Raw genomic sequence first — 112,273 nt, forward strand, 5'->3', positions numbered from 1 at the left:
CCATGCGCTCGAGCGCGAAGATCGGGTCGCGTGCCGCTCCCTTGACCTCGGCGTCGGCGCGGGCCGTGGCCTGGATCGCCATGCCGAGCGAGCGTTCGTTCCATCCCGCCAGATCGCGACGGGCGCGGTCGACCTGCCAGTCCTTCATCCCGAGTCGCTGGGCGAGCTGCCGACTGGGCTCCCTGTTTCCCGCGACGCGGGCCATGGTGCGCAGCTTCATCGCGAACGCGGCGACCATGGGCACCGGATCCGCCCCCGACGACAGGGCATGGCGGAGGGCCACGAGGGCTTCGCCGTAGCGTCCGGAGATGGCCGTGTCGGCGACGACGAAAGCCGACACCTCGACCCGCCCGCCGTAGTACTTCGTGACGACCTCTTCGGTGATGTCGCCCTCGACGTCGCCGATGAGCTGCTGGCACGCGGCGGCGAGCTCGGTGAGATCGTCCGCGAAGGCGGAGACGAGCGCGCGGAGGGCGGGTGGTGCGATGCGCTTGTTCGCCGCCTTGAACTCCCCTGCCGCGAAGTCGACCCGGTCGCCGTCGCGCTTGATGGCGGCGCATGCGATCTCGATGCCCCCTCCGGTGCCGGCGCGAAGGGCGTCGAGGAGCTTCTTCCCGCGGACGCTCGCGCCCGTGTGGCGCAGGATGACGGTGGCCCCCTCCTGAGGGTTCTCCAGGTAGCCGACGGCCTCCTGGAGGAAGGCGTCCGAGCACTTCTCGACGCCGGACACCCGGACCAGGCGCGGCTCGCCGAACAGCGAGGGGGACGTGAGCGAGAGCAGCGTTCCCGGGGCGTAGTCGTCGGCGCGGACGTCGCTGACCTCGAGCGCCGGGTCTTCCGCCCGGAGGTAGTCCCGCACCCCGGCGATCGCGCGCTCGGCGCAGACCTCCTCCGGGCCCGAGACGAGCACCAGCGGCGCGGGGTGCGGCTCCCGCCACGACACCTGCGGGATCTTCGTGGCCTTCGCGCCGCCGCGGGAGGGGGGACGGGAAGCTGCCATGACCCCAGCCTACCGGCGGCATCGGACACCCGACTCAGGGCGGCGCGGCCTCGGTCCAGACCCGCACGGCCTGGTCCTCGACACCCAGGAGGATGCGGCCGTCCCGATCCGTGCGGAACACCCGGGCACCGAGCGCGGAGAGCATGTCGAGGGTCTCGCGACGAGGGTGCCCGTAGTCGTTGTCCGCGCCGACCGTGATGAGCGCGAGCCGCGGGCTCAGCGCCTCGTAGAACGGCGCGTCCTGATCGGCGCTGCCGTGGTGGGCGACCTTCACGACGTCGTACGCACCCGGCCGCGCCGCCCGGAGAACGGCCCGTTGCGCGGCCGCGGAGAGGTCGCCGAGGAACAGCGACCGGGGCAGGCCTCCCCCGGTGAACTCCATGAGCACGCTCGCGTCGTTGCCCGGTGGGAAGGCGACGCTGTCGGCTGACGGCCAGAGGACCCGCCACGACGCCCCGCCGAGACCGCCGCGCTCTCCCGCGTGCACCTGCCGGACTCCCGCGCCGGCAGCGGTCAAGCGATCCAGGACGCGCGCATCGGCCTCGTCCGCGGGCGGCCCGTGCAGCACCGTGCGCACCTTCCCCTCCACCGCCGCGGTGCCCCCGATGTGATCGAGGTCGAAATGCGTGAGCACGAGAAGATCGATGCGGGCGATGCCCAGCGACCGCAGACACGCCTGCAGCGCCCGCGGATCCGGGCCGGTGTCGATGAGGGCCACGGCATCCTGGGAGTGGACGAGGACGGCATCCCCCTGCCCGACGTCGCACGCCGCGATGGCCCAGCCCTCCGGCGCCCGCAGCGGGCCCAGCGGCCCGTCGAGCAGCGCCCGGGACGCGCCGACGGCGACGACGGTGACGAGCACGGCGACAGCGGCCCGCCGGGCGATGGGGAGGAGTCGGATCGGGCGCCGAACGATGAGGCGGCGCATCGACCGCGCGTGTTCCCGGGGCTGCGGGACGGCCCGTGGGCGAACGCGTCCGCGGCAGCACACCACGCCGATCGCCATGCTCACCACGGCGACCGGCAGCGCGCTTCCGGGACCGGCCGGGAGCAGCACCTCCGCGCCGGGAAGACCCGCCGTGATCCGGGCGACGCTCGCGATCCAGGTCGACGGGAGCCAGGCCACGGCCGTGAGGAGGTCGGACACGGCGGGCGCCGGCGCCGACAGACAGGCGAGGAGACCGACCACCGTCGCGACCGGGGCGACCGGCTCCGCGAGAAGGTTGGCTGCCACCGCGACGAGCGACTGCTGCTCCGCGAACAGCGCGATCACCGGGGCGCATGCGAGCTGAGCGGCCAGCGGCACCGCGATCGCGACGGCCAGGGGGCGCGGCAGCCAGCGGGCGAGCCCGTTCGCGAGCGCCGGGGCGAGCAGGATGAGCGCACCTGCCGCGACCGCGGACAGCGCGAAACCCGGCGTCGAGGCCAGCCACGGGTCGATCAGGAGGACCACGACGACGCAGAGAGCGAGGATGCCGGCGCCCGCGCTCGGTCGTCCCGCGAGCATCGAGAGCATGCCGGCGGCCGCCATCACGGCGGCCCGGATCACGCTCGGCTCGGGGGTCACGAGCACGACGAACGCGGCTAGCGCGACGCCCGCGAGGACCACGCGGAGCGTCCGGCCCCCACCGCACAGGGCGACCAGTCCGAACACGGCCGCGACGACGATCGCGCAGTTCGCCCCGGACACGGCGGTCAGGTGACTGAGGCCGCTCGCGCGCATGTCGGCGTCGATATCCGCAGAGACCGCGGTGGTGTCCCCGACGGCCAGGCCCGGCAGCAGTCCCGCCCCGGGCTGCGGGAATCGCAGGGCGCGCTCGACGAACGAGTCGCGGAGGTCGGCCGCGATCCCGAAGATCCCGCCGGCCGGACGCTCCACGACGGCCGCCGTGGCGAAGACGACCAGCGCCGCGCGCTCTCCCGCGTCCGTCGCAGCGCTCTCGCCGGACACCCGCACCTGCGCCCCGAGGACGAACCCCTCCCCCTCCTCCACACCGATACGCACCGGGGCGGCCGCTGGTCCCACGGCACCCGGGGAGCCGATGCCGCGCAGCTGCATCTCCATCCAGACGCGCCCGTCCCGCCCCACGGACGCCGACGAGGTCACCTGTCCGACCGCCTCGACCACCCGGCCGTCCCAGCCGCGCACGGCGTCACGGTCCGCCGTCTGCGCAGCCACGGTGACGGCCACCGCGCCCACCGCAGCGAGGACGACGATGACCAGACCACCCACCGTCGCCGCCGCCCCGCGCCGCCACGCGATCACGCCGCCGACGACGAGCGCGGCCGCCACGCAGCCACCGACGCACCACCCCGCGACGCCCGGGGCGAACACGCACACGAGCGCCGCGATCCAGACAGCCCCCGCGATCGTCAGCAGCCGGAGATCACCTGTCATGTCGCCCCCCCTTTCGGCCCCAGAAGCCGCTCTCCGGCCCGTCCATCCGCCCACCGTAGAGTCGCCGGCGCCCTCGCCCCGGTGGCCCCGGTGGCCCCGGCATCAGCGGTGGAGGACTTCTCCCGAGCCGCGCATGTGGAGGATCTCTCTCGCGGCGAAACACGTGATCGCGTCGACGTGGGCAGTTCAGTAGCTTGTGAAAACGCGTGGACCGGCGCGGCGAATGGTGGGGGAATCTGCAGATGAGTGCGACAGCCGAATGGTACGACGACGGCTCGGGGCGGCTGCGCTGGTGGGACGGTGCGCGGTGGACCGACCACTACGCCCCGGCTCCTGACGCGAGTGCCTCTGCGGCCTCGATCGCGTCGGGGGCGAACGCCGGGGCCGCCCCGACGACGGACGCGCCCGCCCTCTCTCCCCGGCGCTCTCCCGTGCTCGGTGTCGTCGGGCTGGGTCTGGCCGTCCTGGGCAGTGTCCTGGCCTGCATCCCGGTGCTGTTCTGGCTCGGTGCGATCATCCTCCTGGCCGGGTTCGTCGTGTCGCTCATCGGGCTGTTCCAGAAGCATGCGGTGAAGTGGCCGTCGATCGTCGGGATGGTCGTGTCGATCGTGGGAGGCGTGATCGGGCTCACCGTGCTCGTCGTGAGTCTGGTGGCGAGTTCGCCGCCGCTGAGCGGGACGACCCCGGGGACGGACAGCGCTCCGCCGGTGACCGCGGAGCCGTCGGATCCGCCGACCGCGGCGAGCGACAGCCGTCCGACGCCCGAGGAGATCGCGGTGGCCTTCGAGGAGATCAACCGATCGAACGGCCTCACGACCTACGACGACAAGCCGGATTTCTATCCCTGCGTCGGGCAGTACGTGTATGACTCCGCGCTCTCGGACGAGACGGTGCAGCTGCTCGTCGACGTGCGCGATCCTCTCGACTCCGAACGAGATCTCGCCGTCGCCGTGATCACCGAAGCCACGCTGACCTGCGATCCTCAGGGGTAGACGGACCTCAGACACGGACCCCGTCGCGCAGGCCCTCCAGGAGCTTCTCCCCGATGCCCGGGACGGCGAGAAGGTCGTCGACCGAGCGGAAGCGTCCGTTCTCCTCACGCCAGGCGAGGATGCGCTCGGCCAGTGCGGGCCCGATGCCGGGCAGCGCCTCCAGCGCCGCCTGATCCGCACTATTGAGGTCGACCGCGCCTCCGTCGGACGGCACCGCCGACGGGCCAGCGGCCGCGCCCGCGACCGGCACGACGACCTGCTCCCCGTCCTCCACCGGACGGGCGAGATTGACGGCCGCGAGGTCCGCCCCGTCGACGGTGCCACCGGCCGCGGCGAGAGCATCCACCACCCGCGCGCCGGGATGCAGGACGTACAGCCCCGGCCGCTCGACAGCCCCAAGCACGTGGACGTAGAGCTCGGCCTCCGGCGCAGCGGAAGCGGCCGACGAGGTCGGGATCAGCGGCACGGCGTCGGCCGTCGAGGTCCGTCCCCGCAGCAACTCGACACCGACGGCCACCGAGAGCACGACGATCGCCAGAACCACCGCGGCACCGAGACCGAGACGGAACCCTCGTCGGGGCGGAGACGGGGGCGGCGGCGAGGTCATGCGGTCACGCTACGCGCCCGTCTCCCCCGCCCCGAACCGAGAAGCCGGCGCGCGTGGGCAACCGCTCAGGCGGCCGTGGCGGTGGAGGAATCCTCGCCGGGACGGATCATCGGGAGGAAGAGGAGCGCGGCGACGGCGACGACCGCCATCGCGAGCAGGGCCGTCTCGAAGCCGATTCCGATCTGCACCCCCGCGACGAAGGTCAGCACCGCCATGCCGAGCCCCATCGCCAGTGAGGCGTAGAGCCCCTGCGCCGCGGACTGGTCCTCAGCGGGCACGCGGTCGCGGACGTACATCGTGAATGCGAGATGCGTCGTCGCGTAGGAGCCCGCGTGGAGGACCTGCGAGAGGGCGAACACGACCGCGTCCCCGGCGAAGGCGAGGAGGACCCATCGCACGGCGGCGACCACCGCGCCGAGCGCGAAGAGCACCCGGTAGCCGAGCCGCTCGAACCGACGCCGCGCGAGGGAGAACAGGACGAACTCGCTCAAGGGGGCGAGCACCAGCAGGAACGGCACCGCGATCGGCACCGCGATCTCCTCCGCGCGGATGGCCCCGAAGCTGTAGTACGCCGCGTGCGATCCCTGCACGAGGACGGCGATCGCGAGGCACGCGAGGAACGCGCGGTCGTGGAAGAGAGCGGCGAAGCCGCGCGCACCCGACCCGCGGACGGACAGCGTCTCCGCCTCCCGGAGACGCACGACGCCGACGACCGCCGCGAGCAGGCAGGAGCCGATCAAGGCGGACACGAGCACCTCGGGGCCCAGCGCCGAGCTCAGCCAGCCGGCGAGCAGCGTGCCGACCATGAAGCCGGCCGAACCCAGCGCCCGCGTCGGCCCGTACAGGAGAAGCCCGCGCCGGGCCGCCACGGTCGCGACCGTCTCGTTCAGCGGCAGCATGATCGGGTAGATCAGCCCGAAGAGGATCGACACCGCGAGCAGCATCGGGAACCCGACCACGAACAGATACGGAACCGCCGCGGCCGTGATCACCCACGGGATGATCCGGCTCAGCCGCAGCAGGGTGACGTAGCGGTTCAGCGCGGGGTAGATCACGGCGACCGAGACCGTGCGCGCCATCAGGGAGAGCGCGACCGCGGTTCCGATCTCCGAGAACGAGAACCCGCGCTCAGCGAGCCACAGGCCCCAGTACGACTGGAAGACCGCCCAGCTGAGGTAGAAGGTGAGGAAGCGGACCGACACCCAGGCGCGGAGGCTCAACGTCATCCGTCACGTCCCTCCGCACCCCGTCCCGCAGGCTGCCCCGCCGCCCGGCCGGCTCGCCGGCCTCAGCCCTTGACGACGATGCTGACGATCTTCGGTGCCCGTACGACGACCTTGACGATCTCGCGGTCACCGATCGAGCGGATCACCCGCTCGTCCGCGCGCGCCAGCGCCTCCAGCTCGCCCTCGCCGATCCGGGCGGGCACCTCGAGCTGTGCCCGCACCTTGCCGCCGACCTGGACGACCGCCGTGACGGTGTCCTCGACGAGCAGCGCCGGGTCGGCGGAGCGCCACGACACGAGTCCGACGGACGGCTCGTGGCCGAGCAGCTCCCACATCTCCTCCGCGGTGTGCGGGGCGATGAGGTCGAGCATCACGGCGATCGTCTCCGCGGCCTCGCGCACCGCGGGGTCCGCAGCGCCGGCGGCACCGTCGATGGTCTTGCGGGTGATGTTGACGAGCTCCATCAGACGAGCGACCAGCACGTTGAACTTCGTCTGCTCGACCAGCGCCGGCGCCTCGGCCAGCAGCTTGTGGGTCGCTCGACGCAGCGCGGCGTCCCCGCCGTCGAACACGACGTCGACCGGGCTGGCCACCTCATGCGCGACCCGCAGGGCACGCGCGAGGAACTTCTGCGCACCGGTGGTCGAGACGTCCGCCCAGTCCTTGTCGTCCTCCACCGGACCGGCGAAGGCGAGACCGACGCGCAGGGCGTCGGCGCCGTGAGCGTCGAGCTCCTCCTGGAACAGCACGAGGTTGCCCTTGCTCTTCGACATCTTCTGGCCGTCGAGCAGCACCATGCCCTGGTTGATGAGGTTGGAGAACGGCTCGGTGAAGTCGATCAGCCCCATGTCGAACAGGACCTTGGTGATGAAGCGGGCGTACAGCAGGTGCAGGATCGCGTGCTCGACACCGCCGATGTACGAGTCGACCGGTGCCCAGCGCGCGGCCTGCGCCGGGTCGAACGCGACGGTGTCGCTGTTCGGCGACAGGAACCGGAGGAAGTACCAGGAGCTGTCCACGAAGGTGTCCATCGTGTCGGGGTCGCGCAGCACCGGGTCGCCGGTCTCCGGGTCGGTCGTGCGCACCCAGCTCTCCGCCCCACCCAGGGGCGACGTGCCCTTCGGCTTGAGGTCGAGCCCCTCCACGCTCGGCAGCTTCACCGGCAGCCGGTCCTCGGGCACCGGGATGATCCGACCGTCCTCGGCATGCAGCATCGGGATCGGCGTCCCCCAGAAGCGCTGCCGCGAGATGAGCCAGTCACGCAGACGGTAGTTCTTCGCCGCGCGGCCCGTGCCCGACGCCTCCAGCTGCTCGATCGCACGCGCGATCGCGTTCCGCTTGGAGAGCCCGTTCAGCGGACCGGAGTTGATCATGCGCCCTTCGCCGGTGAGCGCGACCCCGGTCTTCGCCGGGTTCTGCTCGTCGAGAGCGGCATCCGCGTCGACGGGGACGCCGTCCTCGTCCACCTCGATGACCGGCATGGCCCCGGTGACCGGGGCGGTCGTGTCCACGACGACCTTCACCGGCAGATCGAACGCGCGGGCGAAGTCCAGGTCACGCTGGTCGTGCGCCGGCACCGCCATGACCGCACCGTGACCGTAATCGGCCAGCACGTAATCGGCGGCCCAGATCGGCAGCTTCTCGCCGTTGACCGGGTTGATCGCGTACCGCCCCAGGAACACGCCCGTCTTGGGCCGATCGGTCGACTGCCGATCGATGTCGGTCGTCTTCTGCACCTCGGACAGGTAGGCCTGGAAGCGCTCACGCACCTCGGGCTCGGCGTCCGCGGCGAGCTCGGCGGCCAGGTCGCCGTCGGGCGCGACGACGAAGAACGTCGCACCGTGCAGCGTGTCCGGACGCGTCGAGAACACCGTCACGGGCTCCTCGCGGCCTTCGATGCGGAAGTCGACATCGGCGCCGACCGAACGCCCGATCCAGTTGCGCTGCATCTGCAACACCTTGTGCGGCCAGAACCCCTCGAGCTGGTTCAGGTCATCGAGCAGACGGTCCGCGTAGTCCGTGATGCGGAAGTACCACTGGGTCAGCTTCTTCTTCACGACCTCGTAGCCGCACCGCTCGCAGCGGCCGTCCACGACCTGCTCGTTCGCCAGCACCGTCTGGTCGTTCGGGCACCAGTTGACCGGACTCTTCTTGCGGTACGCCAGGCCCCGCTCGTACATCTTCAGGAACAGCCACTGGTTCCAGCGGTAGTACTCCGGGTCGGACGTGTGCAGCACCCGGCTCCAGTCGAACGAGACACCGTACTGCTGGAACCCGACCTTCTGCTGCGCGATGTTCTGGTACGTCCAGTCGCGCGGGTCGGCGCCCTGGCGGATCGCCGCGTTCTCCGCCGGCAGACCGAAGGAGTCCCAGCCGATCGGGTTCAGCACGTTGTGACCGCGGTGTCGCCAGAAGCGCGCGACGATGTCGGAGTACAGGTAGTTCTCCGCGTGCCCCATGTGCAGGTCGCCCGAGGGGTACGGGAACATCGCCAGCACGTACCGCCGCGGACGTGTGTCCTCGTCGCCGCCCGTGAGGAACGTCTCGTGCTCCGCCCAGTACTTCTGCCACTTGGCCTGGATGGCGTGCGGCGAGGAGAACTCCTCGTCGACGGGAGCGGTGGACATGTTCTCGGACAACGAACGCACGACCAATCTGAAGGGAAAAACGGGATCAGTTCAGGATATCGGAACGCCAGGTCGCGGGCATTTCCGCGCCGAGCGCGGCGAGCGGTGCGCGGGCCTTGGTGGCGACCTCGCGCACCTCGGCGGCCGGCACCGATCCCCAGGTGATCCCGCCGCCCGCACCGACGAAGGCCGCCCCCTCGTCGACGACGATGCTGCGGATCACCATCGCCAGGTCAAGGGTCCCGTCCGCGCCGATGTACCCGAAGCAGCCGGCGTAGATGTCACGCGGACCGTCTTCGAGCTCCCACAGCCGCGTCATGGCCGACAGCTTCGGGGCGCCGGTCATGCTCCCCGCCGGGAAGGCCGCCTCCAGCAGCGTCCCGACGGTCGTGCCCTCCGCCGCGGTGCCGCTGACGGTGCTGACGAGCTGATGAACCGCCGGGTAGCTCTCGACGGTCCAGAGACCGTCGACGCGGATGCTGCCGGGCACGCAGACCCGGGAGAGGTCGTTGCGCATGAGGTCGACGATCATGACGTTCTCGGCCCGCTCCTTGGGGTCGGCGGCCAGTTCGGCGGCGAGCGCTTCGTCGGTCGCCGCGTCGGCGCCCCGCGGCCGTGTCCCCTTGATGGGGCGGGTGCGGATGACGCCGCCGCGGGCGTGGAGGAACTGCTCGGGGCTGGCGCTGAGGAGGGCGCGTCCGCCGATGCGCAGGAATCCGCCGTGGTGCGCGGGCGTCGCCGCCCGGAGTCTCTCGTACACGGCGACGGGGTCGTGGGCGCCGGGCACGGTGAACCGTGTGGTGAGGCACAGCTGATAGGCGATACCGGCATGGATGAGGTCGCGGCATCGGCCGATGAGGGCCTCGTACGCGGCCGGGGTGTGGCGGGCGTGCGCGACGCGTCGTCCTTCGGCCAGGGGACGCCGCGGACGCTCCGGACTCTCGGTGGTCAGGAGCGCGCGCATCCGGTGCTCGTGCTCCTGGCCGCCGTCCTCCGGCGTGAGGAGCCACAGGCGGTGCGCCGCATGATCGAACGCGAGGGCCGCCGTCACGTGCAGCCAGGTGCGCGCGTCCGGCTCCGGCTCCGCGGCGACCGGGGCCCCGGCCCGGGCAGCACCGCTCTCGTAGTCCCGCCAGCCGACCCATCCCCCGAGGAACGGCGGCACCCCCTCGTCGGGCGGGCTCGTGTCGAGGCGCACCCCCGCCGGGAGCGGCTCCGCCACCCCGGTGCCGAGGAGGCTCCACCCCTCGGTCGCCTTCGGGCCGGCATCGAGCCAAAAGACGTCCGCCTCCTGTTCCGCGAGCGCCGGGAAGACCTGCTCCGGCGTCACCCAGCTCGTCAGCAGGCGGGGGCGCAGGCGGTGGGGCACCTTTCCAGCCTAGGTCCGGGCCGCTCCCGTATCCTCATGGGGTGGACGACCTCCTGCTCTGGCTCCTCGACACCGTGCAGTCGATCGATCCGATCACGCGCACGCTCGTCGCGGGCATCGCCGTGATGCTGGAGACGAGCATCCTCATCGGTCTGATCGTCCCGGGCGACACGATCGTCATCATCGCCTCGATGGGCGTCGCCTCGCCGCTCGAGGGCATCGCGATGGGCGTCGCCGTAGTCGTGGGCGCGCTCATCGGTGAGAGCATCGGCTTCTGGCTCGGCCGCTGGCTCGGCCCGTACATCCGCGCCTCCTGGCTCGGACGACGGATCGGCGAGCACAACTGGGTCCGTGCCGAGAACTACCTGGCCCGCCGGGGCGGCATCGCCATCTTCCTCTCCCGGTTCCTCCCCGTCCTCCACTCCCTCGTCCCGCTCACGGTCGGGATGAGCGAGTACCCCTATCGGCGCTTCCTCGCGTGGACGACCCCGGCCTGCATCATCTGGGCCACTGCCTACGTGAGCGTCACGTCCCTCGCGGCCGGGAGCTTCCGTGATCTCGTCGATCGCGTGCATTTCGCCGGCTACCTGTTCGTCGGGGTCATCGCGCTGTTCCTGCTCCTCGCCTACCTCGGCAAGCGGCTCCTTCACCGTCTCGAAGCACGTCATCTGGAGGCCCCGGCGGCGGAGTCCGACGCCGACGTGAAAGACTGAGGCAATGGCCCCCGCACCCCCGGCGCCCAGGATCCACTGGTTCGCCCGCCTCGAGCACCGCCTTCACGTGTGGCGCGAGGGTCGAGCGCGCCGTCGTGGCCGGAACGCCACGGTCCTGCCGTTCCCCGGCTACGGAGGCCCCGGCTGGGTGCGCGTCCTCGGCCGTGTGCTCATCGTCCCGCCGCAGCGTCGCAATCGCAACGGCGAGCCGGCGAGCATTCGCGGGTGGCGGAGCTTCGTCGGGATTCCGGTGGGGTTCGCCTCGGTCAGTGTCCACCTCGGCGACGGCACCCACCAGGTCGTCGCCGACCGTGGCGGCGTGATCGACTCGGTCATCCGCGCCGACCTCGACCCGGGCTGGCAGACGTTCACCATCACCGTCGAGGGACAGGAGCCCATCGAGGCCCGCGCGTTCATCGTGGCCGAGAGCACGCGGTTCGGTGTCGTGTCGGACGTCGACGACACCGTCATGGTCACGGCACTCCCCCGGCCGTTCATCGCCTTCTGGAACTCGTTCGTGGTCGACGAGCACGCGCGCATCCCCGTTCCCGGCATGGCCGTCCTCCTCGACCAGCTCCTCCGGCAGCACCCCGGCGCGCCCATGATCTACCTCTCCACGGGAGCCTGGAACGTCGCGCCGACCCTGTCCCGCTTCCTCGGCCGGCACCTGTTCCCGGCCGGTTCGCTGCTCCTGACCGACTGGGGCCCCACACACGACCGATGGTTCCGGAGCGGGCGCGAGCACAAGCTCACCAACCTCCGACGACTGGCCACGGAGTTCCCGGATGTGAAGTGGCTGCTCATCGGCGACGACGGACAGCACGACGAGGCCATCTACACGCAGTTCCAGGAGGAGCACCCGGACTCCGTCGCCGGCGTCGCGATCCGGCGACTGCTCCCCGCCGAGGCCGTGCTCGCCGGTGGACGTGCCGAGATGGAGTCCCACGACGCCGACGCCGCCCCGTGGGTGAGCGCGGAGGACGGCGCAGGACTGCGCGATCAGCTCGGCGATGTCGGCATCCTGCGCTGACATGCTCCTCCCGCGGGACGAGTGGCGTCGACGGGAGCACGAGCATCACCGCCGGGCGGATGCGCTGACCGCGGCGCATCGCGATCGCGCCGCGCGAGGCGAGAAGCACCCGGTGTGGGACTTCCTGTTCACCTACTATTCGTACAAGCCGGCGCAGCTGCGACGGTGGCACCCCGGTGCGGGCGTGGAACTGCAGGAGGCGCCCGAGCGCGCACAGTGGCGATGGTATGGGCCCGGAAGCACCGCTGAGGGGGTGCGGCCCGACGCGGAGCGCTTCGCGCGGGAGAAGCCCGAGCTCGCTCGCCTCGTCGCGCTGATGCTGCGCCGCACCGCGTCCCGACCCGGGCAGTTCGGCTGCTTCGGCCTGCACGAGTGGGCGATGGTCTACCGTGCCGACGAGCATCGGCACGCGGTGCCCCTGCGACTCGGCCGGGAAGGTACGGACGCGGTGGTCGACGCGCACGAGCTCCGCTGCACGCACTTCGACGCCTTCCGCTTCTTCACCCCGGACGCCGTGCCACGTAACCGCACCGCGTTGACCCGGGAGGATCAGCCGCTTCTCGAGCAGCCCGGCTGCCTGCACGCCGGCATGGACCTCTACAAGTGGGCCGTGAAACTCGGACCGCTGATCCCCGGAGAGCTGCTGCTGGACACCTTCGAGCTGGCGCGCGACATCCGCCTGCTCGACATGCAGGCCGCGCCGTACGACCTTTCCGCATGGGAGGTCGAGCCGGTCCGCATCGAGACCACGGAGGGCAAGGCCGAATACGTGCGCCGTCAGCGGGGCTTCGCCGAGCGCGGAGCGGCCCTGCGTGCCGCGCTCCTCACCGCCTGGCTCGGACCGGACGGGCGCCTCGCGGCCTGAGCGTCACCCCGCCGGGGTGCAGTCGCTGCAGACCGCCCACGAGGCCGTTGCCGCGGAGAGCTGCAGACGCAGCGCAAGCACCCGGGTCGCGGCATCCGCCAGGCGTTCGGCCGGAAGGGTCCCGGCGTCGACGGCCGCGGCGATCCCGGCCGCCATCCGGCTCGCGGTCTGCGCATCGGAGCCCGCGATCATCAGCACGAGGTCGTTGCCCGCTGCCACGGCGGCCACGCCGTTCGCGACGGGATCGGCGTACGCGGGGTCGCCGGAGGAGAGCAGCATGCCGAGATCATCCGTGACGGCGACGCCCTCGAACCCCAGCTCCTCGCGGGCGATGCGGTGCCACTCGGCAGACAGGGATGCCGGCCGGGAATCCACGGCCGTGTAGGCCAGATGTCCGTACATGAGCAGCGATGCCCCGGCCTCGATCCCCGCGGCGAAGGGGACCCCGTCCGCCGCCCGCCACTGCGCCTTGGTGATGCTGGTGCTCGGGATCGCATGATGCGAATCCCCCGGGGCCGCCCCGTGCCCGGGAAAGTGCTTCAGCGTCGAGGCGAGGAACTCCTCCTGAGCGTCCGTCGCCGCCGCCGTGCGGTCGGCGGCGGCCTGCGGATCGACGCCGAGCGCTCGCGCGAAGATGAACGAACCGGGATCGGCGGGAACATCGGCCACCGTTCCGAAGTCGACCGTGATCCCTGCGCGGGCCACGAGCGCGCCCCGCGCCGCGAACGCCCCGGCCGTCTCATCGACCGGGGCATTCTTGAGGGTCGACGAAGCGGCATACGCGTCCCAGGGCAGCCGGGAGACCACCCCGCCCTCCTGGTCCACGGCGATGAGGGGCGGCAGCGCGGGGTCGACGGTGAGCGCGGCCGTCAGCGTGCGCAGCTCGGACTCCGTTGCGGGGATGTTCCCGCCCATCAGGATGAACCCGCCGAGACCCGACTGCATGTACGCGCGCAACGCCTCGGGGTCCGTCCCGCCGATATGGCCCATCACGATGGAGGACGCCTGTTCGGCGGTGCTCATCTCCGCGACGAGCGCGGCGGCCCGCTGGCGCACGCCATCCGGCTCCGCCGCCTGCACGGTGACCGAATCCGCCGCGGCACTCGGCGCGGACTGCGCCGCTGCCGGTGCGCAGACGGCACCGGCGAGGGCGGCCAGGGCCAGCGCGGCACCGAGGCCGCGCGCCACTCGACGCCCGCCGTCCCTCATCGCCGTCAGCGTGCGAGCGCCTCGGCGATCGGGACCGAGGTCTCCTCGTCGCCGTTGCCGAAACGGATCGTGCGTCCGATGGTCCCCGGGTCTTCCAGGGCGGCGACGATGACCGCCGCGACGTCCGCACGGGACACCTCACCCCGGCCCTCGGGGTCGATGCGGATGCGCCCCGTCGGGTCGTCGAAGGTCAGGGCGCCCGGGCCGAGGATCGTCCCGTCGAGATCGGACGCCCGCAGGTGCTCGTCGGCCGCCCACTTCGCGTCCGCGTAGGGGAAGAAGGAGTCGTCCTCGGGGACTCCGTGGTCGGCGGTGGAGCCGATCCACGACACCATGACGTAGCGCCGTACGCCGGCACGCTCCGCGGCATCCATGGACCGCTCGGCGGCGTCCCGATCGACGGCGTAGGTGCGCTCCGGGCTCCCGCCCCCGGCACCCGCCGACCAGACCACCGCGTCGTGACCGCGGATGATCTCGGCGAGGGCGTCCACGTCCATGGTCTCGATGTCGGCGACGAGTGCGACGGCGCCGCCCTCCTCGACCTCGGAGACGTGATCGGGATTCCGGATCACCCCCGTCACCTCGTGCCCACGGGCGACGAGGAGCGGAGCGAGCAGCAGAGCGATGCGGCCATGGCCGCCGAAGACGAGGATGCGCGACATGTCTTCACCCTACGCGCCCTCACCGACGTCAGCCCGGGGTCTGCGAGCTGTCGATCACGAAGGCCTGCGGATGCGACGGCAGGTACCGCACGACGACGGGCGCGCCGCTCGGAAGCCACGCATCGCGGTCCGGGTACACCGCGGGCGTGAAGAAGTTGCTCTCCAGCGTGTACTCCGTGCCGTCGGCGGTGGTGAAGGTCACCCAGTCCCCGTCCAGGGTTCCCGTCGTCGGCCGGCCATTGTCGTAGATGTAGGCGCGCGTGACGGGCACCCCCGTCAGGCTCAGGATGCCGATGACGAGCGACCCCAGCATCACGAACGCCAGGATCCGGAAGAACACCCGGGCGATCGTGGCACCGACGTTGCCCCGGGGCCGTGTCTCGGACGGGAGCAGCCCCTCCCGCTCACGGACCGCGCGCAGCGACCCGCCCTTCGCCGAGGCTCCGCCGGCGGAGATCGCGAACAGTCCGAGGATCGAGAACCCCGCGATGAACACCATCGCGTAACCGTGCGAGGCCGGGAAGTTCAGCAGCCACATCAGGGTGTCCATCGGGTTCATCGTCCCGCCTCCTTCTCGATGGTCACGGCGACGGTCTGCGGGTCCTCCCGCCGGTAGAACGCCCAGACGGGCGCCCCCACCTGCAGGCGCGAGACGGCCTGCGGGTACACGAAGACGGTCGTGTCCGCCTCCCACGGCTCGGCGCCCTCCGGAGCCACGAGCACCTTCAGAGCCAGCTCGCTCTGGCCCTCGCGACGTCGACCGGTCGGACGGACCTCGAGCACGGACGCGGGGACCTGCGTCCCCGTCGTGCGGGCCCGGACCTGTGCGGGATCGATGAGGCCGCGGTCGATGCGCCACTGGAGCATCGCCTCACGGACGGCGGGGTCGGTGAGGTCGGCGAGCTCGACGGTGTCGGGGTCGGTCGTGCTGTAGCGGACGGGAACGGGCTGCCCGACCTGCAGCGCTCCGGCATCGGCGGCGTCGAGGAGCATGCGGAGCTGCCCGATGAAGTCGTCGCCGACGCTCGGGCTGACCCGGATGAAGAGGTCGTACTGCGGCACGTCGTTCACGGTCACACCGGTGCGCGACATCTCGACCACCGTGCCGACGCCGATCTGCGCCGGACCGCGCACCTTCTTGCGGCGTCCGAGACCGGACAGCGAGCCGCCGAAGGTGAGGAGCAGCCCCCAGGCGACACCGATCATGATCGGGGCGCCGAAGCTGTCATCGCCGGCGAACGGGAGGATCGACTCTCGCTGGTCCACCCCGAACAGGCCTTCACCGACCCAGATGACGAGCCACACGGACAGCAGCAGCCAGACGACGGTCAGGACGATGCGCAGCATGCCTCCCAGCGTATACATAGGCACGGCTCACGCACGAACCGGTCACGAGGGGACGGCGACTCCCGCCTCGAGCGCCCGGACGACGCCGGCCGCCGCGGCACGCCCCGCCCTGTTCGCGCCGATCGTGCTCGCGGAGGGGCCGTACCCGACCAGCTGCACGCGGGGATCGGCCACCGCCGTGGTGCCGCGGCCCCCGCGGTCGAGCTGGATGCCACCGGCGGCGCTGCGAAGGTGGAGCGGCGCGAGGTGGCCGATCGCCGGACGGAACCCCGTCGCCCAGAGGATCGCATCCACGCGCTCGAAGGTCCCGTCGGCCCAGCGCACCCCGTCGGGTTCGATGCGCTGGAACAGCGGACGTCGGTCGGCGTAGGCGCCGAGACGCTCGGCCTCCCGCTCCTGGGGCCGCAGCATGAGGCCCGTCACGCTGACCACGCTCTCCGGTGGCAGGCCGGCCGCGACGCGCTTCTCGACGAGGGCCACCGCGGCCGCGCCGACTTCGGGGGTGAAGTCGTCGTCGCGCCACACCGGCGGGCGTCGGGTGACCCACAGCGTCTGGGTGAGGGGGGCCAGCGCCCCGAGGAACTGCACCGCGGAGGCCCCGCCACCGACGACCAGCACCCGCATGCCCCGGAAGTGCTCCGGCCCCGGGTAGTCGACGGTGTGGAACTGCTCACCCAGGAAGGTCTCCATTCCGGGGTAGTGCGGGATGAACGGCTGGGACCACGTCCCCGTCGCGTTGACGAGGGTGCGGGCGCGCCATTCACCTTCCTCGGCCTCGATGACCAGGGTCCCGGCGTCATCGCGGACCCGGCGCACGGTCACCGGCCGCAGGACGGGGAGGTCGTGCGCCCGCTCGTACGCCGCGAAGTACTCCGGCACCGCCACATTCGCACGACGGCCGTCCCGCGGGGGTGGCGTGTCCCCCGGAAGCTCCGCGACACCGTGCACGTCACGCATCGTCAGCGCGTCCCACCGGTGCTGCCAGGCTCCGCCGGCGCGCTCGTCGGCGTCGAGCACGACATGCTCGACCCCGCGACGCCGCAGGTGGAAGGACGCGGACAGGCCGGCTTGGCCGGCACCGATCACGAGACTGTCGAGGATGCTCACGATGAATCGAACACTCCCCCGCGCGCGGATGTTCCGCGGGTGCCGACGCGCCCGGGAAGCCCGCCCCGATTGGTGTGGATGCCGATTCGTGTAGTAGTGTTTTCACGTTGCCCGGGGTTCCCCGGAGCAGCTCTGGGCCTGTGGCGCAGCTGGTAGCGCACCTGCATGGCATGCAGGGGGTCAGGGGTTCGAGTCCCCTCAGGTCCACGAAGAACCCTCGGTTATCCGGGGGTTTTTGCGTTCTGAGGAGCACCGTTTCGAGGTCACTCACGACTTACTCGCCAACGCGGAACGCCTCCGCCTCCCCCGACGTCACCGCCCCGCTTCGGAGATCAGCGTGCGGAGTGTCATGAGGACCCGCTTTCGGACTTCGGCTCCGGCAGGAGCAAGGTCGAGAGTATCGGCCAGCCAGAGCCCGTCGACGGCGAACCGCACCGTCGAGGCCAGATGAACGGGAAGGCCGTCATCAGCAAGACGGTCCTGCCAGCGCCGATAGCGCTCGCGGAGCGTGACGAGGGCGCGAGGACTGACGACGGCGGCGGCCAGCAGGGCGATCACCGCCTGTTCCGCAGGACCCTCAGCGCGCTCGGCGGAGCGCAGATACGCGAGCGTCGCCGCGCCGGGCTCGTCACCGGCAGTCGCGATCAGTTCATCGAAGGAAGCGACGTATCGGGCAATCAGTCCCTCGATGAGGAGTTCTTTCGACGCGAAATGGTAGAAGAGTCCCCCCTTGCTGACGCCGGCCTCCTGTGCGACGGCCGCGATGGTGACCGCGTCTCCGCCGTCGCGTACCAGGATCCTTCCGGTCGCATCGAGGATGCGCTCACGTGATGCCTGCGCGCGGTCGCTCACCTGCTCCGCCCCCTTTCGCCTCCGTCTACTGTACCGGCGCTCCTGATTACAAACCGGACGTCCGGTACAGTAGTATGGCTGCCATGTCATGGTGGTTCTTGATCGGCGCGATCGCTGCCGCAGTATTCGTGACCAGTTCCCGGACGGTGCGGCCACCCGCAGAGGTGCGGGCATGAGCTGGCGCAAGGCACTGCTCGTCATCACCGACCTCGGGCTTACCGCGTACTGGGCCCTCACCGCGATCGGCCTTATCTCCGTAGGCGACGACGCGTGGCTCAAGGCCTGGAACTGGTCATTCTTCCCGCTCGACGCGCTCGCAATCCTGGCGGGGCTCGCCTGGTCGCTGCTCCCCAAGGGCCACCGATGGGCCGTGCCCGTGTACGCGACGGCACTCACGCTCACCCACGCCGCAGGGATCATGGCGATCAGCTTCTTCTTCCTCTGGGGCACCTGGGACGCGTCCTGGTGGATCATCAATCTCTGGCTCATGCTCATGCCCATCGGCCTCGCGCTCACATCCCTGAAACCGATACGGATGCTCCAACAGACATCCCGGAAGTGCGTGTCCTAGCCGTCCCGTGCGCCACCCGTCAACCGCCTCCCCCGCACGCGCACCCGGGCGTAGACAGAAGGCATCCGACGAAAGGAGACGACATGACCAACCCGACTCCCCCGATCCCACCCATCCCGCCGATCACGGACGACGACGCCGAGGACGTCCCCACGCGGGAGGTCGACGGTGAGCGCGTGCTCGACGAGGACGTCGACGACGCCCAGGTCGACAGCGCCGACGCCGATCGCGCCGCCGCGGGCGGAGACGCCTGACCCGGAGAACGACGAAGGGCACCGCCTCGGTGAGGCGGTGCCCTTCGCTACGACCCTGCGGCTCAGGTGGCCAGCAGAGGCGGACGGTGCGGGATCGCGATCGGGCGGGTGGCCCGGCTCGCGCCCTGCATCCGCTCGACTTCCTCCAGCACCTCGAACGCGGTGCCGTAGCGGATCGCCAGCGGCAGATCGCGCAACCACGTCACCTCCACCTCGGTGTCGGCGAGTTCGTACACGCAGGCGACCACGTGGCGCGGGTCGTTCTGGGGATAGCGCTGGTCGTTGATCACCCACTCCGACGGCGTGATGCGATGAAGCACGAAACGGGGATCAGGAACTTCTGACATCGGTCGGCCCTCCAGGACTCTCTGGAGAGGAGCATCACCCCGTCCTCCGGGGAACGGTAGGCCCTTGACACCCCGGAGAGGAGATGCAGGAGAATGGTGTGATCGGCTCGTTCAGCCCTGCGGTCGGACCGTCAGGTCCGTCAGATGCGCGTCTCGCGGCAGGTCGAGGGCCGTGAGGATGGTCGTCGCGATCGCCTCGGGCGTGATGAACCGAGTGGGATCGTACTCCTGCCCCTCCTGCTGGTGCACGCGCTCCTGCATGGGCGTCGCCGTGCGACCGGGATAGACGGAGGTGACCCGCACGCCGTACTCGGCCTCTTCGAGCCGCAGTGCGTCGGCCAGAGCCTTCAGGCCGTGCTTGGAGGCCGCGTAGGCCGACCATCCCGGGTTCGCACGCAGGCCCGCCCCCGAGTTCACGAAGACGACATGCCCCCGAGACACCCGGAGAACGGGGAGCAGCAGACGAGTGAGCTCCGCCGGAGCCACGAGGTTGACCGCGAGCTGTCGATCCCAGAGGGCGGGAGTGAGGTCACCGACGGTGCCCAGGTCGACCACGCCGGCCGCATGCACGAGCGAGTCGATGCGGTCGGGAAGACTCTGCTTCGACAGCGCCCAGGAGAGCCGCCCCGGCTGGGCGAGGTCGCCGACGACCGGGGAGACGCCGGGGAGCTCTTCGGCGATCTGCCGGGCGCGCCCGGCATCGCGCGCGAGCACCACGACCTCGTCACCGCGGTCGAGCAGGCGCCGGGCCAACGCGGCACCGATGCCCGACCCCGCACCGGTCAGCAGGTGCGTGGTCATGTCAGCGCGGGTCGGCGGAGGTCTCGGCGACCTCGAGCGGGATCACCGGGCAGTCCTTCCACAGGCGCTCGAGCCCGTAGTAGACCCGCTCCTCCTGGTGGAAGACGTGGACGATGAGGTCACCGAAGTCGAGCAGCACCCACCGCGCCTCGGCGCGGCCCTCGCGACGCACACGCTTGTGCCCCGATTCGACGAGGCGGTCTTCGATCTCGTCGGCGATCGCGGCGACGTTCCGCTCGCTGTTCCCCGTGACGAGGAGGAAGATGTCGACGAGTGGGAGCGGCTCGGAGACGTTGAGGGCCACGAGGTCCTCACCGCCCTTGGCCACGGCGGCTTCGGCGGCGATGCGGAGCATCTCTTCGGCAGTTTCGGGTGATTGCATCAGAAGACATTCCCTGTGATGGCGAGGACCAGCGCCGTGCCCAGACCGAGAGCCAGCGCACCGGCGATGATCGCGGCGATCAGCATGAGACGGTTGCCCTTCTCGGGCGCCGGCGGCCGGATCACCTCGCCGGCGGGCTTGATGGTGCTGACCGCGGAGCTGGCGGCGATGGGTGTGGGCGACGACGCCGGGGGCAGCTCGCCGTCGATGAGGACGGCGTCGACCTCTTTGCCGTCGGTGGTGCCGTGGGCGTGGCCCTGCGAGCCCAGCCCCTTCGGCAGCTCGTAGGAGCCGGTGACGAGGATCTCGCCCGTGGATGCGACCGGACCGGACAGCGATCCTTCGCCGGGCGACGGGGTGAAGATCAGGGCGTTCGGGGCCGAGTGCTGCGCGCCCCCGGAGTCGTTCGAGGTGAGCAGCTCGTCGAACGAGGGTCGGAAGGGCTCGGGCTCCGCAGGAGTGTCCTCCTGCAGTACGCCGCGGCCGAAGGCCGGGCTCACCGTGGGGCGCTCGTCCTCGTCGACGTCGTCCTCGTCGTCCTCGTCGTCCTCCGTGAGGAGGTCCTCGACCACGGAGTCCTCGGTGTCGGCGTTCGCGGACGGCTCCTCCGCGACCTCCGGGCGCTCCGCGTCGTCGCCGAGCGGCACGTCTCCGACGGTGTCGGTGACGTGAGCGGCGGGCACGGGCTCCGCGGCGACCTCGTCATCGACCTCGTCGTCGTCGTCCTCCGACGCCGGCGGCGTCGTGAAGTCGGGGATTCCGGAGACGATGTCGGCGGGGTCTTCGACGGCGGCGGGCTCCGCCGCGATCTCATCGGCGCTCGACGTCTCATCGGCCGTGTCCGTGCGCGGCGCGTCGGACGCGGCGTGCTCCTCGCCCCCGTCGACGGGCACCGACGCGGTCTTGATCCTCTCCTGCGCACGGGCCTGACGGCGCGTCAGCGGCGCGGCGCCCGGCTCGAGAGGCGCATCCGCGACGGGTGCCGGAGGGATGACCACCGGCTCGGCCGCACGGGGCACCGGCGGGGAGGGAGGCGCCGCCTCCGCAGCGGCATCCGCCGCGGCCTTCGCCTCTTCTTCACTGATGATCGGGGTCGATCCCGTCAACCGGATCTCCCGCAGCTGCTTCCGCGTCAGCGGACCTCGCTGATCCGATGTGCTCATGCCTTGCTCCGATACAGATGATGCTTCGCGATGTACTGGACGACCCCGTCGGGGACGAGGTACCAGACCGGTTGATCGTCACGGACGCGCTCACGACAATCCGTCGACGAGATCGACAGCGCCGGCACCTCGAGCTGGCTGACGTCGTCGCTCGGGAGGCCGTCGATGCTCAGGACGTGCCCTGGGCGGGAGACTGCGACGAAGTGGGCGAGTTCCCACAGTTCATCATGGTCTCTCCAACTGAGAATTTGCGCCACGGCGTCGGCGCCACTGATGAAGAACAGCTCCGCATCCGGCCGCTGGGCCTTCAGATCGCGCAGCGTGTCGATCGTGTACGTGGGGCCCGCGCGATCGATGTCCACCCGGCTCACGGTGAACTGCGGGTTGGAGGCGGTCGCGATGACGGTCATCAGGTAGCGGTGCTCGCTGGGCGTCACGTCGGCCTTCTGCCACGGACGACCGGTCGGGACGAACACCACCTCGTCGAGATCGAAGGAATGCGCGACCTCGCTGGCGGCGACCAGGTGGCCGTGGTGGATCGGATCGAAGGTGCCGCCCATCACGCCGATGCGCGGTGCGCGCGTGGTCGCGGTGCTCATGAGGGCCTAGTGGCCGTGTCCCGCCTCGTGGTCCTTGCCGTGCTTCGCCGCCCAGGCCTCCGCCTTCGCCGAGTGGCGGTTGGCGACGTTCTTGTACGACAGCGTCACGATCCCGAGCGCGGCGAACACGATCGCGGCGATGACTCCGAAGATCAGGGTGTCGAGCGCGACGTTGCCGTGGTGCTCGGTCTCTGCGGCGGCCATCGCGATCTGTGCGACGAGGTTCATCCTGACTCCGTTCGTGGCGTGCTGTCTCGGGGGTCCTGTGGGGATACAGCGTCCCCCAGTCTAGCCCTCACCCGCGCGTCTGACCTGCCCCACGCGCGAGCCACTTCGTACTGGTCAGCTCGGAGAGACCCATGGGGCCCCGCGTGTGCAGCTTCTGGGTGGAGATGCCGACCTCGGCACCGAAGCCGAACTCGGCGCCGTCCGTGAAGCGCGTGGAGGCGTTCGCCATCACGACGGCCGAGTCCACCTCCGCCAGGAAGCGCTCCGCATTGCGGGTGTCCGTGGTGACGATCGATTCCGTGTGCCCCGTGCTGTAACGCCGGATGTGGTCGAGGGCGTCGTCGAGGCTGTCGACGACCTTCATCGCCACGTCGAGGCTCAGGTACTCGGTCGACCAGTCCTCCTCGGTGGCCGGGATGACGTTGGCGACGAGGCCCGCGACGACGTCGTCGCCGTGGATCGCCACCCCTTCGCTCATGAGCGCGCTCGCGACGAGCGGGATCAGGCGCGGCGCGGCCTGACGGTGCACGAGCACGGTCTCGACCGCATTGCACACGCTCGGCCGCTGCACCTTGGCGTTCACCACGATGTCGCAGGCCCAGTCGTCGGGGGCGCTCTCGTCGAGCAGGATGTGCACGTTGCCGGCGCCCGTCTCGATGACGGGAACGGTCGACTCGGTCACGACCGTCTCGATGAGCCCGGCGCTGCCGCGCGGGACCAGCACGTCGACGAAGCCGCGGCCGTGCATGAGCGCCTTCGCCCCGTCGCGACCGAAGTCGTCGACCGTCTGGATCGTCTCCGGCGTCACGCCGGCATCATCGAGGGCGCCCCGCATGACGTCGACGAGGACCGTGTTGGACTCGCGCGCGGCACTGCCGCCGCGCAGGACGACCGCATTGCCGGAGCGGAGCGCAAGAGCCGCGATGTCGACCGTGACGTTGGGACGGGCCTCGTAGATCGCTCCGACGACGCCGAACGGGACCCGGACCTGCTCGAGCGCGACGCCGTTGGGCATGCGATGCCCGCCGACCACACGCCCCACCGGATCCGGCAGCGCCGCCACGTCGCGGACCGCCGCGGCGAGGGCCGCGACGCGCTTCTCGTCGAGACGGAGGCGGTCGATCAGCGACTCGCCGATGCCCTCCTCGCGCCCCCGCGCCACATCGCGCTCGTTCGCCTCGATGATGCGCGGTGCGTGCGCCTCGAGGGCGACGGCGATGGCTTCGAGAGCACGGGCCTTGTCATCACTCGTGAGGCCGGCGGTCGCCCGCGAGGCCTCCTTGGCCCGCTCCAGGCGCGTCTGAGGGGTGAGGTCGGTCATCCGCCCAGTCTAGGAGGTGGCGGGCTCGAACCAGGTCCCGATGTCCGCACCGGAGAGCGCCTGATCGACGAGGTCCGCGCTCGTCACCAGCACCCCGATCCCGGAGGCGGCAGCCAGCCGGGCGGCGGAGACCTTGGTGGCCGCTCCCCCGGTGCCGACGCCGTTCACGACGCTCGCCCCGAACTCCAGTCCGGACAGATCCTCATCCGGCGCGACGACGTCGATGGGCTCGGCGCCGGGATCGCTCGGCGGACGGGTGTACAGCGACTCGATGTCGCTGAGGAGGACGAGCGCGTCGGCTTCGATGAGCTGCGCCACGAGGGCACCGAGCCGGTCGTTGTCGCCGAACCGGATCTCCTGGGTGGCCACCGTGTCGTTCTCGTTCACGATCGGCAGCGTCCGCAGCCCGAGGAGGCGCTCCATCGCCCGGCGCGCGTTGGAGCGCGAAGTCGGATTCTCCAGGTCGCCTGTCGTCAGCAGCACCTGGCCGGCGACGATGTCGAAGGGCCGCAGAGCCTCCTGGTAGCGGTAGACGAGGATGTTCTGGCCCACCGCGGCCGCCGCCTGCTGGGTCGCCAGGTCGGTCGGGCGGGCATCCAGGCGCAGGAACGGGATCCCGGATGCGATCGCTCCCGACGACACGAGCACCACCTCGGCTCCGCGGGCGTGCGCGGCCGCCAGCGCCTCGACGATCACCGGGATGCGCCACGAGGACTCGCCGCTGATGGACGACGACCCCACCTTGACGACGATCCGCGTCGCCGTCGCGAGATCGGCGCGCGTGCGTGCGGTCACGCCTCGTCCTCACGGTACGTGGCGAGCCGCTCGGCCTCCAGCTCCGCCCGCGCCTGCGCCTTGGCGTCCATGCGCTCGTAGTACTTCTCGCGACGCTCCGACGTGGTCCGCCGGGCGTTCGGCGCGAGGCGGGGGTCGGTTCCGCGCGGGGCGGTCATCAGCTCGGCCGCCGAGCTCATGGTCGGCTCCCAGTCGAAGACGATGCTGTCGCCCTCGCCGATGACGACGGTCGAGCCCTGCACGGCACCGAGGCGGAACAGCTCGTCCTCGACGCCGAGCTTCTCCAGACGATCGGCGAGGTAGCCCACCGCCTCCTCGTTCTGGAAGTCCGTCTGCTGGACCCAGCGGACGGGCTTTTCTCCGAGGATGCGGTAGACGTTGCCGTACGTGCCGCCCTCCACGCGGATGGTGAACGGCTTGACGGAGCCCTTCGGGCGGATGACGACACGTTCGCGCGGCGCCTCCACGACGGTCTCCCGGCGGTGCTTGTCCACCAGCTCGCCGAGGGCGAGGGTGAGCGGACGCAGGCCTTCGTGCGAGACCGTGGAGATCTCGAAGACGCGGAATCCGCGGGCCTCGAGATCGGGACGCACGAGGTCGGCGAGATCGCGGGCCTCCGGGACGTCGACCTTGTTCAGTGCGACGAACTGCGGGCGCTCCAGCAGCGGAGTCTGGCCCTCCGGTACCTCGTATGCGCCGAGCTCGGCGAGGATCACGTCGAGGTCGGAGATGGGGTCGCGGTTGGGCTCCAGCGTCGCGCAGTCGAGCACGTGCAGCAGGGCGGAGCAGCGCTCCACGTGCCGCAGGAACTCGAGGCCGAGACCCCGGCCCTCGCTCGCGCCCTCGATGAGCCCGGGGACGTCGGCGACGGTATAGCGGAAGTCCTCGACCTGGACGACTCCGAGGTTCGGGTGCAGCGTCGTGAAGGGGTAGTCGGCGATCTTGGGTCGCGCGGCGGAGATCGCGCCGATGAGGCTCGACTTGCCGGCCGAGGGGTAGCCGACGAGGGCCACGTCCGCGACGGTCTTGAGCTCCAGGACGACGTCGCCCTCGAATCCCGGCGTGCCGAGGAGCGCGAACCCGGGGGCCTTGCGCTTCGGCGTCGCCAGCGCCGCGTTGCCGAGTCCGCCCTGACCGCCCGCGGCGACGACGAAGCGCTCGCCCGGCTCGATCATGTCGATGAGCACGTCGCCGTTCGGATTCTTGACGACGGTGCCGACCGGAACGGGGAGCTCGAGGGTCTCGCCGTCGAAGCCCGACCGGTGATCACCCATTCCGGGTCCGCCGTTGCCCGACGAGCGGTGCGGCGAGTGGTGGTAGGACAGCAGGGTGCCGGTCTGCGGGTCGGCGACCAGGACGATGTCGCCGCCGTCACCGCCGTTGCCGCCGTCGGGGCCGCCGAGGGGCTTGAACTTCTCGCGGTGCACGGAGACGCAGCCGTTGCCGCCCTTGCCTGCACGCAGGTGCAGCGTGACGGTGTCGACGAACGTGACCATGTACGAGTCCTTCGGTTGGCTGCCTGACGGCAGATACGCGGACGGGGCGAGCCGAAGCCCGCCCCGAACCGGATGTCTAGCGTGGTGCTGTGATCACTCAGCAGCAGCGACGATGTTGACGACCTTGCGGCCGCCCTTCGCGCCGAACTCGACCGCACCGGCGGCCAGAGCGAAAAGCGTGTCGTCGCCACCACGGCCGACGTTGGCGCCGGGGTGGAAGTGCGTGCCGCGCTGACGGACGATGATCTCGCCGGCGAGGACCTGCTGACCGCCGAAGCGCTTCACGCCGAGGCGCTGTGCGTTGGAGTCACGACCGTTACGGGTGGAGCTTGCGCCCTTTTTGTGTGCCATGTCCTGGTCTCCTCGGTCTTACTTGATGCCGGTGATCTTGACGCGCGTGAGCTCCTGGCGGTGGCCCTGACGCTTCTTGTAGCCGGTCTTGTTCTTGTACTTCTGGATGACGATCTTCGGGCCTCGGAGGTTGCCGACGACCTCAGCCGTGACGGTGACCTTCGCCAGCGCGTCGGCGTCGGTGGTCACCGTGGAGCCGTCGACGAGAAGCACAGCGGGAAGCTGGATCTTGTCGCCCTGGGCAGCCTGAACACGGTCGAGCTGAACGATGGTGCCGACCTCGACCTTCTCCTGCCGGCCACCGGCGCGCACTACTGCGTAAACCACTTCATACCTGTTTCGTTGGGGAGCACGCGGCTCCGAGAATCTCACGGGAAGACTGTTGCTTGCATGCGTCGCTGGTACGACGGGCGCGAATGCAAGACTCTCCGCTTCGGCCGTCGAGGACGACGCGGCATGCGCACCAAGGGACTACTTTACCGGATGCCGGACGACCTCGCAAAGTGAGCCCGATCACGGGCCCGGTCGTAGGCTGACGGGGTGACCGTTCTCGTCGACGACCCCCGCTGGCCCGCCCACGGACGCCTGTGGGCGCACCTGGTCAGCGACGACAACCTCGACGAGCTGCACGCGTTCGCTCGCGCCCACGGCATCCCCGCCCGGGCCTTCGACCTCGACCATTACGACGTGCCGGAAGATGCCCTCCCCCGGCTCATCGCCGGCGGCGCGCAGCACGTCTCCGGCAAGGAGCTCGTGCGCCGCCTGATCGCCTCAGGCCTCCGGGTCCGCGGGCGCGACCGGCGGCACTGACGCCTCCGACCCCACCGACACCGGGGTGCCGGCGAGAGCGGCCGTGGTGACCCGTCGCCGACCCCGGCCCTGCCCTGGTGCCTTCGGCTCCGGCAGCGCGTCCAGCACCGAGTCCAGCAGCTCCTCGGTGGGGGTCTTCGGGGCCTTGCGGTCCCCGCGCTTCTTGCGCGCCTTCTTCGGCCGCTCTGCAGCGGACGCGGGTGCGGACTCCGCGGCCGGGGCCTCCGCCGCCGGCTCGCCCGACGGCACGATCGTGGACGCGGCGATCTGCGCGAGCGCCGACTTCGCACCCTCGGTGATGCTGTGCGTCACGGGCGGCGCAGCGGGCGCGGTGTGGGTGCCCCCACCGCCGTTGCCGTTGCCGTTACCGTTGCCGCCGCGCTGACGGCGGCCGCCGTTCCCGTTCCCGCCGTTGCCGTTGCCGTTGCCGCTGGAGCGGTGCTTCACGACGGGGTCGTGGTGCACGATCACTCCGCGCCCCGCGCACACCTCGCACGCCTCACTGAAGGTCTCCAGCAGGCCGAGTCCGAGCTTCTTGCGGGTCATCTGCACGAGACCGAGCGAGGTGACCTCCGCCACCTGGTGCTTCGTCCGGTCGCGGCTCAGGCACTCGATCAGGCGCCGCAGCACGAGGTCACGGTTGGACTCCAGGACCATGTCGATGAAGTCCACGACGATGATGCCGCCGATGTCGCGCAGACGCAGCTGACGGACGATCTCCTCTGCGGCCTCGAGGTTGTTCTTCGTGACGGTCTCCTCGAGGTTGCCCCCGGAGCCGACGAACTTGCCGGTGTTGACGTCGACCACCGTCATCGCCTCGGTGCGGTCGATGACGAGCGAACCCCCGGACGGCAGCCAAACCTTGCGGTCCAGCGCCTTCTCGATCTGCTCCGTGATGCGGAACGCGTCGAACGGGTCGACGTCGTCCTCGTAGGCCTCGACGCGCTCCAGCAGGTCGGGGGCGACGCTCTCCAGGTACGCACGGATCGTGCGCTGCGAGTCCTCGCCCTGGATGAGCATCTTGGTGAAGTCCTCGTTGAAGACGTCGCGGACGATCTTGACGAGCAGGTCGGGCTCGGCGTGCAGGAGCGCCGGCGCCTGCTGGTTCTCGACCTGCTTCTGGATGTGCTCCCACTGCGAGGTGAGCCGCTGCACGTCGCGCGTCAGCTGCTCCTCCGTCGCGCCCTCCGCGGCCGTGCGAACGATCACGCCGGACGACTCCGGCAGCACCTCCTTGAGGATGCGCTTGAGGCGCGCGCGCTCGTTGTCGGGGAGCTTGCGGCTGATGCCGTTCATCGAACCACCGGGCACGTACACGAGGTAGCGGCCGGGCAGCGAGATCTGGCTCGTGAGGCGCGCACCCTTGTGACCCACCGGGTCCTTGGTGACCTGGACGAGCACACGATCGCCGGGCTTCAGCGCCAGTTCGATGCGACGGGGCTGGTTGCCGGTCTCGACGCCGTCCCAGTCCACCTCGCCCGAGTAGAGCACGGCGTTGCGGCCGCGACCGATGTCGACGAACGCGGCCTCCATGCTGGGGAGCACGTTCTGCACGCGACCGAGGTACACGTTGCCGATCAGCGAGGCGTCCTGGTTGCGGGCGACGTAGTGCTCCACGAGCACGCCGTCCTCCAGCACGCCGATCTGCGTACGGCCGTTCTTGGAGCGCACGACCATCTTGCGGTCGACGGACTCGCGGCGGGCGAGGAACTCGGCCTCGGTCACGACCGGGCGGCGGCGGCCGGCGTCGCGACCGTCACGACGGCGCTGCTTCTTCGCCTCGAGGCGGGTGGAGCCCTTGATGGCCTTCGGCTCGGTGATGTACTCGACGACCCGCTGGCGCTGGCGCGGCTCTTCGCGCTGCTCGTCACCCTCGGAACCGCCACGGCGACGGCGACCACGGCGTCCCGGACCGGACTCGTCCTGGTCGCGCTCCGGCGCACGGTCGTCGCGTCCGGGGCGGGCCGGAAGCGGAACGATCTCGGGGGCGTAGAAGTGGAGCTGGGTCGAGACCTGCGAGACGAACACCTCGGGCAGCAGGCCGAGGGAGACGGCGGTCACGGCCGCGGGCTTCTCGGTCTCGGCGGGCTTCTCGGGCTCGGCCGGAGCCGGAGCCGGAGACGACGACGCGGCGGCGGCCGGCTCCTCGACCACGGGCTCGTCCGCGACCGCGGGCGCGTCCTCCGTCACGGAGTCCTCCCTCGCGGAGTCCTCCGTCTGGTCTGCGGCATCGCCCGCCTGGTCTGCGGCATCGTCAGCGGCAGCGGCGTCCTCGACGGCAGCCGCCTCGGCGTCGTCCGCGGCGGCAGCGGCGTCGTCGGCAGCCGCGTTCGCCGCGTCGCGCTCGTCGGCCGCAGCCTCCGCCGCCCGCTCGTCCGCGTCCTGCGGGGCGTCTGCCGCAGCAACAACCGCCTCGGGAGCGGCGTCAGTGGGGGCCGTCAGCGCCTCCGCGGCATCAGCCGGGGCGTCGAGGGCGGGGGCGTTGTTGTCATTGTTCTCATCGGCCATCTCTGGCGTGCTCCCTGGCACGGGGCACCGGGTGTCCCGTGAAATCTCATGCGGCACCCGCGGGTGCCGCGAACTCAATCGGCTTGCGACCGGCTCATGGCTCTGGTCGCGTGGGGCATGGGCCCCGAAGTCTGCTCGACGCGTGTCGCGGCAACGCCGTTCATCGCATCACAGGTCATTATCGCACGCTGCACCGCTTCGGCCTACATCTCAGTCGGGAGTTGGCGAGTCGGGCAGGTGGGTCAAGACGAGGTGGGTCGAAATCCGGTTCAAAACTGTACGAGGACTCTCCGTCCGGCGTAGCACGCCCAGGACGACCGACAGGAGAGCAGCCAATATGACCACCAACAAGCATCGCGCACGGCTCTGGGACCCCGCGACGCAGACCCGACTGGAGCTTGGCTACTACGCGACCGTCGAGGAGCGAGACCTGGCCCTCGCCCAGGCGAAGCTGGAGTTGAGTCAGCACCGCGTCCCCAGGGTGATCGAGGATCGAGCGCGCGGAGGTGAACTCTTCGTCACGTTTGCTGAGCGGACCCTCCTGGATCGGAAGCGGACAGTGGCCGACGCGACGTGGCGCAACTATCAGGGGATGCTCCGAAAATGGGTCGTTCCCACCTTCGGCAATATGAAGCTCAGGGACATCCGAAGCCGCGACGTGGACCGATGGTTCAATGAGGTGTTGCCCGCGGGCTCGCCGTCCAACGCGCAGCGATATAGCGTCCTCAGCTTGGTGATGGCCCGTGCCGTGCGGCAAGAAGAGATCGACCGCAACCCGTGCCTGGTGGAGGGCGTAAGCGCATCGAAGTCCAAGCGCCGCCCTACGTGGGACAAGAACCACTTCCACATCCTTCACGACGCCGCGGCGACCGACCAGGAGCGTGCACTCCTCTGGGTCCTCTTCGCCTCCGGTTGCAGGATCGGTGAAGCCCTGGCGCTCAACGTGGAAGACATTGACCTCCAGCACTCGGAAATCAGGGTGGCTCATCACATGGTCCGCTCCGAGAGGGTGGAAGGCACCAAAGCACACCCCGATCAGGTCCGCCAGCTCGCCATCGTCCCGCAGGCCGCAGAAGCTCTCCAGCGGCACCTGGATGGCTCCAGACGGGCGCTGGACGAGCCTGTCTTCGTGCACTCCCGTGGAAGGCGGCTGGGCTATGACCGAGCCCGCAAGACCTTTCAGAGCATTCGAGAGTCCAGAGGATTGGAGGACTTCACCCTTCACGATCTCAGGCACCTCAGCTTGACCGTCTACGGGCAGACCGGTGCGACCGTCCGGGACCTCATGGAGAGGGGAGGTCACAGCGACATGAGGACGGCGTTGCGATATCAGCACACCTCCCGCGAGCGTGACCGTGCCTTGGTCCAGAAGATGGCAGAGATGATCTCGTGACGGCCCACAACGAGAACCTAGACGAGCTCATCGCCCGGGAGAACGCAGAGCGCGATCCGGACGCTGTCCGGAAACGTCAAGAACGAGCTGTTCGGAATCGGGAGTTCGAGTACGCGCTCCGGCATGACGTTGAGCTGATGATCCAGATCGCAAAGGCGTCGGGTGCCGCTGCGGAGCAGGAAGCGAAATTGCTGGCAACGACAGAGGCCGCGCTCGCGTCGAGCGACCCGGTTGAGGTCGCGCGGATGAGGGGCCTTGTGCGCCAGCGGGCATGGCAGCGACGCTCAGCCCTCGCAGAGGCGGCGAGTGCGGTGCTTTAGGCGCGAAGCCTGGAGTCTCCGGGGCGTTCACAGTTGGCGACCTGAAGCCCCGGCAGGCATTGGGCACTCATCGGTAGCCTGAGGCCATGAGAACCATGGAGCAGGAGAGGGTGGAGCGTTTCGAGCGCACGTTCTATGAGGTCGACATCGACTCGACCTACTTAGATCTGTACCGACACGAGCAGGTCGCTCCTCGCGCCTTCGCGTTCATTCACTCCGGTCTTGACTCGGAGTTTAAGTGGATGAACTACAAGGCGCGCAATGGCACGAGCGGCCACTTCAACGCCGACAACTCGCGGAATCTGCTCTATCTCATCGACAGACTCAACGAAGCACGAACGGTACTCAGCAAGGCCGGGCATGAGCTAGTGATGAATGCCGAGTACCGGCGAGTGATCGAGAATGCTCCGGCCTGGCTCTCAGACAGCGGTGGCAGCCCGATCCCAGAGGGATTCACTCCCGTCGAGGTTGAAAGTTATGCTCCCGTGTTCAGCCTGGGGGATCGAGCGATCACGCTGTCCGACGCGCACACCGTGAAGCTCACCCCAATCGGGGAAGGAGCTTTCGCTGTCGTACATCGGTTCACGGACCCCAACTACGGACTCACGCTCGCACGCAAGAAGTTGAAGCCCAGCGCCGACGACCGCGAGAAGGAGAGATTCAGACGCGAGTTTGAGTTGATGAAGGAACTTCAGTTCCCCTACGTCCTGGAGGTCTATCAGTTCCGGGAAGCTGACTGGTCCTACACCATGGAGCACTGCGATGTGTCTCTAGAGCAGTACGTTGCGCGTCATAACAATCAGCCCGCCTTCGGCTTCACGACGCGTAAGCGGATCGCGCTTCAGTTTCTCTACGGCCTCAACTTCATCCACTCGAAGGGCCACTATCACCGCGACCTGAGCACCCGAAACGTTCTCTTGCGCACCTTCGGCGGTTCCGCGGTTCTCGTCAAGCTGTCCGACTTCGGGCTCGCCAAGCGCAAGGGGTCCGAGTTCACCGTGACGGAGACTGAGTTGAAGGGGACCAAGCTCGACCCATCGTTGGGCTCGTTCAAGGACTTCGCTGCGGTCCACGACATCTTCGCCGCTGGGTTCGTGTTGCTGTACATCTTCACCGGGCGGAAGAACGTCGGACGAACCAGCGATGACGACGTGGAGCGCGTCGTGCAGAAATGTATCGATTCGCGAACTGATCGGCGCTACCAAACCGTGATGGAACTCATTGCGGACGTAGAGGCACTCGGAGCACCACCCGAGCCCGGGGCGCCGCGAACGGCGAACCAGCCTCATCCCGCGCGCGAAGTCTTCGAGTTCTTGAATCAGGCTTCTAAGAGAGAGACGCCTTCGTAGCGCGCGCCGGACCGCCACACCGCGAGTTCACGACCCGAGTTCGCTGCAACGCAGCGGCACACTGTGGTGCGGGATCTCTTCACCCGGCTTCGAAAACCGGGCCGTGGCAGAGTTGTGCCTTTCCGCGTCGGTACGCTCAGGGGATGGAGCGACAAGGTGACCGTGATTTCACTCGGATGAGTGTGGACACTAGGCAGGAGATTTCCGAGTCCATTCTCGACGCCGTCGCGGAGTTCGATCTTGTGATAGCAGCCCTATTCAGAGACGGCGTCGGCTCGCCTGAGTCGCGGGCGGCGGGCTTTGTTCGCGAAGATCACGATGTCACTTCGCAGGGCTCAGAGCCGATGAGGAGCGCCCTGAGGTCGATCCTATTCTCGGTGCTTGCCGGGATGGATCACGTTCGACTTTTCGCCAGTTCCCTCACGACCCCCAATCCGTCGGTAGGCCTGGCCACTCTGAACCGGGGCGCTATCGAGGCGTACGCCCGCGCTTGGTGGCTGATGAATGCTCAAAGTGGCGCTCAGCTACTCACACGATGGTTATCGGGTCTCGCGAAGGAACTGAACCAAGCGGTCTCTCTCAGTCCAGACGTACGCATTCAGGAGATGCGCGGCGGACAATCGACTCCGCAGGAGCTACTCACCCTTGTAATGGCTGACATTCAACACGTGTCCCCTTCCGGGCGACCGGAGGGGTTCAACTACACGGGTCTGGCCAGCGCCATCAGCGATCACATCAACGAAAACGGAAGAACCCTCTATTCGCATCTTTCTGCCGTTGCGCATGGAGAGTCGCTAGGGATCAACGGGTTCTTCGGAATCGATGATGACAGAGGCGTGTTCGTACACGGCATTACGGAGCGATTCGCGCTCAACTACGCAGAGCAAGTGTTCAGCGTGACCAGCGTGGTATTCGGTGAACTGATCGAGTTCATGGGGTACGGGCGTTCCGGCTCCGAGCGTTGGGCGGTCGCACATGATCGAGCGAACGATGTGCTCATACGTGAGCACACGCGCATCAATGGTCAAGCCCCGATCCAGCGAGTTCGCTAAGCCGGTTCTCACTCTGCCAGAGCGCGGTAGACCGATGCCCGGCTGATGCCTTGATTCTCCGCTATCTTCTCAATGGTCATCTTCTGGGCACGCAGGGCGCGAACAGCGGCCACTGTCTCGGGCTTCAGAACCGTCTTGGGGCGGGGCTTCCGCTCCCCCTTGGCGGCAAGTGCGGCGCGACCCTCGGCGGCACGTTCCTTGATGTTCTCGCGCTCCCACTCCGCGATAGACAGCATGATGTTGCGCAGGAGTTTGCCGGTGATGCCGTCGAACTGCTCGCCGGGCTTCAAGCTGCGCACGTGGATGCCCGCCTCCTCCAGCACTTCGAACGTCTGAAGGGTGCCCAGCACGGTGCGGCCCAGTCGGTCGAGCGACGAGACGACCAGAGTATCCCCGGGGCGGGCGATGCGCAGGAGAGCGGTCAGGCCGGGGCGATCCATCGTCTTGCCGCTGAGCTTGTCCTCATAGATGCGATCTTCGGGAATGCCCTCGTCGTGCAGCGCCTTGGTCTGGCGCTCGTACGACTGCTGGACGGAGGAGACGCGACGGTATCCCCACGTGTAGCCGGTCGACGCGGTCTCGATGGTGTTCTCCACCCTGCAAGCGTATCAATATCTGAGTATGTGACGCAATATGTGAGATGCATCTCAGATACTGGATCTGCATGCTCCATTGGAACGCTTTGGACAGATGGTAACGCCGTCTCATTCCGCGTAACAGATGAAACACTCAACGAGGATCAGTGTCGGATCGCCACGAACTTCCTCGCGGAAGGCTGACGACCGAACCGGCATCGTTGAATCGGTGAGACGTCCCGAGCCCTCTCGACTTGCGTTGACCTTCGCCCCGGACGATCACACGCCATCTCCACCCACCCCGCGGTAGGGACGCGCGTCATCGGCCTAGAAAGACCTCGCGAAGCTGCCGAAGCTGCTCGGGCATGAACCCCACGATCTCCCTGATTCCCTGCGGTCGTGCAACCAAGACCTGCACCCGCCCCGCCTCTCGGCTGGAATCCAGGTAGGCGAGTACCGCGACACCCTTCAATGTTCGGACGATGACGTCCGGAGGAATCCGGATGTCGTGTTCGCCCAGTCTGATCCATGGCCCTGCTGTGCTCCGGAACTGCGGCGCGACAAGCTGGATCTGCTGCTGCCGTGTGGCGCGCTGGAGCCCCGCCAGCGCCTCCGAGAAGGTCTTCGCGTCCTGTGGGCGGAGAGATGCCGTGGAGGGCGCAGGAGGGCGCGCGGATGGCTGAGGGGCGAGCTGCTGGGCGGGCTGCGGCGGGCGGGAGTAGCCGGGCGCGTTCGTCCCGCTGGTGCGCCATGGATGGATGACGCGTGCGGCGCGGCTGCTCTTCATGGGTTGTCCCTCCTGTCGGTGCTGATGTTTGGTCCGACCCCCGCGTGCAAATCCATCGGTCCCTCGTTGGTTCGGGCGGGGGTCGGAGTTTATGGGGTGCCCCGTCGTCACCGATGCCCATGAGTGACGACGGGGCGGTTACGGAGGCGGGATCGAGCCACCTCCGCCTCGCCGGATTCTGAGGACGGCGAGGAGTCTGTGTAGTTGTGTTGTGGGGGCCGGGCGGCGGTCTCGAATAGGCGGGGCGCGACCGCACCGCCGCCCGGAGTCAGGGGCTCAGGTGATCGCCGCGGATGAGCTTCGCGAAGTCAGCGAGACTCACAACGGCGTAGGCGGCTTCGATGGGCTGCTCACTGCGCCACTGGATGAGTGCGCCCACGGGCACACCGCGGATGGCGGCTGTGCGCTGCGCCGATTCGAGATCTTCGCTCAACCGGAATGGCCGGAGTTTGCTGCTCACCCGGAGATCCACGCCGTCGATGCTGAGATCGGGATCCAGGGCGTCATCTCCCAGCGAGTCCGACAGGTTCGTCGGCGTGCGCTTCGACGTAGCGGCGATGCTCTGAGATTCCAGAAACAGGCCGACGAGATCCCGCACGGCTGCATGGATGCTGCGGGACTTGTTGCCGTACGCGGGGCCGGTTATCGCCGCACCCCTGGCTCTTGCGCAACGTAGTCCCACCGCAACCGCACGCCGCCCTCGTCCAACGCCTTGCGCTGAGCCTCGGCGGCGGCGATGGAGGGGTCCGGCGCGGTGCTCAGCACGGTGCTGGTGACGGGTGCCGGACCGAACTTCTCGTTTACTGCGGCGAGTGCTGCTGCGCGCCGGTCACTGTCCGGCTCGCGCCACGCGGACTGACGCGCCTCTTCTCTCGACGCCCGCCACTCTGCGGTTCCGTGCTCGGGCAGGAGGTCCACGGGGGCTGGCCCCAGCCCGAACCGCACTTCTCCCCATGTGGCGAGCTGCGCCTCCTCGGTCGCGAGATGACGGAGCCAGGAGCTGCCGTTCGCGTCCTTGCTCGCATCGATGAGCGCCTGCGTGATCGTGTACGTCTCACCTCGGCGGCTCACGTGGGAGGCGGAGAGGAAGCCGCCACCGGTCCCGAACGTGACGCCCGTCCGGAGCGCGTGGATCTGATCGCCAGGCACGACCGGGAGCGCCGCCTGATCACGCTCGGGGGCGACGACGGGGACCACTGTTTCGGCTGCGGCTCGGTCCAGCTCCGCCACCTCGGCGCGCAGGCGCTCCAGTCGCTGCCGCCCGGTCTCGTTGGTCTTCGTCATGGCTGAATCTCGATTCTCGATTCGGAAAGGGATGCGATGGCGTGGCGGTACTGCTGAGCCCAGCGGGTCTGGCCCCGTTCTTCGAGCCCGTCAGCCAACGCGAGGATGGCCTCGGGGTTGTCCCGTGCGACGGAGCGGATCGCCCAAAGCAGATCCAGAGCATCGCGCACGTTCTCGGCGGTCTCTTCGGTGCGGACACCCAGACGGTCCGCGAGGATGCCCACCGCTTCGAGTTCTGCTCGTCCCGCTGCGATGACCGTACGGGCGTCACTTTCAGAATCGACCCGCACGTCTCGGGCGGAGTCGATGATGTCCATGACTCGGCTGGTCAGCTCGACACCGACGAGCCCGCTGCGGTCAAGGAGCTGGTCCCGGAGCGCTTCACTGACGTGGCCACGCACATGGCGGCGGAGCGAGTCGGAGGAAAGCCCGTAGCGACGCGCAACGCCGCGGAAGCTCCCACCCTGGAGAAGATCCCGTTCCACGGCATCGCGGTCGGCTGCCGTACGATTGTGCACGGGCGTCCGGTCCGGGCGAGCTGTGACATCGAGTCCTCCTGATGCGGTCAGGAAGGATATCGGCACAACGGTCATCGGAGCGAGAACGCTGTCGGAGCGCTCGCCGCACGCGGTCGAGGGGCCGGTCAGGCTGCTCCGGCTCGCAGGAGTTCATCGAAGTCCAGGACGCGATACGGCGATAGTCGTCCATGGGCTCGGGTGGGAGCACGACCCTTCACTGCATCCAGGTACTCCCGGTACCGGTCGAGATCGTCGGCGTCACCGGCTGCTGCGCCGATGAGGAGGTCGGCGGGATAGCGACCACGAGCTGACTCCGGAGCCCGGTGCAGGAGGTTCTGCTTGGTGACGTACTCCGCCATGTCGGCGGCATCGAAGCCGGGGCGCATCCAGGAGTATGCTTGGAGCCTCTCTACGGCCTCGTGACCGGTCCAGGCTGCGGCACTGCACCAACGCTGCGTAATGGCGTCCTGGAGCCGCTGAGCGCCTGCGGTGGTGTGTGCTGAGCTGAGGGTGAGCACGAGATGAATGTGGGCGTTCCAGCCCGTGGAGTTGTGGGTGATCTCCTGCGTCACGGCGTACCCGACGATGCCGTTTCGTTTCTGAAATCGACTCCAGTCCCCGCGTTTCGTGAACCGGCCGAGGATGGCATCGAGGTTGGACATCTCATTTGACAGGGGCGCGTACCCGTGGGCGTAGGTCAGGGTCACCATGACGGCGGACCGCGCTCCGCGCAGTGCTGCCTTCAGGTCGGCGCGACGCTCGGCCAGCCGGTACTGGGAGCAGAGGACGCATCTCAGAGCACTGTCGCAGGTGTGTCCAGGTCGGCAGAGGATGATGCTGAGGTCATGGCTGAGTGCTCTGTTGAGCCTGTCGAGTGATGCATCGCTCCCACTCTCTATGAGAACGAGATACGCGAGCGGTGTGGGCTTGCTATTTCTCGCGCGTGACGCGCTAACGCCGAATCGCGGATCGTCGGACCGGTAGTCCAAGGGCACCCGACGAGGGGTGCGGTGTGGAGCGTCGGCGGGTACGCTGGACATCGGAAATCCGTTTCATCGCCGCCTCTGTCTTCGCAGGACTGGGGCGGCGTTTCCGTGCGCACCCCTGGACGGGTTCGAAGCCGACAGTACTCCCTCCGAGGCGTTCTAGGAAGCTCAGGAAAACCCTGGTTAGCGGGTATATTCATAAACTCCGAGACTTAGTGCTGCGTACGCGCTAGATATCCACAGGTTGTCCACATGGTTCGCGCTAGCCACTGAAGCGCTCGCGCATCATCGGCGCTGCGCGTAGGGTGCGACCTACACAGAGAGGTGGCCCCATGGACTTCCGGATGAACCCCGACTTCCCCCGTCAGATGCAGGAGCAGATCAACAAGCTGAAGGCGGTGCTGGATGGGATCTCCACTGAGTACTCCGGCGAGGACGTCGAGGTGGTGAAGGACGCGCTGAGGACGCGCTGGAACGCGGTAGGCAACGGAGCAAAAACGACTGATCCGGATCTCACCAACATCGCCACGCGCGTCAGTCTGGGGAAGCGTGTGTGGATCGAGGACAACGGCACGATCATGTCCGACGACTGACCGCCTCTATTCAGACGATAGCGCCGGGTAGCGTCGTTCCATGACCGACGCCGAAGCTGCACACGACGAGTGGATACCTCTCCCCGACCATGTCGCCGTCCTACTCGGAAGGCTGACCTTCTATGCCGCGTGGCTGGACGACGTCCTCGGAGAGGCCGTCGTGCTCGCGAACCCCGACGCGACCCATCTGGCGGAGTCGACACCTGATTGGGCTGCGAGTGGAACACGCCTCGTGGCGGCGGTGCGCGCGATCACGGTCTACCCGCCCGTCACCGATCAGCTAGCTGACCGTTTAGCTGCCGTGAACGGCACTCGGAATCTACTGGTGCACGGCGTCTGGATGTGGCGGGACGACGCGGTCATGGTGATGAAGCGGTCCCTGAAGTCAGGCGAGCGGCACGTGGAGTACACCACGTTCACCTACCAGGAGATCGAGGAGCTGATCGACCACTACCGCATCCTCGGTGGCTTCGCTGATCGGTTAGTCACCATTCTTCAAAAGAACGTGCGCCGCTCCTACGAAGATCGTTACCGGTGCCCGAGAGACGGAACGCCCTTGGACGGCTCGATTCAGCAGGAGATCATCGTCCAGCTGTGCCCGTCATGCGGCTACACAGTGAGCGCCAGCCCTTCCGTGTAGTTGTCTCCGGCTCTCTGGTGGGTCACGAGGTGGGCCGCCGATGATGGCCCACCCTTGCTAGTCTCTGACCGGGAGAGCCTTGTAAATCCAGAATTAGCAGCCACTTCGACGCATAACCGTCTTTATCGCACCAAGTGGGTCCGATCGCGGCATCTCCTCGACCCGAGCCCGTTTTCCCCGGGCGGTTCTCGCCCTTTCCATAGCCGTCGCTGGGATAATCCTGAGCATGAGCGAGCAGCGCACCCGCCCCGTCGTCTATGCCGTGTGGTTGATCATCGCGAGCGTCGTCGGCTGGTTCGCCGCCTTCCAGCTCACGATGGACAAGTTCATCCAGCTCGCCAACCCGGATGCGGACCTCAGCTGCAACGTCAGCGTGATGATCCAGTGCGGCAAGAACCTCGGCTCCTGGCAGGGCGAGGTCTTCGGGTTCCCGAATCCCATCATCGGCATCGCCGGCTGGATGGCCCCGCTGTTCATGGGCGTCGCCCTTCTCGCCGGCGCCCGGTTCCCGCGCTGGTTCTGGGCGACGTTCGGCGCCGGGGTGACCTTCGCCTTCGGCCTCGTGTGCTGGCTGATCTGGCAGAGCCTCTACGCCCCCAACCTCGGTGTCCTCTGCCCGTGGTGCATGCTCACCTGGTCGGTGACCATCCCGACGTTCTTCGCCACGATGCTGCACCTCACGCGCAACGGGACCTTCACACGGAACGAGAAGGTGCAGGAGCGCGCATCCCGTCTGATGGCCTGGGTGCCCCTCGCGACGATCCTCGCCTACGCCCTCGTCGTCCTCCTCGCACAGCTGCGCGGACTCGACCTGCTCGGCGAGGTCATCGGCATGATCTTCTGACCCGCACCGCACGCACGACGAAGCCCGTCCGCCGTATCGGCGGACGGGCTTCGTCGTGACGGGCCGGGTCAGTCGAACCAGATGCCCAGCTCCCGGGCGGCCGACTCGGGGCTGTCCGAGCCGTGCACGAGGTTCTGCTGCACCTTGAGGCCCCAGTCACGGCCGAAGTCGCCGCGGATGGTGCCGGGCGCGGCGGTGGTCGGGTCGGTGGTGCCGGCGAGGGAGCGGAAGCCCTCGATGACGCGGTTCCCGGCGAGGCGGATCGCCACCGACGGACCGGACATCATGAACTCGAGGAGCGGCTCGTAGAACGGCTTGCCCTCGTGCTCGGCGTAGTGCGCGGCGAGGAGGTCGCGGTCGGGCTCGACGAGACGGATGTCGACGAGCGCGTAGCCCTTCGCCTCGATGCGGGCGAGGATCGTACCGGTGAGGCCGCGGGCGACACCGTCCGGCTTGACGAGGACGAGGGTTTCTTCGGTGGCCATGTCATTCACTCTCTGTGTCTGCGTTCTGCGCGGTCGGCGACTCGCTCGGGCGTCGTGCGTCCAGACGAGCCCCCATGATGGTCGCATACGCCCACATGCCGCCGAAAATCAGCACCACGAGCAGCACGGCGGGAACGGCGATGGCCGAGAGGGCCACGACGATCTGCACGACCCAGCCGGCGGCGATCGCGCCGGGCCTCGTGATCATGCCGGCGATGACGACGCAGGCCACGGCGACCACGGCCCCGCCCACGATCCCCCACCACTGCTCGATGCCCGGCGGGAGCGCCTTCAGCCCGAAGATGGTGAGCCCGACGAGGAAGACCACGATCGCCTCGAAACCGAGGACCACCGGCGCGAGCTTCTGGACGAGGGTGCGCGGGGCACGCGGCCGTCGCGGCGCGTCGGCGGCGGTCATGCGCGCCACCCCGACTTCCAGTCCTCCTCCTCGGACAGCGCGATCGCCTCCCCGGCGAGCACGACGGACCCGGCGATGACCACGGCCCGTCGATCCGACGAGGCCGCCCATTCCCGCGCCGCATCGGCGGCGTCGGCGAGCGAGGGGTGCACCGTCGCGCGCTGCCCTGCCTGCTCGACCAGGTCGGCGATGAGGTCCGCGTCGTTGGCGCGATCGGACTCCGGCGCGGTGGCGAACACGTGCGCGGCGGCGGGAGCCAGGCGCGCGACGATCCCGGCCGCATCCTTGTCCGCCAGCACGCCGAGCACGAGACCCCACTCGTCGAAGTCGAAGCTGTCATCCAGCGCCTGCGCGAGCGCGGCGGCGCCATGCGGGTTGTGCGCGGCGTCGACGATGACGGTGGGAGCGATACCCAGGAGCTGCAGACGGCCGGGAGACGTGCTGCCCTGCAGTCCGTCCGAGATGACCCCACCGGCGATCGCCTGGGTGGCGCCGCCGATCAGGGACTCGACCGCCGCGACGGCGAGGGCCGCGTTGTGCCCCTGATGCGCACCGTACAGCGGAAGGTACTCCTCCTCGTACTGCCCGGCGAGGCCGCGGATGGTGAGCAGCTGCCCACCCACCGCGAGCTTCTGCTCGGCGAGGCCGAAGTCCTCCCCCTCGAAGGCGATGGTCGCGTGCCGCTCGTCGGCGACGCGACGCAGCACCGCCGCGGCCTCCGCGTGCTGCTGGGCCGAGACGACGGCGGCGCCCTCCTTGATGATCCCGGCCTTGACCTGCGCGATCTCGGCGATGGTGCTGCCGAGACGGTCCGCGTGGTCGATGTCGATGGGAGCGAAGACCGCGACGTCGCCGTCGGCGGTGTTCGTGGAGTCCCACTCCCCTCCCATGCCCACCTCGAGCACGAGCACGTCGACGGGCGCATCCGCGACCGCGACGAAGGCGAGCACCGTCAGCAGCTCGAAGAACGTCAGCGGGGCCTCCCCCGCCGCCTCGAGCTCGGCGTCCACGATGCCCACGAACGGCTCGATCTCGTCCCAGGCATCGGCGACGGCCTCATCGGCGATCGGCTCCCCGTCGATCATGATGCGCTCGGTGAAGCGCTCCAGATGCGGGCTCGTGAACAGGCCGGTACGGAGGTCGTGCGCCCGCAGCAGGCTCTCGATCATCCGCGCGGTCGACGTCTTGCCGTTCGTGCCGGTGACGTGGATGACGCGGTACGTGCGCTGCGGGTCGTCGAGGTACGCGAGGACGCGTGCCGTGCGCTCCTTGCGCGGCTGCACCCAGCGCTCCCCCGCACGGCTCAGCAGAGTCTCGTAGACGGCGTCCGCCCGGTCTCTCGCGCTCATGCGCGCCCCACCTCCAGGTTGGTGTCGATCGTGACCAGCAGCGGTGCCTTGCCGGCACCCAGGGCCCGCGCCCCGCTGCGGTGCACGCCGTCGCCGGGACTGGTGACCTCGTCGACGAGCCGGTCGAGCTCGTCCGTCGCCTGCACGGCGAACGCCACGGCGAGGGTCTCGGCGGCGATGAGGTCGGCGTGCGCCTCCAGGGCGGCGGCCTCGGCCGGGGCGGCGTTGAGGGCCAGCACGATGCGATCGCTCACATCGAGCCCGGCGTTCTTGCGCGCCTCCTGCACGACGCGGATCGCGTCGCGGGCGATGCCCTCGGCCTCCAGCTCCGGCGTCGTGTCCGTGTCGAGCAGGACGAAGCCGCCCGACGGGACGATGGCCAGCGCCTCGCCCTCCGGGCGACCCGTGGTCTCGAGGACGAGGTCGTACTCGGCGGGCTCCAGCACGATGCCACCCGCGGTCACGACGCCGTCGGTCTCGGACCAGTCACCCGAGCGCGCGGCCTGGATGGCCTTCTGCACGTCCTTGCCGAGGCGCGGACCCGCGGCGCGGGCGTTCACGCTGAGCCGGTGGCTGATGCCGTACTCCCCGGCAGCCTCGTCGGTCAGCGGGACCAGCTCGACGGTCTTGACGTTGAGCTCCTCGCGGAGGATCTCCTCGAACTGGCCGAGGTCCGCCGCGAGCGGCGACACGACCGTGAGGCGCGCCAGCGGCAGCCGCACACGCAGCTTCTCCTTCTTGCGCAGGGCGTTGCCGACACTGGACAGTTCGCGCACCGCGTCCATCGCGTCGCGGATCTCGTCCGCCGCCGGGAACTGTGCGGCGTCCGGCCAGTCCTGCAGATGCACGCTGCGCCCGCCGGTGAGCCCCTGCCACACGCGCTCGCTGATGAGCGGCACGAGCGGCGCGGCCACGCGGCACAGCGTCTCCAGGACGGTGTAGAGCGTGTCGAACGCCTCGCGGCTCTTCGGGTCATCCGTCACGCCCACCCAGAACCGGTCGCGCGAACGGCGGATGTACCAGTTCGTCAGCACCTCGGCGAAGTCGCGCAGTCGCGCGGACGCGGTGGTCGAGTCCAGACCCTCCAGGTCGGCCCGCACGTCACGGACCAGGTCTCCCAGCCGCGCGAGGATGTACCGGTCGAGGACGTCGGTCGAGTCGGTGCGCCACGACGCCTCGTACCCGCCTCCCTGGGGTGCTGAGCCCACGCCTCCCTGGGTTGCTGAGCCTGTCGAAGCATTCGCATACGTCGCGAAGAAGTACCACGAGTTCCACAGCGGCAGCAGGAACTCCCGCACCCCCGAGCGGATGCCCTCCTCGGTGACGATGAGGTTGCCGCCGCGGAGCACGGCGCTCGACATCAGGAACCAGCGCATCGCGTCGGAGCCGTCGCGGTCCAGCACCTCGGACACGTCCGGGTAGTTGCGCAGCGACTTCGACATCTTGTAGCCGTCGCTGCCGAGCACGATGCCGTGGCAGCTGACGCCCGTGAACGCCGGGCGGTTGAACAGCGCGGTCGACAGCACGTGCATGACGTAGAACCAGCCGCGGGTCTGCCCGATGTACTCCACGATGAAGTCCGCCGGGGAGTGCGAGTCGAACCACTCCTGGTTCTCGAACGGATAGTGCACCTGCGCGTACGGCATCGAGCCGGAGTCGAACCACACGTCGAAGACGTCGCCGATCCGCCGCATGGTGCTCTTGCCGGTCGGGTCGTCCGGGTTCGGCCGGGTCAGGTGATCGATGTAGGGGCGGTGCAGATCGACCTCCCCCTCGGGATTGCGCGGGAGGGTGCCGAAGTCGCGCTCCAGCTCCTCCAACGACCCGTAGGCGTCGACGCGCGGGTACTCGGGGTCGTCGCTCTTCCACACCGGGATCGGCGAGCCCCAGTAGCGGTTGCGGCTGATCGACCAGTCGCGGGCGCCCTCGAGCCATTTCCCGAACTGGCCGTGCTTGACGTTCTCCGGCACCCAGGTGATCTCCTCGTTGTTCGCGAGGAGATCGTCCTTGATGTCGGTGACCCGGATGAACCAGCTCGACACGGCCTTGTAGATGAGGGGGTTCCGGCACCGCCAGCAGTGCGGGTAGGAGTGCTCGTAGCTCTGCAGCCGGACGAGACGACCGTTGTCGCGGATGATCCGCACGAGGGGCGTGTTCGCGTCCATCCACAGCTCGCCCGCGACGTCGGTGACGCTGGGGAGGAAGCGGCCGCCGTCGTCGAGGGACAGGATCGTCGGGATGCCCGCCGCGCCGGCGACGCGCTGGTCGTCCTCACCGTAGGCCGGGGCCTGGTGGACGATGCCGGTGCCGTCGGTCGTGGTGACGTAGTCGTCGACGAGGATGCGCCAGGCGTTCCCCGTGCCGTAGGTCTCCTCGTCCGCGTAGTAGTCGAACAGGCGGTCGTAGGTGACGTCGGCCAGCTCCGCACCACGCAGCGTGGCGTCGACCGCGGCGAGCGCGTCCTCCGGGCTCTCGTACCCGAGGTCCTTGGCATAGCCGCCGAGGAGATCCTTCGCGAGCAGGTAGCGGTGTGCGGAGGCCTCGACCGCGAGCTGGTCGGCCGAGGGGGCGGCACGGCCCTGGTGCACGTCGGAGGCGCCGGCGGGGCCGGCGGGCAGCACGACGTACTCGATGTCCGGCCCCACGGCGAGCGCGAGGTTGGTCGGCAGGGTCCACGGCGTGGTCGTCCAGGCGAGGGCGCGCACACCGGTGAGGCCGAGCGCCTCGGCCTTCGCACCCGTGAGCGGGAAGGTCACCGTGACCGACGGGTCCTGCCGCGTCTGGTAGACGTCGTCATCCATGCGCAGTTCGTGGGCGGACAGCGGGGTCTCATCGCGCCAGCAGTACGGGAGCACCCGGTAGCCCTCGTAGGCGAGTCCCTTGTCGTACAGGGTCTTGAAGGCCCACAGCACGCTCTCCATGTACCCGAGGTCGAGCGTCTTGTACCCGCGCTCGAAGTCGACCCAGCGGGCCTGGCGGGTGACGTAGTCCTCCCACTCGCGCGTGTACTTCAGGACCGAGGAGCGCGCCTTCTCGTTGAAGACGTCGATCCCCATGTCCTCGATCTCGCTCTTCTCGGTGATCCCGAGCTGCTTCATCGCCTCGAGCTCGGCCGGGAGCCCGTGGGTGTCCCATCCGAAGACGCGATCGACCTTCTTCCCGATCATGGTCTGGAAGCGGGGGAACACGTCCTTCGCGTAGCCCGTGAGCAGGTGGCCGTAGTGCGGCAGACCGTTCGCGAAAGGAGGGCCGTCGTAGAACACCCACTCGGGGGCGCCCTCGCGCTGCGCGATGGAGGCGCGGAAGGTGTCGTCGGTCTTCCAGAAGTCGAGCACCTCCTCCTCGATCTGCGGGAAGCGCGGGCTCGGCGCCACAGACCCTGGGGTCCCGGAGCCGGTCGAAGGGTCGGCAGCGGGGCCGAAAGAGGAGCGCGGGTAGGTCATGGTCTCTCGCAGTGGTCGTCGTGGCGGATGCTGCTGCGAGGACGATCCTCGCGGACCGCGGTACCACCTCGCGTGCCCCTGCGTCCCCTCGAAAGCCTCGGGGACACACGGACCACTCTCACTGCGGCTGTGACGGGCCTGCCCCGCTCGGTTCTACTGAGTCCGTCGCCGGACCGTTCTTCCGAGAGCTCCCCGGTGATGGCCGGATCGGTGCTCGTACGGCCATTGTACGCGTGGTCCCGCCGTCGTGGCCGTCGTCACGGGCCGACGGGGCCGCTCGCCGCGAGCAGCTCGCGTGTGAAGGCGTGCTGGGGCGCGGCGAACACGGTCGCCGTGGGCCCCTGCTCGACGATCCGGCCGTCCTGCATGACCAGGACGTCGTCCGCGACGGCCCCCACCACATCGAGGTCGTGGGAGACGAACAGCATCGTGAGCCGGCGCTCCTCCTGCACGCGCGCAAGGAGCCGGAGCACCCGCTCCCGCACCGACGGGTCGAGCGCGGAGACGGGTTCGTCGAGCACGAGCACCTCCGGGTCGGCAGCGAGGGCGCGGGCGAGCGCCGCCCGCTGGCGCTGACCGCCGGAGAGCGCCGACGGCCGTCGGGCCGCCAGCGCCTCGTCGAGCCCGACCTCCGCGAGGAGCGCCGACACCCGTGCCGGGCGCTCGCTCCGCGGCACACCCCCCGCCTCCAGCGCCTCGGTCAGTGAGCGCCCGATCGTCCAGCGCGGATCGAAGGCTCCGAGGGGGTTCTGGTGGACGAGCTGCACCCGGGGCGTCCCCGTCCAGCGCAGCGCTCCGGCATCCGGGGTCTCGACGCCCACGATGAGCCGCGCCAGTGTCGTCTTCCCCGACCCGGACTCGCCCACGATGCCCACCGTCCGCCCGGCGCCCACCCGGAAGGAGGCGTCGCGGACGGCCGGCACCCCGCCGAACGCCTTGGCCACCCCGTCCACCACCAGAACGGCGTCCGCCGAGGCCGGTCGGTCCTCCCGTGGCGCATGCATCGTCGCCGCGATCAGCTGGCGCGTGTAGGGATGCCGGGGGTCGGCCAGCACCTCCGCGACGGGCCCGGACTCCACGATCCGCCCGTCCTTCATCACGAGCACGCGGTCGGCGACGCGGCGGACCGCGGCGAAGTCGTGGCTGATGAACACCACGGCGGTGCCGCGGTCGACGATCTCACGCAGCAGCACGAGGACCCGTGCCTGCACGGTCGCGTCGAGCGCCGTCGTGGGCTCGTCCGCCACCAGCACCGCGGGGTCGCCGGCGAGTGCCGAGGCGATGAGGGCGCGTTGCCGCAGCCCTCCGGAGAGTTCGTGCGGGCGCTGGCGGGCGCGACGATCCGGGTCGGGCATCCACACCCGCCCGAGCAGATCGCGCACGCGGTCGCCGATGGCGGCTCGTCCGCGGACGAGGCGGTGCAGTCGCAGCGGCTCCGCGATCTCGTCGGCGATCCGGCGCAGCGGATCCAGCGACACCAGGGCGTCCTGCGACACGAGGCCGATCCCGGTCCCGCGGACGCGCCGCCACCCGCGCTCGGTCAGCGCGGTGGCGTCCCGTCCGCCGAGGCGGAGCACGTCGGCGGTCACCTCCGCCGCCGCGGGGGCGAGGCCCAGGAGGGCGCGGGCGGTCAGCGTCTTCCCTGCCCCCGACTCTCCGACGATCGCGACGCACTCCCCGGGCTGCACGGTGAACGAGACGCCGTCCACCACCGGGACAGCGCCGAACCCGATCCGCAGCTCCCGGAGCTCCAGTGCCGCGCTCATGCGTCCCTTCCCTCCGCCCGCGCCCGGAGGATCCGTCCGATCACCGTCGCGCACACCACCGTGAGCGTGATCGCCAGGCCCGGGAACACCGACACCCACCACGCCTGTCCCAGCACGTTGCGACCGCCGGCGAGCATCAGTCCCCACTCCGGGGTCGGCTCGGACGGCCCCAGGCCCAGGAAGCTCAGCCCGGCCGCGGCGAGGATGCTCGACCCGATGCCGATCGTGGCGAGCACGCTCAGCGACCCCAGGACGCCGGGCACGACATGGCGTCGGAACGCCCGCAGCGGCGGCACGCCCAGGATGCGGGCCGCCTCGACATACTCCGCCACCCGGAGCGTCCGGGTCTGCACGCGGGCGAGGCGCACGTAGACCGGCGCGGCGGCCAGGGTCACCGCGATCGCGATGTTCACCGGCCCCGGCCCCAGCACGGCCACCACGACCAGCGCCACGAGGAACTCGGGGAAGGCCATGAGCACGTCGTTGATGCGCATGAGCGTGACGTCAACGCCCCGCGGCGACAGCCCGGCGAGAGCCCCCACGAGCAGACCGGCGGCGACGGCGATGGCGGTGGCGAGAAGCCCGATCCCGACCGAGCGGCCGGTGCCGAACACCACGCGGGAGTAGACGTCGCGACCGCTCTGGTCGGTACCGAAGAGATGCTCGGCGCTCGGCGGCAGCAGGGCGGCCCGCACCTCGGTCTGCAGCGGATCGTGCGTGGCGAGCAGCCCCGGCCAGACGGCGGCGACGGCGACCACGGCCAGCACCGCCGCGGCGACGGCGAGCAGGAGCCGCTCCCCCCGGCTCATCGGGCCGCACCCGGCCGGGAGGCGGCCACGCGAGGGTCGATCAGCGGATGCACGAGCTCCACCACGACGTTGATGATCACGAACACGAGCGCGCTCAGCAGGATGATGCCGGTGAGGACGGGCAGGTCACGGTCGTTGATCGCGGCGAGGGTGACCCGGCCGAGACCGGGACGGGCGAACACCGTCTCGACGAGCACCGCACCTCCGAGGACCGAGCCGGTGAGGTACGCGGCGAGCGTCACCGCCGAGGCGGCGCCGTGACGCACCCCGTGCCGCACGGTGAACCACGTGGGCCCGGCACCGCGCGCGCGGACCGTCTCCGCGAACGGCATCCGCTCCGCCTGCATCATTCCGTCGCGGAGCACCTGGCTGAGCAGCGCCGCCACCGGGAGGGCGAGCGTGATCGCCGGGAGCACGATGGTCGCCGGGTTGCGGGTGCCCGAGACGGGGAACCACCCCAGCCCGAACGCGAAGACGCTGAGCAGCAGCAGCCCGATCCAGAACACCGGCGAGGAGAGCACGACGAGCTCGACGCCGGCGGCGATGGTCCGGCCGACGCGGCCCCGGACGAAGACCGCGACCGCGAGCGCGAGCACGACGGCGATCACCAGCGCCAGCATCGCGAGCTGCACGGTCGCGCCGAGCTGCCGTCCGATGACCTCGGACACCGGCAGCCGCAGCTGGTAGGACTCTCCGAGGTCACCGCGGGCGAGCTGCCCGATGAACACCACGTACTGCTCGAGCGGCGGCCGATCCAGCCCGAGGTCGGCGCGGATGCCGTCCTTGACGGCCTCGCTCACCTGCGCCTGCGGCCCGAGCATCACCGACACCGGGTCGCCGGGGATCACCCGGAAAGCGAGGAACGCGACCGTCGCGGCGCCCCACAGCACCACGACCACCGAGGCGACGAGCCCGAGGCCACGGCCGAGCACCGCCTTCACGGTTCGATCACCCCGCCCGCTCCCTCGAAACGACGGCCGCCGGATGTCAGCCGAGGCTCACATCGTAGAAGAGCGGGCGCCCGTAGAGGTCGTAGTCCAGGCCCTGCACGCGCTCGCCCACCGCCGTGATCGCCGAGGGGCTGTAGAGCGGGACGATGGCCGTGTATTCGGCGTTCCACTGCTGCAGCTGCGTGTAGAGCTCGGTGCGGGCGTCCTGATCGCTCGAGGCGACGGCCTCTTCCAGGAGCGCGTCGATCTCCGGGTCGCTCACCTGCGAGGCGTTCTGGAAGCCGTCGGTGTGCAGGTGGGCACGGAGGAAGTCGGCGTCCACCCCGGAGAAGCCCCAGTCGGTGAGGTCGAAGGTCTTCGGCTCGTACTGCGCGTTGTAGGCGCCCGGCTCCAGCTCCTCACGCTGCACCTCGAAGCCGATGGCCTTGAGGTCGGACTGGATCGCGTTGGCCAGCGCCGCGCGGTCGTCGGGCACCGGGGTCCAGGCGATCCAGCGCACGGACAGGCGCTCGCCGTCCTTCATGCGGATGCCGTCCGCATCGCGCTCCGTCCAGCCGGCGTCGTCGAGCAGGGCGTTCGCCGCGTCCTGGTCGAACGGCCAGGAATCCTCCAGCGACGCGTCGTAGCCGGGGGTGGTGCTGCCGAGGATGCTCCACGCCCGCGGGAACTGCCCGAAGTAGATCTCCTCGACGGCCGCGTCGATGTCGATGCCTCGCGCGAACGCCTGCCGCACCTTCTCGTCGGCGAAGACGCCGTACTTCTCGTTCAGGTACAGCGAGTACGGCAGCCCCGGGTACTCCACCGAGTCGACCGTGACGCCGGCGTCGTCCAGACCAGCGACCTGGTTCGGCGGGATGTTGCTGGCGAGGTCGGCCTCGCCGCTCTCGATCACACCGGTGCGCACGGACGCCTCGGGCTGGATCTGCACCCGCAGCGTCTCGAACGACGGGGCCTTCGCGTCGTGCGGACCCCACGCGTAGTCGTCGTTGCGCGTGTAGACGATCTCCTGGTCGGCGGTGTACTCGGTGAGCACGAAGGGTCCGGTGCCGACCGTGACGTCGGGTCCGCCCGCCTTGAGCTTGTCGGCCGAGTCGGCCAGCACGGCGGGCGAGTAGAAGCCGAGCTGCGGGGTGCTCGCCGCCTGCAGGAACGGCGCGTACGGCTGCGTGAACGAGACCTTCACGGTGTGGTCGTCGACGACCTCGGTCCCGGCGTAGAAGTCCGCACCGAGCATGCTCGCCGCCTGGGCCGACGCCGTCTCGGGGTCGACGATGCGGTCGAAGTTCGCCTTCACGGCCTCGGCGTCGAACGGCTCGCCGTCGGTGAAGGTGACATCGTCGCGCAACGTGAAGGTGTACTCCGTGCTGTCCGGCGAGACGTCCCAGCTCTTCGCGAGCCACGGGCTGAACGAGCCGTCGTCCTCCTGGAAGACCAGGGAGTCGAGCACGGCCCGCTGCACCATGCCGGAGACGTCGAGCTGGCTCACCTGCGGGTCCATGTGCCCGGCGGACAGGTTCGCGCCCTCGATCGCCCACACGACCTCACCGCCCTCGCTCTCCGTGGACGGGCCGGCGCACGCGGTCAGCACCAGGGCGGTGGCGGCGGCGAGCGCGGCGAAGGGCAGGAGACGACGCACGGGGGTGGCGGGCATGAGGATTCCTCAGAACGGGCGGGGCGGGATGCCTCCATCCTAGGGCGGATTCTTGGACTCGGTCGATCTGCTGCCGGCCCCGTGATCACGCGGAGGGCAGCACGATCCGATGGCGTTCGGCGGCCCCCGCCCGCTCCCCCTCCAGGAGCGTCTGCCCCGGAGCGACGACCGCGGTGCTCAGGCCCTGCACGCGCGGCTCCGGGAGCCCGACGAGCCGCATGTCGACGAGGAGGTCGCCGCGCGCGCCGGTGATCCGCCACCGCAGCTCCGCCTCGGTCGCGGCGGCGACGACGCGGTCGCGGAACGGCGCCTGATCGGGGCGCAGCCCACCGACCTCCTGCACCTGGGCCGCGAGCCGGGCATCGCGCACATCGGCCGGGACGTCGTCGAGGACGTGATCCGCGAGAGCGGGGAACTCAGCGGCGGGCAGACCCGCCCGGAGCGCGGCGTCGATCGCCTGCGCGGCGGCCACCGTCTCCGCCCAAGGGCGGACGACGGCCGACGGCGCGTCGGTCTCCGTGAGGAGGTGCTGCAACGCCGCTCCGGCGACCCGGCGGGCGCCGAACTCGTCCGAGTTGCCGAACGCGACCACGCCGAGACCGGTGGCCGCATGCCACCGCATGTGGGCCGAGAAGCCGGGGAGCCCGCCGGAGTGCTGCACGACGCGGCCGAACCGACGGTCGTCCTCGATGAAGAGCCCGTAGCCGTACCCCGCCCCGGCGAGGTCGCGTCCGTCGAACATGCCCGACGGGACGGGGATCGGCGTCCGGGGCTGCTGCAGCTCGATGCGCGAGGCCGGCGCCAGCACGTCCGGGGCGACAGGGTCGTCGGTGAACGCCGAGCCGAGGAACCACATCCAGGCGGCGATGTCGTCGACCGTGCTGAACATGCTGCCGATGCAGCCGAGTGCCCCGGACCCGACGAACGGCTCCGGACGGAAGGTGGCACCGTCGTCGAACGTGCGGAACCCTCCCGCCAGCATCCGGGCGTCGTACCCGTCGGGCACAGGGGCGGTCCGCCGCAGCCCGAGCGGCTCCAGCAGGGTCTCCCTGATCACGTCCTCCACCGGGCGTCCGATGACCGCCTCGACGACGCGTCCGAGCAGCGACTGCCCGAGGTTGGAGTACTGATAGACGGTGCCCGGTGCGGCCGCCAGGGGCACGCCGGCGGCGAACAGCCCGCCGATCTCCTCGCGGGAGGCACCGAGATGCCGATCGACCCAGGCATTGTCCTCCCCCAGGCCCGAGCGGTTGGACAGGAGCATGTCGCCGGTGACCTCCGCGTCCTCGTCCCGGTGGTGCAGGCGGACGTCGGGCAGGATCGTGCGGATCGGCGCGTGGAGGTCGAGCAGGCCCCGGTCGCGGAGCGCCAGCACGGTGGCGGCGAGGAAGCTCTTGGACATCGAGGCGATGCGGAAGACCGTGTCACGGGTGGTCGGGTCTCCGTGGCCCTGCGGATGGCCGTGGGTGAGGACGGCGCGGACGGCACCGCGCTCGCTCACGGCGGCGATCGAGGCCGGGGCGACGCGCCGGGCGCGCTCGTCCAGGCCGCGGAGGAGCGCCTGCTCCGCGGTCTGGACGTCCACCGGCGCCGGCGGGGTTCCCGGGGTCATGCCGGCACCCCGGCGAGCACCTCGTCGGCGAAGGCCTCGATGAGAGCACGGCTGGCCGCGGTGTTGCGGTCGTGCACGCGCTCCGCTTCAGCGATGAGGGCGGGCAGCGAGCGGCCCTCCCCGCGCAGGGCGGCATCGTCCCACCGCGCGAGATCGGCGGCGGACGCCTCGGGATGGAACTGCACGCCGCGCACGCGCTCCCCCAGCCGGAACGCCTGGTTCTCGACGGCGGCGCTGGTCGCGAGGAGCACGGCCGCGGCGGGCAGGCGCGTGATCATGTCCTGGTGATTCTCGATCATCGGCGCCTCGTCGCCGAGGGCGGCGAACAGCGCATCGGCCCGTCCGGCCAGGGTCGGGCGGATGGGGGTCGCGCCCCGCTCGATGGGGCCGGTCTTCTCGGCGACCTCGCCACCGGCGACGTGGGCGAGCAACTGACCGCCGAGGCAGATGCCGAGGGTGGGGAGGTCGCGGTCGATGGCCTCCGCGGCGAGCGCGCGTTCAGCCGCGAGCCACGGCGCCCGGTGGTCGTCGTCCGGCATGAGGCCGCCGCCGAGCATGACGAGACCGGCATGACCGTCGAGGGTGGCCGGCAGGGATTGGCTGGCGCCGATCACCTCCTCGATCTCGATGCCCTTCTCGCGCAGCCAGGTGCCGAGCCGCCGCGGCCCGGAGCTGACCGAGTTCACCACGACGAGGACGCGCGGGGTCACAGCGCCCCCTCACGCGTGGTCGTGTCGACTGCGGGAGCGAGTGCGGCGGCGGCCGGCTCTCCGGCACGACCGGCGAGGAACGCCGTGTGGTCGGCGTCGGAGTCTTCCAGCACGCGGAGGACGTTCTCATGCGCCGCCGCCCGGAGATCGTCCTCCGACCATCCGCGGCGACGCAGCTCGGCGAACAGCGCCGGGTAGCCGGAGACGTCGCCGAGCCCGTCGGGCATCTCGTCGGAGCCGTCGTAGTCGGCGCCGATGCCCACGGCATGGGCACCCGCGACACGGCGGACGTGGTCCAGATGGTCGGCGACGTCGCGGACGCCCACGCGCGGGGCCTCGCCGTCCCCTCCCGCCTCCCACCAGTCGCGACGGGCCTGCGAGACGAAGGTGGGCACGAACGGGACCATGACCACGCCGCCCTGGGCGCCGATATCGGCGAGCACGTCGTCCGGCACGTTCCGGGGGTGGTCACAGAGGGCGAAGGCTCCGGAGTGGCTGACCATCACGGGCCGGGTGGTGACCTCGAGGGCGTGCCGCATCGTCGACGGCGCGACGTGCGACAGGTCGACGAGGACGCCGATCCGGTTCATCTCCCGGACGACCTCTCGTCCGAACGCGGTCAGGCCGCCGTGCCGCGCCTCGTCGGTCGCGGAGTCCGCCCAGGCGATCGTCCGCGACCACGTGAGGGTCAGATACCGCGCCCCGAGGCGGGCGAACTGCCGCAGCACCGCCAGGGACCCTCCGAGCTGGTCGCCGCCTTCGATGCCGATGAGCGAGGCGATGCGCCCGTCGGCCATCGCCGCTCGCACGTCCGCCGCCGTGCGGGCGATCGCGAAGTGCTGCGGGTGGGCATCGACGAGCCGGTGCACGAAGTCGATCTGCTCGAGCGTGGCCACCACCTGCTCGGCGCCCTCCAGCACCGGGTCGACCCACACCGACCAGAACTGCCCGGCGACGCCGCCCGCGGTGAGCCGCGGCAGATCGGTCTGCGTGGCGGGCACCGCGCCGGACAGCTCCGCGACCCGGTAGCCGAGCAGCGTCCTGCTCGCCCAGGCGAGATCGTTGTGTCCGTCGATCACCCGATCGGTGGGGCGGTCCTCGTCGGCCATGTCAGTCCTCTCGTCCATCCAGCACCGCGTTCATCCGCGCGGTGAGCTCGGGGTCGACGGCGCGTGTCACGCCGTCCAGTTCCCGCACGGGCACCGCACCACGCGTGCTGGAGCACAGCCACAGCGCGTCCGCCCGTTCCAGATCGTCCCGCAGCAGGGGCGCGATCCGCGTGGGGACATCGGCGAGTCCCGCGAAGACGTCCGCCTGCGTCGTGCCGGGAAGGACGCCCTGCTCCGGCGGCGGCGTGACCAGCGCCCCGTCCAGCCGGGCGATCAGGGTCGATCGCGGGCCTTCCAGCACGGCGCCGTCGGTGCTGACGAAGACGACGTCGTCGGCGCCGCGCCGGCGCGCCTCCCGGAGCGCCGCCTGGTTCACGGCGTACGCGAGCGATTTCGCCCCCTGCAGCAGCCAGGGCGCGGTGTGCATGACGTCCTGGCGGTACCCGCGGTCGAGGACCACGGCCGAGACACCCCGCGCGCGGACGCCGGCGGGGTCGTCGACGGTGAAGCCCAGCACCCACCCGGTCGGCCCGGACGACTCGATCTCGTCCCCCCGGGTCATGGCGAACTTGATCGCGGCGATCTCCCCCTCGCGGACGACTCCGGGGCGGGACACCTCGGCGGCCGCCCGGCGCACCGCCGCCCGCCATCGCTCGGGGCGCGGCGGCGGCAGCTCCATGAGCCGCGCCGAGCGCTCCAGCCGCGCGAGATGGGCCTCCAGCGCCTGCGGGCGCCCCCGACGGACCACCGCCGTCTCGAACACGCCGTCGCCGCGGGTCATCCCCAGGTCGGTCGCCCGGATGATCGGCGCGCGCGGATCGACGGGATCGATCCCGTCACCCGCGATGTCATCCGCGAGGTCGAGCCGGTACAGCAGCAGTGCACGCATGGGATTCCGCTCTCGCGAGGTCGGACCGTCAGCCGGCGGTCAGGACGGTCTCAGGGGCGCCCGCCGCCGCGGAGTCGAAGACGCGGGACGCCTCGCGCGCGATGCGTCCCGCGAGCACCTCGTGCCCGAGCCCGGGCCCGGTGGGGACCGCGACCCTCCCCGCGACGGCCGCGACCGGAGGGTCGATGATGTCGGACTCGTAGTACTTGTCGGAGCCCGAGACGTCCGAGGGCAGCAGGAAGCCCGGGAGCGACGACAGCGCGACGTTCGCCGCGCGCCCGATCCCGAACTCGTGCATCCCCCCGCACCACACGGGGATGCCGGCGTCGACGGCCAGATCGTGCGCTGCGCGGGCGACGGCGAGTCCGCCCATGCGCGACACCTTGATGTTGAGCACCCGTCCGGCCCCCAGCCGGATCATCGTGCGCAGGTCTCCCAGGTCGACGACCGACTCGTCCAGGCACACGTCCGTGTCGAGACGCGCCTGGAGGTCGGCGTGGGCGACGAGGTCCCGCGGGGCGAACGGCTGCTCGATCATCGTGAGCGCCTGACCGTCCAGTCGCGCGAACACCTCGGCCGCACGCTCGTCGTCGGCGTACGCACCGTTCGCATCCACGTGGACGTCGAGGTCAGGGTAGGCGCCTCGGACGGCGCGCACCGGCTCCACATCCCACCCCGGGGCGATCTTGAGCTTGACCCGCGGATACCCCGCCGCGCGCTGCATCTCGACCTGGGCCAGCAGCTCGTCGATCGACGGCTCGATGCCCAGCGACACCCCGGCCACGACCTCGTCGCGCGTCCCGCCCAGTGCCGCGGCGAGCGCGATCCCCCGTTGGCGGGAGAACAGGTCCCAGACGGCTCCCGAGAACCCCGCCTTGGCGAACTCGTGCCCGCGTACCCGCGCCCACGACTCCTCCAGAGCCGTCGGCTCGTCACCCTCCGCGCCGAGCAGCGCGGGCACGAGGTAGCGCGTGGCGATCTCCCACGCCGTGACGGTGGTCTCCGCCCCGTAGTACGGGTCGCTCGGCGACGCGATCTCGCCCCACCCCGTCCGTCCGTCCGCGTCGGTCATCTCGACGAGCACGTGCTCGATGCCGGACTTGCGGTGGGAACTCGTCTCGAAGCTGTGCCGGAGCGCCTGGCGCAGCGTGAACAACCGGACGCGGACGACCCTCATGCGTCCTCCTCGGGCCGGGATCGCGGTGCGTCGGGCCCGTAGAGTCCGAGGCGGGCGACCAGACGATCGCGCTCGGCGAGCCGCCGCCGCGCCCCCTTGGCGCTCGCCGTGGTGAGGGCGCTCAGCAGATGGCACACCGCGGCGACCGGGGTCGGCGAATCCGCGTACGAGGCCGATCCGGTGCGCACCCGGATGAGGGAGGTCGCGATGGGCGCCAGCGGGGCGTCCTCGCTGTCGGTGATGACGACGAGCTGACCGCCCGCCTCGTGGAAGAGCCGCCCGAGCCGCACGGTCTCCTCGCGATAGCGCCGCAGCGAGAACGCGATCAGCACGTCACTGGCGCGGACGTCGGTGAGCACGGTGAGCGGCTGCAGGGCGTGACCGTCGACGAGGAAGACGTTCGACAGCGTCGCCGAGAGATCGGCGTTGAGCAGCTGGGCGTACGCGGCCGCCTTCCCCTCCCCGGCGATGTAGCGCCGCCGGGCGCCGAGCAGCAGCGCCGCGGCGTGCGGCACCTGGGCCGAACGGCTGAGCTCCTCGAAGGTCTGCGCGAGGGTGCGCTGCTCGGTCTCGATGATCCGGGCCTGGATGCTCTCGGCGGAGAGATTGGTGCGGATGCGCTCGCCGTAGCGGTCGCGCGGAGAGACGAGGTCGCGGTCCTCCTGGTCGTGATCCTGATCGGTCATGGCGTGCCCTCCCCTGGTGTCGCGCGGTACACCGCCGTGTCGTCGTCGAGGCGCGTCGCCGCGACGAGGATGTCCCCCCGGCGGAAAGCCGCGGTCATGGTGCGTTCGAGGTCGCGACGCACGGTGGCGCGCGCGGCGGCGTCGAGGTCGCCGGGCCTGGTCGGGATCGCGATCCACGTGCCTCCGTCCGCCGCCACCGGTCGTCCCCAGTCGGCGCGGCCGAGGACGGGCGGGACCGGGAGCGCCCGGCGCGCGGTGCTCTCCGGTGCGGTGAGGTCCCACGAGACCACCAGGCGGTCGGTGTCCGGACGCGCGTAGTAGTCGCGCTCGTAGGCGATGCCGACGGCCCCGAGGGAGCTGAGGTTGAAGTGCGCGTTCCGCGAGAGCAACGGATCGAACGTCCATCGCATCGTGCGCTGACCCCACCGCAGGGCCACGGCCCGCTGCGCGAGCTTGAGCGCCTGCCCGACACCTCGTCCCTGATGCGCGGCATCGACGGCGGCCGCCTGGGAGTAGTGGAAGAGCGCGCCTCCGGCATCGACGCCCGCGAAGCCGTAGGCGAACCCGATGAGGGCGCCGTCGTCGGCGAAGGCGCCGACGGCGGACCCGCCGTTGCGGGCCAGCGCGGTCAGCAGATTCGCGTTGAGCGCGTACTCGCTCTCGGTGTACGCGAAGACGCGGGCGTACAGGGCCGATGCCTCCTGAAACTCGGCGTACTGGGTGAGCTCGCGGCAGCCGTAGCCGACACCGGCGTCGGCGGCCACCGAAGAATGAGGCACGATACGTTTCCTAAGATCGAGGATTCCTGCTGCTGTGAGCGATGCTATCGGCGGGTTGCGGGGCGATCAAGGGGCAAGATACGGTTCGTAACCGTGACGACTCCTCCGGCAGTGCGCGACGCGGACCATCCTTCCGACGACATCATCGCACTCGTGCGCGAACTCGTGTCGCAGGAGACGCCCAGCGGCGACGTCGAGGCCAGCGCCCGGATCGCCGACCTGCTGTCCGCCTGGTTCGCGGACCTCGGAGGCACCGTCCACCGGACCACCCACGACCTCGGCACGGATCTCGTCATCGACGTCCCCGGCACGGGGGCGCCAGTCCTGCTCATCGGCCATACCGACACCGTCTGGCCGATGGGGACGCTGCAGGAGGATCTCCCGTGGAGCGAGGACGGCGACGTCGTGCGCGGCCCCGGCGCGTACGACATGAAGGCCGGCATCGTCGTGATGCGGGAGGCCCTGCGCGCTCTTCAGGTCCTGCCGATCGAGCGGCGCCGCGCCGTGCGGATCGTGCTCGTGTCGGACGAGGAGATCGGCTCCCCGGCGTCCGGTCCCCTGCTGGCGGAGCGGGCCCGCGGCGCGGTCTGCGCGATCGGCTTCGAGTCGCCTCATCCCGACGGGGCGCTGAAGGTCGGCCGCCGCGGCAGCGCCCGGGTGCGCATCGCCGTCACCGGCCGCGCCGCGCACGCCGCACTCGATCCCGAGCACGGCGTCTCGGCGATCGACGAACTCGTCGACCAGCTCCTCCGGGTGCGCGCGATCGTCGCGGACCCCGCCCTCCCCGGACCGGTGCTCTGCAACGTCGGGGTCCTCAGCGGCGGGGGTCGCACGAACGTGGTCCCGGCGCAGGCGGAGGCGGAGATCGGCCTCCGCTTCCTCGACCCGGAGACCGAGAAGCAGGTCCTGAACGCCCTCGCCGCGCTCACGCCCCTGCGCGGCGACGCCCGGGTGGAGGTCGGGGTCCTCAGCGCCCGTCCTGCCTGGCAGGCCTCGAGCGAGGACCGGGCCCTCCTCGCCCGCATCGCCGACGCAGGCGCGGCCATCGGGCAGGCGGTCGAGGGGAGGCCGGCAGCGGGCGCCGGCGACACGAATCTCCTCGGCGGCCTCGGGCTGCCGACCGTCGACGGATTCGGACCCCGGGGCGGCGGCGCGCACGCGGTGGACGAGCATTTCCTCCGCTCCTCCCTGCACGAGCGCATCGCTCTCCTGCGCGCCATGCTCACTCTTCCGGCGGACTGACGATACGATTCCGGTTCCCGTGCCCGAGCCGAACGCGGCGGGGATACGTTCCGGATCTCCGTGCCGGCCGGAGCGCGCCGTCACCGACGTCTTCGATGCGCGCATCCTTGCATCCCCGTGTTTCCGCCGTGTTACACCCCATGGGCGACGCGGATTCCTCCCGCATGACTCGATTTTTCTTCCGCGATACGCATCAGATGTCTTGACCCCGGGGCCGTCTTCCGCTTGCATGGTCAGCACCGACCCGGCTTCACTGTGGATCCGGGCGGCGCCCGAAGGGACCTTCCATGCGTCTTGCCCCCCGCTCCAGAACCGTGCGAAGTCTGACCGCCGCCGCGATCGCCTCCGCGCTCCTCATCGCCGCTCCGGTCGGCGCCGCCCAGGCGCAGTCCGTCAGCGCCGCCACCGAATCCCCGGCCCCCGACACCACGCTGCGGATCGCGACCTCCGGATTCGTCGACACGTTCAACCCGTTCATCTCGATCTACCTGACGCCGACGAACGTCATCCGGTACGTGTACGAGTCCCTCGTGCAGAACGACGCGGAGGACGGCTCGCCGACGAAGGGACTCGCCGACTCGTGGGAGGCGACGGACGGCGGCCAGACGTGGACCTTCACCCTGCAGGACGACCTCGTCTGGTCGGACGGTGAGCCCATCACCTCCGCCGACGTGAAGTACACGTACGACCAGATGATGACGGTCCCGGCCCTGGGCACCGCGAACGGCAACCTCGTCTCCAACTTCGACACGGTCGAGGCCCCCGACGACAAGACCGTCGTCATCACCCTGAAGACCCCGCAGGCGCCGAACCCGGGCTCCGAGATCCCGATCGTGCCGAAGCACATCTGGGAGGCGGTCGACGACCCGACGACCTTCGCCAACGACTCCGATGTGGTCGGCTCCGGCCCGTTCGTCCTCGACAGCTACTCGGCCAACCAGTCCATCGTGCTGAAGGCGAACGAGAACTTCTGGCGGGGCGCCCCCAAGATCGACGCGATCCAGTACGTGTACTACACGAACTCCGACGCCCAGGTGCAGGCGCTGAAGGCGGGCGACGTCGACCTCGTCACCGGTCTCACCCCCACCCAGTTCTCGGCCCTCGATGGCGTCGACGGCGTCACCACGCACTCCGGTGAAGGCCGCCGCTACCACTCGATCAGCATCAACGTCGGCCAGCAGACCCGCGACAACGTGCCCTACGGCACCGGCAACGCCGCGCTGCAGGAGCTCGAGGTCCGCCAGGCCCTCCGGCTCGGCACCGACACCGCGACCCTGCTGGACAAGGTGCTGGACGGCGAGGGCACGCTCGCGACGAGCTTCATCCCGGCGTCCTTCCCGAAGTGGCACCTCTCCGACGACGACGACGTGATCGTGGGCTTCGACCCCGAGGCCGCGCAGGCGAAGCTCGACGAGGCGGGCTGGGTGCCCGGCGCCGACGGCATCCGCGAGAAGGACGGCCAGCGCCTGAGCCTGCGCCTGCTGACCGACGCGGACGACGCCAACGAGCAGTCCATCTCCGACTTCTTCGTCCCGTGGATGAAGGACATCGGCGTCGAGATCACCGTGGAGTCCACCGACTCCGACACGATCAGCGCGAAGGCCACCGCCGGCGATTACGACCTGTACTTCAGCGGCTGGTCGGTCAACCCCGACCCGGACTACCAGCTCGGCATCAACACCTGCATGAACCTGCCGACCGCGACCGACGGCACCGGCGGCACCACCCAGGACGGGTACTGCAACCCGGGGTTCGACGAGATGTACGCCGCGCAGCGCTCCGAGATCGATGAGGAGAAGCGCCAGGAGATCGTGCACGACATGCTCGCGCTGAACTACACCGATACCGCCCAGATCGCGACCTGGTACGCCAACTCGCTCGAGGCGTACCGGTCCGACCGGTTCACCGGCTTCACCCTCCAGCCGAAGGACGGCGGCATCATCGCCAACCAGGCCGGCTACTGGGGCTACCTGACCGTCGAGCCGATCGAAGGGGCGACCGCCGGCGGGACCGGCACGAACACCGGACTCATCATCGGAGGCGTCGTGGTGGGGGTGGTCCTCATCGGAGGACTCATCTTCTTCCTGATCCGTCGCCGGAACATCGCCGACGTCGAATGAGTCCGGCGAGACGCCGCGGGCGGCAGGCTACGGCTCCCGCGGCGTCTCGCGGTCCGCTGTAAGGAGACCCCCATGTCCAACGCGGTTCCCCCGTCCACCTCCGCCATCGCCACGAGCGCTGCGGCCGAGGAGCAGCCGAAGGGCGTCGGCGCCCTCCGCTACTTCCTCGTCAAGCTCGGCGGCGCGGCCATCAGCCTGGCGATGGTGATCCTCCTCGGATTCTTCGCCTTCAAGATCCTGCCGGGCGATCCGGTCGCCTCGATCGCCCGCGAGCGCGGGATGAGCGCCGAGCAGGCCGACCAGCTCCGCGAGCAGCTCGGCCTGAACAAGCCGCTGTGGCAGCAGTTCATCGACTACCTCGGCAACGTCTTCACCCTGAACTTCGGCACCAGTTACGTCTACCGCACCTCGGTGTCCGAGCTCATCGGCCAGTACTTCTGGAACACCATCCTCCTGACCGGCACCGCGGCGATCATCGCGATCGCCCTCGGCCTCTGGCTCGGACAGAAGGCCGCGTGGAAGCACGGCTCCACGTTCGACCGCATCGTCTCCGGCACGTCGCTCGTGTTCTGGTCGGTCCCGACGTTCTGGCTGGCCCTGCTGCTGCTCATGATCTTCGGCGGCACGCTGCACTGGTTCCCCACCGGCGGCATGGTCTCCCCCAACCCGCCCACCGATCCGGTCGGCATCGTCCTCGACGTCATCTCGCACATGGTGCTCCCGGTCGTCACGATGGTCGCGGTCGTGTACGCGCAGTACCTGATGGTGATGCGCAGCTCGCTCCTCGAGGAGATGGGCGCCGACTACCTCACCACCGCGCGGGCCAAGGGCCTCCGGGAAGACCTCGTCCGCCGTCGGCACGCCGTGCCGAACGCCCTGCTGCCGACCGTGACGCTGGTGTTCATGCACATCGGCGGCCTCATCGCCGGAGCGGTCACGGTAGAGACCGTGTTCTCCTGGCCGGGCCTCGGGAAGCTGACCTTCGAGGCCATCTCCGGGCCGGACCTCCCGCTCCTGCAGGGCACCTTCGTGGTGTTCTCCACGATCATCATCGCGATGAACCTCATCGCGGACCTCATCTACCGGCAGCTCGACCCGAGGGTGAGGCGCGCATGACCACGGCATCCCCGACCATCCGTTCGCCCCGGGCCCTGGCGTGGCACCGCCGCGGCACCGCGTTCGTCGACTTCTGCCGGCAGTTCGCCCAGCACCGCGCGGGCATGGTGGGCCTCGTCTTCCTCGTGATCGTGGCCCTCGTCGCGATCTTCGCTCCCGTGATCGCGCCCGCCAGCATGCTCGACGTTACGAAGCTCGTGGACGTGCAGCGCTTCGCCCCGCCGTCCTGGGAGCATCCCCTCGGCACCGACCATCAGGGGCGCGAGATCTGGGTCCGCATGGTGTGGGGCGCCCGAGTGTCGCTGCTCGTCGGCCTCGCCGCCACCGCGATGTCGATGATCATCGGCACCCTCGTCGGCCTCTCCGCGGGCCACTTCACCGGCTTCTTCGGCGGGCTGATGATGCGCATCATCGACTTCTTCCTCGTGCTGCCGTCGCTGATCCTCGCGATCGTGCTGTCGTCGGTGCTGAGCCGCGGCGTCTGGACGATCATCATCGCGATCGGCCTGACCTCCTGGGCCGGCACCGCCCGCGTCGTCCGGGCACAGACCCTCTCCGTCGAATCGCGCGACTACATCGAACGCTCGCGCGCTCTCGGCGCCGGGCACTGGCACATCATCATGAAGCACCTCCTCCCCGGGGTGCTGCCCCTCGTGCTCGCCAACACGACGCTCACGGTCGGCTCGGCGATCATCTCCGAGTCCACCCTGGCGTTCCTCGGCCTCGGCGACACCACCCTGCAGTCGTGGGGCTCGATCCTGAAGAACGCGATGGACGTCTCCGCGGCGACCAGCGGCTACTGGTGGTACGTGCTCGTGCCCGGCATCGCCATCGTCCTCGTCGTGCTGTCGTTCACCCTGATGGGCCGCGCCGTCGAGAACATCACCAACCCGACGCTGAGGAGCCGCTGAGATGCCCGACCTGATCTTCGACGACGTCTCCATCACGTACCGCACCTCGGGGCGGTCGGGTCGCGACGAGGTGGCGGCCGTGCGCCACGTCTCGCTCACCCTCCCCGCCGGGCAGACCCTCGGCATCGCCGGCGAATCCGGCTCCGGCAAGTCCACTCTCGCCATGAGCGTGCTCCGGCTCCTGCCGCGCAACGCCCGGCTCAGCGGCCGCGTGCTGCTGGGCGACCAGGACGTCGCCACGTTGTCCTTCGGGCAGCTGCGCGCCGTGCGCTGGGCGCAGACGTCCATCGTGTTCCAGGGGGCGATGCACTCGCTCAACCCGGTCCGCACCGTCGGCTGGCAGCTCCTGGAGGCGCTGGAGCTGCACGCCTCCGACCGATGGAAGGGCGAGAAGGCGCGCAAGGAACGGGTCCGGGAGCTGCTCGACATCGTCGACCTGCCGCAGCAGAAGAGCGAGTCGTACCCGCACGAGCTCTCCGGCGGCCAGAAGCAGCGCGTCATGATCGCGATGGCCCTCGCGTGCGATCCCGAGGTCATCATCGCGGACGAGCCGACCACCGCGCTCGACGTGATCGTGCAGAAGCAGATCCTCGACATGATCTCCCGTCTCGTGGCGGAGCGCGGCATCTCGATGCTCATGATCAGCCACGACCTCTCGGTGCTCGCCACCGCGTGCGACCGGATCGCCATCATGCGCGACGGGGAGCTGGTCGAGGTCGGCGAGAGCTATGCGGTCTGCACGACTCCGCAGGAGGCGTACACCCGCCAGCTCGCCGACGCCTTCCCCACGATCGGCGACCCGGCCTCGCGAATGGCCCCGGTGACGCGACACGGCCGCGATGCGGACGATGTGCCGGAGATCACGCACGGCGACGAGGTGCTGCTGGAGGCGCGCGGCGTCAACGTCACCTACCGCTCCGGCGGGCGCCCCGTGCATGCGGTCCGCGACGTCGACCTCTCGGTGCGCACGGGCGAGATCGTCGCGCTGGTCGGCCAGTCCGGCTCCGGCAAGTCGACCCTCGCCCGCGCGCTCATGGGGCTCCAGCCCGCCGACCCGGGGTCGCAGATCCTCTTCGACGGCGCACCGATCCCGTCGAAAGGGCGCGACCTCGCACGGTTCCGCTCGCAGGTGCAGCTCGTGCTCCAGGATCCGTGGGCGGCGCTGAACCCGAAGCACAGCGTGTACGAGTCCGTCGCCGAGGGGCTGCGTGTGCAGCGCTTCCCCGGCGATGAGCGCGAACGCGTGGCGCAGAGCCTCGCCGACGCGGAGCTCACGCCGCCGGAGCAGTATTTCGGTGCCATCCCGCAGGAGCTCAGCGGCGGGCAACGGCAGCGCGTCGTCATCGCCGGTGCGCTCGCCGTGCAGCCGCAGATGCTCATCGCCGACGAGCCGGTCGCCTCGCTCGACGCGTCCGTGCGCGGAGAGATCCTCGGACTCCTGCTGGAGCTGCGTCGCCGCCTCGGCCTCTCCGCCCTCGTCATCACACACGACCTCGGCCTGGCCTGGAACATCGCCCACACCGTCGCGGTGATGTACCACGGACAGATCGTCGAGCACGGCCCCACCGAAGAGGTGCTGCTGAACCCGCAGCACGAGTACACCCGGCACCTGCTGTCAGCGGCGCCGCGCATCGAGGAGAAGACGGCATGAGCGTCCTGACGGAGGCGGCGGTGTCGCCGTATCTCGACACGGCTCCCCTGCAGCCCGGCGACACGGTGGCGATCGTCTCGCCGTCCGGTCCCGGCAACGAGGAGAACACCCAGCGCGCCGTCGGCTACTACGAGTCCTGGGGCCTGAACGTCCGGGTGGGCGCGCACGTCCTCACGCCCCACCCGCGCGCGTCATACCTCGCGGGGCCGGACGACCTCCGCCGCGCCGATCTCGTCGACGCCTGGCTCGATCCGGACGTTGACGCCGTCGTCACGGCACGCGGCGGCTATGGTGCCCTGCGCCTGCTCGACGGCATCGACTGGGCCGAGATGCGCCGGGGAGCGCTGCGCCGGGACGGGCGGCCGAAGCTCCTCACGGGCTCGTCCGACGTGACCGCCCTGCACGAGACATGGCGCGCGCACCTCGACGTCGCGACGCTCTTCTGCCCGATGGCGGGGAACAACGTCTTCCGCGATTCGGAGCAGGTGCGCGACGACGTGCAGCGGTGGCTCTTCGAACCCTGGCGCGGGCGGGAGCTCATCGGCCCGAAGACCGAGATCATGACGCCGGGCCGCGCCGAAGGGCGCTTCACGGGCGGCAACCTCAGCCTGCTCGCGGCCGGACTCGGCGCCCCGGAGGCGGACGTCCCCTCCCCCGGCATCCTGTTCCTGGAGGACATCACCGAGGAGCCGTACCGCCTCGACAGCTTCGTCACGCAGCTTCGGCGCGCGGGCCGTCTCGCCCAGGCGACGGGCATCGTGCTCGGCTCCTGGCACGAGTGCGGCGACCTCGACCTCGTCCACGCGCTCATGCGGGACGAGTTCCAGGACGCCGGGGTGCCCGTGCTGTGGGAGCAGGGCTTCGGCCACGACCCGCACGCCTTGACCATCCCGCTCGGCGTCGACGGGGTACTGGACGCGACCGGCGACGAGCCCCGCCTCACGGTGGGACGGCCATGATCGCTCTTCCGCCCCTCGATCCCCGCGTCACGTGGTCGATCCGGCTCGTCGACGCCGGCAGCGGGGAGACCCTGGCCGAGCACGAGCCGCACACGCAGTGCGAGACCGCGAGCATCGGCAAGATCTTCCTGCTCCTCGAGGTCGCGCGCCGCCTGGAGGACGGCACGCTCGCCGCCGACGACCGCATCGTGATCCCGGACGAGCACCGCGTCGAGGACTCCGGGCTCCTGTACCGCATGCACGATCAGCGCGTCACCGTGCACGACGCGGCGCTCCTCGTCGGGGCGGTCAGCGACAACCTCGCGACGAACGCCCTGCTCCACCTCTGCGGTCTGGAGGAGGTGCGGGCCGTCGCTCCCGCACTCGGATACCGCGACACCGCCCTGCACGACTACATCCGCAACGAGCGCACCCCCGACCTGCCCTGGACCCCGTCGTTCGGCACCGCGGCGGAGCTGTCCGACGTGATGCTCCGGCTCGGGGCGGGCGAGGCGTTCTCCCCCACGGTGAGCGCGCGGGTGCTCGACTGGCTCGCCGCCGACACCGACACGTCGATGACCGCCGATGCCTTCCTCCTCGACCCGCTCGCCCACGTCGAGGCCGAGTACCAGGGCATGGTGCTGCGCCACAAGACCGGCAGCGTGAGCTTCGCCCGCGTGGACGTCGGGCTCCTGCGCGGACCGCAGGCGGCCGTCGCGTACGCGGTGGCGGCGAACTGGAAAGACTCCGCGGCCGATCTCCGCGCCCCCGTGCTCGACGGGATGCGGGCCGTCGGCGAGCTCATCCGCGCGCACGTGACCGGACGAGCGAGGGATGAGGCGGACGCATGAGCGCCATCGACGTCGACCTCCCGGAAGAGAACGGCACCGTGTGGTCGGTCCTCGTCCAGGACATCGACTCCGGCGAGGTGCTGCTGCAGCACGACCCCGAGACCGTGCAGGACACCGCGAGCGTCGGCAAGGTCTTCCTCCTGCATCGCCTCCTCGCCGAGGTGGACGCCGGCACGCGCACCCTCGAGGACCGTGTGACCCGACGGCCGGTCGAGGCCATCGAGGACTCCGGTCTCTGGTACCTGCTGCAGGCGTCCGAGCTATCGCTGTACGACGTGGCCGCCCTCATCGGTGCCGTGAGCGACAACGCCGCGACCAACACGCTGGGCCGCGTCATCGGCATCCCGACCGTGCAGGAGCACACCCGCGCGCTCGGCTACACGGCATCGGCGCTCGACGACATCGTGCGCTGGCCGATCCCGCCCGGCGCCCCGACGACGCTGTCCCACGCGAACGCCGCGGAGCTCGTGCGCTTCATGTCACGGCTGGCCGACGGCGCCGACCTCTCTCCCGCCTCCGCCGACACGCTGCGCCGCTGGCTCGGCGCCGGCATGGACCTCTCGATGGTCGCCTCGGCCTTCGACCTCGACCCGCTCGCGCACTGGGGCTTCGACCGCGGCGTCTGGCTGCTGAACAAGACCGGCACGATCTCCCGCGTCCGCGCCGACACCGGGATCGTCATGTCCCCCACCCGCCGGATCGCCTACGCCGTCTTGGCGAACTGGGACCGGGGTGCCGACGGACGCGGCCCCGTGCTGGCCGCGATGCGGCGCATCGGCGAGGGCATCTACGCCGCGCTCGCCGACTGACCACCGTTCACAACTCAGGAGTTCCGGCCGATGGCGGCGCGGCGCGCCGCGCCTGCGGCGCCCACCGCCCACCTTCTCCTGAGTTGTGAACGCGAGTCAGACGGCTCCGGCTCGCGTCAGGCGCTCCCGCACCTGGTCGATCGGCACCGCATGCGCGGTCCGCCCGTCGGGGCCTACCGTCGTCTCCGCCGCGAGTACGGAGTTGACCAGCGCCTCCTCCACCGCGTCCATCGTCGCGGCGAAGAGCGGCGACAGCTCGTCGTCCGGCGCGGGCCCCTGGGCCGTGCTCTCGGCCACCGAGAACGCGATGGCGTAGTCACCGCTGCCCTGCGCGTAGTCCGCGCCGACACCCCGCATCGCGAAGACGGCGCGGTTGGCCACCCGGCCCAGCTGGCGGCCGTCGACCAGGGCGTCCGTGGCGACGACGATCATGCAGGAATTGCCGACGGGCTGTGCCGGGGCATCGGCGAGCAGCTCCTCGGCGGGCAGCGGTACCCCCGCGATCCGCAGCGTTCCGCTGAAGTTCGTCTGCACGAGCGCGCCCACCGTGTGCGGACGCCCCGCGACCTCGACCAGGCGCGAGGCCGTTCCGATACCGCCTTTGTATCCGAGGGCGACGGTTCCGGCGCCGGCACCGACGCACCCCTCCGCGACCGGACCCGGCGCCGCCGCAGCCAGCGCGGTCGTCACCTGCTCCTCCCCCACGGCCCGTCGACGGATGTCGGAGAGGAAGCCGTCGTTCGTCTCTCCCACCACCGGATTCAGCGTCGTCGTCCGCGCGTGCATCGGCGTCGCCAACAGATGCCCGAGGAGCGCGTCGGCGACGCGGAACACCGACAGTGTCGAGGTCAGCAGGATCGGCGTCTCGAGCGCCCCGAGCTCGCGGAGCTGCGTGGCGCCGACGAGCTTGCCGTAGCCGTTGCCGACGGAGAGGTTCGCCGGCAGGCTGCGGCGCTCGGCGGTGAGCGCGTCGGGGACGATCGCGGTCACGCCCGTGTGCAGGCCGTCGCCATGCAGCGTGGCATGCCCTACCCGCACCCCGGGGACGTCGGTGATCCCGTTCCCCGGGCCGCGGGCGAAGGCCCCGGAGGGGACGCCGAGATCGGCCAGGCGAGGACGGGAGGCGCGCGACGACGGCGGTGTCATACCCCGATCCTCCCAGCGGCGACGGGGCGGGTGGCAGCGCCGCGCCGGATGCGCCCGCGGGGCGAGCACCCCGCTTCCCCGCTCGGTAGACTGGGCGGCACCACCCACACTCAGGCACGCTCACACAGTGCCGCATACATCGCTCGAGGAGACCTCCATGTCCGCCATTCCCGACAAGCCCGCACTCGAAGGTCTCGAAGCGAAGTGGGACGCCGCCTGGGCGGAGCAGGGCACGTACCTGTTCGACCGTCTGCGCGCCGCCGAGCTCGGCCGTGAGGGTGTCTACTCGATCGACACCCCGCCGCCGACGGCCTCGGGCAGCCTCCACATCGGTCACGTGTTCTCCTACACGCACACCGACGTCAAGGCCCGGTACGAGCGGATGCGCGGCAAGACCGTGTTCTACCCGATGGGCTGGGACGACAACGGTCTGCCCACCGAGCGCCGCGTGCAGAACTACTACGGCGTCCGCTGCGACCCGTCGCTCCCCTACGACGCCGACTTCACCCCGCCCTTCGAGGGCGGCGACAACAAGTCGAGCCGGGCTGCCGACCAGCTGCCCATCAGCCGCCGCAACTTCATCGAGCTGTGCGAGCGCCTCACGATCGAGGACGAGAAGCAGTTCGAGGCGCTGTTCCGTCAGCTCGGGCTGAGCGTGGACTGGACGCAGACCTACCGCACGATCTCCGACGACACGATCCGGCAGAGCCAGCTCGCCTTCCTCCGCAACATCGAGCGCGGCGAGGCGTACCAGGCCCTCGCACCGACGTTGTGGGACATCGACTTCCGCTCCGCGATCGCACAGGCCGAGCTCGAGGACCGCGACCAGCAGGCCGCGTACCACACGATCGAGTTCCCCTTCGCGGACGGCTCCGGCTCCATCGCGATCGACACCACGCGCCCGGAGCTCCTTCCCGCCTGTATCGCGATCGTGACCCACCCCGAGGGGCCGCACAAGCACCTCATCGGCACCAAGGTGCGCACCCCCTACTTCGGCGCCGAGATCGAGATCCACGGCCACCACCTCGCCCAGCCCGACAAGGGCACCGGCGCGGCGATGGTCTGCACCTTCGGCGACGTGACCGACATCATCTGGTGGCGCGAGCTGCGCACCGCCGCCGGCGAGTCCCTGCCGAACATGACGACGATCGGTCTCGACGGCCGCTTCCTCGCCGAGGCCCCCTCGATCGTGGCTGACGCGGAGGCGCGCGCCTGGTACGCGGAGAACGTGGCGGGCAAGACCGTCTTCAGCGCCCGCAAGGCGATCGTCGAGAAGCTGCAGGAGACCGGCGACATGACCGCCGTCGGCAAGCCGTTCCAGCACGCCGTGAAGTTCTTCGAGAAGGGCGACCGCCCGCTCGAGATCGTCTCGACCCGCCAGTGGTACATCCGCAACGGTGCCCGCGACGGCGAGCTGCGCGAGCAGCTCCTCGCGCACGGCACCGAGCTGGCGTGGCACCCCGACTTCATGCGGGTCCGCTACGAGAACTGGGTCGGCGGGCTCACGGGCGACTGGCTCGTGTCCCGGCAGCGGTTCTTCGGCGTGCCGATCCCGCTGTGGTACGCGCTGGACGAGAACGGCGAGCGCGACTACGACCGCGTGCTCACCCCCGATGCAGCCGCGCTGCCCATCGACCCGACCACCGATGTCCCGGCGGGCTACACCGAGGCCCAGCGCGGCGTGCCGGGCGGGTTCGACGCCGAGGCCGACATCCTCGACACGTGGGCGACGTCGTCGCTGACCCCGCAGCTCGCGGGCGGCTGGCAGCGCGACGAGGAGCTGTGGCAGCTCACCGCTCCGTTCGACCTGCGTCCGCAGGGGCAGGACATCATCCGCACCTGGCTCTTCTCGACCATGCTGCGCTCCACGCTCGAAGACGGCCGCGCCCCGTGGAAGAACGCCGCGATCTCCGGCTTCATCGTCGATCCCGACCGCAAGAAGATGTCGAAGTCGAAGGGCAACGTGGTCACCCCGGCCGACGTGCTCGACGCCCACGGTTCGGATGCGGTGCGGTACTGGGCGGCCTCGAGCCGCCTCGGCATGGACGCGGCGTTCGACCCGCAGAACCCGACCCAGGTGAAGATCGGCCGACGGCTGGCGATCAAGGTGCTCAACGCCGCCAAGTTCGTGCTGTCGTTCCCGGTGCCCGAGGGCGCGCAGGTGACGCACGCACTGGACGCCTCGATGCTCACGGCGCTCGACGGCGTGGTGGCCGAGGCGACCGCGGCCTTCGACCGGTATGACGCGGCCCGGGCGCTGGAGCTGACCGAGGCGTTCTTCTGGACGTTCTGCGACGACTACCTGGAACTCGTGAAGGAGCGGGCCTACAACCAGAACGACGTCGGGCAGGCCTCTGCCGCTCTCGCGCTGCGTCTGGCGCTGTCCACGCTCCTCCGGCTGCTCGCGCCGGTGCTCTCCTTCGCCACGGAGGAGGCCTGGTCGTGGTTCGAGGAGGGCTCGGTGCACACCGCGTCCTGGCCCGAGGCGCTCGGCATCGAGGGCGACCCGGCCGTGCTGTCCGCCGCGAGTGAGGCACTCATCGGCATCCGCCGCGCGAAGACCGAGGCGAAGGCATCGCAGAAGACCCCGGTCTCGCGGGCCGCGATCGCCGCTCCCGCCGCGAAGGTCGAGGCGCTGCGTGCCGCGGCGGACGATCTCCGTGCGGTGGGCCGCATCGCCGAGCTCGAGATCACCGAGGCGGAGGAGTTCGCGGTCACCGCGATCGAGCTCGCCCCGGTCGAGGCCTCCTGATGCAGCTCGGCACGCGCTGGGCCGCGGGGGCCCAGCCTCCCGCGTCGGTTCCCGAGGCGCTGCGTCCCGCGATCGCCGAGGTCGAGTCCCGGGGCCTCACCGGCCACTGGACCCTCACGTGGCTCGAGGGCCGGGCGATCGCGGAGCTCGACGCCGGCTGGGAGGTCCTGCAGTCCCCTTCCGGAGAGGTCCTCACCCGCCCCTTCTCCTAATCCTGTTCTCGGAGCCCCGAGGCCCCGCTTTCTCGTCGAGACCCCCTCGTATCCGCGCGGATACGAGGGGGTCTCGACGTGTGACCGGGGTGTCAGCGGCGCGGAGCCCCCAGTTGCGCGAGGAGGTGATCTACGGCCCGGGGGTCGTGGCGGCGGGCCTGCTGCTCGCGGAGGAGATCGAGGGCGAGGGTCCGCTGCTGTGCGCGACGCGCGATGCGGTGCTCGACGAATGCGGTGACGTGGTCGGCGAAACGCAGCAGGCCGCGCTCCGTCCGGGTCGGGCTGGCCAGATGCAGGGTGGCGGCGGTCATGATGCCCCCGTCGTCTCCGCGGTGCCTGCCCCGCCCGGTGTCGGCAGATCGAAGATCTCGGCACGGAGCGAGACGCGGCGCACGTCCGGCCCCTCCTGACCGCGGTACTGCGCGATCGCCTTCTCCACGACGGCTTCCAGCTCGGCCCGCAGCGACAGTGCCTGCGCGGCCGTCATGTCGAGGTGCGTGGTGATCGTCAGCCCCACGTCGCGCCACCCCTCGGGGACGTCGACCTCCGGCCGGTTGAGGTACTGCATCAGCGTCTCGTGTCGCAACCGGAAGAACTCCGAGGTCACGATCTGCGCTGCGGCACGGTTCGCCGGCGACATCTGCTCGTCCGGCCCCGGCACGTCGATGCGACCCTTCGGACGCTCCCACCACCGCTCCCGGCCCGTGCCGCGTCCCTCGACCTCGCGGATGAGGTCGTGTGCGGCGAGGGCACGGAGGTGGTAGCTGGTGGAACCCGACGTCTCCCCCACGAGAGCCGCGAGAGAGCTGGCGGTCTGGGGCCCGCGGGATGCCAGCAGATCGAAGATCTTGACCCGCAACGGATGCGCGAGGGCTTTGAGGGCCCCGGCGTCGAGTGTCCGTACCTGCGTCTCGTTCGTCATGAATGCAAAGATACGCTTGCAAACACTTCTTTGCAAGGTTTTCTTTGCATGGTGTTCTGCGCCGCACCGCCGACGCGTGCGAGGCGATGAGTACTCGGGAGGCGGACGGGACGGTGGCTAGGCTCGAAGGATGAGCGCCGCCACCAACCCGCTGCTGCAGCCGTCGACCCTCCCGTTCGGGCTTCCCGATTATCGGGCGATCCGGCCCGAGCACTACCTCCCCGCCTTCCGCGCCGGCTTCGAGGAGCAGCTCACCGAGGTCGCGAACATCACGCGCGTGCGCTCGATACCGACGTTCGAGAACACCGTCGAGGCGCTGGAGCGCTCCGGCGGACTCCTCGACCGGGTGGCGCACGCCTTCTACACGGTGAGCTCCGCGGATGCGACGTCCGAGATCCAGGCGATCGACGAGGAGCTGGCCCCGCTGATGGCCGCGCATCAGGATGCGATCATGCTCGATGCGGCACTCTTCTGGCGCATCGAGCGGGTCTACGAGCAGCGGGACGCCTCCGATCTCGACGCCGAGCAGCGCTACCTGGTGGAGCGCTACCACCGGGAGATGACCCATGCCGGCGCCGGGCTCGACGACGACGCCAAGGCGCAGCTCACGGCGCTGAACCAGGGGCTGTCGGTGCTCACGAACACGTTCGAGCGGAATCTGCTGAGCGACACCAACGACCTCGCGGTGGTGTTCGACACCGCGGCCGAGCTGGACGGCCTGAGCCCGGGTGAGCTGTCCGCCGCCGCGCGCGCCGCTGCCGACCGGGGGCTCGACGGCCGCTACCTCCTCACGCTGCCGCTGTTCACGGGCCATCCGGCGCTCGCCCGCCTGGCGGTACGAGAGTCCCGCCGGCGGCTCATGGCGGCGTCCCGCGCGAGGGGCTCGCGGGACAACGGCAACGACAACCGCCCGGTGCTGCGCGAGATCGTGCGTCTCCGCGCCGAGCGCGCCGAGCTCCTGGGGTACCCGTCGCACGCCGCCTACGTCACGGCCGACGAGACAGCGGGCTCCCCGGAGGCGGTCGAGGAGATGCTGCGACGGCTGGCCGCGCCGTCCGCGCGCAACGCCCGCGCGGAGCGGGACGCGCTCCAGGCGATCGTCGACGAGACCGAACCCGAGCCCTTCCCCGTGGAAGCCCATGACTGGGCGTACTACACCGAGCGTGTGCGCACCGCGCGGTATGAGATCGACACCGCCGCTCTGCGGCCGTGGTTCGAGGCGGAGCGCGTGCTCCAGGACGGCGTGTTCTTCGCAGCGACCCGGCTGTACGGGGTGACCTTCCACGAGCGGCACGACCTGGCGGCCTATCATCCGCAGGCGCGGGTCTTCGAGGTGCGCAACGCCGACGACTCCCCTCTCGGGCTCTACGTGCTCGATCTCTACACGCGCGACTCCAAGCGCGGCGGGGCCTGGATGAACGCGATCGTCAGCCAGTCCCGCCTGCGCGGCAGCGTCCCGGTCGTCGTCAACAACCTCAACGTCCCGCAGCCCGGAGAGGGCGAACCGACGCTGCTGACCCTCGATGAGGTGACGACGCTGTTCCACGAGTTCGGGCACGCGCTGCACGGCTTGTTCGCGACGGTGACCTATCCGCACTTCGCCGGGACCAACGTGTTCCGCGATTTCGTCGAGTTCCCGAGCCAGGTGAACGAGATGTGGATCCTCTGGCCGGAGGTGCTGGACAACTACGCCCGCCATCATGAGACCGGCGAGCCGCTCGATCCCGCCGTGGTGGAGCGGCTGCGGGCGACGGCGACGTTCGATCAGGGGCATGCGACGAGCGAGTACCTCGCGGCCGCATGGCTGGACCAGGCGTGGCACCGGCTCTCCACCGCGGATGCGGTGGACGATGTCGCCGAGTTCGAGGCGGCCGCCCTGGCCGACATCGGTCTCGACGACCCGGCCGTGCCGACGCGGTACTCTTCCACGTACTTCGCCCACGTCTTCTCCGGCGGGTACAGCGCCGGGTACTACTCGTACATCTGGAGCGAGGTGCTCGACGCCGACACCGTCGACTGGTTCCGCGAGCACGGCGGACTGACACGGGAGAACGGGGACCGCTTCCGCGAGCGACTGCTCGGCGTCGGCGGGTCGAAGGATCCGCTCGAGGCGTACCGGAACTTCCGGGGGCGGGACGCCGCTATCGAACCGCTGCTGAAGCGCCGTGGACTCGATGCGTGAGGCGTGAGACGCTGAGCGCATGAACGTTTTCCCCGACGCCGCCTTCGGCCCGGTCGACAGCATCGAGTTGCACGGCGTCCCTCTCGCCGTCATCCGGCACGAGGGCATCCGCCTCGCCGACCTGCGCGATGCCTTCGACGCCGGCTACCGTACGATCGGCGCCGCCTTCGCCGACGGCACCCTGAGCCCCGCCGGGCCCGCGCTGGCGATCTACCACGGCGACCCCATGGGGGTGTTCGATCTAGAGCTCGGGTTCCCCGTGCAGACGCCGCCGTCCGACGCGATCGCCGCCGTCGACGGGGCCGCCATCGTCGCGTCGACCCTGCCGACAGGGCCGGCCGTGGCGACCACCGTGCACGGGTCATATGACGGTCTCGGCGCCGGATGGGCCGGACTCGTCGCCCGCGCCGCAGAGGCGGGGCTGCATCCCCGAGGTGTCTGGATCGAGATCTACGTCTCGGACCCCGGGGTGTCACCGGACGAGCTCCGCACCGACCTTCTCATGCCCGTGGCGTGAGCAGCGGGCGAGACGTCATCGCCGGAGTCGGTCCATCGCCCGGTACCAGCTCGTCCGCGACGCACCCTGTCTCCTCCCGGAGCTCACGCACAGCCGCGTCTTCCGGACGCTCCGCGGGCTCCGCCCCTCCTCCGACGGTGCCCAACGCGAGGACTCCCGCTCCGTGGCGGCACTCCTCGACCACGATCGCGGCACCATCGCGATCGACGGCGAGGACGGAGACCCAGTCGCTGTACTCGAGGACGTAGTAGGGCGCGATCCGACGGGCGTGCTCGTCGAGACACTCATCCGCATGCAGCCTGATCCACCGGTCCGCGACGAGCGTCGTCCGCGAGACGGTCCTCCACGGGACCAGGCTGGCACCCATGCCTCAGGCGCTCTTGCGCTTGCGCTCCATCACGATGGTGGGCGGGGCCCCCTCATCCACGGCGGCGCGGGTGATGATCACCTTCGCGACATCGTCCGTGGACGGGATCTCGAACATCACCGGACCGAGCACATCCTCGAGGATGGCGCGGAGACCACGGGCACCGGTCTTGCGCTCGACGGCGAGGTCGGCGATCGACCGCAGAGCCTCCTCCTCGAACTCCAGCTGGACGCCGTCGAGCTCGAACATGCGCTGATACTGCTTCACGAGAGCGTTGCGCGGGCCGGTGAGGATGTCGATGAGTGCGGCCTGGTCGAGCGGCGACACATTCGTCACGACGGGGAGTCGGCCGATGAACTCCGGGATGAGACCGAACTTGTGGAGGTCCTCCGGCAGCACCTCGCTGAAGAGGTCGAGGTCCTTGCCCTTGTCGTGCAGCGGAGCACCGAATCCGACGCCGTGCTTGCCGACGCGCGCCGAGACGATGTCCTCCAGCCCGGCGAAGGCACCGGCCACGATGAAGAGCACATTCGAGGTGTCGATCTGCAGGAACTCCTGGTGGGGGTGCTTGCGTCCGCCCTGCGGCGGCACCGAGGCGACCGTGCCCTCGATGATCTTCAGCAGCGCCTGCTGCACGCCCTCGCCCGACACGTCGCGGGTGATCGACGGGTTCTCGGCCTTGCGGGCGATCTTGTCGACCTCGTCGATGTAGATGATGCCCTGCTCGGCGCGCTTCACGTCGTAGTCCGCGGCCTGGATGAGCTTGAGGAGGATGTTCTCGACGTCTTCACCGACGTAGCCCGCCTCGGTCAGCGCCGTCGCATCGGCGACGGCGAACGGCACGTTGAGGCGCTTCGCGAGCGTCTGCGCGAGATAGGTCTTTCCGCAGCCCGTCGGCCCGATGAGGAGGATGTTGCTCTTGGCGATCTCGACCTCTTCGGCCTTCTGCTCGGCCGGCTGCAGCGTGCCGTGGGCGCGCACGCGCTTGTAGTGGTTGTACACGGCGACGGAGAGGGCACGCTTGGCGGGCTCCTGCCCGACGACATACTCCTCCAGGAAGCTGAAGATCTCTCGGGGCTTCGGGAGCTCGAACTCTGCGACGCCCTCGGCGGACGACTCCGCCATGCGCTCTTCGATGATCTCGTTGCAGAGCTCGACGCACTCGTCGCAGATGTACACGCCGGGTCCGGCGATGAGCTGCTGCACCTGCTTCTGGCTCTTTCCGCAGAAAGAGCACTTGAACAGGTCAGCGCTTTCACCGATGCGGGCCATGCGCGTCCTCCTCGGGGGGATCAGGATCGTTCTTCGAGCCTAACCGCTGCATACGACACCGGGCCGCATTGGCGACGGGTCGCTCGGCGGTTCCTGCGCGAAGAGCCCCGACGCGGGCATCGCGACGGGGCTCCCCGGTGGCGGTCGTCAGACCATGCTCTTCGTGTGCCAGACCGTCTTGACCTCGGTGAAGGCGGCGATCCGCTCCGGCGACGCGACCACGTCGCCGGGGGCGAGCACGCGCTTCAGCGTGTCCGCGGCGGCGATCTGCATGTCGACCCACTCCAGGGCGCCGGCCCCGGCGAGGTCGAGGGCGTTCACGTCCTGGTGGGAGGCGAGCCACGGGGCGATCTCCGCCGGCGAGCCGGTGAGGACGTTCACCACGCCCCCGGGGACGTCGCTGGTCGCCAGCACCTCGGCGAGGCTGATCGCCGACAACGGGTACTGCTCGCTCGCGATCACGACGACGGTGTTGCCGGCGACGAGCGCCGGGGCGACGACCGAGACCAGGCCGAGCAGCGCCGAGTCCTGCGGGGCGACGATGGCGACCACACCGGTGGGCTCGGGCACCGAGATGTTGAAGTAGGGCCCGGAGACGGGGTTGGCGTTGCCAGCCACCTGGGCGTACTTGTCGCACCAGCCGGCGTACCAGACCCAGAGGTCGATCGCCTCGTCGACCTGCGCCGTGGCCGCCGAGGACGAGATGCCCTCCTGCGCGACGATCTCGTCGACGAACTGCGCGCGACGCCCCTCGAGCACCTCGGCGACGCGGTACAGCACCTGGCCGCGGTTGTAGGCCGTCGCCCCCGACCAGCCCTTGACGGCGGCGCGCGCGGCGACCACCGCATCGCGAGCGTCCTTGCGGGAGGCCTTGGCGGCGTTGGCGAGGAAGGCGCCCTTGCGGGAGACGACCTCGTATGTGCGGCCGGACTCGCTGCGGGGGAAGGCCCCGCCGATCGCGAGCTTGTAGGTCTTCGGAACGGTCAGTCGCTTGCTCATGCTGCGGCTCCCTTGAGGTAGGCGGTGAGCCCCTGGCGACCGCCCTCGCGGCCGTACCCGGACTCCTTGTAGCCGCCGAACGGGCTCGACGGGTCGAAACGGTTGAACGTATTCGCCCACACGACGCCCGCGCGCAGCCGGTCGGCGACCGCGAGGATGCGCGAGCCCTTGTCCGACCAGATGCCGGCGGAGAGACCGTACGGGGTGTTGTTGGCCTTGGCGATCGCCTCGGCCGGGGTCCGGAAGGTGAGGACCGACAGCACCGGGCCGAAGACCTCGTCGCGGGCGATGCGGTGCGAGGCCTCGACGCCGGTGAAGATCGTCGGGGCGAACCAGAAGCCCTGCTCCGGGATCGCGCAGTCGGCGGTCCAGCGCTCCGCGCCCTCGGCCTCGCCGATGTCGCTGAGCTCCCGGATGCGGGCGAGCTGCGCGGCGGAGTTGATCGCGCCGATGTCCGTGTTCTTGTCGAGCGGGTCACCGAGACGCAGCGTCGACAGCCGGTTCTTCAGCCGGTCGACGACCTCGTCGTGGATCGACTCCTGCACCAGCAGGCGGCTGCCCGCGCAGCAGACATGTCCCTGGTTGAAGAAGATGCCGTTGACGATGCCCTCGACCGCCTGGTCGATCGGCGCGTCGTCGAACACGATGTTCGCGGCCTTGCCGCCCAGCTCCAGTGTCAGCTTCTTGTTCGTCCCGGCGACGGCCCGGGCGATGTCGCGGCCGACACCCGTCGAGCCGGTGAAGGCGACCTTGTCGACGTCCGGGTGACGGACGAGCGCGGCACCGGTCGCCCCGGCTCCGGTGACGATGTTCACGACACCGGCGGGGAGATCGGCCTGCTGGAGGATCTCGGCGAAGATCAGCGCCGTCAGCGGCGTGGTCTCTGCCGGCTTGAGCACGACCGTGTTGCCGGCCGCCAGCGCGGGCGCGAGCTTCCAGGCGAGCATCAGCAACGGGAAGTTCCACGGGATGACCTGCCCGGCGACGCCCAGGGCGCGCGGGTTCGCGCCCAGACCTGCGTAGTCGAGCTTGTCGGCCCACCCCGCGTAGTAGAAGAACCAGGACGCGACGAGCGGCACGTCCACATCGCGGCTCTCCTTGATCGGCTTGCCGTTGTCGAGGCTCTCCGCGACGGCGAGCTCGCGGGCGCGCTCCTGCACGAGGCGGGCGATGCGGAACAGGTACTTGCCCCTGTCGCGGCCGCTCATGCGGGACCAGACCTTGTCGTAGGCGCGACGTGCCGCGGCGACGGCGCGGTCGATGTCCGCGTCGTCGGCGGAGGCGATCTCGGCGATCTCCTTCTCCGTCGCCGGGGAGATGGTGCGGAAGGGCGTGCCGGAGCCGTCGACGAACTCGCCGTCGATGAACAGCCCGTAGCTGTCCTTGAGGTTCAGCACCGCCGTGGACTCCGGAGCCGGAGCGTATTCCAGGAATGACATGTCGGATTTCCTAGTCGATCGTGACGTAGTCGGGGCCGGAGTAGTGGCCGGTGGTGAGCTTCTGACGCTGCAGGAGCACGTCGTTAAGCAGGCTCGAGGCGCCGAAGCGGAACAGGTGCGGCTGGAGCCACTCCTCCCCCACGGTCTCGGCGACCGTCACCAGGTACTTGACCGCGTCCTTGGACGAGCGGATGCCGCCGGCAGGCTTCACGCCGATGCGCTCCCCTGTGCCGCGATACCAGTCGCGCACCGTCTCCAGCATGAGCAGCGTGGTCGGCAGCGTCGCCGCCGGCTGCACCTTGCCGGTCGACGTCTTGATGAAGTCGCCACCCGCGAGGATGCCGAGCCAGGACGCGCGCTTGATGTTGTCGTACGTGTTCAGCTCGCCGGTCTCGAGGATCACCTTGAGCGAGGCATACGAGCCGTCCTCACGACGGCAGGCCTCCTTGACCTGGGCGATCTGGTCGAACACCAGCCCGTAACGGCCGGACAGGAACGCACCGCGGTCGATGACCATGTCGATCTCGTCCGCACCGGCGGCGACCGCCTCCGCTGTGTCGGCGAGCTTGATCGCGAGGGAGGACCGCCCGCTCGGGAAGGCGGTGGCCACGGCGGCGACGGAGATGAGGCCGTCGTCGGGGTCGCCATGCAGGGCGCCGAGAGCCGCGACCGCGTCGCCGACCATGTCGCCGTAGACGCAGACCGCGGCGACGCGCGGGGTCGAGGGGTCGGCGGCATCGGGGTTCTTCGCCTTGGCGACGAGGGAGCGCACCTTGCCGGGGGTGTCCGCCCCCTCCAGGGTGGTCAGGTCGATCAGCTTGATGATCGTGTCGAGCGCCCACGCCTTCGACGTCGTCTTGATGGAGCGGGTGCCGAGGCCGGCAGCGCGCTGCTCCAGACCGACGGCGTCCACGCCCGGAAGGCCGTGCAGGAAGCGACGGAGGGTGGCGTCATCCGGCTCACCGCCGAGGACGTCCACCGCCGTCCTGCGGCTCAGTTCTGTCGTCGTCACTGTTCCTCCAACAATGCTCGTGCTGTGGTCTCATCGGTCACCAGGACCCCGCACAGGCCGCTGGTCACGACCGTGCGCGCGATGTCGTGCTTGGCGGGGCCCGCCGTCACGAAGATGGCCCGCGCGGCACCGCGCAGGCGGTCGAGCGAGACGCCGACCGTGCGGGCGTCCAGCTGCGGGTCGACGATGTTGCCCTCGGCGTCGACGTAGCGCCCGAGGACGTCGCCGACGGCGCCACGGCGCGCGAGCTCCTCGACGTCGTCGGCCGTGAGATAGCCGTTCTCGACGTGGGCGGAGGTCGCATCGCACGGGCCGGCGGTGAACAGGAAGGCCTGGGCGTCCGCGGCCTCCTCGAGCACCGCGGCGACCGTGCGGTCGCCTTCGATCGCCTGCTTCGTCTCGACGTGCTCCAGGATCGCGGGGCTCGGCAGCAGCGAGACCTGGCCGGAGGCGCGCTGGGCGATGGTCACCGCGAGTCCCGCGGCCCCGCCCGAACGCCGGTTGAGGCTGACACCGCCGTTGAGCTGCACGACCGTGACGCCGTTCGCCCAGCCGTCGGGCAGGGCCTCGGCCACGGCGCGGAGCGTCTTGCCCCAGCTCACCCCGAGAGTGCGCGGAACGGGACGCAGGGCGGTCAGGAAGTCAGCGGCCGCCTGGGCGACGCGCTCCAGTGTTCCCTCATCGCCCTCGGGCGACGGGACGACCACGGCGTCGGTGAGCCCGAACCGTTCGACGAGCTCGCGTTCGAGACCGAGACGGCGGGCGCGCGGGTGGACGATCTCGATGCGGACGATGCCGCGCTGCCGCGCCTGCGTGAGGAGGCGCCCGACCTTCCAGCGGGAGATCTTCAGGAGACCACCGATCTCGTCCTGCGTCTTGTCCTCGTCGTAGTACAGCTCGGCGACCCGGACCATGAGCAGATCTTCTTCCACGGCGTCCTCCTTCCCTTCTCCAGGGTAGGCCCGATTCAGCGTTCGCGCACGCATCTGCTCATATGCGCACCAACGGCATCCTCCCGCGCGCATTCGCCGGAGACGCGAAAAGGGACGTCCGCCGACCGACGGACGTCCCTTTCTGCGGGTGAGCTACGCGCGCTTGCGCGAGGTCAGCACCTGGTCGACGATGCCGTACTCCAGCGCCTCGTTGGCCGAGAGGATCTTGTCGCGATCGATGTCGCGGTTGACCTGCTCGACCGGCTTGCCGGTGTGACGGGCCATGGTCTCCTCCAGCCAGGTGCGCATGCGGAGGATCTCCGCCGCCTGGATCTCGATGTCGGACGCCTGACCGTGGCCGGCCTCCCCCATCGCCGGCTGGTGCATCAGCACGCGGGCGTTCGGCAGCGCGAGACGCTTGCCGGGGGCACCCGCCGCGAGCAGCACGGACGCGGCCGAGGCCGCCTGGCCGAGCACGACGGTCTGGATCTGCGGCGCGACGTACTGCATCGTGTCGTAGATCGCCGTCATCGCGGTGAAGGAGCCACCGGGCGAGTTGATGTACATGGTGATGTCGCGCTCGGAGTCCTGGCTCTCCAGGACGAGGAGCTGCGCCATGACGTCGTCGGCCGACGCGTCGTCGACCTGCACGCCGAGGAAGATCACGCGGTCTTCGAACAGCTTGTTGTACGGGTCCTGGCGCTTGAAGCCGTAGGCGGTGCGCTCTTCGAACTGCGGCAGCACATAACGGCTGGAGGGCAGGTTTCCGGCGGACTGGAACGTGGGTGTGTACATGGTGTCCTCTCGAATCCTTACTCGACGCCCGTGCCGCCGCCGCCGGTGACGTCGCTGGCGTGCTCGCGGATGTGGTCGACGAAGCCGTATTCGAGGGCCTCCTCCGCCGTGAACCAGCGGTCGCGGTCACCGTCGGCGTTGATCTGCTCGACGGGCTTGCCGGTCTGCGACGCGGTGATCTCGGCGAGACGCTTCTTCATCGACAGGATGAGCTGCGCCTGGGTCTGGATGTCGCTCGCCGTGCCGCCGAAGCCGCCGTGCGGCTGGTGCAGCAGCACACGGGCGTTCGGCGTGATGTACCGCTTGCCCTTGGTGCCGCTGGTCAGCAGCAGCTGACCCATGGACGCGGCCATGCCGATGCCCACGGTGACGATGTCGTTCGGCACGAACTGCATCGTGTCGTAGATCGCCATGCCTGCGGTGATAGAGCCGCCGGGCGAGTTGATATAGAGGTAGATGTCCTTCTCGGAGTCTTCGGCGGCGAGAAGGAGGATCTTCGCGCAGATCTCGTTGGCGTTGTCGTCTCGCACCTCCGAGCCGAGCCAGATGATGCGGTCCTTCAGCAACCTGTCGAAGACGCTTGTCGCGACGAGGGGTTCAGCCATGTCAGCTCCTGCTTCCGTGTTTCAGTGATTCGAATCTACCGGCGCGCGCACGGCACCCAGGTCGTGTTCGCCGTCGGCATATCAGGTGTCGGCGCCCGCGATCTCGTGGGCGTAGGCGGTCATCGACCGGTGGTAGCGCGGGAGGTGAGGGACGAGGGCGAGGATGGCGACCGACAGGCCCTGCGCCGGTCGCCCGGCGCTGGCGAGGATGAGCGCGTGCACGACCGCGACCGCGTCGCGATACGGGCCGTCCGCTGACCGTTCCTCCTCGGCGCGGATCACCCGCAACGCCTCGTCGTACTCGCCCAGGTTGCGCAGCGAGCTCGCCAGCTGGATCACGCACTGCGGCCGGTGCTCCTCATCGAGGCCGAGTGCCAGCGCTCGACGATAGAGCTCGACGGCTTCTGCCGGGCGTCCCGCGGAGTCACGGGCACCGGCCCGCTCGAACTCGGCGCGCGCGTCGTCCGCGCCCCGCTCGGCCGCGAGAGCGTCGATGCGCGCGATCGTCTCCTCGCCGACCTCCTCTCCGGAGGCCTCCGCCCACACCTGGTCGATGCGCTCATCCCAGCTGGTCATCTCGTCGCCCTTCCCTCGATGAGAAAGAGGGCGGATGCCGCAGCATCCGCCCTCTTCATCCGATCCTGTCGATCACTCGGCCTTGTCGGCGTCCTTCTTGGCCGGAGCCTTCTTCGCCGCCGGCTTCTTGGCCGCGGGCTTCTTCTCCGCGGCGGGCTTCTCGTCCGCGTCGGCGTCCTTCTTGGCGGCCGCCTTCTTGGCCGGAGCCTTCTTCTTCGCGGCCGGCTTCTCCTCGGCCTCGGCAGCGGTCTCCGTCTCGGCCTCGGCCTCGTCGTCGGTCACGACGAAGTCGGAGAGGTCGACGGCCTTGCCGTTCGTGTCCACGACCTTGACCTTGCCCAGCGCGATCGCGAGCGCCTTGTTGCGCGCGACCTCGCCGACCAGCGCGGGGAGCTGGTTCGAGGACTGCAGCGCCTCGACGAACTCCTGCGGCGCCATGCCGTACTGCGCGGCGGACTGGATGAGGTACTGCGAGAGCTCCTCCTGCGACACCTGCACGTCGGCCTGCTCGGCGATCGTGTCGAGCAGCACCTGGGTGCGGAACTGCTTCTCGCTGGCCTCGGTCACCTCGGCGCGGTGCACGTCGTCCTCGAGACGACCCTCACCCTCGAGGTGGTTGTGCACCTCGTCCTCGATGAGCTGCGGCGGCACCGGGATCTCGATCTGCTCGAGCAGCGTCTCGACGAGCTTGTCGCGCGCGGCGGAGCCCTGCGTGAAGACGCCCTGCTGTGCGACCCGCTCACGCAGGCTGTCGCGGAGCTCGGCGATGGTGTCGAACTCGCTCGCGATCTGCGCGAACTCGTCGTCGGCCTCGGGAAGCTCGCGCTCCTTGACGGCCTTGACGGTGACGGAGACCTCCGCCTCCTTGCCGGCGTGGTCGCCGCCGACGAGGGCCGAGCGGAAAGTCGTGTCCTCACCGGCGGTCAGCGACTCGATCGCGTCGTCGATGCCTTCGAGCAGCTCGCCGGAACCGATCTCGTACGAGACGCCCTCCGCACGGTCGATCTCGGCACCGTCGATGGTCGCGACGAGGTCGAGCTCGACGAAGTCGCCCTTCGCCGCGGGGCGGTCGACGGGGATCAGCGTGCCGAAGCGGGCGCGCATGTTGTCCAGCTCGGCGTCGAGGGCGGCCTCGTCGGCCTCCACGGCGTCGACCTCGAGGGTGATGCCGTCGTAGTCGGGGAGCTCGATCTCGGGGCGCACGTCGACCTCGACGTCGACGAGCAGGTCGCCCGAGAAGTCCTTCTCGTTCGGCCACTGGGTGATCTCGGCGGACGGACGGCCGACGATGCGCAGCTTGTGCTCGGCCGTCGCCTCGCGGAAGAACTTGTCCAGGCCCTCGTTCACGGCGTGCTCGATGACGGCGCCGCGGCCGATGCGCTGGTCGATGATCGGAGCGGGCACCTTGCCCTTGCGGAAGCCGGGGATCTGGACGTCCTGCGCGATGTGCTCATAGGCGTGCGCGATGCTCGGCTTGAGGTCGTCCGGGGTGACCGTGATGGTGAGCTTGACCCGGGTCGGGGTCAGCTTCTCGACGGTGCTGTTCGCCATGCTGGTGTGTTCTCCTTGTGGTTTCCGCGCGGAACGCGGCTGAAAGGTCGAGGGTCGAGTCGGGGCGACAGGAGTTGAACCTGCGACCTCCCGCTCCCAAAGCGGGCGCTCTACCAAGCTGAGCTACGCCCCGGGGAATCCGCACGCAGATTCAGCCCCACCGAGTCTAACGGACGGGAGCACGCCCGACCGTCCGCTATGATCGTTGGAGTCCGGACTCCGGTTCCGGGGGTGTAGCTCAATGGTAGAGTCTCAGTCTTCCAAACTGATTGCGCGGGTTCGATTCCCGTCACCCCCTCCACTCTCCTCGCTCCTTCCGAACGTCAGTGCGTGTGCAGGCGTCCGCCGTCGCCTACGCTGACAGGACCACCTCCCGACCGGAAGGCCCTGCCGAGATGAGCGCCCCGTGACCGCCCTCCCCCCGCCGGACGTCGCGGTCGTCACGGAGGCCCCCTCGCCCGGCGGGCATCGACTGCCGTCCGCCTTCTCCTCCGGCCCCGCGATCCCTGCGCGACCGCGGAACCGCCGGCCGCTCGGAGTCCTGCTCGCCGTCATCGTCGCGGTGGCGGCAGCGGGAACGGGATTCGCCGTCACCCAGCTCACCGCGAATCAGGGGTACGACGAGGCCGCCGCGCGCGTGGCCGACGCGGCCCGATCGGTCACGAACCACCAGAGCGAGCTCCGGCACCGCACGACGGAGCTCATCGCAGCGACGGACGCGGGACACGTCATCATCGACACCGGAACCCCGGGCATCTCCGTGGGCGCGGACGTCTGGGATGCCCTGGACGCCGCCGTGGCCGACGGCGAAGGCATCGGCGCGGAAGCCGAGGAGGTCCTCGCTGCGGAGCGCCCGCAGCCCGACGCCAAACCCGCGTGGTTCTGGGAGCTCTTCCCCGCGACGGCCCGGCTGCAAGAGGATCAGTCCCTCCTCGAGGAGATCGAGCAGCGCACGACGACGGCGTCCGTGCAGGCCTCCGACGGTCTGGACGCCGTGCGCGAGAGCGGCGTGGCCGTGATCAACGCGGCCGGACAGGCGGCCGGCGCTTTCGAGAAGGCGCACCCCTCGACCCGCAACGCCGCCGTCATCGCCCTACGCGACGCCGCCGCGGACGCGCTCGCGGTCACGGAAGTCGACGACGCGGCCGCGACCACCTACGCGGCCCTGCAAACGGCCGCCGTCCAGGTGATCTCCGCCGAGAACGCGGAACTGGCGGAGAAGGCCGGCCCTCTCCGCGGCGCGCGGCTGGAGATCGAGGCCTTCGCCCGCTCACTCGCCCCCGGCGTGCTGCTGGAGTTCGACTGGGCGCCCGTGGTGAACGGCGCCGGGTACAACGGCAGCATGGGCGGCTACACCACCTGGTGGTGGGACGAGCCGGGACGCGCGGTCATCGAGCTGTCGAACTCGGTCGCGGAGCAGTGGCCCGCGGAACGCAGCAGGGCGCTCGTCGCACACGAGGTGGGGCACGCCATCAGCGTGAAGTGCCAGGACATGTACGACTCGTCGACGCAGGACAGCATCGAGAAGTGGGCGACGGCCTGGGCGATCAGCATGGGCTTCACCGATGACGCGAACGGCGTCTGGGCCTACGGCTACCCGCCGCAGAACTACATCGACGCGGCCGCGGGCTGCCGCTGAGACGGAAGAAGCCGCCGTGGTCGCCACGGCGGCTTCTTCAACGTCTGCGGGACTACTGTCCGCGACGCTCGCGCAGCTGCGTGAGCGCGTCCTCGAGAAGCTGCACGGCCTCTTCGTCGGTGCGGCGCTCCTTCACGTAGGCGAGGTGCGTCTTGTAGGGCTCCGCCTTGGCGACGGCAGGAGGGTTCTCCTTGTCGCGCCCGGCCGGGAGACCCGACTGCGGGTGGTCGATGATCTCGGGGATCTCCTCCTCTGGGAGACCGGCGGCGAAGTAGCGCACCGTCTCGTTGCCGAGGCCGTCCCAGTACGACACCGCGATGCGGTCGGCGTGGTAGCCGTGGTCCTGCTCCCCCATGGGACCGGAACCGACACGGGTACCGCGAATGGCGTTTCCACCGGTAGCCATCAGATCACCTCGAACTTCGTGATGAGGCCGAGCGCCACGATGGCGACGAACCACGTGAGCGCCAGGACGACGGTGAAGCGGTTGAGGTTCCGCTCCGCGAGACCGGAGGAGCCCACCGCAGTGGTCATGCCACCGCCGAACATGTCGGAGAGGCCGCCACCGCGACCCTTGTGCAAGAGGATGAGGAGAGTCAGCAGGACGCTGGTGATACCCAGCACGACCTGCAGGACGAACTCGAGAATTGCCACGGAAAGAGCCTTTCGCTGGGGCCGGAGCGCCCCCGTAACGGTCAAGTATACGGTGCAGCGGGGCCGAAGCCCCGCCGCACTCACACGCCGACGTGCTTCTCGAAGCGGATGATCGCCGCGAACTCGTCGACGACGAGGCTCGCGCCGCCGACCAGGGCACCGTCCACATCGGGCTCGCGCATGAAGCTGGCGATGTTCGCCGCCTTCACCGAGCCGCCGTAGAGGATGCGGGTGCGGGCGGCCGCGTCGTCACCGAGGACCTTCGCGATCACGCCGCGGAGCGCCGCGCAGACATCCTGCGCCTGCTGCGGAGTGGCCGCCTGTCCGGAGCCGATGGCCCAGACCGGCTCGTACGCCACGACGATGTCGGCCGACGGCGAGACGCCTTCCAGCGCGGCCTCGAGCTGACCGGCCGGAACAGCGCTGGCCCCGAACTTCTCCAGGTCCTCCGCCGTCTCGCCGACGCAGATGACCGGGACCAGCCCGTGCTTGAGCGCGGCCTTCACCTTGCCGGCCACGATCTCGTCGGACTCCGCGTGGTACTCGCGACGCTCGGAGTGTCCGATGATGACGTACTTCGCGTCGAGCTTCGCCAGGAACGCCCCGGAGATCTCGCCGGTGTACGCACCGGAGTCGTGCGCCGAGAGGTCCTGCGCACCGAACGCGAACGGGATCTTGTCCGCATCGATCAGCGTCTGCACGCTGCGGATGTCCGTGAAGGGCGGGAACACCGCCACCTCGACCGATCCGTCCTCGTGCTTGGCGTCCTTCAGCGTCCAGTGCAGCTTCTGCACGAACGCCACCGCCTGCAGGTGGTCCAGGTTCATCTTCCAGTTGCCCGCGATCAGCGGGGTACGGGAGCTCACGCCCATCCGAGGACCTCCAGCCCAGGTAGTTTCTTGCCCTCGAGGAATTCGAGGGATGCGCCGCCGCCGGTCGAGATGTGCCCGAACTGGTCGTCGGTGAATCCCAGCTGGCGGACGGCTGCGGCGGAGTCGCCGCCGCCGACGACGCTCAGGCCGTCGACCTCGGTCAGCGCCTGCGCGACCGCCTTGGTGCCCGCAGCGAACGCCGGGAACTCGAACACGCCCATCGGGCCGTTCCAGAACACCGTCTTCGATCCGCGGATGACCTCGGCGAAGCGCGCGGCGGTCTCCGGCCCGATGTCCAGGCCGATGCCCGACGAGCCGAACGCCGTCTCCTCGATCGCGTCCGCGGCGGCCACCTGGTGGTCCGCGTCGGCGCCGAAGGACGCGGCGACCACCACGTCGGTGGGGAGCACGAGCTCCACGCCGCGCTCGGCCGCCTCGGCGATGTAGCCCCGGACGGTGTCGAGTTGGTCCTCCTCGAGGAGGCTCGACGCGACGGCATGACCCTGCGCCTTCAGGAAGGTGAAGAGCATGCCGCCGCCGACGAGGATGCGGTCCACCCGCGGCAGCAGGTGGGAGATGACTCCGAGCTTGTCGCTCACCTTGGACCCACCGAGCACCACCGCGTACGGACGCTCCGGGTTCTCCGTCAGGCGGTCGAGCACGTCGAGCTCGGTCGCGATCAGGAGGCCGGCCGCCGAGGGCAGCAGCTTCGCGAGGTCGTAGACGCTCGCCTGCTTGCGGTGCACGACGCCGAAGCCGTCGGAGACGAGCACGTCACCCAGCTCGGCCAGCTGCGCCGCGAAGGCACCGCGCTCTGCGTCGTCCTTCGAGGTCTCCCCCGGGTTGAACCGGAGGTTCTCGATCACGACAACCTGGCCGTTCTCGAGGGACGCCACGGCGTCCTTCGCGGCCTCGCCGACCGTGTCGCCGGCGAAGGCGACCGGTGCGCCGAGCAGCTCGGACAGTCGCTGCGCGACCGGCTCCAGGCTGTACTGCGGGTCGGGCGCGCCGTCCGGGCGACCGAGGTGCGAGCAGACGACAACGCGGGCGCCCGCGTCGATGAGAGTCTTCAGGGTCGGCAGCGAGGCGCGGACACGGCCATCGTCCGTGATGACCCCGTCCCGCAGGGGGACGTTCAGATCACAACGGACGATGACGCGCTTGCCCTCGAGCGAACCCAGTGAGTCCAGGGTGCGCAGAGTCATGTGTCGGAGCTCAGATGCGCTCGGCGACGTACTCGGTCAGGTCGACGAGACGGTTGGAGTAGCCCCACTCGTTGTCGTACCAGCTCGAGACCTTGATCAGGTTGCCGCTGACGTTGGTGAGCGTCGAGTCGAAGATCGACGAGTGCGGGTTGTGCACAATGTCGCTCGACACGATCGGGTCCTCGTTGTACTGCAGGTACCCGGCCAGACGGCCCTCGGCCGCAGCCTTCTTGTAGGCCTCGTTGACCTCGTCCACCGTGAGGTTCTCGCGGTCCGTGATGAGGGTGAGGTCGACGATCGAGCCCGTGGGAACCGGGACGCGGTAGGAGGAGCCGCTGAGCTTGCCGTTCAGCTCCGGGAGCACGAGGCCGATGGCCTTCGCGGCACCCGTCGAGGCCGGCGTGATGTTGATCGCGGCGGCGCGGGCGCGGCGGAGGTCCTTGTGCGGGCCGTCCTGCAGGTTCTGGTCGGCGGTGTACGCGTGAGCGGTCATCATGAAGCCGCGGTCGATGCCGAAGGCGTCGTTGAACACCTTGGCCAGCGGAGCGAGGCAGTTGGTGGTGCAGGAGGCGTTGGAGATGATGTGGTCCGTCTCCGGGTTGTACGTCTCCTCGTTCACGCCCATGACGATCGTGCGGTCGTCACCCGTGGCCGGAGCCGAGATGAGGACCTTCTTCGCACCGGCGTCGATGTGCTTGCGCGCGGCGTCGGCGTTGGTGAAGAAGCCGGTGGACTCGATGACGATGTCCACGCCCAGCTCGCCCCACGGGAGGTTGGCGGGGTCACGCTCTGCGAAGGCCTTGATCTCCTTGCCGTCGACGGTGATGCTGTCGTCGTCGTACGTGATCTCGGCGTCGAGGACGCCGCTGACCGAGTCGTACTTCAGCAGGTGTGCCAGGGTCTTGTTGTCGGTGAGGTCGTTGACCGCGACGATCTCAAGGTCTGCTCCCTGCGCGAGAGCTGCGCGGAAGTAGTTGCGTCCGATGCGGCCGAAGCCGTTGATACCGATCTTGACAGACACTCAGGTCTCCCTGTTTCTCATGCGCCGAGCGCCGCCGTCGAGCGTGCGCCATGCGCGGGTTTTTTGGCTGAGATGGCGCCCCGACGAGCCGTGGGCCCGCCGGGACGCGACCCGATTACGACAGTACCAGCAGGCCGTTCGTCTTCTCGCGGGCCACCTCGAACCGCTGGGCGACGTTCTCCCAGTTCGCGATGTTCCAGGCGGCCTTGACGTAGTCGGCCTTCACGTTGAGGTAGTCCAGGTAGAAGGCGTGCTCCCACATGTCCAGCTGGAACAGCGGGATCGTGCCCTGCGCCGTGTTGGACTGCTGGTCGAACAGCTGCTGGATGATCAGGCGCGAGCCGATCGAGTCCCAGCTCAGCACGGCCCAGCCGGAGCCTTGGATGCCGGTGGCGGCGGCGGTGAAGTGCGCCTGGAACTTCTCGAAGGAGCCGAAGTACTCGTCGATGGCCGCCTTGAGCTCGCCCTCGGGCTGGCCGCCGCCGTTCGGCGAGAGGTTGGTCCAGAAGATCGAGTGGTTGACGTGTCCGCCGAGGTTGAACGCGAGGTCCTTCTCGAGCTTGTTCACGTTCGCGAGGTTGCCGCTCTCGCGGGCCTCCGCGAGCTGCTCGAGGGCGGTGTTGGCGCCTGCGACGTAGGTCGCGTGGTGCTTGTCGTGATGCAGCTCCATGATCTTGCCGCTGATGTGCGGCTCGAGAGCGGCGAAGTCGTAGGGAAGGTCGGGGAGCGTGTAGGTGGCCATATCGCTTTCATCCAATCCGCGCCGCGCCGCGGCGCTTGCCGATGCTCCGCGTCGCCGATGTGCGACGGAGAGCGGACGACTTTCATCCTACTGACGACAACGCACCCGGTGTCCGGATCCTTCCGGGGGTTGACACGTCGGCGGCCGCGGCTGCGATCCGCCATGACGGCATACCGTCAGACGTCGAGTCCCGCCGGGACCGCGGCCTCGGTTCCCGGGATGCCCTCCTGCTGGGCCCGCTTGTCGGCCATCGCGAGCAGGCGCCGGATGCGTCCGGCCACGGCGTCCTTGGTCAGCGGCGGGTCGGCGTGGTGGCCCAGCTCGTCGAGGCTCGCGTCACGGTGCGCCAACCGCAGCTCCCCGGCGACGCGGAGATGGTCGGGCACCTCGTCGGCCAGGATCTCCAACGCACGCTCGACCCGGGCGCACGCGGCCACGGCGGCCTGCGCGGAGCGGCGGAGGTTGGCGTCGTCGAAGTTCACCAGACGGTTCACGCCCGCGCGCACCTCACGGCGCTGGCGGAGCTCCTCCCACGCGACGGCCGTCCGCTGTGCCCCCATCTCACTGAGGATGGTGCGGATCGCCTCACCCTCGCGCACGACGACGCGGGGCAGGCCACGGACCTCGCGCGCCTTCGCGGCGACACCGAGCCGGTGAGCGGCGCCCACGAGCGCCATGGCGGCCTCCGACGACGGGCAGGCGACCTCGAGCATGGCGGAGCGGCCCGGCTCACTGAGCGTACCCGCGGCGAGGAAAGCCCCGCGCCAAAGGCCGGCGACCTCCGCACGGGAGCCCGTGGTGAGGCGGTTCGGCAGGCCACGGACGGGACGGCGGCGCTGATCGAGCAGGCCCGTCTGGCGTGCCAGCGTCTCCCCCTGCGCGATGACGCGCACGGCCCACCGCGCGCCGTCGTTCGCGGTGCTCGACTGCACCTGGGCGATCTCCGGACGGACGCCGTAGATCTCGGCGAGGTCGCGCGCCACACGGCGGGCGAGCGTCTCGGCATCGACCTCCGCCTCCACAGCCACGCGGCCCGCGATGGAGTGCAGACCACCGGCGAACCGGAGGATGGCTGTCACCTCAGCGACGCGCACCGTCGGGGGTGCATTGCGGATGCTGACGAGCTCAGCCTTGACGTCGGTGGTTAGTGCCACGAGACTCCTTCACGTTCACGCGCCGGGTCGCGACGCAAACCTCCAGCTTACTCGCTCGGGGGCCTATTCCCTGCCGAGGTCCCGGTGGCGGATGTTCACCGCGACACCCGGGATCGCCGCCAGCCGGCGGGCGAGCTCCTCCGACATCGCGACGGAGCGGTGCTTGCCGCCCGTGCACCCGATGGCGATCGTGGAGTGGCTCTTGTTCTCGCGCTGATAGCCCTCGAGCACCGGCACCAGCGCCTTCGCGTACGCATCGAGGAACTCCTCCGCGCCGTCGCGCGAGAGCACGTACTCGCGCACGGTCTCGTCCTGACCCGTGAGGCCGCGGAGATCCTCGTTCCAGTACGGGTTCGGGAGGAAGCGCATGTCGGCGACGACGTCGACATCGGTGGGCAGCCCGTACTTGAAGCCGAAGCTGAGGAGCGTGACGCGGTGGCGCGCCTCCCCTTCCTCCGAGAAGATGTCGGACACCTTCGTCGCCAGCTGGTGGATGTTCAGCGACGACGTGTCGATCACGAGATCCGCGGCCTCGCGGATGGGGGCCAGCCGCGTGCGCTCCGTGCGGATGCCGTCGAGCAGGGTTCCGTCACCCTGCAGCGGGTGCGGACGGCGCACCGCCTCGAAGCGGCGGACGAGGACGTCGTCCGAGGCGTCGAGGAAGAGCACTCGGATGGAGCCGCGCGTACGCAGGACACGGGCGACGCCGGGGAAATCATCGAACAGATTGCGACCGCGCACGTCGACGACCGCCGCGACCTTGGGCAACGAGTCGCCGCCCATGCCGGTGAGGTCGAGCAGCGGGCGCAGGATCTGCGGCGGCAGGTTGTCGACGACGTACCAGCCGAGATCCTCCAGCGCATTCGCCACCGTCGTCCGACCCGCGCCGGACATTCCCGTGACGATGAGGAACTCGCCCTTCTCCCCGTCAGACATGACTCACTGCTCCTTCTCCCCCTCGGCCTCCCAGCCTACCGAGTGGAGAGGTGCGTATGGATGTTCTGCGCCAGCACGGGACCGATCCCCGGCACCTCCTGGATCTGCTCCGCATCCGCGGCACGCAAGGCGGTCACCGAGCCGAAGTGCTTGAGCAGGACCTTGATCCGCGAGGCCCCCAGCCCCGGCACCTCAGCCAGGATCGTCGTGATGTCCTTCTTGCGCTTCTTCCGCTGATGGACGATGGCGAACCGGTGCGCCTCGTCACGAAGACGCTGGAGCAGGTACAGGGACTCACTGGTCCGCGGCAGGATGACCGGGAAGTCGTCTCCCGGCAGCCAGATCTCCTCCAGCCGCTTGGCGATGCCGCAGACGGCGATCTCCGCGTGCCCGGCGTCGCGGAGGGCCCGCGCGGCAGCCTCCACCTGCGGCTTGCCGCCGTCCACGAGCAGCAGCTGCGGCGGGTACGCGAAGCGGGGCTTGCGTCGCACGCCGGCCTCGCCGACATCCTCCGCGACGACCTCCTCGGTGGTCGGGTCGATCGTCTCCTGCTCCTCCGGACGGTCGAGGTAGGCCAGCCGACGCCGCAGGACCTGGTACATCGAATCGGTGTCGTCCGTGGTCTCGGCGATGTTGAAGGTGCGGTACTGGTCCTTCCGCGGGAGCCCGTCCTCGAACACGACCATGGAGGCCACGACGTTGGTGCCCCCGAGGTGCGAGATGTCGAAGCACTCGATCCGGAGCGGGGCCTCATCCATGCCGAGCGCTTCCTGGAGGTCGGTGAGGGCCTGCGTCCGCGCGACGTAGTCGCTCGTCCGACGGGTCTTGTGTCGGATCAGCGCCTGCTGGGCGTTCAGCGTCGCCGTGCGCATCAGGTCGGCGCGCTGTCCGCGCTGGGCGACCGCGATCTCCACCTTCCGGCCCCGACGCTCCCGCAGCCAGACCTCCAGCTCGGACGCGTCGTCGGGGAGCACGGGCACGAGGATGCGACGCGGCACATCCTGCTCCTCGCCGTAGGCCTGTTGGAGGACCTGCTCGACGAGGTCTCCGCCCGTGATGTCGATCTCCTTCTCGATCGTCAGCGCCCGGACGCCGCGCACACGGCCGCCGCGGATGACGAAGTGCTGGACCGCCGCGGCGAGTTCGTCCTCGGCGATGCCGAACAGGTCGGCGTCCTCGTCCGCCGGGAGGACCAGAGCACTCTTGCCGAGGACGGCCTCGATCGCCGACAGCTTGTCGCGGTACTTCGCCGCCGCCTCGTAGTCCATCGCCGCGGAGGCCGCGAGCATCCGAGTGGTCAGCTCACGGGTGAACCGCTCGTCTCCGCCGGCCATGAACGCGACGAAGTCGTCGACCATCGCCCGGTGCTCCTCGATCGACACCGTCATGGAGCACGGGCCACCGCACTTGCCGATCTGTCCGGGGAAGCAGGGGCGTCCCGTCTGCATCGCCCGCTTGTAGCTCGCGTCGCTGCACGTGCGGATCGGGAACGCCTTGATCATCAGGTCGATGGTCTCGTGCACCGCCCACACCTTCGGGTACGGCCCGAAGTAGCGAGCGCCCGGGATCTTCCGGTTGCGGGTGACCAGCACCCGCGGGGCTTCATCCCCCAGCGTCACCGCCATGAACGGGTACGACTTGTCGTCCCGATACTTCACGTTGAACGGCGGATCGAACTCCTTGATCCACATGTACTCGAGTTGCAGCGAGTCCACGTCCGTCGGAACGACCGTCCACTCCACCGACGCGGCCGTCGTCACCATGCGCCGGGTACGCTCGTGCAGCGTCCGCAGCGGAGCGAAGTAGTTCGACAGCCGTTGCCGGAGGTTCTTGGCCTTTCCCACGTAGAGGACCCGGCCGTTGGCGTCGCGGAACCGGTACACCCCCGGGTCGGTCGGGATCTCGCCCGCCCGAGGCTTGTACGGCAGGACGTCGGCCATCAGCTGGCCTTCCGCGCAGAGCGCCCCTCACCCAGGATCTCGGCGAGGAACTGGCCGGTGTGGCTCTCCTCGACGCGCGCGATCTGCTCCGGCGTGCCGGTGGCGACGATCGTGCCTCCGCCCGAGCCGCCCTCCGGACCCAGGTCGATGACCCAGTCGGCCGACTTGATCACGTCGAGGTTGTGCTCGATGACGATCACCGTGTTGCCCTTGTCCACCAGACCGTTGAGCACCTCGAGCAGCTTGCGCACATCCTCGAAGTGGAGGCCCGTCGTCGGCTCGTCGAGCACGTAGATGCTGCGCCCGTTGCTCCGGCGCTGCAGCTCCGTCGCGAGCTTCACGCGCTGCGCCTCACCGCCGGAGAGCGTGGTCGCCGACTGGCCGAGGCGCACATATCCCAGCCCGACGTCGACCAGCGTCTTCATGTACCGGTGGATGGCCTGGATCGGCTCGAAGAACTCGGCTGCCTCCTCGATCGGCATCTCGAGCACCTCGGCGATGTTCTTGCCCTTGTAGTGCACGGCCAGGGTGTCGCGGTTGTAGCGCTTCCCGTGGCAGACCTCGCAGTCCACGTACACATCGGGCAGGAAGTTCATCTCGATCTTGATCGTGCCGTCGCCGGAGCACGCCTCGCAGCGTCCGCCCTTGACGTTGAAGCTGAAGCGCCCGGGCTGGTAGCCGCGGACCTTGGCTTCGGGAGTCTCGCTGAACAGCGTGCGGATGCGGTCGAACACGCCGGTGTAGGTCGCCGGGTTGGACCGCGGCGTGCGCCCGATCGGCGCCTGGTCGACGTGCACGACCTTGTCGAGATTGTCGAGCCCGGTCACGCGGGTGTGCTTGCCCGGCACCGTCCGCGCCCCGTTCAGCCGCGAGGCGAGCACCTGGTACAGGATGTCGTTCACGAGGGACGACTTGCCCGACCCGCTGACGCCGGTGACCGCGGTGAGCACCCCGAGGGGGAAGTCGGCGGTGACGTTGCGGAGGTTGTTGGCGCGTGCGCCCACGACGCTCAGCATGCGCTTCTTGTCGATCTTGCGACGCTTCTCCGGCATCGGGATGGCCCGACGACCCGAGAGGTAGTCGCCGGTCATCGAGTCAGTGTCGCCGAGGAGAGCGGAGTACGGGCCCGAGTGGACCACCGCGCCGCCGTTGACGCCCGCCCCCGGGCCGATGTCGACCACCCAGTCGGCGGCCTCGATCGTCTCTTCGTCGTGCTCGACGACGATGAGCGTGTTCCCGAGATCGCGCAGCGTGAGCAGCGTCTCGATGAGCCGGCGGTTGTCGCGCTGGTGGAGCCCGATCGACGGCTCGTCGAGAACGTACAGCACGCCCGTCAGGCCGGAGCCGATCTGGGTGGCGAGGCGGATCCGCTGCGCTTCACCGCCCGAGAGGGAACCCGCCGAGCGGCTCAGGTTGAGGTACGAAAGACCCACCTGAAGGAGGAAGTCGAGACGCAGTCGGATCTCACGGAGCACCTGTGCGGCGATCTTGGCCTCACGGTCCGTGAGCTGTAGCTTCTCCATGAACGCGCGGGCGTCGGCGAGACTGAGGTGCGAGACCTCGGCGATGGAGTGCCCGTGCACCTGCACGGCCAGCACCTCGGGCTTCAGCCGGTCGCCGTCGCAGACCGGGCAGGGAACCTCACGGAGATACTCGCCCCAGCGGCTGCGCTGCGTGTCGGATTCGGCCTGAAGGTACTGCCGCTCGATGTAGGGCACGACGCCCTCGAATCCCGACGCGTACCGCATCTCGCGCCCGTAGCGGTTCTTCCACTTGACGGTGACCTTGTAGTTCTCACCGCGCAGCACTGCCTCCTTCACGTCGGAGTGCAGGTCCCGCCACGGGGTGTCGAGGGAGAAGTCCAGGTCTCGCGAGAGGCCTTCGAGCAACCGCTCGTAGTACTGGAAGAGCCCCTTGCCCTGTGTGGTCCACGGGATGATGACGCCCTCGCGGATCGAGAGGTCCTCGTCGCCGAGCATGAGGTCGACGTCGACGGACATGCGCGTGCCGAGACCGGAACAGGCCGGGCATGCGCCGAAGGGTGCGTTGAACGAGAACGTGCGGGGCTCGATCTCGGTGAGGGTGAGCGGGTGCCCGTTGGGGCACGCCAGCTTCTCGGAGAACGTCTGCCAGGCGTCGTCGCCCTCGCCGTCCACGTAGTTGATCTGCACGACGCCGCCGGCGAGCCCGAGCGCGGTCTCCACCGAGTCGGTGATGCGCCCGAGGATGTCGGGGGACGCGACGAGGCGGTCGACGACCACCGCGATGTCATGCTTGTAGCTCTTCTTCAGCGTGGGCGGTTCGGCGAGCTGGATCAGTTCGCCATCGACGATGGCCCGCGAGTACCCCTTCGCACCGAGCTCACGGAAGAGGTCGACGAACTCGCCCTTCTTCTGGGAGACGATCGGCGCGACGACCTGATAGCGGGTGCGCTCCGGAAGCTCCATCAACTGGTCGGCGATCTGCTGCACCGTCTGGCGCTGGATCTTCTCACCGCAGACGGGGCAGTGCGGGATGCCGATGCGCGCCCAGAGCAGACGCATGTAGTCGTAGATTTCGGTGATCGTGCCGACGGTCGACCGCGGGTTGCGGTTGGTCGACTTCTGGTCGATCGAGACGGCCGGGCTCAGGCCCTCGATGAAGTCGACGTCCGGCCGATCGACCTGGCCGAGGAACTGGCGCGCGTACGCGCTCAGCGATTCGACGTACCGGCGCTGCCCCTCGGCGAAGATCGTGTCGAAGGCGAGACTCGATTTACCCGACCCGGACAGGCCGGTGAAGACCACCAGAGAGTCGCGGGGGATGTCGATGTCGACGTTCTTGAGATTGTGGACGCGGGCGCCGCGGACACTGAGTTTTCCTGGGGAAGCAACGGGGACGATGGGCACCGGTCAAGTCTACGAGGGGCCACGGACATCGGCTCCGAGAACGCCCAACGTGGGGGTCAGGCGTGCTCGGGACGGCGTCCCGCGAATGCGCCGAGGCCGTCTCGCAGGGCGGCGATGTCGCCGATCCCCATCCCGACCGCCGCCATCACCTGGCGCGGCACGTCGACCGCACGCGCCCGCAGCGCGGCACCGGCGTCGGTGAGCGTGATCTCGAGACGACGCTCATCCTCGCTGCTGCGCTGGCGCACCACGAGGCCGTCGGCCTCGAGGCGCTTGACCAGAGGGGACGCCGTAGCCGGCTCCAGGGCGAGGTCGGCGGCGAGGTCGTTCAGCGTCCGCGGTGCGCGCTCCCACAGCGCGAGCATCACGAGGTATTGGGGATGCGTGAGCCCGAGCGGTTCGAGGATCGGCCGATAGATCGCCACGACGTTCCGCGCCGCCGTGACCACGGCGAAGCACAGCTGATTCTCGAGTCGGAGTAGATCGTCGGTGTCGGTCACGACCACGACTATACATCTGCACGAATCATTAGTACACTAATGAACATGTCACGCGACTCCAGCCGGCCCCCGCTTCGCACCCGCATCCGCGAGGCAGGGGGCCTGTACACCTGGGTGAACACCAACCTCGTGCGCCTCGCGGGTCCCGCCTCGGTCGGTCCGTACGAGAAGACCCCGCCGCCGAGTGCCGCAGAGCGCGCCGAACGCGCCTGTCCGCTCTGCGGGGCGCCGATGACGGAGCATGAGATCGACCGATCCGGCCCGAAGACGCTGGTCCACTGCCCCTGAGCACCGCCCCTAGCGGTCGTCCTCCGCGGCGGCCGCTCCGACGGACTCGCGGGCGATGTCGATCCAGGTCATCAGCGCGGCGTCGTCCGCGATCGCCGATGCGACGACATCGATCCACCCGGACCCCATCGTGCGAGACCCCATCACCGCACGGGACGCCCCGGGCTGCGTCACAGCGACCGCACCGTTCTCCTCGTCCACGCGCACCAGGAGGGTGCCGTCCTTGCGGGCTCCGACGAGGATCCGCCCCTCATCGAGAAAAGCCCGGGTGCCGAACATCCGCCGTTCCTCGATCGACGTGTCCGCGCCGAGCAATGCCCTGATCCGATCGGCGAGCTCCTCCCCTGCGGCTTCCATCGTGACTCCCGTCAGGCGTGTCCGGCACGCTCCATCGACCGGAGCTCCTTCTTCAGGTCCTGCACCTCGTCCCGCAGGCGCCCCGCCAGCTCGAACTTCAGCTCCGCGGCGGCAGCGAGCATCTGATCCGTGAGATCCTGGATGGTCGCCTCCAACTGCTGCGCCCCCTCGGCGGCGATTCCGGTACGACGCAGGTTGGGCGTCGGCGACTTGCCCTTGCCCGACGCACGACCGCGACCCGACATCAGCTCCGCCGTGTCCTGCCCCTCGCGCGCCAGCACCTCGGTGATGTCGGCGATGCGCTTGCGCAGCGGCTGCGGATCGATGCCGTGCTCCTTGTTGTATGCGATCTGCTTCTCACGCCGCCGATCGGTCTCCTCGATCGCCTTGGCCATGGAGTCGGTCATGTTGTCGGCGTACATGTGCACTTCGCCCGACACGTTGCGGGCCGCGCGCCCGATGGTCTGGATGAGCGAGGTGCCGGAACGGAGGAAGCCCTCCTTGTCCGCGTCGAGGATCGCGACGAGCGAGACCTCCGGGAGGTCGAGCCCCTCGCGGAGCAGGTTGATGCCCACGAGTACGTCGTAGACGCCGGCACGGAGCTCGCTGAGCAGTTCGACACGGCGCAGCGTATCGACGTCGGAGTGCAGATAGCGCACTCGCACGCCGTGCTCACCGAGGAAGTCGGTCAGCTCCTCGGCCATCTTCTTCGTGAGGGTCGTCACGAGGACGCGTTCGTCGCGTTCCACCCGCAGCCGGATCTCCTCCAGCAGGTCGTCGATCTGCCCCTTCGACGGCTTGACGATGATCTCCGGGTCGACCAGGCCGGTCGGGCGGATGATCTGCTCGACGACGCCGTCTGCGATGCCCATCTCGTACTTGCCCGGCGTCGCGGACAGGTAGACCGTCTGCCCGACGCGGTTCTTGAACTCGTCCCAGCGCAGCGGGCGGTTGTCCATGGCGCTCGGCAGCCGGAACCCGTGGTCCACGAGCGTACGCTTGCGCGACGCGTCGCCCTCGTACATCGCCCCGATCTGCGGCACCGTGACGTGCGACTCGTCGATGACGAGGAGGAAGTCGTCCGGGAAGAAGTCGAGGAGCGTGTGCGGCGGCTCCCCCGGCATGCGACCGTCCATGTGGCGCGAGTAGTTCTCGATGCCGGAGCAGAAGCCGAGCTGCTGGAGCATCTCCAGGTCGAAGGTGGTCCGCATGCGGAGCCGCTGCGCCTCGAGGAGCTTGCCCTGACGCTCGAACTCCTTCAGGCGCTCCTCCAGCTCGTGCTCGATCGTCCCGATCGAGCGCTGGATGACGTCCGTCCCGGCGACGTAGTGGGAGGCGGGGAAGATCGGCACCGCATCGAGCTTCTCGATGACCTCACCCGTCAGAGGATGCAGCGAATAGAGAGCCTCGATCTCGTCACCGAAGAGTTCGATCCGGATGGCGTGCTCTTCGTACACCGGGATGATCTCGATCGTGTCACCCCGCACACGGAAGTTGCCGCGCGAGAAGTCGACGTCGTTGCGGTTGTACTGCATCGCGATGAACTGGCGGATGAGGGCGTCACGGTCGTACCGCTCCCCTACCTGCAGCGCCACCATCGCCCGCAGGTACTCCTCCGGGGCACCCAGACCGTAGATGCAGGACACGGTGGAGACGACGACCACGTCGCGGCGGCTCAGCAGCGAGTTCGTCGTCGAGTGCCGGAGCCGCTCCACCTCGGCATTGATCGACGAGTCCTTCTCGATGAAGGTGTCCGTCTGCGGGACGTAGGCCTCGGGCTGGTAGTAGTCGTAATACGAGACGAAGTACTCGACGGCGTTGTTGGGCATGAGCTCGCGGAACTCGTTCGCCAGCTGTGCCGCCAGCGTCTTGTTGTGCGCGAGCACCAGAGTGGGGCGCTGCACCTGCTCGACCAGCCAGGCCGTGGTCGCCGACTTCCCCGTTCCGGTGGCGCCGAGCAGCACGATGTCGGTCTCCCCCGCGTTGATACGGGAGGCGAGCTCGGCGATGGCCTGCGGCTGGTCACCGGCAGGCGCGTACTCGCTGATGACCTCGAAGGGGCGGACACTGCGGGTGGGCTGCATACCTCCAGCGTATGCCGCCCCTCCGACATCGGGGCCGGGTCAGCCCGTCAGGATCATCCGCGGCGGAGCCGCTCCCACAGAGCATCCGTCTGTGCCGCCGTCTCCGCCATCGTTCCCGAGGTGTCGATCACGACATCCGCGATCGCAAGGCGTTCCTCATCTCCGACCTGCGCTCCGATGCGGTCAGCGGCCGCGTCCTCGTCGAGGCCGCGCAGCGCGACGAGCCGACGCAGCCGGACCGCCGCCGGGGCGTGGGCGACGACGATGAGATCCCAGGGGTCGTCGACCCGTGCCTCCACGAGCAGTGGCACGTCGTACACGACGACAGCGCCGGGGTCGGCAGCGAAGGCCGCGGTGAAGCGCCGCTGGGATTCCGCCCGCACCGCCGGATGGACGATCGCGTTCAGGCGCCCCAGGAGCTCCGGATCCCCGAAGACGCGCCCACCGAGGGCCGCACGATCGAGCGAACCGTCCGGCGCGATCATCTCGGCGCCGAACTCCTCCGCGATCCGCTCGAGCACCGGGGATCCCGGGGCCTGCACATCGCGGACGATCGCGTCCGCATCGACGATGATCGCACCGTGCTCCGCGAGGCGGCGCGCGATCGTGGACTTGCCGGAGGCGATGCCGCCGGTGAGTGCGATGAGGGGCATCCGGCCAGTCTAGGAGCGGGCGCCGCTCACCGCGCGAGCAGCTGACGTCGGGAGCTGATGACCCCGGTGTCGAAGCCGGCGAGGTGCAGTCCGCCGTGGAATCGGGCGTGCTCGATCTTGATGCAGCGATCCATCACGACCGACAGGCCGGCCGCCTCCGCCAGGGCGGCGGCCTCCTCGTTCCACGATCCCAGCTGCAGCCAGAGAGTCTTCGCTCCGCTGTCGATCGCCTCCCGCGCGACGCCCGGCAGATCGTCGTGGCGCCGGAACACGTCCACGATGTCCGGCTGCACGGGCAACGCGCTCAACGACGGGTACACCGGCTGTCCGAGGATCTCGGTCTCCCGCGGATTCACGAGGTACACCTCGTACGTGGTGCTGGACAGCAGGTACGTCGCGACGAAGTAGGAGGCGCGGGCGGGGTTGCCGGAGGCGCCGACGATCGCGATCGACTTCGCGCGACGGAGCAGCCCGAAGCGCTGCGGCTGCGAGGGGCCGGTCCAGGTGCGGCCGGGCTCCACGGCTGCGGGCAGCGCGCAGCTGGGTGCCTCCGTCGCAGCGGGAAGGGCGCAGGCGTCGCCGGTGGGGGTCGTGCTCATCGGTGCGCTCCCGTCGCGAGGGTGAGGGCCTGGTCGAGGTCCCAGATGATGTCCTCCACGTCCTCCAGGCCCACGGAGATCCGGACGAGGTCGGGCCGCACCCCGGCGCCGGCGAGCTGATCCTCGGTGAGCTGGCGGTGCGTGGTGGACGCAGGGTGGATGACGAGGGTGCGCGCATCGCCGATGTTGGCGAGGTGCGAGGCGAGCTGCAGGCTCTCGATGAACGTCTCTCCAGCGCGGCGACCGTCCGCCGCCGCCACCCCGAACGCGAACACGGACCCCGGTCCGAGCGGCAGATACCTGGCGGCCCGCTCGTGATGCGGATGCCCCTCCAGCCCCGCCCAGGTGACGTACGCCACGCGCGGGTCGGCCGCGAGCCACTCGGCGACCACCCGGGCGTTCACGACATGCGCGTCGATGCGCTGCGGCAGGGTCTCGATGCCCTGCAGCAGGGTGAAGGCGGACTGCGGGCTCAATGCGGGCCCGATGTCGCGCAGCTGCTCGGAGCGGAGCTTGGTGAGGAACCCGTACTCGCCGAAGTTCCCCCACCAGGAGATCCCGCCGTACGAGGCCACCGGCTCCGTCATCTGCGGGAACTTGCCGTTGCCCCAGTCGAACGTGCCCTTCTCGATGACCACACCGCCGAGCGTCGTCCCGTGACCACCGAGGAACTTGGTGACGGAGTGGATGACGATGTCGGCACCGTGCTCGAGGGGACGCGCCAGATAGGGCGTCGCGAGGGTGGCGTCCACGACGAGCGGGATCCCCGCGTCGTGCGCGACGCGCGCGAGGCCCTCGATGTCCGCGATCTCCCCGGACGGATTGCCGATCATCTCGACGTAGAGGACCTTGGTCTCCGGCCGGATCGCCGCCGCGAAGTCCGCGGGCTCACTCGAGGGCACGAACGTCGTCTCCACTCCGAAGCGCCGGAGCGTCACATCCAGCTGCGTGACGGTTCCCCCGTAGAGCTGCGCGGCCGCGACGACGTGGTCTCCGGCCCCGACCAGGGCGGCGAACGTGATGAACTCGGCGCTCATGCCCGACGCCGTGGCCACGGCGCCGATGCCGCCTTCGAGAGACGCGAGCCGTTCCTCCAGGGCGGCGACGGTGGGGTTGCCGATACGCGAGTAGATGTTGCCGTACTTCTGCAATGCGAAGAGGTTTCCGGCGTCGGCGGCGTCGTCGAAGACGAACGAGGTCGTCTGGTAGATCGGCACGGCCCGTGCGCCGGTGGCGGCGTCCGGCGTGCCGCCGGCGTGGAGAGCGCGGGTGCGGAACCCGAATCGGCGGTCTTCCGTCATGGTGTCCTCAGTTCTGCGGCGTCGAGAGCGCCGGCGATGTCGTCGACGGTCCAGGGATTCTGCAGTGATGTGGTGTCGCCGAGGGCTTGCGGCTCACGTCCGGCCCGTCGGTCGTGTTCGGCTTCCCAGAGCTGCGCCAGGAGGCGGCGCATGATCTTGCCCGAACGCGTTTTGGGCAGATCCGGCACGACCACGACGTGCTTCGGCTTGGCGACCGGTCCGATCGCCTGGGCCACCTGCGCGCGGAGCGCATCGGCATCGACCTGCGCCCGACCGGACGGGGTGACGAAGGCCACAACGGCCTGCCCGGTGACCGGGTCGGAGACGCCCGCCGAGCCCGCCTCGCCGACCGTCTCGTGGGCGACGAGTGCGGACTCGATCTCGATCGTGGAGAGGCGGTGGCCGGAGACGTTCACCACGTCATCGAGCCGACCCAGGATCCAGATGAACCCGTCTTCGTCGCGGGTCGCTCCGTCCCCGGCGACGTAGTACCCGCCGTGCGCGCCCTTCCCGGCATACGCGGACCAGTAGGCGTCGCGGTATCGAGCGGGATTCCCCCACACCGTCCGCGCCATGCCCGGCCACGGACGCCGGACGACCAGCGTGCCCGACCGGCCGGGGCCCACTTCTTCGCCGTGCTCGTCGACGACCGCGACGTCGATACCCGGAAGAGGGACAGAGGCGGAGCCGGGCTTGAGCGGCGTGACCCCCGGCAGCGGGGCGATCATCGCCGCCCCGGTCTCCGACTGCCACCACGTGTCGATGACGGGAAGCTCGTCCCGCCCGAATGCGCGCCGGAACCAGACCCACGCCTCGGGGTTGATGGCCTCCCCCACCGTGCCCAGCAGTCGCAGGGAGGAGAGGTCGTATCCGGTCGGGAGCTCGTCGCCGAACCAGGTCATGAACGTCCGGATGAGGGTCGGCGCCGTGTAGTACACGGTGACGCCGTAACGGTCGATGATCTCGAGGTGCCGCTCCCGGCGCGGGGCGTCGGGCGTCCCCTCGTAGATGACCTGCGTGAGCCCGTTCGACAGCGGGCCGTAGATCTCGTACGTGTGCGCGGTGACCCAGGCGAGGTCGGCCGTGCACCAGTGGACGTCGTCCGGCCGGGCGTCGAAGTGCGCCCAGTGCGCCCAGCTCGCGTGCGTCAGGTATCCGCCGGAGGTGTGCACGAGACCCTTCGGCTTCCCGGTCGTCCCCGACGTGTAGATGATGAACAGCGGATGCTCCGCGTCGAACGCCTCGGCGCGATGCTCGGTGGACGCCGTCTCGACGACGTCGTGCCACCACACGTCGCGGCCCTCGGTCCACGGCACGGCCTGGCCGGTGCGGCGGAGGACGAGGACGTGTTCGAGGGCCGGCAGTCCGTCGGCGGCGGCATCGGCGGCGGTCTTGACCTCTGTGGCGGTACCGCGCCGGAACTGGCCGTCGCTGGTGACGAGGAGCTTCGCCCCGGTGTCCTCGAGCCGGAAACGCACGGCCTCCGCGGAGAACCCACCGAAGACGAGGGAGTGCACGGCTCCGATCCGTGCGCACGCGAGGGTGATCACGATGGTCTCGACGAGCACCGGGAGGTAGATCACCACGCGATCGCCCGGCCCGATGCCGAGCGCCTCGAGCGCGTTGGCGGCCTGAGCCACACGTCGCTGCAGGTCGGCGTAGGTGACGGAGACACGGTCGCCGGGCTCGCCCTCGAAGTGCAGGGCCACCTTGTCTCCGCGCCCGCCGTCGACATGCCGATCCACGCAGTTCACGGCGACGTTCAGCCGACCGCCGAGAAACCAGCGGGCCGCGGGAACAGCCCCGTCGACGGGAGGGTCCCACTCATGCACCACGTCCCACGGCTCGGCCCAGTCCAGTCGGCGGGCGGCGTCCTCCCAGAAGGCGAGAGGATCGGCTGCGGCACGCGCGTAGGCCTCGGCGGTGACGTTGGCGTCCGGGAACGCGGGAGACGGCGGATAGACGCGCTCCTCCTGCAGCCGGGCCTCCGCGACCGTCACGTCCATCGGCGCAGCAGGTACTTCTCCAGCAGCGCGAGAACGCCGTTGGTGATCGTGCCGAGCAGCGCGAGCAGCACGATGGAGAGCAGGATGCGGTCGACACGGCCTGTGCTCTGCGAGTCGGTCAGCAGGAAGCCGAGCCCCATGGAGGACGCGATCAGCTCGGCGGCGACCAGGAAGAGCCAGGCCTGCGCGAGCGCGAGCCGCAGACCCGCGACGACCGACGGCACGACGGCCGGGAGCTGGACCGTCCGGAAGAGCGACCAGCCGTGCAGGCTGAAGGAGCGCCCGGCCTCGACGAGCTGCGGGTCGACGTGCCGGAGCGCGGAGGCGACCGTCGTGTACACGGGGAAGAACGCGCCGATCGCGATCAGCGTGACCTTCGACTCCTCACCGATCTGCATCCACAGGATGAGCAGGGGCACCCAGGCGAGCGAGGGAACGGCGCGGACGGCGGCGAGCGTCGGGCTGAGGAGGACGTCGCCCCAGCGCGACAGGCCCACGACGCCGGCGGCGGCGAGACCGATCACCGATCCGATCGCGAAGCCCAGCAGCACGCGCTGCACGGAGATGGCGATGTGGGTCCAGAGCTGCCCGGACTCCGCGAGCTCCACCCCGGCCTGGAAGACCGACCCCGGGGTGGGGAGCCGATACGGCTCGATGAGGCCGGCAGAGGTGACCACCTGCCAGGCGAGGAGCAGCACAGCGGGAAGCAGGAACCCTCCGAGGATCCGCAAGGCCGGCGGAAGCCCGTCACGCCGACCACCCCTGCCGGCACGGCGGGAGGCGCCCTGGGCGAAATCGAGCGCGTCCCGCGAATCCGCCGGGACGATCACCCGCTGCTCGAGACCGCTCACTCGCTCGCGCCCGCCTTCGTCGCGAAGCTGTCGTTGATGATGGTGGAGAGCGCCTTGTCGACCGAGGCCTGCCCGCCCTGGACGTCACCGGACTCCACGAGCACCGGGGCGATCTTCTCGAGGACGGCGAGCTGGTCGTCACCGGGAACGCCGCTCACGTCGAGGTTCGAGCGCTCCTGGATGACGGTGGTCGCGACGTCGAGGTCGATGCCGGCGACCTCGGCGAGCAGCGCCGCCGTCTCGTCGGGGTTCTCGAGCGCCCAGACGCGCGCCTCTTCATAGGCGTCGACGACGGCCTGCGCAAGGTCGGAGTGGTTCTCGATGAAGTCCTCGGTCGCGTTGAGGAAGCCGTAGGTGTTGAAGTCGACGTTGCGGTAGATCAGCTTGTCGCCCGACTCCTGCTCCGCGGCCGCCATGATCGGGTCGAGACCCGCCCACGCGTCGACGGAGCCGCCGTCGAGCGCCGCACGGCCGTCCGCGTGCTGGAGGTTCTGCACCTCGACGTCGGCGAGCGACAGGCCACCCTCTTCGAGGGCCTGAAGAAGGAAGAAGTACGGGTCGGTGCCCTTCGTGGCGGCGACCGAGGCGCCCTTGAGATCCTCGACGGAGGTGATGTCGCTGTCGGGACCGACGACGATCGCCGACCACTCGGGCTGCGAGAAGATGTCGATCACCTGGATGGGCGAGCCGTTGGCGCGGGCGAGCAGGGCTGCCGAGCCCGCCGTCGAGCCCACGTCGACCGAACCCGAGCGGAGGAGCTCGTTCGCCTTGTTCGAGCCGGCGGACTGCACCCATTCGACCTTCACGTCGTCCCCGAGGATGTCCTCCAGGATGCCTCGGTCGCGGATGACGAGGCTGAGGGGGTTGTAGGTGGCGAAGTCGATCGACAGCGTGTCCGCCGACCACTCCCCGCTCTGAGCGGCGGCGGAGTCGGCGTCGGCGTTCGCGTTCTCACCGGCGACGCAGCCGGTGGCGACGAGCATCATCGTCCCGGCGACGGCGATCGCAGGGATGATGCGGCGGGTGATGGTGCTCATCGGGTCTCCTCGGGGGTGTGGTGGTGCGTGTCGACGCCGAGTCCTTCGAGGAGCTCGGCGCGCAGGTCGGCGAGACCGCGATCGGCGCGGTCTCGGGGGCGGATGCCGGGGACGCGGATGGTCCGCGCGATGGACGACGCTGCGTCGTCCGCTCCGCCGACGGTGCGCAGCAGCAGCACGCGGTCGGCGAGGTAGAGGGCCTCCTCCACGTCGTGCGTCACGAGCAGCACGGTGGTCGGCTCGGCGGCGTGGATCTCGAGGAGCAGGTCGTGCATGCGGAGGCGCGTGAGCGCGTCGAGCGCCCCGAACGGCTCGTCCAGCAGCAGCACACCGGGGTTCCGGGCGAGCGCACGGGCGAGGGAGGCACGCTGGGCCATGCCGCCGGAGACCTCCCGGGGACGCTGGTCGGCGGCGTGCTCCAGTCCGACGAGGTGGAGCAGCTCACGGACGCGCTCGCGTCCGGCACTCCGCGAGGTGCCGCGGGGCAGCCCGAGCTCGACATTCTGTGCGAGGGTCCGCCACGGCAGGAGCCGCGGCTCCTGGAACGCGACCGCCGTGCGCTCGTCGACGTCGGCGACGCCGGAGCCGTCGAGGAGGATGGTGCCGCGGGTCGGCGTGTCGAGGCCGCCGACGAGGCGGAGCAGCGTGGACTTGCCGCACCCGGAGGGGCCGACCACGGCCACGATCTCTCCGGCCGCGATGTCGAGATCGATACCGCGGAGCACGTCGCGGCGTCCCTGCGCGAGGGGGAACGAGCGTTCGATGCCGTCGAGCCGCAGCGCCTGCGCGGTACCCGACGTGGTCGGGACGTCAGCGGGGCGCGACGCAGCAGGCAGGAGAGCGGTCATACGCCCATGCTGTCGGAGGGGCGGGTTTGTTACGAATGCGGGCGTAACGTTCCGTCACGCAGCGGATTCCACACTGTCCGCGCATGCGAAAAGGGCCGCCACGCCCGCCGTGAGGCGGGGTGACGACCCTTCTCGGAATGTTACTTAGGAGTTGCCGCCCGAGAGCTTCTCGCGCAGAGCGGCGAGAGCCTCGTCATCGGCGAGCGTGCCGGCGCCGGCCGACTCGCTCGAGAAGGACTGGCCGCCGAAGTCGTCGCCGGCCGCAGCCTCGGCCTCGGCCGCCTTCGCGACCTGAGCCTTGTGCGCCTCCCAGCGAGCCTGGGCCGCAGCGTACTCCTGCTCCCATGCCTCGCGCTGGGCGTCGAAGCCTTCCTTCCACTGACCGGTCTCGGCGTCGAAGCCCTCCGGGTACTTGTACTCGCCGTTCTCGTCGTACTCGGCGAGCATGCCGTACAGGGCCGGGTCGAACTCGGTGCCGTTGGGGTCGACCGACTCGTTGGCCTGCTTCAGCGACAGCGAGATGCGGCGACGCTCGAGGTCGATGTCGATGACCTTGACGAAGACCTCTTCGCCGACCGACACGACCTGCTCGGCCAGCTCGACGTGCTTGCTGGAGAGCTCGGAGATGTGGACGAGGCCCTCGATGCCGTCTGCGACGCGGACGAACGCACCGAACGGAACGAGCTTGGTGACCTTACCCGGCGTGACCTGACCGATGGCGTGGGTACGGGCGAAGACCTGCCACGGGTCCTCCTGCGTCGCCTTCAGCGACAGGGAGACGCGCTCGCGGTCGAGGTCGACCTCGAGGATCTCGACGGTGACCTCCTGGCCCACCTCGACGACCTCGGAGGCGTGCTCGATGTGCTTCCAGGACAGCTCGGAGACGTGCACGAGGCCGTCCACGCCACCCAGGTCGACGAACGCACCGAAGTTGACGATCGACGACACGACACCCTTGCGGACCTGACCCTTGTGCAGGTTGTTCAGGAACGTGGTGCGCGACTCCGACTGCGTCTGCTCGAGCAGCGCACGGCGGCTCAGAACGACGTTGTTGCGGTTCTTGTCGAGCTCGAGGATCTTCGCCTCGATCTCCTGGCCGAGGTACGGCGTGAGGTCGCGGACGCGGCGGAGCTCGATGAGCGAGGCCGGGAGGAAGCCACGGAGGCCGATGTCGACGATGAGTCCACCCTTGACGACCTCGATGACCGTACCGGTGACGACGCCGTCGTTCTCCTTGATCTTCTCGACGTCTCCCCAGGCGCGCTCGTACTGCGCACGCTTCTTGGAGAGGATCAGGCGGCCTTCCTTGTCCTCCTTCTGGAGAACCAGGGCCTCGACCTGGTCGCCGACGGCGACGACCTCGTTGGGGTCGACGTCGTGCTTGATCGAGAGCTCGCGCGAGGGGATGACACCCTCGGTCTTGTAGCCGACATCGAGCAGGACCTCATCGCGGTCGATCTTGACGATCGTGCCCTCGATGATGTCGCCGTCGTTGAAGAACTTCAGGGTCTTCTCGACCGCGGCCAGGAAGTCCTCAGCAGATCCGATGTCGTTGATGGCGACCTGCTTGGTGGCCGGGGCGGTCGTTGCGGTAGTCATGTAGTGGGTTGTCCTTGTGAATGGATACTCGGGCTGCGAGCACGGCCGCGCACGGCCGAGATGTGCTTTGCAGCAGTTGGATTGTGGTGTGCTCGTCACCTGGGCATGCGTATGCACGCCACGAGTGACAGTTCAGGCTACCAGAAGATGCCGCCCTGTGAGGAGTGCGGAACCGCGGTACCTGTCCTGTGGATAACGCGGGCGACCACCCCCGCATTCCGCATACGGTGGCCCGGTGAAATCGCCCACCGCTCTCCGTTTGCTCGTCATCTTGGCCGTCGGGATCTCGGTGCTCTCCGCCTGCGCGCCGGCACCGTCCCCCTCCCCCACGCCATCTCCCGCTTTCACCTCCGAGGAAGACGCCTTCGCCGCCGCCGAGGCCACCTTCGCCGCGTACATCGATGCGCTAAACCGCGTCGACTTCTCGATGCCCGAGAGCTTCGAAGACGTCTTCGCGACGTTATCGGGTCAGGCATCGACATCGACCAGGAGCGCTTTCAGCGAGTTCCATGCGAATGGAGTACGGGCATCTGGAGTGACGACGTTCACCTGGGTGAGCGGGGAATCCGTCAATCTGAGCAATGGCGAGGTGATTGCTCGGGTATGTATCGACGTAAGTGGCGTCGAAGTCACCTCCGCAGCGGGGTCCTCCATCGTCGCGCCCGACCGGCCATCACGCCAACCCACGATCGTGACATTCGCCCCCACGTCATCGGCTGCCTCGACGATCTCCGAGCTGGAGAGCTCTGAGGATTTTTCGTGCGGCTCCTGACAGTAGCGGCCACCGTCGCCGTCGCAATCTCGGGGCTGCTTGCCCCGACAAGCAGCGGATGCAATGCCGCCGTCTCAATCATCTCAGGCTGTTCCACAGCAGGTAATCGGCTGACCATCGTCGCCCAGGAGCGTTCAGATGCCCGTCCCTCGACTCCGCAGCAGCCTGAAGGTTCGCCTACTGAGCCGGAGCGCGAGAGCAAGGGGTGCAAGACGGACACCGCACTACAGCGCTCGTGTGGGATGTATGCGGTGCGGGTGACCGAGAAGGCGGGGCGGCCGATCACGATCGACGATCTCGCGCAGTTCGCTCCGGCTCCGGTGACCGCGACGGCCGAGCCCGGCAATGTCGGCGTGGCCGGGATGCCGACGAACTTCGTCGCGGCCGTGTCCGCGCAGACCCGCACCGGCACTCTTCTCGGCCGCCCGGTGACCGTCCGCTTCACGCCGATGAGCGTGACGTTCGAGCACGGCGACGGCACCTCGTCGACGTCACCGGACGGCGGCCGGACCTGGGCTGCCCTCGGTCAGACGTCCTTCACCCCGACAGCGACAAGCCACACGTACTCCCAGCGCGGCACCTACACGACCCGCACGACGGTGCACTACACGGCCGAGGTCGACGTCGGCGGCGGGTGGTTCGCGGTGCCCGGGGAGCTGGCGATCGACGGCGCCTCCCGACAGATCCGCGTCTACGAGGCGACCACCGCCCTGGTCGCGCGTACCTGCCTCGAACGACCCGCGGCCGTCGGGTGCTGAGCGGGCCATCCGACACGCTCTACCCTGAGTCCATGACCCGCGCCGACCGCCTCATGCTGCTCGACACCGCCAGCCTCTACTTCCGCGCCTTCTACGGTGTCCCGGACAAGGTGACGGCCCCCGACGGCTCCCCCATCAACGCGGCGCGCGGCCTGCTGGACATGATCGCCAAGCTCGTGACGACCTACCAGCCGACGCACGTCGTGGCGTGCTGGGACGACGACTGGCGCCCCCAGTGGCGCGTCGACCTCATCCCCAGCTACAAGACGCACAGGGTCGTGGAGGTCGTCGCGGGCGCCCCCGACGTCGAAGAGGTACCGGATCCTCTGGAGGCGCAGATCCCGCTGATCCGGGAGACCCTCGCGGCGATCGGTGTTCCGATCGTCGGAGTCGCCGAGCACGAGGCCGACGATGTGATCGGCACCCTGGCGACGAATGCCGCGATGCCCGTGGACATCGTCACCGGTGATCGCGATCTCTTCCAACTCGTCGACGATGCCACCGACGTGCGGGTCATCTATACGGCACGTGGCATGAGCAACCTCGAGACCGTCACGGATGCCACCGTCGTGGCGAAGTACGGCGTGCTGCCCACCCAGTACGCCGACTTCGCGACGATGCGCGGCGATGCGTCGGACGGTCTCCCCGGCGTCGCAGGCATCGGCGAGAAGACCGCGGCCACCCTCCTGCAGAAGCACGGAGATCTCACCGGCATCCGGGAGGCCGCGGCCGCAGGCGAAGGGATGAGCGCCGGCATCCGCGCGAAGATCCTCGACGCGAAGGCCTACCTCGATGTCGCCCCGGCGGTGGTCGCCGTTGCGACGGCGCTCCCGATCACGGCCCCGGGC

The 112,273-nt window shown here is 69.7% G+C and carries 110 protein-coding genes and 3 tRNA genes (2 of these 113 cut by a window edge); 33 read left to right on the forward strand and 80 right to left on the reverse strand.

Annotation, left to right across the window (positions count from 1 at the left end; translation table 11 throughout):
• Both holA and KAF39_RS13480 read right to left on the reverse strand, forming a co-directional pair.
• Nucleotides 1–1,000: the 5' portion of a DNA polymerase III subunit delta gene (holA, locus tag KAF39_RS13475; protein WP_210677704.1), read on the reverse strand. 38 nt of this gene lie to the left of the window's left edge; 1,000 of the gene's 1,038 nt are visible here — the first part of the coding sequence; its start codon is at nt 998–1,000; the stop codon falls past the left edge of the window.
• A 34-nt stretch (nt 1,001–1,034) separates the two neighbouring features.
• A complete protein-coding gene (locus KAF39_RS13480; RefSeq protein WP_210677705.1) occupies nt 1,035–3,398 on the reverse strand; it encodes a ComEC/Rec2 family competence protein in 2,364 nt (787 codons plus the stop codon).
• Between the two features lie 242 nt (nt 3,399–3,640).
• Between KAF39_RS13480 and KAF39_RS13485 the strand changes: the two genes are divergently transcribed.
• Nucleotides 3,641–4,390 (forward strand): DUF2510 domain-containing protein, encoded by a 750-nt coding sequence (locus KAF39_RS13485; protein ID WP_210677706.1) that lies wholly within the window; start codon nt 3,641–3,643, stop codon nt 4,388–4,390.
• A gap of 7 nt (nt 4,391–4,397) precedes the next feature.
• On the opposite strand, the gene KAF39_RS13490 is transcribed toward KAF39_RS13485, so the two are convergent.
• The 4 genes from KAF39_RS13490 to KAF39_RS13505 all read right to left on the reverse strand — a co-directional run bounded on the left by KAF39_RS13490 (nt 4,398) and on the right by KAF39_RS13505 (nt 10,219).
• On the reverse strand, nt 4,398–4,997 hold the full coding sequence (locus tag KAF39_RS13490; protein ID WP_210677707.1) for a helix-hairpin-helix domain-containing protein: 600 nt from the start codon (nt 4,995–4,997) through the stop codon (nt 4,398–4,400).
• Nucleotides 4,998–5,062: 65 nt separating this feature from the next.
• A complete protein-coding gene (locus tag KAF39_RS13495) occupies nt 5,063–6,223 on the reverse strand; it encodes an MFS transporter (protein ID WP_210677708.1) in 1,161 nt (386 codons plus the stop codon).
• A gap of 62 nt (nt 6,224–6,285) precedes the next feature.
• On the reverse strand, nt 6,286–8,850 hold the full coding sequence (gene leuS / locus KAF39_RS13500; RefSeq protein ID WP_210677709.1) for a leucine--tRNA ligase: 2,565 nt from the start codon (nt 8,848–8,850) through the stop codon (nt 6,286–6,288).
• A gap of 46 nt (nt 8,851–8,896) precedes the next feature.
• Nucleotides 8,897–10,219: an anthranilate synthase component I family protein gene (locus KAF39_RS13505; RefSeq protein ID WP_210677710.1), complete on the reverse strand. Its 1,323-nt coding sequence runs from the start codon at nt 10,217–10,219 to the stop codon at nt 8,897–8,899.
• Between the two features lie 41 nt (nt 10,220–10,260).
• Here KAF39_RS13505 and KAF39_RS13510 point away from each other — a divergent pair, with 41 nt between their 5' ends.
• The 3 genes from KAF39_RS13510 to KAF39_RS13520 are packed head-to-tail and all read left to right on the forward strand — an operon-like array spanning nt 10,261 to nt 12,827.
• On the forward strand, nt 10,261–10,932 hold the full coding sequence (locus KAF39_RS13510; RefSeq protein WP_210677711.1) for a DedA family protein: 672 nt from the start codon (nt 10,261–10,263) through the stop codon (nt 10,930–10,932).
• A 4-nt stretch (nt 10,933–10,936) separates the two neighbouring features.
• Nucleotides 10,937–11,962 carry an App1 family protein gene (locus tag KAF39_RS13515; RefSeq protein WP_210677712.1) on the forward strand — a complete coding sequence of 342 codons (1,026 nt, stop codon included), beginning with the start codon at nt 10,937–10,939 and terminating at the stop codon, nt 11,960–11,962.
• A 1-nt stretch (nt 11,963) separates the two neighbouring features.
• Nucleotides 11,964–12,827 carry a 3-methyladenine DNA glycosylase gene (locus KAF39_RS13520; protein ID WP_210677713.1) on the forward strand — a complete coding sequence of 288 codons (864 nt, stop codon included), beginning with the start codon at nt 11,964–11,966 and terminating at the stop codon, nt 12,825–12,827.
• Between the two features lie 3 nt (nt 12,828–12,830).
• Here the strand turns inward: KAF39_RS13520 and KAF39_RS13525 are convergent, their stop codons facing one another.
• The 5 genes from KAF39_RS13525 to KAF39_RS13545 are packed head-to-tail and all read right to left on the reverse strand — an operon-like array spanning nt 12,831 to nt 17,152.
• Nucleotides 12,831–14,036 carry a glycoside hydrolase family 3 protein gene (locus KAF39_RS13525; RefSeq protein ID WP_210677714.1) on the reverse strand — a complete coding sequence of 402 codons (1,206 nt, stop codon included), beginning with the start codon at nt 14,034–14,036 and terminating at the stop codon, nt 12,831–12,833.
• 5 nt (nt 14,037–14,041) lie between these two features.
• On the reverse strand, nt 14,042–14,698 hold the full coding sequence (locus KAF39_RS13530; protein ID WP_210677715.1) for an SDR family oxidoreductase: 657 nt from the start codon (nt 14,696–14,698) through the stop codon (nt 14,042–14,044).
• A 28-nt stretch (nt 14,699–14,726) separates the two neighbouring features.
• The gene (locus KAF39_RS13535) at nt 14,727–15,257 is read right to left on the reverse strand and encodes a DUF3592 domain-containing protein (protein WP_210677716.1); all 531 of its coding nucleotides are present in this window, start codon (nt 15,255–15,257) and stop codon (nt 14,727–14,729) included.
• Nucleotides 15,254–16,045, reverse strand: coding sequence for a hypothetical protein (locus tag KAF39_RS13540; protein WP_210677717.1), 792 nt, complete (start codon nt 16,043–16,045; stop codon nt 15,254–15,256). The genes KAF39_RS13535 and KAF39_RS13540 overlap by 4 nt, the downstream gene beginning before the upstream one ends.
• A gap of 42 nt (nt 16,046–16,087) precedes the next feature.
• Nucleotides 16,088–17,152, reverse strand: a complete 1,065-nt coding sequence (locus tag KAF39_RS13545; protein ID WP_210677718.1) for an NAD(P)/FAD-dependent oxidoreductase — start codon at nt 17,150–17,152, stop codon at nt 16,088–16,090.
• A gap of 134 nt (nt 17,153–17,286) precedes the next feature.
• Between KAF39_RS13545 and KAF39_RS13550 the strand changes: the two genes are divergently transcribed.
• Nucleotides 17,287–17,359: transfer RNA gene (locus KAF39_RS13550), tRNA-Ala, on the forward strand.
• 105 nt (nt 17,360–17,464) lie between these two features.
• Here the strand turns inward: KAF39_RS13550 and KAF39_RS13555 are convergent.
• Nucleotides 17,465–18,004 carry a TetR/AcrR family transcriptional regulator gene (locus KAF39_RS13555; RefSeq protein WP_307805216.1) on the reverse strand — a complete coding sequence of 180 codons (540 nt, stop codon included), beginning with the start codon at nt 18,002–18,004 and terminating at the stop codon, nt 17,465–17,467.
• A gap of 172 nt (nt 18,005–18,176) precedes the next feature.
• Here KAF39_RS13555 and KAF39_RS13560 point away from each other — a divergent pair, with 172 nt between their 5' ends.
• Together KAF39_RS13560 and KAF39_RS13565 are read left to right on the forward strand one after the other, a co-directional pair.
• Nucleotides 18,177–18,575, forward strand: coding sequence for a DUF5360 family protein (locus tag KAF39_RS13560; RefSeq protein WP_210677720.1), 399 nt, complete (start codon nt 18,177–18,179; stop codon nt 18,573–18,575).
• Nucleotides 18,576–18,658: 83 nt separating this feature from the next.
• Nucleotides 18,659–18,829: a hypothetical protein gene (locus KAF39_RS13565; protein ID WP_210677721.1), complete on the forward strand. Its 171-nt coding sequence runs from the start codon at nt 18,659–18,661 to the stop codon at nt 18,827–18,829.
• Between the two features lie 62 nt (nt 18,830–18,891).
• On the opposite strand, the gene KAF39_RS13570 is transcribed toward KAF39_RS13565, so the two are convergent.
• The 11 genes from KAF39_RS13570 to rplU all read right to left on the reverse strand — a co-directional run bounded on the left by KAF39_RS13570 (nt 18,892) and on the right by rplU (nt 26,639).
• Entirely contained in the window at nt 18,892–19,149 is a 258-nt protein-coding gene (locus KAF39_RS13570; RefSeq protein WP_307805217.1) for a hypothetical protein, read from the reverse strand.
• A gap of 138 nt (nt 19,150–19,287) precedes the next feature.
• Entirely contained in the window at nt 19,288–19,977 is a 690-nt protein-coding gene (locus KAF39_RS13575; protein WP_210677723.1) for an SDR family oxidoreductase, read from the reverse strand.
• 1 nt (nt 19,978) lies between these two features.
• Complete coding sequence (gene rsfS / locus KAF39_RS13580) at nt 19,979–20,359, reverse strand: ribosome silencing factor (RefSeq protein WP_210677724.1); 381 nt, start codon at nt 20,357–20,359, stop codon at nt 19,979–19,981.
• Nucleotides 20,359–21,522: a hypothetical protein gene (locus KAF39_RS13585; protein WP_210677725.1), complete on the reverse strand. Its 1,164-nt coding sequence runs from the start codon at nt 21,520–21,522 to the stop codon at nt 20,359–20,361. Before KAF39_RS13585 ends, rsfS begins: the two co-directional genes overlap by 1 nt.
• Nucleotides 21,519–22,121, reverse strand: a complete 603-nt coding sequence (gene nadD / locus KAF39_RS13590; protein ID WP_029989831.1) for a nicotinate-nucleotide adenylyltransferase — start codon at nt 22,119–22,121, stop codon at nt 21,519–21,521. The genes KAF39_RS13585 and nadD overlap by 4 nt, the downstream gene beginning before the upstream one ends.
• 6 nt (nt 22,122–22,127) lie before the next feature.
• Complete coding sequence (locus KAF39_RS13595) at nt 22,128–22,349, reverse strand: hypothetical protein (RefSeq protein ID WP_025104968.1); 222 nt, start codon at nt 22,347–22,349, stop codon at nt 22,128–22,130.
• Nucleotides 22,350–22,416: 67 nt separating this feature from the next.
• Nucleotides 22,417–23,670, reverse strand: coding sequence for a glutamate-5-semialdehyde dehydrogenase (locus tag KAF39_RS13600; protein WP_210677726.1), 1,254 nt, complete (start codon nt 23,668–23,670; stop codon nt 22,417–22,419).
• Between the two features lie 9 nt (nt 23,671–23,679).
• Entirely contained in the window at nt 23,680–24,465 is a 786-nt protein-coding gene (gene proB, locus KAF39_RS13605; RefSeq protein WP_210677727.1) for a glutamate 5-kinase, read from the reverse strand.
• Nucleotides 24,462–25,961, reverse strand: coding sequence for a GTPase ObgE (gene obgE / locus KAF39_RS13610; RefSeq protein WP_210677728.1), 1,500 nt, complete (start codon nt 25,959–25,961; stop codon nt 24,462–24,464). The genes proB and obgE overlap by 4 nt, the downstream gene beginning before the upstream one ends.
• A gap of 93 nt (nt 25,962–26,054) precedes the next feature.
• Complete coding sequence (rpmA, locus tag KAF39_RS13615) at nt 26,055–26,312, reverse strand: 50S ribosomal protein L27 (RefSeq protein ID WP_025104972.1); 258 nt, start codon at nt 26,310–26,312, stop codon at nt 26,055–26,057.
• 18 nt (nt 26,313–26,330) lie between these two features.
• Entirely contained in the window at nt 26,331–26,639 is a 309-nt protein-coding gene (gene rplU, locus KAF39_RS13620; RefSeq protein ID WP_025104973.1) for a 50S ribosomal protein L21, read from the reverse strand.
• A gap of 213 nt (nt 26,640–26,852) precedes the next feature.
• On the opposite strand from rplU, the gene KAF39_RS13625 reads away from it, so the two are divergent.
• On the forward strand, nt 26,853–27,122 hold the full coding sequence (locus tag KAF39_RS13625; protein ID WP_210677729.1) for a DUF4031 domain-containing protein: 270 nt from the start codon (nt 26,853–26,855) through the stop codon (nt 27,120–27,122).
• Here KAF39_RS13625 and KAF39_RS13630 read toward each other — a convergent pair.
• Nucleotides 27,084–29,630: an Rne/Rng family ribonuclease gene (locus KAF39_RS13630; RefSeq protein ID WP_210677730.1), complete on the reverse strand. Its 2,547-nt coding sequence runs from the start codon at nt 29,628–29,630 to the stop codon at nt 27,084–27,086. The two genes, KAF39_RS13625 and KAF39_RS13630, sit on opposite strands and share 39 nt — an antisense overlap.
• 337 nt (nt 29,631–29,967) lie before the next feature.
• Here KAF39_RS13630 and KAF39_RS13635 point away from each other — a divergent pair, with 337 nt between their 5' ends.
• The 4 genes from KAF39_RS13635 (at nt 29,968) to KAF39_RS13650 (ending at nt 33,744) form a co-directional block, all read left to right on the forward strand.
• Nucleotides 29,968–31,023, forward strand: coding sequence for a site-specific integrase (locus tag KAF39_RS13635; RefSeq protein ID WP_210677731.1), 1,056 nt, complete (start codon nt 29,968–29,970; stop codon nt 31,021–31,023).
• The gene (locus KAF39_RS13640; protein WP_210677732.1) at nt 31,020–31,343 is read left to right on the forward strand and encodes a hypothetical protein; all 324 of its coding nucleotides are present in this window, start codon (nt 31,020–31,022) and stop codon (nt 31,341–31,343) included. Before KAF39_RS13635 ends, KAF39_RS13640 begins: the two co-directional genes overlap by 4 nt.
• An 86-nt stretch (nt 31,344–31,429) precedes the next feature.
• Nucleotides 31,430–32,692, forward strand: coding sequence for a protein kinase (locus KAF39_RS13645; RefSeq protein WP_210677733.1), 1,263 nt, complete (start codon nt 31,430–31,432; stop codon nt 32,690–32,692).
• A 143-nt stretch (nt 32,693–32,835) separates the two neighbouring features.
• The gene (locus KAF39_RS13650) at nt 32,836–33,744 is read left to right on the forward strand and encodes a hypothetical protein (protein WP_210677734.1); all 909 of its coding nucleotides are present in this window, start codon (nt 32,836–32,838) and stop codon (nt 33,742–33,744) included.
• Nucleotides 33,745–33,752: 8 nt separating this feature from the next.
• Here the strand turns inward: KAF39_RS13650 and KAF39_RS16275 are convergent, their stop codons facing one another.
• The 6 genes from KAF39_RS16275 to KAF39_RS13680 all read right to left on the reverse strand — a co-directional run bounded on the left by KAF39_RS16275 (nt 33,753) and on the right by KAF39_RS13680 (nt 37,618).
• Nucleotides 33,753–34,340 carry a recombinase family protein gene (locus KAF39_RS16275; protein WP_210677735.1) on the reverse strand — a complete coding sequence of 196 codons (588 nt, stop codon included), beginning with the start codon at nt 34,338–34,340 and terminating at the stop codon, nt 33,753–33,755.
• Between the two features lie 298 nt (nt 34,341–34,638).
• On the reverse strand, nt 34,639–35,106 hold the full coding sequence (locus tag KAF39_RS13660; protein ID WP_210677736.1) for a hypothetical protein: 468 nt from the start codon (nt 35,104–35,106) through the stop codon (nt 34,639–34,641).
• 268 nt (nt 35,107–35,374) lie between these two features.
• Nucleotides 35,375–35,704, reverse strand: a complete 330-nt coding sequence (locus KAF39_RS13665) for a hypothetical protein (protein ID WP_210677737.1) — start codon at nt 35,702–35,704, stop codon at nt 35,375–35,377.
• Nucleotides 35,705–35,748: 44 nt separating this feature from the next.
• Entirely contained in the window at nt 35,749–36,390 is a 642-nt protein-coding gene (locus KAF39_RS13670; RefSeq protein WP_210677738.1) for a hypothetical protein, read from the reverse strand.
• Entirely contained in the window at nt 36,387–36,983 is a 597-nt protein-coding gene (locus KAF39_RS13675) for a hypothetical protein (protein WP_210677739.1), read from the reverse strand. The genes KAF39_RS13670 and KAF39_RS13675 overlap by 4 nt, the downstream gene beginning before the upstream one ends.
• Before the next feature lie 50 nt (nt 36,984–37,033).
• On the reverse strand, nt 37,034–37,618 hold the full coding sequence (locus KAF39_RS13680) for a hypothetical protein (RefSeq protein WP_210677740.1): 585 nt from the start codon (nt 37,616–37,618) through the stop codon (nt 37,034–37,036).
• A gap of 608 nt (nt 37,619–38,226) precedes the next feature.
• Here KAF39_RS13680 and KAF39_RS13685 point away from each other — a divergent pair.
• The 3 genes from KAF39_RS13685 (at nt 38,227) to KAF39_RS13695 (ending at nt 39,971) form a co-directional block, all read left to right on the forward strand.
• Nucleotides 38,227–38,487 (forward strand): hypothetical protein, encoded by a 261-nt coding sequence (locus KAF39_RS13685; RefSeq protein WP_210677741.1) that lies wholly within the window; start codon nt 38,227–38,229, stop codon nt 38,485–38,487.
• A gap of 40 nt (nt 38,488–38,527) precedes the next feature.
• Nucleotides 38,528–39,127: a hypothetical protein gene (locus tag KAF39_RS13690; RefSeq protein ID WP_210677742.1), complete on the forward strand. Its 600-nt coding sequence runs from the start codon at nt 38,528–38,530 to the stop codon at nt 39,125–39,127.
• Nucleotides 39,128–39,353: 226 nt separating this feature from the next.
• On the forward strand, nt 39,354–39,971 hold the full coding sequence (locus tag KAF39_RS13695) for a vitamin K epoxide reductase family protein (RefSeq protein WP_210677743.1): 618 nt from the start codon (nt 39,354–39,356) through the stop codon (nt 39,969–39,971).
• A 68-nt stretch (nt 39,972–40,039) separates the two neighbouring features.
• Here the strand turns inward: KAF39_RS13695 and ndk are convergent, their stop codons facing one another.
• The 15 genes from ndk to KAF39_RS13770 form a co-directional block, all read right to left on the reverse strand.
• The gene (gene ndk / locus KAF39_RS13700; RefSeq protein WP_071329548.1) at nt 40,040–40,456 is read right to left on the reverse strand and encodes a nucleoside-diphosphate kinase; all 417 of its coding nucleotides are present in this window, start codon (nt 40,454–40,456) and stop codon (nt 40,040–40,042) included.
• 1 nt (nt 40,457) lies between these two features.
• Nucleotides 40,458–40,874 (reverse strand): DUF4233 domain-containing protein, encoded by a 417-nt coding sequence (locus KAF39_RS13705; protein WP_246878313.1) that lies wholly within the window; start codon nt 40,872–40,874, stop codon nt 40,458–40,460.
• Nucleotides 40,871–42,223 carry a folylpolyglutamate synthase/dihydrofolate synthase family protein gene (locus KAF39_RS13710; RefSeq protein ID WP_210677745.1) on the reverse strand — a complete coding sequence of 451 codons (1,353 nt, stop codon included), beginning with the start codon at nt 42,221–42,223 and terminating at the stop codon, nt 40,871–40,873. The genes KAF39_RS13705 and KAF39_RS13710 overlap by 4 nt, the downstream gene beginning before the upstream one ends.
• Nucleotides 42,220–45,666 (reverse strand): isoleucine--tRNA ligase, encoded by a 3,447-nt coding sequence (ileS, locus tag KAF39_RS13715; RefSeq protein WP_210677746.1) that lies wholly within the window; start codon nt 45,664–45,666, stop codon nt 42,220–42,222. The genes KAF39_RS13710 and ileS overlap by 4 nt, the downstream gene beginning before the upstream one ends.
• A gap of 257 nt (nt 45,667–45,923) precedes the next feature.
• Nucleotides 45,924–47,432 carry an ABC transporter ATP-binding protein gene (locus tag KAF39_RS13720; protein ID WP_210677747.1) on the reverse strand — a complete coding sequence of 503 codons (1,509 nt, stop codon included), beginning with the start codon at nt 47,430–47,432 and terminating at the stop codon, nt 45,924–45,926.
• Nucleotides 47,429–48,241, reverse strand: a complete 813-nt coding sequence (locus KAF39_RS13725) for an ABC transporter permease (RefSeq protein WP_210677748.1) — start codon at nt 48,239–48,241, stop codon at nt 47,429–47,431. The genes KAF39_RS13720 and KAF39_RS13725 overlap by 4 nt, the downstream gene beginning before the upstream one ends.
• Entirely contained in the window at nt 48,238–49,182 is a 945-nt protein-coding gene (locus KAF39_RS13730; protein ID WP_210677749.1) for an ABC transporter permease, read from the reverse strand. Before KAF39_RS13730 ends, KAF39_RS13725 begins: the two co-directional genes overlap by 4 nt.
• A 46-nt stretch (nt 49,183–49,228) precedes the next feature.
• The gene (locus KAF39_RS13735) at nt 49,229–50,842 is read right to left on the reverse strand and encodes an ABC transporter substrate-binding protein (protein WP_210677750.1); all 1,614 of its coding nucleotides are present in this window, start codon (nt 50,840–50,842) and stop codon (nt 49,229–49,231) included.
• 85 nt (nt 50,843–50,927) lie between these two features.
• On the reverse strand, nt 50,928–52,454 hold the full coding sequence (locus KAF39_RS13740) for a serine hydrolase (RefSeq protein WP_210677751.1): 1,527 nt from the start codon (nt 52,452–52,454) through the stop codon (nt 50,928–50,930).
• Nucleotides 52,451–53,164 carry a type 1 glutamine amidotransferase gene (locus tag KAF39_RS13745; RefSeq protein ID WP_210677752.1) on the reverse strand — a complete coding sequence of 238 codons (714 nt, stop codon included), beginning with the start codon at nt 53,162–53,164 and terminating at the stop codon, nt 52,451–52,453. Before KAF39_RS13745 ends, KAF39_RS13740 begins: the two co-directional genes overlap by 4 nt.
• Nucleotides 53,161–54,273, reverse strand: a complete 1,113-nt coding sequence (locus KAF39_RS13750; protein ID WP_210677753.1) for a dipeptidase — start codon at nt 54,271–54,273, stop codon at nt 53,161–53,163. Before KAF39_RS13750 ends, KAF39_RS13745 begins: the two co-directional genes overlap by 4 nt.
• A gap of 1 nt (nt 54,274) precedes the next feature.
• Complete coding sequence (locus tag KAF39_RS13755; protein WP_210677754.1) at nt 54,275–55,162, reverse strand: aminotransferase class IV; 888 nt, start codon at nt 55,160–55,162, stop codon at nt 54,275–54,277.
• 28 nt (nt 55,163–55,190) lie between these two features.
• Nucleotides 55,191–56,339 (reverse strand): o-succinylbenzoate synthase, encoded by a 1,149-nt coding sequence (gene menC, locus KAF39_RS13760; RefSeq protein WP_210677755.1) that lies wholly within the window; start codon nt 56,337–56,339, stop codon nt 55,191–55,193.
• The gene (locus tag KAF39_RS13765; RefSeq protein WP_210677756.1) at nt 56,336–57,025 is read right to left on the reverse strand and encodes a MurR/RpiR family transcriptional regulator; all 690 of its coding nucleotides are present in this window, start codon (nt 57,023–57,025) and stop codon (nt 56,336–56,338) included. The genes menC and KAF39_RS13765 overlap by 4 nt, the downstream gene beginning before the upstream one ends.
• Nucleotides 57,022–57,804 (reverse strand): hypothetical protein, encoded by a 783-nt coding sequence (locus tag KAF39_RS13770; protein ID WP_210677757.1) that lies wholly within the window; start codon nt 57,802–57,804, stop codon nt 57,022–57,024. Before KAF39_RS13770 ends, KAF39_RS13765 begins: the two co-directional genes overlap by 4 nt.
• Nucleotides 57,805–57,897: 93 nt before the next feature.
• Here KAF39_RS13770 and KAF39_RS13775 point away from each other — a divergent pair, with 93 nt between their 5' ends.
• The 8 genes from KAF39_RS13775 to KAF39_RS13810 all read left to right on the forward strand — a co-directional run bounded on the left by KAF39_RS13775 (nt 57,898) and on the right by KAF39_RS13810 (nt 67,442).
• A complete protein-coding gene (locus KAF39_RS13775; protein ID WP_210677758.1) occupies nt 57,898–59,046 on the forward strand; it encodes a M20 family metallopeptidase in 1,149 nt (382 codons plus the stop codon).
• A gap of 314 nt (nt 59,047–59,360) precedes the next feature.
• Nucleotides 59,361–61,166, forward strand: coding sequence for an ABC transporter substrate-binding protein (locus tag KAF39_RS13780; RefSeq protein ID WP_307805218.1), 1,806 nt, complete (start codon nt 59,361–59,363; stop codon nt 61,164–61,166).
• A gap of 72 nt (nt 61,167–61,238) precedes the next feature.
• Complete coding sequence (locus tag KAF39_RS13785; protein WP_210677760.1) at nt 61,239–62,282, forward strand: ABC transporter permease; 1,044 nt, start codon at nt 61,239–61,241, stop codon at nt 62,280–62,282.
• Nucleotides 62,279–63,193, forward strand: a complete 915-nt coding sequence (locus KAF39_RS13790; RefSeq protein ID WP_210677761.1) for an ABC transporter permease — start codon at nt 62,279–62,281, stop codon at nt 63,191–63,193. Before KAF39_RS13785 ends, KAF39_RS13790 begins: the two co-directional genes overlap by 4 nt.
• Before the next feature lies 1 nt (nt 63,194).
• Nucleotides 63,195–64,844: an ABC transporter ATP-binding protein gene (locus KAF39_RS13795; RefSeq protein ID WP_210677762.1), complete on the forward strand. Its 1,650-nt coding sequence runs from the start codon at nt 63,195–63,197 to the stop codon at nt 64,842–64,844.
• The gene (locus KAF39_RS13800; RefSeq protein WP_210677763.1) at nt 64,841–65,803 is read left to right on the forward strand and encodes an LD-carboxypeptidase; all 963 of its coding nucleotides are present in this window, start codon (nt 64,841–64,843) and stop codon (nt 65,801–65,803) included. Before KAF39_RS13795 ends, KAF39_RS13800 begins: the two co-directional genes overlap by 4 nt.
• Nucleotides 65,800–66,633 carry a serine hydrolase gene (locus KAF39_RS13805; protein ID WP_210677764.1) on the forward strand — a complete coding sequence of 278 codons (834 nt, stop codon included), beginning with the start codon at nt 65,800–65,802 and terminating at the stop codon, nt 66,631–66,633. The genes KAF39_RS13800 and KAF39_RS13805 overlap by 4 nt, the downstream gene beginning before the upstream one ends.
• Nucleotides 66,630–67,442 carry a serine hydrolase gene (locus tag KAF39_RS13810; RefSeq protein WP_210677765.1) on the forward strand — a complete coding sequence of 271 codons (813 nt, stop codon included), beginning with the start codon at nt 66,630–66,632 and terminating at the stop codon, nt 67,440–67,442. The genes KAF39_RS13805 and KAF39_RS13810 overlap by 4 nt, the downstream gene beginning before the upstream one ends.
• Nucleotides 67,443–67,538: 96 nt before the next feature.
• Here the strand turns inward: KAF39_RS13810 and KAF39_RS13815 are convergent, their stop codons facing one another.
• On the reverse strand, nt 67,539–68,588 hold the full coding sequence (locus KAF39_RS13815) for a P1 family peptidase (protein ID WP_210677766.1): 1,050 nt from the start codon (nt 68,586–68,588) through the stop codon (nt 67,539–67,541).
• Nucleotides 68,589–68,745: 157 nt separating this feature from the next.
• Between KAF39_RS13815 and valS the strand changes: the two genes are divergently transcribed.
• Entirely contained in the window at nt 68,746–71,340 is a 2,595-nt protein-coding gene (gene valS / locus KAF39_RS13820) for a valine--tRNA ligase (protein WP_210677767.1), read from the forward strand.
• Nucleotides 71,340–71,552, forward strand: a complete 213-nt coding sequence (locus KAF39_RS13825) for a hypothetical protein (protein ID WP_210677768.1) — start codon at nt 71,340–71,342, stop codon at nt 71,550–71,552. Before valS ends, KAF39_RS13825 begins: the two co-directional genes overlap by 1 nt.
• Before the next feature lie 92 nt (nt 71,553–71,644).
• Here KAF39_RS13825 and KAF39_RS13830 read toward each other — a convergent pair whose 3' ends face one another.
• Together KAF39_RS13830 and KAF39_RS13835 are read right to left on the reverse strand one after the other, a co-directional pair.
• Nucleotides 71,645–71,863 (reverse strand): hypothetical protein, encoded by a 219-nt coding sequence (locus KAF39_RS13830; RefSeq protein ID WP_210677769.1) that lies wholly within the window; start codon nt 71,861–71,863, stop codon nt 71,645–71,647.
• Nucleotides 71,860–72,474: a transcriptional regulator gene (locus tag KAF39_RS13835; RefSeq protein ID WP_210677770.1), complete on the reverse strand. Its 615-nt coding sequence runs from the start codon at nt 72,472–72,474 to the stop codon at nt 71,860–71,862. Before KAF39_RS13835 ends, KAF39_RS13830 begins: the two co-directional genes overlap by 4 nt.
• Before the next feature lie 130 nt (nt 72,475–72,604).
• On the opposite strand from KAF39_RS13835, the gene KAF39_RS13840 reads away from it, so the two are divergent.
• Entirely contained in the window at nt 72,605–74,656 is a 2,052-nt protein-coding gene (locus KAF39_RS13840; RefSeq protein ID WP_210677771.1) for a M3 family metallopeptidase, read from the forward strand.
• A gap of 19 nt (nt 74,657–74,675) precedes the next feature.
• Nucleotides 74,676–75,173 carry a GyrI-like domain-containing protein gene (locus tag KAF39_RS13845; protein WP_210677772.1) on the forward strand — a complete coding sequence of 166 codons (498 nt, stop codon included), beginning with the start codon at nt 74,676–74,678 and terminating at the stop codon, nt 75,171–75,173.
• Here the strand turns inward: KAF39_RS13845 and KAF39_RS13850 are convergent.
• The 11 genes from KAF39_RS13850 to KAF39_RS13900 all read right to left on the reverse strand — a co-directional run bounded on the left by KAF39_RS13850 (nt 75,157) and on the right by KAF39_RS13900 (nt 84,854).
• Entirely contained in the window at nt 75,157–75,540 is a 384-nt protein-coding gene (locus KAF39_RS13850; RefSeq protein ID WP_210677773.1) for an NUDIX hydrolase, read from the reverse strand. The genes KAF39_RS13845 and KAF39_RS13850 overlap by 17 nt on opposite strands.
• Nucleotides 75,541–75,543: 3 nt before the next feature.
• Entirely contained in the window at nt 75,544–76,812 is a 1,269-nt protein-coding gene (clpX, locus tag KAF39_RS13855; protein ID WP_210677774.1) for an ATP-dependent Clp protease ATP-binding subunit ClpX, read from the reverse strand.
• Nucleotides 76,813–76,959: 147 nt separating this feature from the next.
• On the reverse strand, nt 76,960–77,811 hold the full coding sequence (locus tag KAF39_RS13860) for an aldehyde dehydrogenase family protein (RefSeq protein WP_210677775.1): 852 nt from the start codon (nt 77,809–77,811) through the stop codon (nt 76,960–76,962).
• Nucleotides 77,808–79,250 (reverse strand): aldehyde dehydrogenase family protein, encoded by a 1,443-nt coding sequence (locus tag KAF39_RS13865; protein ID WP_062766778.1) that lies wholly within the window; start codon nt 79,248–79,250, stop codon nt 77,808–77,810. Before KAF39_RS13865 ends, KAF39_RS13860 begins: the two co-directional genes overlap by 4 nt.
• 10 nt (nt 79,251–79,260) lie before the next feature.
• Nucleotides 79,261–80,262, reverse strand: a complete 1,002-nt coding sequence (gene deoC, locus KAF39_RS13870; RefSeq protein WP_210677776.1) for a deoxyribose-phosphate aldolase — start codon at nt 80,260–80,262, stop codon at nt 79,261–79,263.
• Complete coding sequence (locus KAF39_RS13875; protein WP_187661738.1) at nt 80,259–81,194, reverse strand: sugar-binding transcriptional regulator; 936 nt, start codon at nt 81,192–81,194, stop codon at nt 80,259–80,261. Before KAF39_RS13875 ends, deoC begins: the two co-directional genes overlap by 4 nt.
• Nucleotides 81,195–81,347: 153 nt before the next feature.
• Nucleotides 81,348–81,989, reverse strand: a complete 642-nt coding sequence (locus KAF39_RS13880; protein ID WP_025105017.1) for an ATP-dependent Clp protease proteolytic subunit — start codon at nt 81,987–81,989, stop codon at nt 81,348–81,350.
• Between the two features lie 17 nt (nt 81,990–82,006).
• Nucleotides 82,007–82,594 (reverse strand): ATP-dependent Clp protease proteolytic subunit, encoded by a 588-nt coding sequence (locus KAF39_RS13885; RefSeq protein ID WP_025105018.1) that lies wholly within the window; start codon nt 82,592–82,594, stop codon nt 82,007–82,009.
• Between the two features lie 81 nt (nt 82,595–82,675).
• Complete coding sequence (locus tag KAF39_RS13890) at nt 82,676–83,170, reverse strand: tetratricopeptide repeat protein (protein WP_210677777.1); 495 nt, start codon at nt 83,168–83,170, stop codon at nt 82,676–82,678.
• A gap of 72 nt (nt 83,171–83,242) precedes the next feature.
• The gene (gene tig / locus KAF39_RS13895; RefSeq protein WP_210677778.1) at nt 83,243–84,721 is read right to left on the reverse strand and encodes a trigger factor; all 1,479 of its coding nucleotides are present in this window, start codon (nt 84,719–84,721) and stop codon (nt 83,243–83,245) included.
• A gap of 59 nt (nt 84,722–84,780) precedes the next feature.
• Nucleotides 84,781–84,854: transfer RNA gene (locus KAF39_RS13900), tRNA-Pro, on the reverse strand.
• 94 nt (nt 84,855–84,948) lie between these two features.
• On the opposite strand from KAF39_RS13900, the gene KAF39_RS13905 reads away from it, so the two are divergent.
• Together KAF39_RS13905 and KAF39_RS13910 are read left to right on the forward strand one after the other, a co-directional pair.
• Nucleotides 84,949–85,022, forward strand: a tRNA-Gly gene (locus KAF39_RS13905).
• 105 nt (nt 85,023–85,127) lie between these two features.
• Nucleotides 85,128–86,360, forward strand: coding sequence for a hypothetical protein (locus KAF39_RS13910; RefSeq protein WP_210677779.1), 1,233 nt, complete (start codon nt 85,128–85,130; stop codon nt 86,358–86,360).
• Between the two features lie 52 nt (nt 86,361–86,412).
• Here the strand turns inward: KAF39_RS13910 and KAF39_RS13915 are convergent, their stop codons facing one another.
• The 11 genes from KAF39_RS13915 to KAF39_RS13965 all read right to left on the reverse strand — a co-directional run bounded on the left by KAF39_RS13915 (nt 86,413) and on the right by KAF39_RS13965 (nt 98,272).
• Nucleotides 86,413–86,766 (reverse strand): RNA polymerase-binding protein RbpA, encoded by a 354-nt coding sequence (locus tag KAF39_RS13915; RefSeq protein ID WP_025105022.1) that lies wholly within the window; start codon nt 86,764–86,766, stop codon nt 86,413–86,415.
• Complete coding sequence (gene secG / locus KAF39_RS13920; RefSeq protein WP_101845144.1) at nt 86,766–87,014, reverse strand: preprotein translocase subunit SecG; 249 nt, start codon at nt 87,012–87,014, stop codon at nt 86,766–86,768. Before secG ends, KAF39_RS13915 begins: the two co-directional genes overlap by 1 nt.
• An 80-nt stretch (nt 87,015–87,094) precedes the next feature.
• Nucleotides 87,095–87,886, reverse strand: a complete 792-nt coding sequence (gene tpiA, locus KAF39_RS13925; protein WP_210677780.1) for a triose-phosphate isomerase — start codon at nt 87,884–87,886, stop codon at nt 87,095–87,097.
• The gene (gene pgk / locus KAF39_RS13930; RefSeq protein ID WP_210677781.1) at nt 87,877–89,091 is read right to left on the reverse strand and encodes a phosphoglycerate kinase; all 1,215 of its coding nucleotides are present in this window, start codon (nt 89,089–89,091) and stop codon (nt 87,877–87,879) included. The genes tpiA and pgk overlap by 10 nt, the downstream gene beginning before the upstream one ends.
• Nucleotides 89,092–89,101: 10 nt before the next feature.
• Entirely contained in the window at nt 89,102–90,112 is a 1,011-nt protein-coding gene (gene gap, locus KAF39_RS13935) for a type I glyceraldehyde-3-phosphate dehydrogenase (RefSeq protein WP_025105026.1), read from the reverse strand.
• Nucleotides 90,113–90,227: 115 nt separating this feature from the next.
• The gene (locus KAF39_RS13940) at nt 90,228–90,854 is read right to left on the reverse strand and encodes a superoxide dismutase (protein ID WP_210677782.1); all 627 of its coding nucleotides are present in this window, start codon (nt 90,852–90,854) and stop codon (nt 90,228–90,230) included.
• A 176-nt stretch (nt 90,855–91,030) separates the two neighbouring features.
• Nucleotides 91,031–92,008 (reverse strand): DNA-binding protein WhiA, encoded by a 978-nt coding sequence (gene whiA, locus KAF39_RS13945; protein ID WP_210677783.1) that lies wholly within the window; start codon nt 92,006–92,008, stop codon nt 91,031–91,033.
• A 63-nt stretch (nt 92,009–92,071) separates the two neighbouring features.
• A complete protein-coding gene (gene rapZ / locus KAF39_RS13950) occupies nt 92,072–92,944 on the reverse strand; it encodes an RNase adapter RapZ (RefSeq protein ID WP_210677784.1) in 873 nt (290 codons plus the stop codon).
• Between the two features lie 35 nt (nt 92,945–92,979).
• Complete coding sequence (gene uvrC, locus KAF39_RS13955; protein WP_210677785.1) at nt 92,980–94,884, reverse strand: excinuclease ABC subunit UvrC; 1,905 nt, start codon at nt 94,882–94,884, stop codon at nt 92,980–92,982.
• The gene (uvrA, locus tag KAF39_RS13960; RefSeq protein ID WP_210677786.1) at nt 94,884–97,772 is read right to left on the reverse strand and encodes an excinuclease ABC subunit UvrA; all 2,889 of its coding nucleotides are present in this window, start codon (nt 97,770–97,772) and stop codon (nt 94,884–94,886) included. Before uvrA ends, uvrC begins: the two co-directional genes overlap by 1 nt.
• 56 nt (nt 97,773–97,828) lie before the next feature.
• On the reverse strand, nt 97,829–98,272 hold the full coding sequence (locus KAF39_RS13965; protein WP_210677787.1) for a MarR family winged helix-turn-helix transcriptional regulator: 444 nt from the start codon (nt 98,270–98,272) through the stop codon (nt 97,829–97,831).
• A gap of 39 nt (nt 98,273–98,311) precedes the next feature.
• On the opposite strand from KAF39_RS13965, the gene KAF39_RS13970 reads away from it, so the two are divergent.
• Entirely contained in the window at nt 98,312–98,560 is a 249-nt protein-coding gene (locus KAF39_RS13970) for a hypothetical protein (protein ID WP_060921196.1), read from the forward strand.
• A 9-nt stretch (nt 98,561–98,569) separates the two neighbouring features.
• On the opposite strand, the gene KAF39_RS13975 is transcribed toward KAF39_RS13970, so the two are convergent.
• From KAF39_RS13975 to rpsA, 10 genes are all read right to left on the reverse strand, one after another.
• A complete protein-coding gene (locus tag KAF39_RS13975) occupies nt 98,570–98,917 on the reverse strand; it encodes a TfoX/Sxy family protein (protein WP_210677788.1) in 348 nt (115 codons plus the stop codon).
• An 11-nt stretch (nt 98,918–98,928) separates the two neighbouring features.
• Complete coding sequence (uvrB, locus tag KAF39_RS13980) at nt 98,929–101,001, reverse strand: excinuclease ABC subunit UvrB (protein ID WP_025105040.1); 2,073 nt, start codon at nt 100,999–101,001, stop codon at nt 98,929–98,931.
• Between the two features lie 53 nt (nt 101,002–101,054).
• The gene (coaE, locus tag KAF39_RS13985) at nt 101,055–101,654 is read right to left on the reverse strand and encodes a dephospho-CoA kinase (RefSeq protein WP_210677789.1); all 600 of its coding nucleotides are present in this window, start codon (nt 101,652–101,654) and stop codon (nt 101,055–101,057) included.
• A gap of 26 nt (nt 101,655–101,680) precedes the next feature.
• Nucleotides 101,681–102,253 (reverse strand): CoA-binding protein, encoded by a 573-nt coding sequence (locus KAF39_RS13990; RefSeq protein WP_210677790.1) that lies wholly within the window; start codon nt 102,251–102,253, stop codon nt 101,681–101,683.
• Nucleotides 102,250–103,554: an O-acetylhomoserine aminocarboxypropyltransferase/cysteine synthase family protein gene (locus KAF39_RS13995; RefSeq protein ID WP_210677791.1), complete on the reverse strand. Its 1,305-nt coding sequence runs from the start codon at nt 103,552–103,554 to the stop codon at nt 102,250–102,252. Before KAF39_RS13995 ends, KAF39_RS13990 begins: the two co-directional genes overlap by 4 nt.
• A complete protein-coding gene (gene acs / locus KAF39_RS14000) occupies nt 103,551–105,560 on the reverse strand; it encodes an acetate--CoA ligase (protein ID WP_210677792.1) in 2,010 nt (669 codons plus the stop codon). The genes KAF39_RS13995 and acs overlap by 4 nt, the downstream gene beginning before the upstream one ends.
• The gene (locus KAF39_RS14005; protein WP_210677793.1) at nt 105,551–106,411 is read right to left on the reverse strand and encodes an ABC transporter permease; all 861 of its coding nucleotides are present in this window, start codon (nt 106,409–106,411) and stop codon (nt 105,551–105,553) included. Before KAF39_RS14005 ends, acs begins: the two co-directional genes overlap by 10 nt.
• Nucleotides 106,408–107,448, reverse strand: a complete 1,041-nt coding sequence (locus tag KAF39_RS14010; protein WP_210677794.1) for an aliphatic sulfonate ABC transporter substrate-binding protein — start codon at nt 107,446–107,448, stop codon at nt 106,408–106,410. Before KAF39_RS14010 ends, KAF39_RS14005 begins: the two co-directional genes overlap by 4 nt.
• On the reverse strand, nt 107,445–108,296 hold the full coding sequence (locus tag KAF39_RS14015) for an ABC transporter ATP-binding protein (RefSeq protein WP_210677795.1): 852 nt from the start codon (nt 108,294–108,296) through the stop codon (nt 107,445–107,447). The genes KAF39_RS14010 and KAF39_RS14015 overlap by 4 nt, the downstream gene beginning before the upstream one ends.
• Nucleotides 108,297–108,440: 144 nt before the next feature.
• Complete coding sequence (gene rpsA, locus KAF39_RS14020) at nt 108,441–109,895, reverse strand: 30S ribosomal protein S1 (protein WP_149085624.1); 1,455 nt, start codon at nt 109,893–109,895, stop codon at nt 108,441–108,443.
• Between the two features lie 235 nt (nt 109,896–110,130).
• On the opposite strand from rpsA, the gene KAF39_RS14025 reads away from it, so the two are divergent.
• The 3 genes from KAF39_RS14025 to KAF39_RS14035 form a co-directional block, all read left to right on the forward strand.
• Nucleotides 110,131–110,667 (forward strand): hypothetical protein, encoded by a 537-nt coding sequence (locus tag KAF39_RS14025; protein WP_210677796.1) that lies wholly within the window; start codon nt 110,131–110,133, stop codon nt 110,665–110,667.
• Nucleotides 110,668–110,924: 257 nt separating this feature from the next.
• Nucleotides 110,925–111,425 (forward strand): PKD domain-containing protein, encoded by a 501-nt coding sequence (locus KAF39_RS14030; protein ID WP_210677797.1) that lies wholly within the window; start codon nt 110,925–110,927, stop codon nt 111,423–111,425.
• Nucleotides 111,426–111,457: 32 nt separating this feature from the next.
• A protein-coding gene (locus tag KAF39_RS14035; RefSeq protein WP_246878315.1) for a 5'-3' exonuclease crosses the window boundary here: on the forward strand, nt 111,458–112,273 show its 5' portion. 135 nt of this gene lie beyond the right edge of the window; only the first 816 of its 951 coding nucleotides appear in the window; the start codon lies at nt 111,458–111,460; the stop codon falls past the right edge of the window.

Origin of the sequence: Microbacterium sp. BLY (assembly GCF_017939615.1) — a bacterium.
In the GTDB taxonomy this organism is placed as follows: Bacteria; Actinomycetota; Actinomycetes; order Actinomycetales; family Microbacteriaceae; genus Microbacterium.

Coding starts and splice junctions, on each gene's coding strand:
- KAF39_RS13480 (WP_210677705.1), bottom strand. CDS start 3,398: ATGACAGGTGATCTCCGGCTGCTGACGATCGCGGGGGCTGTCTGGATC.
- KAF39_RS13485 (WP_210677706.1), top strand. CDS start 3,641: ATGAGTGCGACAGCCGAATGGTACGACGACGGCTCGGGGCGGCTGCGC.
- KAF39_RS13490 (WP_210677707.1), bottom strand. CDS start 4,997: ATGACCTCGCCGCCGCCCCCGTCTCCGCCCCGACGAGGGTTCCGTCTC.
- KAF39_RS13495 (WP_210677708.1), bottom strand. CDS start 6,223: ATGACGTTGAGCCTCCGCGCCTGGGTGTCGGTCCGCTTCCTCACCTTC.
- leuS (WP_210677709.1), bottom strand. CDS start 8,850: ATGTCCACCGCTCCCGTCGACGAGGAGTTCTCCTCGCCGCACGCCATC.
- KAF39_RS13515 (WP_210677712.1), top strand. CDS start 10,937: ATGGCCCCCGCACCCCCGGCGCCCAGGATCCACTGGTTCGCCCGCCTC.
- KAF39_RS13520 (WP_210677713.1), top strand. CDS start 11,964: ATGCTCCTCCCGCGGGACGAGTGGCGTCGACGGGAGCACGAGCATCAC.
- KAF39_RS13525 (WP_210677714.1), bottom strand. CDS start 14,036: ATGAGGGACGGCGGGCGTCGAGTGGCGCGCGGCCTCGGTGCCGCGCTG.
- KAF39_RS13530 (WP_210677715.1), bottom strand. CDS start 14,698: ATGTCGCGCATCCTCGTCTTCGGCGGCCATGGCCGCATCGCTCTGCTG.
- KAF39_RS13535 (WP_210677716.1), bottom strand. CDS start 15,257: ATGAACCCGATGGACACCCTGATGTGGCTGCTGAACTTCCCGGCCTCG.
- KAF39_RS13540 (WP_210677717.1), bottom strand. CDS start 16,045: ATGCTGCGCATCGTCCTGACCGTCGTCTGGCTGCTGCTGTCCGTGTGG.
- KAF39_RS13560 (WP_210677720.1), top strand. CDS start 18,177: ATGAGCTGGCGCAAGGCACTGCTCGTCATCACCGACCTCGGGCTTACC.
- KAF39_RS13565 (WP_210677721.1), top strand. CDS start 18,659: ATGACCAACCCGACTCCCCCGATCCCACCCATCCCGCCGATCACGGAC.
- KAF39_RS13575 (WP_210677723.1), bottom strand. CDS start 19,977: ATGACCACGCACCTGCTGACCGGTGCGGGGTCGGGCATCGGTGCCGCG.
- rsfS (WP_210677724.1), bottom strand. CDS start 20,359: ATGCAATCACCCGAAACTGCCGAAGAGATGCTCCGCATCGCCGCCGAA.
- KAF39_RS13585 (WP_210677725.1), bottom strand. CDS start 21,522: ATGAGCACATCGGATCAGCGAGGTCCGCTGACGCGGAAGCAGCTGCGG.
- nadD (WP_029989831.1), bottom strand. CDS start 22,121: ATGAGCACCGCGACCACGCGCGCACCGCGCATCGGCGTGATGGGCGGC.
- KAF39_RS13595 (WP_025104968.1), bottom strand. CDS start 22,349: ATGAACCTCGTCGCACAGATCGCGATGGCCGCCGCAGAGACCGAGCAC.
- KAF39_RS13600 (WP_210677726.1), bottom strand. CDS start 23,670: ATGACCGACCTCACCCCTCAGACGCGCCTGGAGCGGGCCAAGGAGGCC.
- obgE (WP_210677728.1), bottom strand. CDS start 25,961: ATGGTCACGTTCGTCGACACCGTCACGCTGCACCTGCGTGCAGGCAAG.
- rpmA (WP_025104972.1), bottom strand. CDS start 26,312: ATGGCACACAAAAAGGGCGCAAGCTCCACCCGTAACGGTCGTGACTCC.
- KAF39_RS13630 (WP_210677730.1), bottom strand. CDS start 29,630: ATGGCCGATGAGAACAATGACAACAACGCCCCCGCCCTCGACGCCCCG.
- KAF39_RS13635 (WP_210677731.1), top strand. CDS start 29,968: ATGACCACCAACAAGCATCGCGCACGGCTCTGGGACCCCGCGACGCAG.
- KAF39_RS13645 (WP_210677733.1), top strand. CDS start 31,430: ATGAGAACCATGGAGCAGGAGAGGGTGGAGCGTTTCGAGCGCACGTTC.
- KAF39_RS13650 (WP_210677734.1), top strand. CDS start 32,836: ATGGAGCGACAAGGTGACCGTGATTTCACTCGGATGAGTGTGGACACT.
- KAF39_RS13660 (WP_210677736.1), bottom strand. CDS start 35,106: ATGAAGAGCAGCCGCGCCGCACGCGTCATCCATCCATGGCGCACCAGC.
- KAF39_RS13670 (WP_210677738.1), bottom strand. CDS start 36,390: ATGACGAAGACCAACGAGACCGGGCGGCAGCGACTGGAGCGCCTGCGC.
- KAF39_RS13675 (WP_210677739.1), bottom strand. CDS start 36,983: ATGACCGTTGTGCCGATATCCTTCCTGACCGCATCAGGAGGACTCGAT.
- KAF39_RS13680 (WP_210677740.1), bottom strand. CDS start 37,618: ATGGTGACCCTGACCTACGCCCACGGGTACGCGCCCCTGTCAAATGAG.
- KAF39_RS13685 (WP_210677741.1), top strand. CDS start 38,227: ATGGACTTCCGGATGAACCCCGACTTCCCCCGTCAGATGCAGGAGCAG.
- KAF39_RS13690 (WP_210677742.1), top strand. CDS start 38,528: ATGACCGACGCCGAAGCTGCACACGACGAGTGGATACCTCTCCCCGAC.
- KAF39_RS13695 (WP_210677743.1), top strand. CDS start 39,354: ATGAGCGAGCAGCGCACCCGCCCCGTCGTCTATGCCGTGTGGTTGATC.
- ndk (WP_071329548.1), bottom strand. CDS start 40,456: ATGGCCACCGAAGAAACCCTCGTCCTCGTCAAGCCGGACGGTGTCGCC.
- KAF39_RS13705 (WP_246878313.1), bottom strand. CDS start 40,874: ATGACCGCCGCCGACGCGCCGCGACGGCCGCGTGCCCCGCGCACCCTC.
- KAF39_RS13710 (WP_210677745.1), bottom strand. CDS start 42,223: ATGAGCGCGAGAGACCGGGCGGACGCCGTCTACGAGACTCTGCTGAGC.
- ileS (WP_210677746.1), bottom strand. CDS start 45,666: ATGACCTACCCGCGCTCCTCTTTCGGCCCCGCTGCCGACCCTTCGACC.
- KAF39_RS13720 (WP_210677747.1), bottom strand. CDS start 47,432: ATGAGCGCGGCACTGGAGCTCCGGGAGCTGCGGATCGGGTTCGGCGCT.
- KAF39_RS13725 (WP_210677748.1), bottom strand. CDS start 48,241: ATGAGCCGGGGGGAGCGGCTCCTGCTCGCCGTCGCCGCGGCGGTGCTG.
- KAF39_RS13735 (WP_210677750.1), bottom strand. CDS start 50,842: ATGCCCGCCACCCCCGTGCGTCGTCTCCTGCCCTTCGCCGCGCTCGCC.
- KAF39_RS13740 (WP_210677751.1), bottom strand. CDS start 52,454: ATGACCCCGGGAACCCCGCCGGCGCCGGTGGACGTCCAGACCGCGGAG.
- KAF39_RS13750 (WP_210677753.1), bottom strand. CDS start 54,273: ATGGCCGACGAGGACCGCCCCACCGATCGGGTGATCGACGGACACAAC.
- KAF39_RS13755 (WP_210677754.1), bottom strand. CDS start 55,162: ATGCGTGCACTGCTGCTGTACCGGCTCGACCTCGCGGATGACATCGCG.
- menC (WP_210677755.1), bottom strand. CDS start 56,339: ATGAGGGTCGTCCGCGTCCGGTTGTTCACGCTGCGCCAGGCGCTCCGG.
- KAF39_RS13765 (WP_210677756.1), bottom strand. CDS start 57,025: ATGACCGATCAGGATCACGACCAGGAGGACCGCGACCTCGTCTCTCCG.
- KAF39_RS13785 (WP_210677760.1), top strand. CDS start 61,239: ATGTCCAACGCGGTTCCCCCGTCCACCTCCGCCATCGCCACGAGCGCT.
- KAF39_RS13790 (WP_210677761.1), top strand. CDS start 62,279: ATGACCACGGCATCCCCGACCATCCGTTCGCCCCGGGCCCTGGCGTGG.
- KAF39_RS13795 (WP_210677762.1), top strand. CDS start 63,195: ATGCCCGACCTGATCTTCGACGACGTCTCCATCACGTACCGCACCTCG.
- KAF39_RS13800 (WP_210677763.1), top strand. CDS start 64,841: ATGAGCGTCCTGACGGAGGCGGCGGTGTCGCCGTATCTCGACACGGCT.
- KAF39_RS13805 (WP_210677764.1), top strand. CDS start 65,800: ATGATCGCTCTTCCGCCCCTCGATCCCCGCGTCACGTGGTCGATCCGG.
- KAF39_RS13810 (WP_210677765.1), top strand. CDS start 66,630: ATGAGCGCCATCGACGTCGACCTCCCGGAAGAGAACGGCACCGTGTGG.
- KAF39_RS13815 (WP_210677766.1), bottom strand. CDS start 68,588: ATGACACCGCCGTCGTCGCGCGCCTCCCGTCCTCGCCTGGCCGATCTC.
- valS (WP_210677767.1), top strand. CDS start 68,746: ATGTCCGCCATTCCCGACAAGCCCGCACTCGAAGGTCTCGAAGCGAAG.
- KAF39_RS13825 (WP_210677768.1), top strand. CDS start 71,340: ATGCAGCTCGGCACGCGCTGGGCCGCGGGGGCCCAGCCTCCCGCGTCG.
- KAF39_RS13830 (WP_210677769.1), bottom strand. CDS start 71,863: ATGACCGCCGCCACCCTGCATCTGGCCAGCCCGACCCGGACGGAGCGC.
- KAF39_RS13835 (WP_210677770.1), bottom strand. CDS start 72,474: ATGACGAACGAGACGCAGGTACGGACACTCGACGCCGGGGCCCTCAAA.
- KAF39_RS13840 (WP_210677771.1), top strand. CDS start 72,605: ATGAGCGCCGCCACCAACCCGCTGCTGCAGCCGTCGACCCTCCCGTTC.
- KAF39_RS13845 (WP_210677772.1), top strand. CDS start 74,676: ATGAACGTTTTCCCCGACGCCGCCTTCGGCCCGGTCGACAGCATCGAG.
- KAF39_RS13850 (WP_210677773.1), bottom strand. CDS start 75,540: ATGGGTGCCAGCCTGGTCCCGTGGAGGACCGTCTCGCGGACGACGCTC.
- clpX (WP_210677774.1), bottom strand. CDS start 76,812: ATGGCCCGCATCGGTGAAAGCGCTGACCTGTTCAAGTGCTCTTTCTGC.
- KAF39_RS13860 (WP_210677775.1), bottom strand. CDS start 77,811: ATGAGCAAGCGACTGACCGTTCCGAAGACCTACAAGCTCGCGATCGGC.
- KAF39_RS13865 (WP_062766778.1), bottom strand. CDS start 79,250: ATGTCATTCCTGGAATACGCTCCGGCTCCGGAGTCCACGGCGGTGCTG.
- KAF39_RS13880 (WP_025105017.1), bottom strand. CDS start 81,989: ATGTACACACCCACGTTCCAGTCCGCCGGAAACCTGCCCTCCAGCCGT.
- KAF39_RS13885 (WP_025105018.1), bottom strand. CDS start 82,594: ATGGCTGAACCCCTCGTCGCGACAAGCGTCTTCGACAGGTTGCTGAAG.
- KAF39_RS13890 (WP_210677777.1), bottom strand. CDS start 83,170: ATGACCAGCTGGGATGAGCGCATCGACCAGGTGTGGGCGGAGGCCTCC.
- tig (WP_210677778.1), bottom strand. CDS start 84,721: ATGGCGAACAGCACCGTCGAGAAGCTGACCCCGACCCGGGTCAAGCTC.
- KAF39_RS13915 (WP_025105022.1), bottom strand. CDS start 86,766: ATGGCTACCGGTGGAAACGCCATTCGCGGTACCCGTGTCGGTTCCGGT.
- tpiA (WP_210677780.1), bottom strand. CDS start 87,886: ATGGGCGTGAGCTCCCGTACCCCGCTGATCGCGGGCAACTGGAAGATG.
- pgk (WP_210677781.1), bottom strand. CDS start 89,091: ATGACTCTGCGCACCCTGGACTCACTGGGTTCGCTCGAGGGCAAGCGC.
- KAF39_RS13940 (WP_210677782.1), bottom strand. CDS start 90,854: ATGGCCACCTACACGCTCCCCGACCTTCCCTACGACTTCGCCGCTCTC.
- rapZ (WP_210677784.1), bottom strand. CDS start 92,944: ATGTCTGACGGGGAGAAGGGCGAGTTCCTCATCGTCACGGGAATGTCC.
- uvrC (WP_210677785.1), bottom strand. CDS start 94,884: ATGGCCGACGTCCTGCCGTACAAGCCTCGGGCGGGCGAGATCCCGACC.
- KAF39_RS13970 (WP_060921196.1), top strand. CDS start 98,312: ATGAACATGTCACGCGACTCCAGCCGGCCCCCGCTTCGCACCCGCATC.
- KAF39_RS13975 (WP_210677788.1), bottom strand. CDS start 98,917: ATGGAAGCCGCAGGGGAGGAGCTCGCCGATCGGATCAGGGCATTGCTC.
- uvrB (WP_025105040.1), bottom strand. CDS start 101,001: ATGCAGCCCACCCGCAGTGTCCGCCCCTTCGAGGTCATCAGCGAGTAC.
- coaE (WP_210677789.1), bottom strand. CDS start 101,654: ATGCCCCTCATCGCACTCACCGGCGGCATCGCCTCCGGCAAGTCCACG.
- KAF39_RS13990 (WP_210677790.1), bottom strand. CDS start 102,253: ATGAGCACGACCCCCACCGGCGACGCCTGCGCCCTTCCCGCTGCGACG.
- KAF39_RS13995 (WP_210677791.1), bottom strand. CDS start 103,554: ATGACGGAAGACCGCCGATTCGGGTTCCGCACCCGCGCTCTCCACGCC.
- acs (WP_210677792.1), bottom strand. CDS start 105,560: ATGGACGTGACGGTCGCGGAGGCCCGGCTGCAGGAGGAGCGCGTCTAT.
- KAF39_RS14010 (WP_210677794.1), bottom strand. CDS start 107,448: ATGAGCACCATCACCCGCCGCATCATCCCTGCGATCGCCGTCGCCGGG.
- KAF39_RS14015 (WP_210677795.1), bottom strand. CDS start 108,296: ATGACCGCTCTCCTGCCTGCTGCGTCGCGCCCCGCTGACGTCCCGACC.
- rpsA (WP_149085624.1), bottom strand. CDS start 109,895: ATGACTACCGCAACGACCGCCCCGGCCACCAAGCAGGTCGCCATCAAC.